This window comes from Streptococcus sp. 2342 (genome assembly GCF_013276795.1).
Classification (GTDB): domain Bacteria; phylum Bacillota; class Bacilli; order Lactobacillales; family Streptococcaceae; genus Streptococcus.
Map to the genome: position 1 here is coordinate 1 of NZ_VMLR01000005.1, position 91412 is coordinate 91412.

96 protein-coding genes and 4 pseudogenes are annotated in these 91412 nt (G+C 40.0%); 11 read left to right on the plus strand and 89 right to left on the minus strand.

The window, feature by feature from the left end:
• Nucleotides 1–72: 72 nt before the first annotated feature.
• The gene (gene rlmD / locus HT689_RS06545; RefSeq protein ID WP_173226169.1) at nucleotides 73–1428 is read right to left on the minus strand and encodes a 23S rRNA (uracil(1939)-C(5))-methyltransferase RlmD; all 1356 of its coding nucleotides are present in this window, start codon (nucleotides 1426–1428) and stop codon (nucleotides 73–75) included.
• Nucleotides 1429–1465: 37 nt separating this feature from the next.
• Between rlmD and recX the strand changes: the two genes are divergently transcribed.
• The gene (gene recX, locus HT689_RS06550) at nucleotides 1466–2242 is read left to right on the plus strand and encodes a recombination regulator RecX (protein WP_173226167.1); all 777 of its coding nucleotides are present in this window, start codon (nucleotides 1466–1468) and stop codon (nucleotides 2240–2242) included.
• A gap of 88 nt (nucleotides 2243–2330) precedes the next feature.
• Entirely contained in the window at nucleotides 2331–2864 is a 534-nt protein-coding gene (locus HT689_RS06555; protein WP_000775321.1) for a DUF402 domain-containing protein, read from the plus strand.
• Nucleotides 2865–2934: 70 nt separating this feature from the next.
• On the opposite strand, the gene HT689_RS06560 is transcribed toward HT689_RS06555, so the two are convergent.
• The 57 genes and pseudogenes from HT689_RS06560 to HT689_RS06840 all read right to left on the minus strand — a co-directional run bounded on the left by HT689_RS06560 (nucleotide 2935) and on the right by HT689_RS06840 (nucleotide 53300).
• Nucleotides 2935–3702 (minus strand): epoxyqueuosine reductase QueH, encoded by a 768-nt coding sequence (locus HT689_RS06560; protein ID WP_084889586.1) that lies wholly within the window; start codon nucleotides 3700–3702, stop codon nucleotides 2935–2937.
• Between the two features lie 137 nt (nucleotides 3703–3839).
• Nucleotides 3840–5462, minus strand: coding sequence for a chaperonin GroEL (groL, locus tag HT689_RS06565; RefSeq protein ID WP_049521660.1), 1623 nt, complete (start codon nucleotides 5460–5462; stop codon nucleotides 3840–3842).
• A gap of 15 nt (nucleotides 5463–5477) precedes the next feature.
• On the minus strand, nucleotides 5478–5762 hold the full coding sequence (gene groES, locus HT689_RS06570; protein ID WP_173226165.1) for a co-chaperone GroES: 285 nt from the start codon (nucleotides 5760–5762) through the stop codon (nucleotides 5478–5480).
• Between the two features lie 298 nt (nucleotides 5763–6060).
• The gene (locus tag HT689_RS06575; protein ID WP_173226163.1) at nucleotides 6061–6915 is read right to left on the minus strand and encodes a PTS system mannose/fructose/sorbose family transporter subunit IID; all 855 of its coding nucleotides are present in this window, start codon (nucleotides 6913–6915) and stop codon (nucleotides 6061–6063) included.
• The gene (locus HT689_RS06580; protein WP_173226174.1) at nucleotides 6896–7738 is read right to left on the minus strand and encodes a PTS sugar transporter subunit IIC; all 843 of its coding nucleotides are present in this window, start codon (nucleotides 7736–7738) and stop codon (nucleotides 6896–6898) included. Before HT689_RS06580 ends, HT689_RS06575 begins: the two co-directional genes overlap by 20 nt.
• 23 nt (nucleotides 7739–7761) lie before the next feature.
• Nucleotides 7762–8256, minus strand: coding sequence for a PTS sugar transporter subunit IIB (locus tag HT689_RS06585; protein ID WP_020903146.1), 495 nt, complete (start codon nucleotides 8254–8256; stop codon nucleotides 7762–7764).
• Between the two features lie 26 nt (nucleotides 8257–8282).
• Nucleotides 8283–8720: a PTS sugar transporter subunit IIA gene (locus HT689_RS06590; RefSeq protein WP_050243267.1), complete on the minus strand. Its 438-nt coding sequence runs from the start codon at nucleotides 8718–8720 to the stop codon at nucleotides 8283–8285.
• Between the two features lie 160 nt (nucleotides 8721–8880).
• Nucleotides 8881–10173, minus strand: coding sequence for an extracellular solute-binding protein (locus tag HT689_RS06595; RefSeq protein WP_050243268.1), 1293 nt, complete (start codon nucleotides 10171–10173; stop codon nucleotides 8881–8883).
• Nucleotides 10170–10853 (minus strand): response regulator transcription factor, encoded by a 684-nt coding sequence (locus HT689_RS06600; RefSeq protein WP_050243269.1) that lies wholly within the window; start codon nucleotides 10851–10853, stop codon nucleotides 10170–10172. The genes HT689_RS06595 and HT689_RS06600 overlap by 4 nt, the downstream gene beginning before the upstream one ends.
• Nucleotides 10828–12165, minus strand: coding sequence for a sensor histidine kinase (locus tag HT689_RS06605; protein WP_173226160.1), 1338 nt, complete (start codon nucleotides 12163–12165; stop codon nucleotides 10828–10830). The genes HT689_RS06600 and HT689_RS06605 overlap by 26 nt, the downstream gene beginning before the upstream one ends.
• Entirely contained in the window at nucleotides 12165–13130 is a 966-nt protein-coding gene (locus HT689_RS06610; protein WP_020903141.1) for a substrate-binding domain-containing protein, read from the minus strand. Before HT689_RS06610 ends, HT689_RS06605 begins: the two co-directional genes overlap by 1 nt.
• Before the next feature lie 87 nt (nucleotides 13131–13217).
• Nucleotides 13218–13613 carry a single-stranded DNA-binding protein gene (locus HT689_RS06615; protein WP_173226159.1) on the minus strand — a complete coding sequence of 132 codons (396 nt, stop codon included), beginning with the start codon at nucleotides 13611–13613 and terminating at the stop codon, nucleotides 13218–13220.
• A 77-nt stretch (nucleotides 13614–13690) separates the two neighbouring features.
• Entirely contained in the window at nucleotides 13691–14452 is a 762-nt protein-coding gene (locus HT689_RS06620; protein ID WP_173226157.1) for an SDR family NAD(P)-dependent oxidoreductase, read from the minus strand.
• Nucleotides 14453–14493: 41 nt separating this feature from the next.
• Nucleotides 14494–15120, minus strand: coding sequence for a YtpR family tRNA-binding protein (ytpR, locus tag HT689_RS06625; RefSeq protein WP_173226155.1), 627 nt, complete (start codon nucleotides 15118–15120; stop codon nucleotides 14494–14496).
• 15 nt (nucleotides 15121–15135) lie between these two features.
• A complete protein-coding gene (locus tag HT689_RS06630) occupies nucleotides 15136–15453 on the minus strand; it encodes a thioredoxin family protein (protein ID WP_000615777.1) in 318 nt (105 codons plus the stop codon).
• The gene (locus tag HT689_RS06635; RefSeq protein ID WP_050202793.1) at nucleotides 15450–15749 is read right to left on the minus strand and encodes a DUF4651 domain-containing protein; all 300 of its coding nucleotides are present in this window, start codon (nucleotides 15747–15749) and stop codon (nucleotides 15450–15452) included. The genes HT689_RS06630 and HT689_RS06635 overlap by 4 nt, the downstream gene beginning before the upstream one ends.
• A 204-nt stretch (nucleotides 15750–15953) precedes the next feature.
• Entirely contained in the window at nucleotides 15954–17027 is a 1074-nt protein-coding gene (locus tag HT689_RS06640) for an N-acetylmuramoyl-L-alanine amidase family protein (RefSeq protein ID WP_173226153.1), read from the minus strand.
• A 119-nt stretch (nucleotides 17028–17146) separates the two neighbouring features.
• Nucleotides 17147–18754 (minus strand): CTP synthase, encoded by a 1608-nt coding sequence (locus HT689_RS06645; RefSeq protein ID WP_173226151.1) that lies wholly within the window; start codon nucleotides 18752–18754, stop codon nucleotides 17147–17149.
• 202 nt (nucleotides 18755–18956) lie between these two features.
• Nucleotides 18957–19544 (minus strand): DNA-directed RNA polymerase subunit delta, encoded by a 588-nt coding sequence (gene rpoE, locus HT689_RS06650; protein ID WP_173226149.1) that lies wholly within the window; start codon nucleotides 19542–19544, stop codon nucleotides 18957–18959.
• 131 nt (nucleotides 19545–19675) lie between these two features.
• Nucleotides 19676–19837 (minus strand): hypothetical protein, encoded by a 162-nt coding sequence (locus tag HT689_RS06655; protein WP_173251396.1) that lies wholly within the window; start codon nucleotides 19835–19837, stop codon nucleotides 19676–19678.
• Nucleotides 19838–19874: 37 nt separating this feature from the next.
• A pseudogene (locus tag HT689_RS06660) lies at nucleotides 19875–21452 on the minus strand (DEAD/DEAH box helicase family protein); the annotation flags it as partial.
• Between the two features lie 28 nt (nucleotides 21453–21480).
• Entirely contained in the window at nucleotides 21481–22659 is a 1179-nt protein-coding gene (locus HT689_RS06665) for a DNA primase (RefSeq protein ID WP_240148089.1), read from the minus strand.
• Between the two features lie 236 nt (nucleotides 22660–22895).
• Nucleotides 22896–23690: a Fic/DOC family protein gene (locus tag HT689_RS06670; RefSeq protein WP_173226147.1), complete on the minus strand. Its 795-nt coding sequence runs from the start codon at nucleotides 23688–23690 to the stop codon at nucleotides 22896–22898.
• An 81-nt stretch (nucleotides 23691–23771) separates the two neighbouring features.
• Nucleotides 23772–23894, minus strand: a pseudogene (locus tag HT689_RS06675) (DNA (cytosine-5-)-methyltransferase); the annotation flags it as partial.
• A gap of 249 nt (nucleotides 23895–24143) precedes the next feature.
• Nucleotides 24144–25519 (minus strand): annotated as a pseudogene (locus HT689_RS06680) (AAA family ATPase); the annotation flags it as partial.
• A gap of 67 nt (nucleotides 25520–25586) precedes the next feature.
• Nucleotides 25587–25747: pseudogene (locus HT689_RS09960) on the minus strand (hypothetical protein); the annotation flags it as partial.
• A complete protein-coding gene (locus HT689_RS06685; protein WP_173226145.1) occupies nucleotides 25728–26819 on the minus strand; it encodes a DNA cytosine methyltransferase in 1092 nt (363 codons plus the stop codon). The gene HT689_RS06685 and the pseudogene HT689_RS09960, both read right to left, overlap by 20 nt.
• An 80-nt stretch (nucleotides 26820–26899) precedes the next feature.
• On the minus strand, nucleotides 26900–29551 hold the full coding sequence (locus HT689_RS06690; protein ID WP_173226143.1) for a valine--tRNA ligase: 2652 nt from the start codon (nucleotides 29549–29551) through the stop codon (nucleotides 26900–26902).
• Complete coding sequence (locus HT689_RS06695; RefSeq protein WP_173226141.1) at nucleotides 29544–30122, minus strand: AAA family ATPase; 579 nt, start codon at nucleotides 30120–30122, stop codon at nucleotides 29544–29546. Before HT689_RS06695 ends, HT689_RS06690 begins: the two co-directional genes overlap by 8 nt.
• Nucleotides 30122–30856 (minus strand): GNAT family N-acetyltransferase, encoded by a 735-nt coding sequence (locus HT689_RS09775; protein WP_345789535.1) that lies wholly within the window; start codon nucleotides 30854–30856, stop codon nucleotides 30122–30124. Before HT689_RS09775 ends, HT689_RS06695 begins: the two co-directional genes overlap by 1 nt.
• Before the next feature lie 213 nt (nucleotides 30857–31069).
• Nucleotides 31070–32311 (minus strand): hypothetical protein, encoded by a 1242-nt coding sequence (locus tag HT689_RS06710; RefSeq protein WP_173251398.1) that lies wholly within the window; start codon nucleotides 32309–32311, stop codon nucleotides 31070–31072.
• A gap of 297 nt (nucleotides 32312–32608) precedes the next feature.
• Entirely contained in the window at nucleotides 32609–34039 is a 1431-nt protein-coding gene (locus HT689_RS06715; RefSeq protein ID WP_240148091.1) for a beta-carotene 15,15'-monooxygenase, read from the minus strand.
• Nucleotides 34040–34065: 26 nt separating this feature from the next.
• On the minus strand, nucleotides 34066–34623 hold the full coding sequence (locus HT689_RS06720) for a GNAT family protein (RefSeq protein ID WP_173226135.1): 558 nt from the start codon (nucleotides 34621–34623) through the stop codon (nucleotides 34066–34068).
• A complete protein-coding gene (locus HT689_RS06725) occupies nucleotides 34610–35188 on the minus strand; it encodes a flavin reductase family protein (RefSeq protein ID WP_173226133.1) in 579 nt (192 codons plus the stop codon). Before HT689_RS06725 ends, HT689_RS06720 begins: the two co-directional genes overlap by 14 nt.
• 283 nt (nucleotides 35189–35471) lie before the next feature.
• Entirely contained in the window at nucleotides 35472–35867 is a 396-nt protein-coding gene (locus tag HT689_RS06730; RefSeq protein ID WP_000038635.1) for a helix-hairpin-helix domain-containing protein, read from the minus strand.
• Between the two features lie 95 nt (nucleotides 35868–35962).
• Nucleotides 35963–36217, minus strand: a complete 255-nt coding sequence (locus HT689_RS06735) for a DUF1912 family protein (RefSeq protein ID WP_000119706.1) — start codon at nucleotides 36215–36217, stop codon at nucleotides 35963–35965.
• Between the two features lie 9 nt (nucleotides 36218–36226).
• Nucleotides 36227–37561, minus strand: a complete 1335-nt coding sequence (locus tag HT689_RS06740) for a DUF438 domain-containing protein (protein WP_173280885.1) — start codon at nucleotides 37559–37561, stop codon at nucleotides 36227–36229.
• Complete coding sequence (locus HT689_RS06745) at nucleotides 37561–37794, minus strand: DUF1858 domain-containing protein (RefSeq protein WP_173226129.1); 234 nt, start codon at nucleotides 37792–37794, stop codon at nucleotides 37561–37563. The genes HT689_RS06740 and HT689_RS06745 overlap by 1 nt, the downstream gene beginning before the upstream one ends.
• A 265-nt stretch (nucleotides 37795–38059) precedes the next feature.
• Nucleotides 38060–38242, minus strand: coding sequence for a hypothetical protein (locus HT689_RS06750; RefSeq protein ID WP_173226127.1), 183 nt, complete (start codon nucleotides 38240–38242; stop codon nucleotides 38060–38062).
• Nucleotide 38243: 1 nt separating this feature from the next.
• A complete protein-coding gene (locus HT689_RS06755) occupies nucleotides 38244–39023 on the minus strand; it encodes a hypothetical protein (protein WP_173226125.1) in 780 nt (259 codons plus the stop codon).
• A gap of 261 nt (nucleotides 39024–39284) precedes the next feature.
• Nucleotides 39285–40394 carry an SPFH domain-containing protein gene (locus HT689_RS06760; RefSeq protein WP_173226123.1) on the minus strand — a complete coding sequence of 370 codons (1110 nt, stop codon included), beginning with the start codon at nucleotides 40392–40394 and terminating at the stop codon, nucleotides 39285–39287.
• A 12-nt stretch (nucleotides 40395–40406) separates the two neighbouring features.
• Entirely contained in the window at nucleotides 40407–40964 is a 558-nt protein-coding gene (locus HT689_RS06765) for a hypothetical protein (RefSeq protein WP_173226121.1), read from the minus strand.
• Between the two features lie 20 nt (nucleotides 40965–40984).
• Nucleotides 40985–41488 carry a hypothetical protein gene (locus HT689_RS06770; protein ID WP_173251402.1) on the minus strand — a complete coding sequence of 168 codons (504 nt, stop codon included), beginning with the start codon at nucleotides 41486–41488 and terminating at the stop codon, nucleotides 40985–40987.
• A 171-nt stretch (nucleotides 41489–41659) separates the two neighbouring features.
• Complete coding sequence (gene rbfA / locus HT689_RS06775; protein WP_001273601.1) at nucleotides 41660–42010, minus strand: 30S ribosome-binding factor RbfA; 351 nt, start codon at nucleotides 42008–42010, stop codon at nucleotides 41660–41662.
• Nucleotides 42011–42176: 166 nt separating this feature from the next.
• Entirely contained in the window at nucleotides 42177–45062 is a 2886-nt protein-coding gene (gene infB, locus HT689_RS06780; protein WP_173226117.1) for a translation initiation factor IF-2, read from the minus strand.
• Between the two features lie 16 nt (nucleotides 45063–45078).
• A complete protein-coding gene (locus HT689_RS06785) occupies nucleotides 45079–45378 on the minus strand; it encodes a YlxQ-related RNA-binding protein (protein WP_172931527.1) in 300 nt (99 codons plus the stop codon).
• A complete protein-coding gene (locus tag HT689_RS06790; protein ID WP_000857561.1) occupies nucleotides 45371–45664 on the minus strand; it encodes a YlxR family protein in 294 nt (97 codons plus the stop codon). Before HT689_RS06790 ends, HT689_RS06785 begins: the two co-directional genes overlap by 8 nt.
• Nucleotides 45665–45685: 21 nt before the next feature.
• Nucleotides 45686–46822, minus strand: coding sequence for a transcription termination factor NusA (nusA, locus tag HT689_RS06795; protein ID WP_173226115.1), 1137 nt, complete (start codon nucleotides 46820–46822; stop codon nucleotides 45686–45688).
• A 43-nt stretch (nucleotides 46823–46865) separates the two neighbouring features.
• Nucleotides 46866–47345 carry a ribosome maturation factor RimP gene (gene rimP / locus HT689_RS06800; RefSeq protein WP_001808916.1) on the minus strand — a complete coding sequence of 160 codons (480 nt, stop codon included), beginning with the start codon at nucleotides 47343–47345 and terminating at the stop codon, nucleotides 46866–46868.
• Between the two features lie 126 nt (nucleotides 47346–47471).
• Nucleotides 47472–48107, minus strand: a complete 636-nt coding sequence (gene trmB / locus HT689_RS06805; RefSeq protein ID WP_016399197.1) for a tRNA (guanosine(46)-N7)-methyltransferase TrmB — start codon at nucleotides 48105–48107, stop codon at nucleotides 47472–47474.
• Nucleotides 48104–48898 carry a phosphotransferase family protein gene (locus tag HT689_RS06810; RefSeq protein ID WP_000363006.1) on the minus strand — a complete coding sequence of 265 codons (795 nt, stop codon included), beginning with the start codon at nucleotides 48896–48898 and terminating at the stop codon, nucleotides 48104–48106. The genes trmB and HT689_RS06810 overlap by 4 nt, the downstream gene beginning before the upstream one ends.
• 160 nt (nucleotides 48899–49058) lie before the next feature.
• Nucleotides 49059–49670 (minus strand): type II CAAX endopeptidase family protein, encoded by a 612-nt coding sequence (locus tag HT689_RS06815; RefSeq protein ID WP_173226113.1) that lies wholly within the window; start codon nucleotides 49668–49670, stop codon nucleotides 49059–49061.
• A 30-nt stretch (nucleotides 49671–49700) separates the two neighbouring features.
• Entirely contained in the window at nucleotides 49701–49949 is a 249-nt protein-coding gene (gene blpZ, locus HT689_RS06820; protein ID WP_049524266.1) for an immunity protein BlpZ, read from the minus strand.
• Between the two features lie 58 nt (nucleotides 49950–50007).
• Nucleotides 50008–50412 (minus strand): immunity protein, encoded by a 405-nt coding sequence (locus HT689_RS06825; protein WP_173226111.1) that lies wholly within the window; start codon nucleotides 50410–50412, stop codon nucleotides 50008–50010.
• Nucleotides 50413–50774: 362 nt separating this feature from the next.
• On the minus strand, nucleotides 50775–51131 hold the full coding sequence (locus tag HT689_RS06830; protein WP_049524265.1) for a hypothetical protein: 357 nt from the start codon (nucleotides 51129–51131) through the stop codon (nucleotides 50775–50777).
• 68 nt (nucleotides 51132–51199) lie between these two features.
• A complete protein-coding gene (locus tag HT689_RS06835) occupies nucleotides 51200–52549 on the minus strand; it encodes a sensor histidine kinase (protein WP_173226107.1) in 1350 nt (449 codons plus the stop codon).
• A 13-nt stretch (nucleotides 52550–52562) separates the two neighbouring features.
• On the minus strand, nucleotides 52563–53300 hold the full coding sequence (locus HT689_RS06840; RefSeq protein WP_173226104.1) for a response regulator transcription factor: 738 nt from the start codon (nucleotides 53298–53300) through the stop codon (nucleotides 52563–52565).
• A 295-nt stretch (nucleotides 53301–53595) separates the two neighbouring features.
• Here HT689_RS06840 and HT689_RS06845 point away from each other — a divergent pair, with 295 nt between their 5' ends.
• Nucleotides 53596–53925: a helicase BlpT gene (locus HT689_RS06845; RefSeq protein ID WP_173219777.1), complete on the plus strand. Its 330-nt coding sequence runs from the start codon at nucleotides 53596–53598 to the stop codon at nucleotides 53923–53925.
• Between the two features lie 61 nt (nucleotides 53926–53986).
• Here HT689_RS06845 and HT689_RS06850 read toward each other — a convergent pair whose 3' ends face one another.
• Both HT689_RS06850 and HT689_RS06855 read right to left on the minus strand, forming a co-directional pair.
• On the minus strand, nucleotides 53987–55036 hold the full coding sequence (locus HT689_RS06850) for an ABC transporter permease (protein ID WP_173251404.1): 1050 nt from the start codon (nucleotides 55034–55036) through the stop codon (nucleotides 53987–53989).
• Nucleotides 55033–55764 (minus strand): ABC transporter ATP-binding protein, encoded by a 732-nt coding sequence (locus HT689_RS06855; RefSeq protein WP_173251406.1) that lies wholly within the window; start codon nucleotides 55762–55764, stop codon nucleotides 55033–55035. Before HT689_RS06855 ends, HT689_RS06850 begins: the two co-directional genes overlap by 4 nt.
• A 67-nt stretch (nucleotides 55765–55831) precedes the next feature.
• Here HT689_RS06855 and HT689_RS06860 point away from each other — a divergent pair, with 67 nt between their 5' ends.
• Both HT689_RS06860 and HT689_RS06865 read left to right on the plus strand, forming a co-directional pair.
• Nucleotides 55832–56242, plus strand: a complete 411-nt coding sequence (locus tag HT689_RS06860) for an HIT family protein (protein WP_173251409.1) — start codon at nucleotides 55832–55834, stop codon at nucleotides 56240–56242.
• A 9-nt stretch (nucleotides 56243–56251) separates the two neighbouring features.
• Nucleotides 56252–56539: a hypothetical protein gene (locus tag HT689_RS06865; protein WP_049532230.1), complete on the plus strand. Its 288-nt coding sequence runs from the start codon at nucleotides 56252–56254 to the stop codon at nucleotides 56537–56539.
• A 278-nt stretch (nucleotides 56540–56817) separates the two neighbouring features.
• Here HT689_RS06865 and dnaJ read toward each other — a convergent pair whose 3' ends face one another.
• The 14 genes from dnaJ to HT689_RS06935 form a co-directional block, all read right to left on the minus strand.
• Nucleotides 56818–57954, minus strand: a complete 1137-nt coding sequence (gene dnaJ / locus HT689_RS06870; protein WP_173226096.1) for a molecular chaperone DnaJ — start codon at nucleotides 57952–57954, stop codon at nucleotides 56818–56820.
• 196 nt (nucleotides 57955–58150) lie between these two features.
• Nucleotides 58151–58783, minus strand: a complete 633-nt coding sequence (locus HT689_RS06875; protein WP_173226094.1) for a DJ-1/PfpI family protein — start codon at nucleotides 58781–58783, stop codon at nucleotides 58151–58153.
• 59 nt (nucleotides 58784–58842) lie between these two features.
• A complete protein-coding gene (locus HT689_RS06880) occupies nucleotides 58843–59196 on the minus strand; it encodes a hypothetical protein (RefSeq protein WP_173226092.1) in 354 nt (117 codons plus the stop codon).
• A gap of 12 nt (nucleotides 59197–59208) precedes the next feature.
• Nucleotides 59209–61032, minus strand: coding sequence for a molecular chaperone DnaK (gene dnaK / locus HT689_RS06885; RefSeq protein ID WP_000034661.1), 1824 nt, complete (start codon nucleotides 61030–61032; stop codon nucleotides 59209–59211).
• 369 nt (nucleotides 61033–61401) lie between these two features.
• Entirely contained in the window at nucleotides 61402–61926 is a 525-nt protein-coding gene (gene grpE, locus HT689_RS06890) for a nucleotide exchange factor GrpE (protein WP_173226091.1), read from the minus strand.
• 26 nt (nucleotides 61927–61952) lie between these two features.
• Entirely contained in the window at nucleotides 61953–62987 is a 1035-nt protein-coding gene (gene hrcA / locus HT689_RS06895) for a heat-inducible transcriptional repressor HrcA (protein ID WP_173226089.1), read from the minus strand.
• A gap of 160 nt (nucleotides 62988–63147) precedes the next feature.
• On the minus strand, nucleotides 63148–63660 hold the full coding sequence (locus tag HT689_RS06900) for a DUF2812 domain-containing protein (RefSeq protein WP_173226087.1): 513 nt from the start codon (nucleotides 63658–63660) through the stop codon (nucleotides 63148–63150).
• A gap of 34 nt (nucleotides 63661–63694) precedes the next feature.
• Nucleotides 63695–64270 (minus strand): DUF2812 domain-containing protein, encoded by a 576-nt coding sequence (locus HT689_RS09965; protein WP_173226085.1) that lies wholly within the window; start codon nucleotides 64268–64270, stop codon nucleotides 63695–63697.
• Nucleotides 64270–64590: a PadR family transcriptional regulator gene (locus HT689_RS06910; protein ID WP_049499830.1), complete on the minus strand. Its 321-nt coding sequence runs from the start codon at nucleotides 64588–64590 to the stop codon at nucleotides 64270–64272. The genes HT689_RS09965 and HT689_RS06910 overlap by 1 nt, the downstream gene beginning before the upstream one ends.
• A 119-nt stretch (nucleotides 64591–64709) precedes the next feature.
• Nucleotides 64710–66056 (minus strand): type I glutamate--ammonia ligase, encoded by a 1347-nt coding sequence (glnA, locus tag HT689_RS06915; protein ID WP_173226083.1) that lies wholly within the window; start codon nucleotides 66054–66056, stop codon nucleotides 64710–64712.
• 36 nt (nucleotides 66057–66092) lie between these two features.
• Nucleotides 66093–66449, minus strand: coding sequence for a transcriptional repressor GlnR (gene glnR / locus HT689_RS06920; RefSeq protein ID WP_000659548.1), 357 nt, complete (start codon nucleotides 66447–66449; stop codon nucleotides 66093–66095).
• Between the two features lie 76 nt (nucleotides 66450–66525).
• The gene (locus HT689_RS06925) at nucleotides 66526–67053 is read right to left on the minus strand and encodes an aromatic acid exporter family protein (protein ID WP_049515975.1); all 528 of its coding nucleotides are present in this window, start codon (nucleotides 67051–67053) and stop codon (nucleotides 66526–66528) included.
• A gap of 135 nt (nucleotides 67054–67188) precedes the next feature.
• A complete protein-coding gene (locus HT689_RS06930) occupies nucleotides 67189–68385 on the minus strand; it encodes a phosphoglycerate kinase (protein ID WP_001096743.1) in 1197 nt (398 codons plus the stop codon).
• Between the two features lie 89 nt (nucleotides 68386–68474).
• Complete coding sequence (locus HT689_RS06935; protein ID WP_173226081.1) at nucleotides 68475–73490, minus strand: bacterial Ig-like domain-containing protein; 5016 nt, start codon at nucleotides 73488–73490, stop codon at nucleotides 68475–68477.
• Nucleotides 73491–73793: 303 nt separating this feature from the next.
• On the opposite strand from HT689_RS06935, the gene HT689_RS06940 reads away from it, so the two are divergent.
• Nucleotides 73794–75425, plus strand: coding sequence for a Na/Pi cotransporter family protein (locus HT689_RS06940; RefSeq protein WP_173226080.1), 1632 nt, complete (start codon nucleotides 73794–73796; stop codon nucleotides 75423–75425).
• A 99-nt stretch (nucleotides 75426–75524) separates the two neighbouring features.
• Here HT689_RS06940 and HT689_RS06945 read toward each other — a convergent pair whose 3' ends face one another.
• Together HT689_RS06945 and pepA are read right to left on the minus strand one after the other, a co-directional pair.
• Nucleotides 75525–75821, minus strand: a complete 297-nt coding sequence (locus tag HT689_RS06945) for a bacteriocin immunity protein (protein ID WP_173226078.1) — start codon at nucleotides 75819–75821, stop codon at nucleotides 75525–75527.
• Nucleotides 75822–75842: 21 nt separating this feature from the next.
• Entirely contained in the window at nucleotides 75843–76907 is a 1065-nt protein-coding gene (gene pepA, locus HT689_RS06950; RefSeq protein WP_000209167.1) for a glutamyl aminopeptidase, read from the minus strand.
• 292 nt (nucleotides 76908–77199) lie between these two features.
• On the opposite strand from pepA, the gene galE reads away from it, so the two are divergent.
• The 5 genes from galE to HT689_RS06975 all read left to right on the plus strand — a co-directional run bounded on the left by galE (nucleotide 77200) and on the right by HT689_RS06975 (nucleotide 82056).
• Entirely contained in the window at nucleotides 77200–78198 is a 999-nt protein-coding gene (galE, locus tag HT689_RS06955) for a UDP-glucose 4-epimerase GalE (protein WP_173226076.1), read from the plus strand.
• A 142-nt stretch (nucleotides 78199–78340) separates the two neighbouring features.
• Entirely contained in the window at nucleotides 78341–79300 is a 960-nt protein-coding gene (locus HT689_RS06960; RefSeq protein ID WP_173280887.1) for an ABC transporter permease, read from the plus strand.
• A complete protein-coding gene (locus tag HT689_RS06965) occupies nucleotides 79290–80246 on the plus strand; it encodes an iron chelate uptake ABC transporter family permease subunit (RefSeq protein ID WP_173280889.1) in 957 nt (318 codons plus the stop codon). The genes HT689_RS06960 and HT689_RS06965 overlap by 11 nt, the downstream gene beginning before the upstream one ends.
• On the plus strand, nucleotides 80243–80995 hold the full coding sequence (locus HT689_RS06970) for an ATP-binding cassette domain-containing protein (RefSeq protein ID WP_173280891.1): 753 nt from the start codon (nucleotides 80243–80245) through the stop codon (nucleotides 80993–80995). The genes HT689_RS06965 and HT689_RS06970 overlap by 4 nt, the downstream gene beginning before the upstream one ends.
• Nucleotides 80996–81090: 95 nt before the next feature.
• On the plus strand, nucleotides 81091–82056 hold the full coding sequence (locus HT689_RS06975) for a siderophore ABC transporter substrate-binding protein (RefSeq protein WP_173251417.1): 966 nt from the start codon (nucleotides 81091–81093) through the stop codon (nucleotides 82054–82056).
• A 110-nt stretch (nucleotides 82057–82166) separates the two neighbouring features.
• Here HT689_RS06975 and yidD read toward each other — a convergent pair whose 3' ends face one another.
• From yidD to HT689_RS07040, 13 genes are all read right to left on the minus strand, one after another.
• Entirely contained in the window at nucleotides 82167–82409 is a 243-nt protein-coding gene (gene yidD / locus HT689_RS06980) for a membrane protein insertion efficiency factor YidD (protein WP_173251419.1), read from the minus strand.
• Nucleotides 82409–83131 (minus strand): pseudouridine synthase, encoded by a 723-nt coding sequence (locus HT689_RS06985; RefSeq protein WP_001222228.1) that lies wholly within the window; start codon nucleotides 83129–83131, stop codon nucleotides 82409–82411. The genes yidD and HT689_RS06985 overlap by 1 nt, the downstream gene beginning before the upstream one ends.
• Complete coding sequence (gene scpB / locus HT689_RS06990; RefSeq protein ID WP_020903100.1) at nucleotides 83118–83687, minus strand: SMC-Scp complex subunit ScpB; 570 nt, start codon at nucleotides 83685–83687, stop codon at nucleotides 83118–83120. Before scpB ends, HT689_RS06985 begins: the two co-directional genes overlap by 14 nt.
• A gap of 18 nt (nucleotides 83688–83705) precedes the next feature.
• Nucleotides 83706–84434 carry a segregation/condensation protein A gene (locus HT689_RS06995; RefSeq protein WP_125447803.1) on the minus strand — a complete coding sequence of 243 codons (729 nt, stop codon included), beginning with the start codon at nucleotides 84432–84434 and terminating at the stop codon, nucleotides 83706–83708.
• Nucleotides 84434–85168, minus strand: coding sequence for a site-specific tyrosine recombinase XerD (gene xerD, locus HT689_RS07000; protein ID WP_345889761.1), 735 nt, complete (start codon nucleotides 85166–85168; stop codon nucleotides 84434–84436). The genes HT689_RS06995 and xerD overlap by 1 nt, the downstream gene beginning before the upstream one ends.
• Nucleotides 85165–85626 carry a cyclic-di-AMP-binding protein CbpB gene (gene cbpB, locus HT689_RS07005; protein ID WP_173280895.1) on the minus strand — a complete coding sequence of 154 codons (462 nt, stop codon included), beginning with the start codon at nucleotides 85624–85626 and terminating at the stop codon, nucleotides 85165–85167. The genes xerD and cbpB overlap by 4 nt, the downstream gene beginning before the upstream one ends.
• Nucleotides 85623–86144, minus strand: a complete 522-nt coding sequence (locus HT689_RS07010; RefSeq protein WP_001118952.1) for a metallophosphoesterase — start codon at nucleotides 86142–86144, stop codon at nucleotides 85623–85625. Before HT689_RS07010 ends, cbpB begins: the two co-directional genes overlap by 4 nt.
• Nucleotides 86120–87091, minus strand: coding sequence for a nucleoside-triphosphate diphosphatase (locus HT689_RS07015; RefSeq protein WP_173280898.1), 972 nt, complete (start codon nucleotides 87089–87091; stop codon nucleotides 86120–86122). Before HT689_RS07015 ends, HT689_RS07010 begins: the two co-directional genes overlap by 25 nt.
• Nucleotides 87088–87882 (minus strand): glutamate racemase, encoded by a 795-nt coding sequence (racE, locus tag HT689_RS07020; protein ID WP_173280900.1) that lies wholly within the window; start codon nucleotides 87880–87882, stop codon nucleotides 87088–87090. The genes HT689_RS07015 and racE overlap by 4 nt, the downstream gene beginning before the upstream one ends.
• Before the next feature lie 198 nt (nucleotides 87883–88080).
• Nucleotides 88081–88329 carry a YneF family protein gene (locus HT689_RS07025; protein WP_000364990.1) on the minus strand — a complete coding sequence of 83 codons (249 nt, stop codon included), beginning with the start codon at nucleotides 88327–88329 and terminating at the stop codon, nucleotides 88081–88083.
• Nucleotides 88330–88654: 325 nt separating this feature from the next.
• Nucleotides 88655–89458, minus strand: coding sequence for an ATP-binding cassette domain-containing protein (locus tag HT689_RS07030; protein WP_000157661.1), 804 nt, complete (start codon nucleotides 89456–89458; stop codon nucleotides 88655–88657).
• Between the two features lie 12 nt (nucleotides 89459–89470).
• Nucleotides 89471–90364: an ABC transporter permease gene (locus tag HT689_RS07035; RefSeq protein WP_173226058.1), complete on the minus strand. Its 894-nt coding sequence runs from the start codon at nucleotides 90362–90364 to the stop codon at nucleotides 89471–89473.
• An 11-nt stretch (nucleotides 90365–90375) separates the two neighbouring features.
• A complete protein-coding gene (locus HT689_RS07040; protein ID WP_173226056.1) occupies nucleotides 90376–91353 on the minus strand; it encodes an ABC transporter substrate-binding protein in 978 nt (325 codons plus the stop codon).
• Nucleotides 91354–91412: the final 59 nt, after the last annotated feature.

Consider the following 91412-nt stretch of genomic DNA (forward strand, 5'->3'; position numbering starts at 1 on the left):
ACCAACGGACCAGAGTTGTTGTTTTCAACTCTTACTATTATACCGACTTTTTCAGACTTGTCAACACCTTTTTTAAACTTTTTTTATTAATTTTACAACAGCTTCCGTTCTAGCTGTATGTGGGAACATATCGACCGACTGGATATAATGAAGATCATAGACTTCTACTAAGCGTACCAAATCACGAGCCAAGGTCGAAACATTACAAGAAATATAAACCATTTTTTCTGGTACATAAGTAAGAATAGTATCTAATAACTTATCATCCAGACCTGTACGTGGTGGGTCCACAATCAGAGCATCTGCTCGGTAGCCTTCCTTGTACCAACGAGGAATAATCTCTTCTGCCGTTCCAGCTTCATAATGAGTATTGTCAAATCCCATTCTTTTAGCATTTCGCTTGGCATCTTCAATGGCTTCTGGAATAATATCCATACCTCTTAGTGTTTTAACTTTCTTTGCAAAGGCAAATCCAATCGTTCCAACTCCACAATAAGCATCAATCAAATGGTCTTCTTTATTTACATCCAAGGCTTTTGTCGCCTCGTTATAAAGGACTTCTGTTTGTTCAGGATTTAGTTGATAGAATGCTCGAGGGGATAGTGAAAATTCATAATCGAGTGCACCTTCTTGAATACTCTCTTCTCCCCAGATAATCTCTGTCTTTTCACCATAAATCTCACTGGTTTTAGCTGTATTTGTATTAACAGCTACTGTCACAACCTCTGGAAAATCTTTAATTAAATCATTTACTAGTTGGGTTAAATTAAGCTGACGATTTGTCACAATAATAATCTGAACCTGTCCAGTCTTTCTTGCTCGTCTGACCATAATAGTACGGACACCTAGAACTTTTCTCTCATCCGTGATTGGAATTTGGTGAAAAGTAAGTAATTCCGCTAGACGATTAGCAATCACTTGGGTTTCCTTGTCTTGTACCAGGCAGTCTTTCAACTCTACTAAATAGTGAGAATTTTGTGCATATAAGCCCGCCTTGACCTGATTCTTAAATTTTCGAGTCTGAAATTGTAACTTAGCACGGTAGTACTTTGGTTCCTGCATTCCAATAGTTGGACGAATTTCATAGTTTTCATATCCTGCAGGAGCAAATTTTTTCAGCGCTTGATGAAGTAAGTCCGTCTTGAACTCCAGCTGCTTATCATAATGCAGGTGCATGATTTGGCAGCCTCCGCATTCATTATAAATAGTACAAGCTGGCACAACTCGGAATTTAGACTTCTTGTTGACCTTCAGTAATTTTGCCTCTACAAAGTTACGTTTAATAGAAATAATCTGACAATAGATATCTTCACCTTTGAGAGCTCCAGGTACAAAGACTAATGTTTTTTGATAAAAGCCGATTCCCTCACCATTAATTCCCATGCGCTTGATTTTTAATGGTATTTTTTGTTTCACTTTCAGATTCATACCCCTATCTTATCACATTTTGAGTTATAATAGAACTATGAAAATCACAAAACTTGAAAAGAAAAAAAGACTCTATCTGATGGAGCTTGATAATGGCGATAAATGCTACATCACCGAAGATACAATTGTTCGTTTTATGTTATCAAGAGATAAGGTGATAAGCGAAGAGGAATTAAAAGAGATTCAGGACTTTGCTCAATTTTCTTATGGTAAGAATCTGGCCCTCTACCATTTATCCTTTAAAGCACGCACTGAAAAAGAGGTCAGAGAATATCTAAAAAAATACGATATTGATGAAAACATAGTTTCTCAAGTCATTGCTAATCTTAAAGAAGATAAGTGGATCAATGATAGCCAATACGCTTATGCTAGCATCAATGCCAATCAACTTTCAGGAGACAAGGGGCCTTATGTACTGACTCAGAAACTAGCACAAAAGGGAATTTCAAAATCTACTATAGAAGAGAACTTGAAAGAATTTGATTTTTCTGAAGTTGCTCAACGTGTAGCTAATAAACTATTGAAAAAATATGAGGGAAAACTTCCAGCTCGTGCCTTGCAAGATAAGATAATCCAAAACTTGACTAACAAGGGCTTTTCCTATTCTGATGCTAAAAGTGCCTTTGACCAGTTGGATAGTCAAGTTGACCAAGAAACGACTCAGGAACTCATCTTCAAAGAGCTTGATAAGCAATATACTAAGTATGCTCGAAAGTATGAAGGATACGAACTGAAGCAGCGTTTAACTCAAGTTTTAGCACGAAAGGGCTACGATTTTTCGGATATAGCAAGCGCTCTCAGAGAATATCTTTAATATTTCCAAATGAAATTCACAGATTTTAGGTAATTTTATGGTATAATAATAAATGATAAACTTATAAATTGTAGAAAGTTGGTTAGTTATGAAGCTTCCAAAAGAAGGCGACTTTATTACAATTCAAAGTTATAAGCATGATGGGAGTCTCCACCGAACTTGGCGGGACACCATGGTACTAAAAACAACAGAAAACGCCATTATTGGTGTCAACGATCATACACTTGTTACCGAAAGTGATGGTCGTCGTTGGGTCACTCGAGAACCGGCTATTGTTTACTTTCACAAGAAATATTGGTTTAATATCATTGCCATGATTCGTGATAATGGAACTTCTTACTATTGCAATATGGCTAGCCCCTACTATCTGGATGAAGAAGCACTGAAGTATATTGATTACGATTTGGATGTTAAAATTTTTACAGATGGGGAAAAACGTCTCTTGGACGTTGAAGAGTACGAGCGTCACAAACGCAAAATGAATTATTCTGATGACTTGGACTATATTTTAAAAGAACATGTCAAAATTCTTGTTGATTGGATTAATAATGGACGTGGTCCTTTCTCAGAAGCCTATGTAAACATTTGGTACAAGCGCTATGTAGAACTAAAGAATCGGTAAAGTTGTCAAACTGGGGTTAAGACCCCGGTTTTTTTATTTTAAAAACCCAGCTTTGCAGCTGGGCTTATCCTTATATATCTAATTTCGTAACAGTAAATTTGATATGGGAATAGTCTTTTTCAACATCCTTATCCAGTAAGAAAGCCGTGGCGTCCTTCTTAACCTGAACCAAATCAATATTTTGAGCCTGGGCTGCATAGACGCATCCACAATAACATTGACGGTAGATGTCATACTCTTCACACATCTCTACCGAACGTTTGTAGCCTTGATTTTTCTTGAAATCACTTGGAAGATAGTGAGTGGTATAAATTTTTTGCACATCGATTCCGATGCTGTTAATGGTTTGAGAATTCTTATGAGGACTGATGGTCAAGGCTGAGCCAAAATAGTCAAAACCTAAATCCATAGCCACTTGCGCTGTTTTATCCAGGCGGTAGTCAAAGCAAACCTTACAACGGTCACCACCTTCAGGCTCTTCTTCCAAACCTCGAACCAGTTTACGATATTCGTTAGGTTCATAAGGAGCTTCTAGGTATTGAACGTTATTGCCAGTTCGCTCATTGAAATCACTGACAAATTTTTGAGTGACGTAAGCCCGCTTGTGGTATTCTGGCTTGGGATGGATATTAGAATTGGCAAAATAAATGGTCACGTCTGCATACTTAGTCAAATATTCTAGAGTATAGGTACTGCAAGGGGCACAGCAAACATGCATGAGAATAGTTGGACGTTGCTCATTTTTCTCCCATACTTGTACCATCTTCTGCATGACACGGTCATAATTAATCTTCTGATTGGGGTTCATCTTGCTCAGAATTTCTTCTACATCAATCATGTTCTTCTCCTTTTTCTAGTCTTATTTTATCATATAAGTTAGGAGAGCTCAAATCTATTTAGAAGTGAATAGCATAAAAAGGAGGGTTAGTAATTCCCTCCTTTTGTGTTTTTTATAAGTTGTTTTCTATAGAAAGCTTACATCATGCCGCCCATCATGCTTGGATCCATTGCCGGAGCCGGAGCTACTGGTTCTGGTTTATTGGCTACGACTGCTTCTGTTGTCAAAATCAAGCTGGCTACAGATGCTGCATTTTGTAGAGCTGAACGACTCACTTTAACTGGGTCGATAATCCCTTGATCAATCATGTTGACCCATTCGCCAGTTGCTGCGTTGAAGCCTGTTCCAACTTCAGCATTTTTCAAGCGATCGATAACAATAGATCCTTCAAATCCTGCATTGTGTGCGATCTGACGAACAGGTTCTTCCAAAGCACGGAGAACAATATTGCGGCCCGTTGCTTCGTCTCCTGTCAATTCCAAGGCAGCAACAGCTGGAATGACATTTACAAGAGCAGTTCCACCACCAGCAACGATTCCTTCTTCAACGGCTGCACGAGTAGCGTTGAGGGCATCTTCAATGCGGAGTTTCATTTCTTTCAACTCAGTTTCAGTTGCAGCTCCGACCTTGATGACCGCTACACCACCTGACAATTTCGCCAAGCGTTCTTGCAATTTTTCACGGTCAAATTCAGAAGTTGTGGTTTCGATTTGAGACTTGATAACTGCAACACGGTGGGAAATAGCTTCAGGATTTCCAGCACCTTCTACGATAACAGTGCTATCTTTGTCCACAGTTACTCTCGCTGCTTGACCAAGAGCTTCAATTGTAGCATCTTTCAACTCAAGACCAAGGTCTTCTGTGATAACTGTTCCGCCTGTTAAGATGGCTATATCTTCAAGCATGGCTTTGCGACGGTCACCGAAGCCAGGTGCCTTGACAGCTACTACGTTGAAGGTTCCACGAATCTTGTTCAAAACAAGAGTTGGAAGAGCTTCGCCATCAACATCATCCGCAATAATCAAGAGTGGACGATTGCTTTGGAGAATGCTTTCTAGGAGGGGCAAGATTTCTTGGATATTTGAAATCTTCTTATCGGTAATCAAAATGTACGGATTTTCAAGGTCAGCAACCATTTTTTCGCTATCTGTCACCATGTACTGTGAAAGATAACCACGGTCAAACTGCATACCTTCTACAACTTCAAGTTCTGTTTCCATACCACGTGACTCTTCGATGGTGATGACACCGTCTTTACCAACTTTTTCCATGGCTTCAGAAATGTACTCGCCTACTTTTTCAGAACGAGAAGATACGGCTGCAACCTGAGCAATAGCTTCTTTATTGGCAACTGGGATGGCGTTGTTTTTCAAGGCTTCTACTGCTGCGGCAACTGCTGTTTCAATCCCACGACGAATTCCGATTGGATTGGCACCTGCTGTGACGTTTTTGATTCCTTCGCGGACAATTGCTTGGGTCAAGACTGTTGCAGTTGTCGTTCCGTCACCTGCGATATCATTGGTTTTTGAAGCTACTTCTGATACCAATTTGGCACCCATATTTTCAAAATGGTCTTCTAATTCGATTTCTTTGGCAATGGTCACACCGTCATTGGTAATCAAAGGTGAACCGAATGATTTTTCAAGAACGACATTACGACCTTTTGGTCCCAAGGTTACTTTAACAGTGTCTGCAAGGATATCGACACCACGGACCATAGCTGAACGAGCGTCAGATGAAAATTTAATTTCTTTTGACATACTTACTTTCTCCTTCTATTCTTCAATGATTGCCAAGATGTTAGCTTCGCCTACGATGATGTACTTTTCATCGCCGTCTTTGACATCGAGACCTGCGTGAGCTTCAACTAAGACACGGTCTCCAGGATTAACACTTGGAGCCACCAAGTCACCGTTCAAGGTACGAACACCTTGTCCAGTAGCTACAACTTGAGCTGTTTTGGTTTTTTCTTGGGCTGAGCCTGCGAGGACAAAACCTCCAACAGTTTGTTCTTTTTCTTCGATTTTCAAGACCACACGGTCTCCTAATGGTTTCAACATCTGTTTTCCTCCATGATGAACTACATATTATTAGCACTCTTTATATCTGAGTGCTAATTCATAGTTCTATTGTATCACTTGGTCAGAAATAGTCAAGAAAAAAGTCTGACTTTCTGAGGATGAATAGATAAATTCTTTATCCTAATTTTGCACTTTAATAATGTAGAATTTTAACCAACATGATTTATGGAATTAGCATTTTCATTAATTCTTTTATAAAAAATACCGAAACTCTAAATCCTTATATTACGCATATATAAAAAACAACGATTATAAACCGTTGCTTTTTTACATACTATTAATATTTCAATCCTGGATTGAAAAATCCTAAGGCTACTCCTGCAAGTGCAATAACTACCAGTAATAGCATCACCCAATTTGGAGAAACTTTCTTTTTAGCCATCAGCCACCAACATAGAACAATAAAACCTGCTGTCAAAAGACCTGGATAAACACCATCAATCTTTTCTTGTAAGTTTAAAAATGTTTCTCCATCTCCATTTTTCAGCTCTAGCGCCGTAGTGACAGATACCCAAGTTGCTGCAACAGCTCCTATGACCATACCACCAACAACACTAATTGATTTTCTTAGCGCCTGACCTTTAGGACCTACTAAAAATTCTACTGCTTTATCTCCAAGTTCATATCCTTTAAAATAAGCAAAACGCATTCCAAGATAGACTAATAGATTCCATGCAATAATATAGAATATTGCACCAGAAATATTTCCTCCTTTAGAAAGACCTAGTGCTATCCCCAAAAGAACAGGAATTAATGTTCCTACAATAAGTGAATCTCCAATACCTGCAATAGGCCCCATTAGACCAGCTCGCATTCCATTAATGGTTTCACTATCTACGGCATCTCCATTTGCACGCGCTTCTTCCAAACCAGCTGTTATCCCAACTACTAGAGAACCCAACTGCGGCTCAGTATTAAAGAATGCTGTGTATGTTTGCATAGCTTCTTTTTGCTCTTCCTTAGTATCATACATTTCTTCTACAATTGGAAGCATAGAAGTTAAATATCCAAAAGTTTGCATATGTTCTTGAGAAAAACATGTCAGATGTCCATAGAACCAGTGGTGAAATGATTTTGTCAATGTTTTTCTTGATATTTTTTTTCGACTCATTCTAAATATCCTCCTCTTCATCAAATCCCATATCACTGACAACTGCTGTCGTACGGGCAGATTTAATAACTTCTAATTCATAATAAATTACTGCAAAAATTAATGACACAACACCACTTGCTACTAAGTTCAAGCCTAAAGATTTTGCTAACGTGAACCCGACAAAGAAAGGAATAAAGTCTGTTGTTTTTGTAACAATTTGTTTCAAAAGTATTGCAATACCCACACATGGAAGGAGTGCTCCTACAGTAAATAGAGACTTCATTACAAAACCATCCATCGGAAGATATACTTTCATAAGATCAACCATATCTGGTCCAAATTTTGTAATAATCATTGTTGGTAAGAAAGAAAAGATAAAATGTGAAATCCAAGGATATACCCAATCAACAGCATATAACTTCTTAAAATCACCTTTCTCTACAGCTCTCCATCCAATGTGTTGCCAAAACAAATTCATAGTAGCTGTACCATAGAATAAAACAGTTCCAATTGTTCCAACCGCGGCTCCAATTGGCGCTGCTGCTGCTGCAATCGCTACTTCACCTGAAATATTATTTGCATGAACAAATAGGATAGATAACGGAATTCCGATATAAGAAATTGCCCGTACATCGGCAGATACAGTTCCACCAGGTGTCACTAAGGCAATATATAATACCTGCAAAGCCACACCAACGATTACCCCTGTTGTTATATCTCCTAATATTAAACCTACAATTAAACCACCAACTAATGGACGCCCCAAAGTATAGTTACCAATACTGGATCCCCCCATACCTGGCATCGATGCTAAACTTGCAAACAATCCTAAAAGAGCTGCTTGAATCCAAGAAATTTCCATCATTTTGTCTCCTTATTTCATTATTAAAATCCAAATTTTGATTTAAAATCACTCCAATAGCCAATAGATACATCTGGTAATAATTGGAATCTAACTTTATATCCTGCTTTTTCAATTGCTTCTAGTGCAACTGCTTCCTCTTGAGTAATTGATTGATTATTTCCCAACTTGATAGCACCTGGTCTATCGTTAGCAGGTCCTACAATAATCTCTTTAACATCTCCTGGAATAAAGCCCTGGTCTACTAAAATTTCTTTCATATCAATTGGATTCTTAGTAATCAAAAAATATCTACTATCCGATTCTGTTACTTTAGATGATTTTTCTTTAAATGCTTCCTTTGTCCAAACAAATGTTTTTTTATCTGACGCACCTTTATAGGCCTGAATTAAAACCTTATTGGATGCAGCAGCATCATTTACTGCAATTAATCCATCACATGGATGTTCTTTTGCCCATCTAGTGACTGTTTGTCCATGAATCATTCTATCGTCAATTCGTACAAATGTTACTACCATAATTTTTTATCCCTTTCCTTATATAACTAAATATCGTCTTCTTCATTAAGATTATCATCCGATCCGACTTCAAATTCCTGTAGAGCTGAGGATGATTCGTTTAATATCGTAGAAACAAGTTCACTTCCAGTCAGAATGTCTTTCATCACCACTGCTGTAAGTGCCATTGTTAAGTTCATGCCTCCCAAAATAGTTGCATTCTCTAATTTTCCAAATTCTTCTAATACTGTTGCAACAGTTGTTAAAGGACTTCCCCCAACAATGTCTGCTAAAACAAGAACAGAATCATTTTCATCCAGAGACGCAATAACATTCTTGACCTCTACAGAAAAATCTGCAAGACTTTCCCCATCTTTTAAGCCAATTGCTATGACATCATCTACCTTATCCGAAGCAAACATAGAAAGAGATGATTTCAATCCCTCTGCGAGTCCTCCATGACTGACTAATATCAAATACTTCATATTCCCCTCCTTTTATTGATTTCATTCTATCATCCTTATCTTCACTTTATAATTGTTAAATGTCACAAAAGTTTATTGATAAATGTCAATAAAAAAATGACAAATGTCAATAAAGACATCTGCCATGTTCATATTATTTAAGAAAAAATAATCTCGACATCTATTTAAGGGTTCCTATATCTAGTTCTTTTTGTAACTTAATAAGACTACCTTCAATATCCGTGTTATTTTCATCCATAGATAATGCTTCTAATCTTTCTTCTATTCCAACCAATGATTTTGAATCTATTCCTTTTAAAATAGTTGTAATTGAATTTTTCATTATATAATCCAATGAAGTAGTCGTTAAGGCATTTTGACCAATCATTCCTTTCTTCATCAACTCTTCACTCTTCAAACTAGTTACTACCTCTGGTAATACTGAGCTTCCTTGACCCTTATTAAATAAATTTTGTTGAATTTCACGATTAATTGTTAAAAATTCTATAAACGATACGGCAAGGTTTGAATTGCGAGAACGCGAAGAAACCACGTATAAGGAAGTATCTGTTACAGTCGAACGAATGTCTTCCTTAGTCGTTGGCAACGAAATACATGTCCAGTTAAAATTTGTATATTTGGCCACATGATAAGGAAAAGGTTTATATGTACGATATTGTGCCAAACTCATTGGATAAAAGGCCACATGTCCTTCATCAAAATCTTTATAGGTTACTTTGTAGCGTCCGTTTAATTGATTCAATCCCCTTATATAGGATAAAGCATCCTTCATTTCTGACGAATCTATACGAGGAATCCCACTCTCAGAAATAGTAACACCAAAGGCTGCTAGAGATTCTTTCCAACTATATCCTGTTATCCCAAATTGATCAACGATTCCATCTCCATCGGTATCTTTTGTAATTTTTTTACTAATCTCATATAGATCTTTCAGTGTCCACCCTACTTTAGGAATTTCAATGCCCTCTCTTAAAAGTAAATCTTGATTTACACACATCAACATGGGATTGCTTTCATATGGAAAACCGTATAAATCATCTCCGTATTTTGCTGCCTGCAAAGATACATCATAGAAATTAGAGGCATCTTCTTGAGACAGATAGGAATTTAGGTTTTTTAAAATACCTTTTGATGCAAATAAAGATAATTGGTCGCTTGATAATAGAAATACATCCGGTTCAGAACCTTTTAAAATTTGACTTGAAATCCAATTAGAATACTCCTCCTTAGGAATACCTGAATCATATACAATTTTAACCCCTGGATGAAGCTCTTCAAATTTCTTAATAGCCTCATCTAGTACATAGCTGTTATTCCCTGTAGGAATTCCCCAACTAGAATCAGAATAAAAACCCAGTCTAATAATCTTTATCTGCTTGTTTTCCCAAATAAGAAATAAACTCAAGCAACTTAGCACAAACAGTATCGCTAGAAACAATTGCTTTACTTTCATTTATCCATTTCCTTCGAAAAATTCTTTTGTGTCACACCTGTTTGTACAGCCCATATGGCTAACTGTGTCCTATCTCTCAAATTTAGTTTTGAAAGAATGATAGAAAGGTAATTGCGCACTGTTCCCTCGGATAAAAAAAGATTACTGGCAATTTCCTTATTTGATTCTCCAAATGCCACTTGCTGAATAATTTTCCATTCTGTCAGTGATATATTTTCAATATTCTCTTCCTTCACAGTAATAGAAAAATTGGTCTGTGCCATCTGCGAGAACAATTGAAATACCTTACTAGCTATATTAGGATTAATCATAGCTCCACCTTTATACACTGTCTGAATGGCTTGATATAACTCGTCGGTTGAAACTCCTTTTAATAAATAGCCAGATGCACCATATTTTAAAGCACTAAAAATGAATTCGTCGTCATCAAATGTTGTTAAGATTATAATTTTTATATTTGGAAAACGTTTTTTGATTTCTTTTGTAGTCAATACTCCGTCCATTCTGGGCATTCTAATGTCCATTAAAATTATATCCGGTTTTACAGTCATAATGTTATCCATAGCTTCGATACCGTCACCAACGACGGATACAACATCAATATCAGCATATACTGATAAAATGATCTGCAAAGACTCTCTAATTAACGCCTGATCATCTGCAATCATTACCTTTATCATATACTTCACCTCCTATTTTTGGAAAAACTATTTTAGTGTAAAATCCTTCCCTATTTTCAAAATGAATAGAACCACCTAAAATAGAAACTCGCTCTCTCATTTGTTTCAAGCCATACCCAATTTGTAAGTCGTCAAAACCTATTCCATTATCGTGCAAAACTATTATGTTGTTATCCTCACTCATAAAGCGAATGCTCATTTTACTAGCATGTCCGTGACGAACAGAATTTGTCATAGATTCTTGTATAATCCTAAAAATAGTATCTTCCTGCATAACATCTAAATCAATATTCCCCCATTCATATTTTAGATCGACAGAGAGTTTTGATAGAGACTCATACTCACTAATCATTAATATTAGAGCATCTTTTAAACCATTATTTTGCAAAGCTCCTGGTCTCAGTCTCTGTAATGATCCCCTAACATCTTTTATCCCCTCTCTAACTGCATTTGAAACATTTTTCAACTGTTCTTTAGCACGGATAGGATGAACATCAATTAGTACAGAAACAGCATCAATCCCTGCTGAAATTCCTGTCAATGCATGCCCTAGAGTATCATGAATTTCTCGAGCAATTCTTTTCCTTTCTCGATCTTCAGCGATTTTCTCTGATAACGATATGTAATGATTCAATTCAATGTTGACTCTAGATAACATTTTAAGCTCTTCTTCAATATTATGATGTTCTTTAATCACGTATAGGATATAAGACAATAAAGAGATGATGAAAATAATAACATTTAATGATGTCAATGCATTTTCTAAAAATAACACTATACCTCGTATGGAAGATGGATAAAATTGGATATAGGTAGCTAGAGATGGAACTTTTATAAATAGAGACAAGATTTCATAGTCTGTTAAAAGTAACATTAAAAAACTCAAGAAAATAAAAATAATCCAAGAACGTTTACTATCAGAGTCTTGAAACTCTCTTGAACTATAGAATATATCAGCAAAAACTAATAATATTATTCCATTGTATGACAGATTTTGTGACCATATAACACCAATCATTAATACTATTTCAAACAAATTCCATTTTGAAAAAATTGGCCATTTTTTCTCAGTTGAGTACATTTTATAGGTAGATATAAAAATAATACCGACAAAAAAAATAATTGAGTACCAAAAAATCTGGTCAGGTGATTTTGAAATGTTATTTAAATCACCCAATAAGAGTGTCATCTGCCCCTTTGAAATTACATAGTTTGTAATCTGTATATACAAAGCTCCATTGTATATAATGGTTAGAAAATTAATTAATAAAAGCGAAATTATAGAATACTGGACACCTTTTACCTGTTTCATTACTGCCACCCATTAATATCAAACTGAATTATATTATTTTTATCAACAAATTGTACAGGTATAGTATATAATTCTTCAACTTCTTCTTTTTTTACTAATAAATCTATTGTTTCCGATACTTTTCTACCCATATGAGATGGAAATTGAGCAACCGTTCCCGTAACTTCATCTGTTGTAGCTAATAAATGCTTCATATCTGGTGAACCATCTATTCCGTAAATAAGTTTTTTTGAAGTTACTTTCAATTCTTTAATTGCTGCTAAAGCTCCTATAGCTGCTCTATCATTTAAAGCCACTATAGCATCAAATTGTAAACCTTCAGATAAGGCATCACCTACAGTAGTCATAGCATACTCTGTTTGACCAACCGTTTCTCTTTCTGAGATAATTTGATAATGTTCTTCTGATTTTATTGTATCCAAAAAACCAGTTATTCTCTGATTAGCTGATAAAGCATCTTTGTGCGTTAACAAAAGAATATGAGCATTTGAGGTACGTTTCATCAAATCCTTGGCAATTAATATCCCAGCATGGTAATTATCAGAAACTATACTCGTATCAACTTTTATATTATTCAACTGACTATCTACTGCTATAACTCTAATTCCAAAATTCTTTGCCCTACTTAACGCTTCTACAATTTGCTCGCTATCACTCTTAACCGGATTAATAACAATAACATTCACTCGCTTCTCTATAAACTCATCAATTTGTTTACTCTGTTTTTCTTCACTCATCTCTGCGTCCCGAGTATACAATATCTGACCTTCTGAATCAGAATAGCGTTGAATCTCATTATGTAAATGTCTATAAAATTCACTATTCATCGTCATATAAGTCGCTCCAACTTTTATTTGTCCCGGAATAGGATCTGTCTGACTCACATGAGTATAAATCGCAAAAACAAATACGACTACTGTACAAAATATAATTTTGACGATTGTTCTTGTATATTCTCTACTCATTCCAACCTCCAAAAAGTTTCAACTAGTTCATTGTAACACATTTAGACATTATAAAAAAGCCTGAAAGCAACTCAGACTTTTCAATGTTTAAAATGGCAATTCTTCCTCTTCCAAAACCAAGTCTGCCAAATCCTGCCCTGCGTTATTTTCTCGCATGGCACGTTGGGCACGACTTTCCAAGAGTTGGAATCCAGTAACAAGTACTTCGGTCACGTAGTTCATCTGGCCATTTTTCTCAAAACGACGGGTACGTAATTCTCCATCAACGGAAATGAGACTGCCTTTAGTTGCATAGCTGGCCAATGTTTCTGCTAGTCTACCCCATAGGATCATATTGACAAAATCAGCTTCACGTTCACCGTTTTGGTCTTTGTAACGACGGTTCACAGCGATAGTTGCTCGCGCTACTGACTTGTCATTGTTGGTTTTGTGCAATTCAGGTGTAGACGTCAAGCGTCCGATTAAGATAACTTTATTATACATATTTTCTTCCTCCTACTTATCTATTCGTAGGAAATCAAAAAAAGTTACAGAAATTTGTAACTTTTCGAGAAAATTTTTTATTTTTTATGAACCATGAAACCTGTCGCCTGTTGATTTGCCATAATGGTCATATCTGTAATCTGCACACGACGAGGTTGACTGGTCACATAGACTACTGTGCCTGCGATATCCTGAGCTTGCAAGGCTTCTATTCCTTTGTAGACCGTCGCAGCTCGTTCTTTATCACCATGAAAACGCACTGTAGAAAAATCTGTTTCGACAATTCCAGGCTGAATGGTTGTCACCTTGATATCCGTTGCGATGGTATCAATTCGCAGACCATCTGAAAAGGTCTTAACTGCTGCCTTGGTGGCCGAATAAACTGCTGCACCTGCATAGGCATAAATTCCTGCGGTTGAGCCCATATTGATGATATGTCCTTGATTGGCTTTTACCATTGCTGGCAAGAAAGAGCGAGTGACTGCCATCAAACCTTTGACATTGGTATCCAGCATGGTCAACATATCCAACTCTTCATAATCCTGATAAGGTGCTAAACCTAGAGCCAGTCCGGCATTGTTGACCAGAATATCAATCTGACCTATCGTTTCTAGAATATCAGAGCAGACAGTCTTTACCATGGCCATATCCATGACATCTAGGGGAAAAGTCCAGACGGTTTGATTTGGAAAGCTTACTGCAAACTCCGACTTGAGGGCTTTCAATCTGTCTGTCCGTCGACCTGTTAGAACGACATTCTCACCCTGCTCCAAATAAGCACGCGCAATCGCTTCACCAATTCCTGATGTCGCTCCTGTAATCACAACATTTTTTGCCATCTCATTTCCTTCTAGCTGGTCTATCAGATATTAACAACTTCTTAGGCAGTCCAGTGTTTGGCTGGGTCAAATGGAGTTCCGACAACTTGGTCTTCTGACAATTCAAGCACCCCTCGTTTTTGCGGAGCATTTGGCAGATGCAATTCACGAGGACTGCACATCATACCAAAACTCTTTTCACCACGAAGTTCGCCTGGGAAAATAAGATTGCCTTTTGGCATCATAGCTCCAGGAAGAGCTACAATTGTTTTCAATCCAACACGCGCATTGGGTGCCCCTGCAACGATTTGCACTGTCTTGTCACTTGCGACTGCAACTTGGCAGATGTTAAGGTGGTCACTATCTGGATGAACTACCATCTCGACAATTTCACCAACAACAAACTTAGGTTCCTTGTCATTGACAATTTCTTCTTTAAAACCTTCCGCCTGCAATTCTTGGTTCAAACGTGCTACTTGCTCATCTGATAAAAAGACCCGACCTCGCTCTGCAATTTCAAACAAACTTGAAACTTCAAAAATATTCCAAGCTACTGTTTCTCCATTATCTTTGAGGAAAACACGAGCTACCTTGCCTTTGCGCTCCACATCCAGTTTGGCATCTCCACTGTTTTTCACGATGACCATAAGGACATCACCGACATGTTCTTTGTTATATGTAAAAATCATTGTTTCTATTTTCTCCTATTTCAGTCCTGCTAAAAAGTCGTTAATTTGTTGCTTACTTTTACGGTCGCGATTGACAAAACGGCCGATTTCCTTGTCCTTTTCCAAAACAACAAGGCTAGGAATTCCGTAAACATCCCAGAGTTTGGCCAAATCCATATACTGGTCTCGGTCCACACGAATAAAGGTGAACTCTGGATTGGTCTCCTCAATTTCTGGCAAGGCAGGATAGATGTAACGACAATCACCGCACCAATCTGCTACAAAAAGAAAGACCTTCTTGCCATCTTTTTCTACTAAAGATGCTAATTCTTCTAAACTTGCTGGTTGTATCATAAGACTTCCTCCTCATAGACTAGGTCTTCATTTTCATAGACAAAGGTATAATGACGGCCATCCTCAAAAATGACGCCACCAACCAAGCTCTCCAGACTGCTTTCATAGACTTGAACATAGAGGGTCGCAATTTCTCCCATGTCTGAAAAATGGTCTCGCACAATCTCTGTCAACTCTTCCTGAGTCTTCATGAGCTTATGGTCATCTGCAACTTTTTTCGTAGCAAGGGCAAGGCTCCCAATACCAAGCAGAGCCAGACCTGCCATCCACATTTTTTTAGCTTTCATACCATTCATTTTAACACAAAAAACGCTTCAGGACAAATTAGGAAGCAGCAGAAAGGCAAGTAAAAATCCCCTTCCTTAAAGGAAAAGGACTTCTTATACTCAATGAAAATCAAAGAGCAAACTAGGAAGCTAGCCGCAGGTTGCTCAAAACAGTGTTTTGAGGTTGTGGATGAAGCTGACGTGGTTTGAAGAGATTTTCGAAGAGTATTATTCTTATTGCCAGGCACCTGAGTTGCCAACGTAGTAACCATCAGGCGTGTAGGTATTGCGAAGCATCTTACCTGATGAAGCTAGATAATACCACTTACCATTGTCTTTGACCCAATCATTCGCAATCATGGCACCAGAAGAACTTACATAATACCAGTCTCCCTTATCATAAACCCAAGCGCTTGCTTTCATATCTCCTGAAGTTGATAAATAGTACCACTTGCCTTGGTCGTAAAGCCAATCACCAGCAATCATAGCTCCTGATGATTTAAAGGCATACCAGTTGCCACCTTGATATAGCCAAGTTTGATTGAACATGACTCCTTTATCATTCATAAAGTACCAAGTTCCCTTGTCATAAACCCAATCCTTCTGTACTAATTGACCTTGTTTTTGATAGTACCAGTTTTGGTTTGATTCTAGCCAACTTTCTGCTTTTACAATCGGATAAAGTTCTTTGAAAGCTCCTCCATCATATTTATGACTGATAGACTTTAGTTTTTCAAGTTTCAACTCGCCATTGTCATAGTCTGTCCAAGCAAAGACTTTTTGACCATTGACAGTCTCTGGTAAGGTAGCAGTGTAAGTCTTGGTCTGATAATCCCATTTAGCATCGAGGTAAGTGTATTGATTATTTGATTCTTCAATACGATAGTAACCTCTCTTTCCACTATCATTATGAATATCATCCACAACTTTCGTTGACCAGGTCTTCACTTCGTTTCCGCTCTTAGCCTCGACCTTGATATCTCCTCTATAGCCATATGGAACATAGAAATTCAGGTAACGCCCTTCTATACCAATCATAGACTTGTCCTTTTCTTGACCTAGAAAATTGACTGTCTGATCTTGACCATCGAGACTAACCGTCCACTCGATTTTCTCGGTTTTTGGCAAATCCAAGACTTTGATATCCACTTCATGGCCATTGTTGAATCGAAGAATCTTGCCATCTTGATACTGTACTCCACACTTAACAACCCATTCTTCTTTAAGCTCAAATGCCTGCCCTGAATGAGGAAAAGCCAGTAAAGCTAAACCTGCTAGAGACAAACCAAATAATGTGATTTTTTTCATCGTAGATCCTCCTTAGGATTTTTTATGTTAATTATATCACTATGTTTTTATTTTGCAACTCATATCCTAAATATGCAAGCAAAAAACCTCTGAGATTGTTCTCAAAGGTTATAATCTAGCTAATTGCTGTTCTCAACCGCTGCAGTAATAAAGGCAGTGTAGAGTTCTTCTGGACGATTTGGACGGCTTGAAAGTTCAGGGTGATACTGACAAGCTACAAAGAATTTATTTTCAGGGATTTCCACGATTTCTACCAAACGATTGTCTGGAGAAACACCTGAGAAGACAAAGCCTGCTGCCTCAAACTGCTCACGGAAGGCATTGTTAAACTCATAACGGTGACGGTGACGGCGTTGCACCACTTCTTGATTATGATAAGCAGCTGCTGCCTTAGAGCCACGTTTCAACTTAGACGGATAAAGCCCCAAGCGAAGGGTTCCCCCCATATCCTCAACATCAATCTGATCACGCATGATATCAATGATAGGGTATTTTGTTTCTGGTGCAAGTTCTGCAGAATTGGCACCTTCGAGTCCTAAAACGTGACGAGCAAACTCGATACAAGTCAACTGCATTCCCAAGCAGACACCCAACATAGGAACATCATTTTCACGCGCATAGCGGATAGCTTGGATTTTCCCTTCCGTACCACGTTGACCGAAACCACCTGGCACGATGATTCCGTCCGCATCAGACAAAAGCTCTACCACATTCTCTGCTGTCACATCATTGGCATTGATCCAATTGATTTTAACTTCTGCGTCATTGGCATAACCAGAGTGTTTCAAGGCTTCAACCACAGAAATGTAGGCATCTTGCAACTCAACATACTTACCGACAAGGGAAATTTTAACTTGTTTCTTGAGGTTCATGACCTTGTCCACCATGGCTGACCATTCTGTCATATCCGCTACAGGTGCATCTAATTTCAAATGGTCACAGACAATTTGGTCCATACCTTGTGCCTGCAAGTTCAATGGAATTTGGTAAAGGTGTTCAACATCCAACGATTCGATAACGGCTTCTGGTGCCACATCACAGAACTGTGCTAGTTTGTTTTTAATTCCTTGACCAGCTGGCTCTTCTGTACGAATAACCAACATATTTGGTTGGATTCCCAATCCACGCAATTCTTTTACAGAGTGTTGGGTTGGTTTGGTTTTCATTTCACCAGCAGCCTTGAGGTAAGGAAGCAAGGTTGTATGGATGTACATAACATTATCCGCCCCCACATCTGCCTTCATCTGACGAAGGGCCTCTAAGAATGGCAAGGACTCGATATCTCCTACTGTTCCACCGACCTCTGTGATAATGACATCAGAGTCAGTCGTTAGAGCGGCACGCTTGATTTTTTCTTTCAAAGCATCTGTGATATGAGGAATGACTTGCACAGTTGCCCCAAGGTATTCTCCACGGCGTTCCTTACGCAGAACTTCACTGTAGATTTTACCAGTAGTCACGTTGGAATATTTGTTGAGATTGATATCGATGAAACGTTCATAGTGACCCAAGTCCAAATCTGTCTCAGCCCCGTCATCTGTCACAAAAACTTCCCCGTGCTGGTAAGGGCTCATAGTTCCCGGATCAATATTGATATAAGGGTCAAACTTTTGAATGGTTACTTTCAGACCACGATTTTTCAAGAGACGACCCAGACTTGCTGCCACAATCCCTTTCCCAATAGACGATACCACACCACCAGTTACAAAAATATATTTCGTAGACATAGATTCCTCTTTCTAAAATGCTCAAGGCCTTGTTAACTACGAGGGGACATAGAAAACAAGACCCTTATGGATAACGACATTTCCAGAAAAACTTCCTGAAAAAACAAAAATAGCTCCCTAAGAACTAGGGAGCCCCGACCTCTAAAAGAGGTGCCCGAACAATATGATACCTAAAAATAGGATAATTGTCAATAGCTAACTTTTATTCCTCGCTGGTTTCAGCGTCGTCATCTGAAAAATCGTCGTCTTCTTCGTTGAGATCCACGTCTTCACCTAAGTCATCAGGAGCGATTTCGTTGATTTCTGCATCATAAGCTTCCACTTCATTTTTCTCATCATCTGGATTTTCATCATCGTATGAAAGAGCTGGATCTGCTTCGTATGCGTCTTCGTCTTCTGGATCATCCGCATTGTAGTCAATAGCATCTGAATCGCCATCCATGAAGGCATTGACACGTTTTTTCTTAGCTTTTGGTGCTACTTCATCGTCGTCATTTTCTTCAAGAGCGATGATTTCTTCGTCGATTTCGTCCACACCATACCATGAACGAAGCCCCCATTTGTTGTCTCCAAGTGAGATGAAGCTACCGTCAAAGTTCAACTCTGTGTAGAACAAAGGCAAGGCTTCGCGGATATCGCTGTTTGATGTCCCAAGGTAGTTTTGAATTTCGTTTACAAGATCGCTAAAATGCATCTCATGGTCGCGACCACGAAGTTCCAAGATAGCACGCGCTACCTCAATCATAGATAGTTCACTTTTTTCTTGCCCAGCAAATACTTCTAATTCCAAAGCGTTTCTCCTCATTTATACTACTATCGCCAGAGTAAACAGACTCTGACCTCATTTTATCATTTACTCTTTATTTTACGATAATTTTGCAGAATAGTCAAAGGTTAAGGGGGAGAAAGTGATAGGACTTTTTATTTCTTTGCTACCCAGCCGATGGCATCGCTAGGTGGATTTTTAGTATCAATCCAGATAAATTCGATACCGATTTCACCATTTTTAAATTTGGTCAATCGAATGCCGTTGATTTCCAGCTCATTGAGTCGTTGATCTGTCAAGACTTCGCGTTCTTTCAAAATGAAAATCATACATAGAAATTTTTAAAAATTTTCTCTATCGTAAACCTGCCACTAGTTCAGAAGCTATACTAGCTGATTCCAAACGTAGTATGGTCATTTCATCTACCTTCCCTAATAATGGCATTGCACCATACCAAACAATGGTCTTGTTTACCAAAAGAATAGGCGTGACTATTTTTGATTGAGTAAAAGATACTTTAATTTTCTGGCTCTTCAACTGGTCTAGCCATGCTTTATTTGCAACCGTCTCTGGTATACATATCTCAATCTGACTCATTCTAAATTCTTTTAGAAAATTCATCAGTTTTGTCTGGTGCGCATAAGGCAAAATAAGCAGACATTCCTGTCTTTCCCCTGCCAAGTCCTCTCTCAGCACATTCTCATATCTACTATCAACATAAACGAATTGTTTCTCCTCACCCTCAATGGCACGATAATCCATCTTTCGATAAGCTACTTGTCGTTTCTGAAACATCTTTTCTAAATAAGGAACATGAATATCCACATAATCGAAAATACGTACCAAAGACTTATCCTTGTAGTTTCTATGAATCCGACCTGCATACTGAATCAAATTATTTTTCCAAGAAAAGGGTGCTGCCAAGATCAGCGTGTCCAACTGAGGCAAGTCAAAACCTTCGCCAATGTATTTTCCAGTAGACAATAAAACAAACCCTTTATCTAACTGTTCTAACGTCTCCATTAAACTTGTTCTATCTCGGACTTTGGTTTTTCCGCTAATAATATAACAGTCATCAACCTCTTTCTCTTTCAATAACTTTTCAAAGACATTTATCTGTTGAGTTCGATTGACTAGAACCAAGATATTCCGCCCTTCTGCCACTTGGGCTAGAATATCCTTGAGAATCAACTGATTCCTCACTGAGTCAGTAGCAATCCAATCACTAAGCTGTATAAAATTACTTGCTTTGGTCTTTTCAATCTCCAAATGACCAAAAGAAGTGAATCTTAATTGCAATTGCCGTTTAAAATCCGTTTCCCTCTTATCAGCAGTATGGAGTATCTCACCCATTCTCTGAAAAACAATAGGCTCATAACCATTCTTACGCTCAGGCGTAGCCGTCAAACCGTAAAGATACTTCCCTCTAAACTGAGCAACAACTTTTTCAAACATCAAGGCAGAGACATGATGACACTCATCCACAATCATCATCTCATACTCATCCAAAAGACTTTGACTATTTTCCAACTTAAATAGAGATTGAATCATAACGACATCAACCAGTTTACTCAGCCATTTCTTAGTCCCACCGTACTGCCCAACATAGCCGATTACCCTTTCACGACCTGATGGCGTATAACGGGTAGCTTCTTCCTCTTCGAAAGTCAAAAAACACTTTAGGCGATCCAGCCACTGGTCTAAGAGTTGCCTATTATGAACTAGGATAATTGTTTTGGCCTTCCTTTTAGAGATGAGAGCAGCACCTAAAACGGTCTTTCCAAAACCGGTCTCCGCATGAAGTAAACCATTTTCTTTAGAAGTCATATCTGACAGGGCTAACTCTTGCTCAAAAGTGAGTTCTCCCTTAAATTCCACTCTAATAGACCTTTGTACCTTTCTCCTATCTTCCACAACTACCTGCTCATACTCAATGAAAATCAAAGAGCAAACTAGGAAGCTAGCCGTAGGCAGTACTTGAGTACGGCAAGGCGAAGCTGACGTGGTTTAAATTTGATTTTCGAAGAGTATTAAATTTATCTTGCGATGGATATAGTAAACCTCTTGGTAGCCATAAATAATGATCGGATTCTCCAAATAAATACATTCGCTCAGGAATTTGATAGGTTGGCTGTCGCATAGCCTGCTTTAAATAAAATTCGGGATTAGAAAATGAAGCCATATTTTTCAAGAAAAACAGTGTCTTGGGTGTCACAGACGATTTTTCAAGTTGGATCATATTGGATAAGACGACCTTCAACTCCTTGTCCAATTCTTGCTTGCCTAACTCCTCTTGGATTAACAGTGCCACTTTAGCAGTTGAAACCCTCTGAATTTCTTGTAAATACCTCCATTGGTCTTTATAAGGCTGAAACTGTTCATTCACAAAGACCGTTCGCCCTTGATGATAAGCTTCTCCTTGAAAAGGAAGGGCAATCAAATTGCCAAATCCACCTTTAGGAAGAACATCCTGATTTGGAAACATGCGATCAAAAGAATCAAAGGACAGTTGCATACTTTCCTGCATTGCCAGTTCTAACAGTTTCTTTCCAAACAAGCGAGCCTCTCGACTCGGAATCGCTTCCTCAAAGAAGAACCAAATATGGAGTCCGTGACCCGAACGAGAAATCTCTAAATGGGCTTCCATCTGGCGTTCCCTGGCTATTCTTCGAATGGCTAAACCGGCTTCTTTCCAATCTCTTTCATCCAAATCCAGTACCAAAAAATAACAGCTATCATCTAAGTGCATAGGAAAGATACCGATAGCTGTCTCCCCACGAAAATGAGATTTCAAAACGGAATCCGTCAATGTCTGGAAACTTCGTTTTTCAGGTGGCAACTGCTTCCAACCATAATCATAGGATGGAAAATACTGAATTTTCCCTTGATCATTGATAAAGCTCTTAGCATAAACATCATAACGGCCAGCAAACACGGAGGTAAACAATTGTAATTTTTCTTGCGTCGTCAAGTGACTACTTTGAAGTTGGAACATCTCCTCGAACCGAGAGCGTTCCATAACAAACTGACTCTTGTCTTTAAGACGTTTACACAAGAAAAACTCACTATCCCCATTAAAAGAAGAAAAGACATCAAGTACTTCTACCACAATTCCATCCAAAGACACAAAAACAGCCATAAGAGTCCCCTCCTTGATTCCTATAGGCTGATTATAACAAGAATGTCTGAAATTGTACACGAAAATAAAATCCAAATAGCACTGAAAGTACGAGATAAATAGAGTTTAAACGAGCAATCTATAAAATTAAAAAAACACATATTATCAAGCGAAATCTTTGATGATATGCGTTTTCTTGTAGGAATATTTACTTCATTTTTTTCCTAAAATTCAATGTTTACTCAGTATTAGGATTTTTAAAGATCGAGTTCTAGATACATCTTTTCTGATGACAGATCGTTTTGACCACCGAGCAAGAGATTTTCAAAAAAAGCTGTTAAAAACTCAGGACGTCGCTGTAAAATCTTTGCATTATCTAATACCAAGGCATCACGAAAATACTTGGCATGTTGCTGAAATGGTGTATTATCAATATCAAAACCAAACTCACGAAGATATTGAATCAAAAAGACCGTTACCGTCCGAGTGTTTCCTTCGCGAAATGGATGAATTTGCCAGATTCCTGAAATAAAACGCTGGATTTGTTTAACCATATCCGCCTGGGTTAGTGTCGCATATGCAACTTGTTTTTCCTGATTAAAATCATAATCCAAGGTCATTTGAATCATGGAGTAATCAGAGTACACAACACTTTCACCATTCAAAACAGGTTCATGCTTTGTGATATTGGTCTGACGAAATTGACCTACCGGAATCGAGGGTTCAAATATATCTTGAAATAACTCCTTATGAATAGCAAGTAAAGTCGCAGGACTGAATCTAAAGCCTCTTCTAGACAAGAGTTCTACGATACGCAAAGAAACCAAGTCTGCCTCCTCCGTACTCGCATCAACGGTATGATGATAAGCCGTTGCATCCTCATAAACCTGCTCATAAGTCAGTTCTCCCCGGGACTGTTTCTCAGCCAAAGATTCCATATACTCTGATGGCACTAGATTGTCAACTTTCTGCAGACCAAAACCTATCCGCCATAAATCACGTTTCGCTTCATAAGACAAGTTTGGATTGTCAATGTTGTAAGTTGATTGCATAGAAAGATCCTTTCAATTGTTTTTCTGTGTCATAGGTAAATGGTGAAATGGGCATGGAATTGGCAAAAATTATAAAAAACCATCATTGGCATACACCACTCTGAACTCGTTGGTCTGTTCAAATCCCAACTCAATTCCCCCAACACCTGAGAAGAAGGCTGCAATGTTGTTTGCGTGCGGGTTTGAATTGAAAAAATTTGTTATGTAGTACCCTAATCTAAGGAATTAAAACAATGCCTCTAATTTTTCTTTGATATCCTGGAACATTTTTGGATCTGACTGTAATTTTGAAACAGCTCTTCTCTGCTCCTGAAAAACATCTTCAGAAGTTATGTCTTCTATTCCCAATGCTTCTTTAGTTTTTTTTCTAAAATATTCTTTTCCGTTTTCATCTGTAGAAAAGTCATAATCCTCACTATCTACACTATCGCATAGCTTAGCCAAATAAAGTTCTGGAGTTTGAAAAGGAAGATAGGAGACGTATCTAGACCAATAGTCTATAAATCTTCTTCGCTTTTCAATTAATTCAGTATCATTTCTTTGGCCTTTATTTCCTGAAACTTTGAATTTAATTGAACATCCTGTTAGCTCTCGGATAATTTTATCAAGCTTTCCATTGTCTGCTTCAGGAATTTTATCTGATATAATAACACCATTTTCAAGATAGTTCATTAAATTATTTGATTCACTAACATTAGTGTTTTGATCTCCATCAAGCCAAAAATAATGGTTATCGGAATCTAAATACGAAGAGTTTAAAATATTATTACAAATTATTTGATTTGCTCCACCAGGAATATATCTCACTACTAAATTCTGTTTAAGATTCTCACTACCTGAATGAGTGATAATAAAATCTAGAATATATTTAGCTAGTCTATCTTCAACATAAATCATCTTCCTAGAATGATACACATCACCTAATTCAAAAAATACATCCTGATAATCAATATTTTCAATAACATCTATCTTTTCTCCGTTTTTCACTAAAAGTTTCACAGCTTCTCTAGGAAAATCTTTTATAAGTTGTGTAGAATGTGTAGTGATAATAATTTGATGTTTTTTATTTAAACACTCTTGAAGTAAAAACTCTTTAAATTTATAGATTGCACTCGGATGAAGTGAGATTTCAGGTTCATCTATTAATATTAATGAATTTGATTGCGCATTTACTATATCATTTACTAACAAAATAATTCTAGCTTCACCTGTTCCTGCAAAAGCCTCAGAATATTCTTTTCCAGATTTTTTCATCCAAATGGTTTTGGAAGCTTTTATATCATCACCTTTTGAATACAACTTATGAGTTAAAATTTGAATGTCTGTATAAGATTCATCCATTATTTCACTAATAATTTCACAAACTTTATCATCAACTTTAACATTATCTATAACCATTTCCTTTTTATAACGCGTATAGCTACTTGTATTATTCTTTAAAATATCAGCAACTGGTTTAGATCGTAATCTTATAAAATCTTGTTTACTACGTTGGGTAGAAATTTTTTTAAAATTATAGTGATAGAAAAATAAATCAAAAGCAGAAACATATTCTTTACAATCACAAAAGACAACATTTTTTCAATGCCATCCCATCTGTCTGTCGAAGAACTTCCGATATATTTATTTTTGGGTAATCTTTCCATCCCATATTGTTTTTGAGGAGCATATGGCTCCCAATAATCTAATCCTTTTTTTGTTCCAGAACGGCCTTTAAGAACTTCTACATTTCTAGAAGCTTTAATGTTATAATATGAATAGATTAAACACTGTTTTCCATCCACTTCATCTATTTGATCAACATTTGTACTAAACCAATATTCAGACACACTTTTATTGGCTGGAGAACCATATAAAGCTTGTAAAATTGAAGTTTTATTTACTCCATTTCTACCAACTAATAAAGTAATAGGGAAATTAAAATTTATCCTTGAATTTAATGATAAACTCTTGTAATGAGGAAATCGTATATAATCAATATAAGGATAAAATTGATTTTTATTTTTAGAAAAATTTTTAGTTATTCCTTCTAAACTCTTAATTATCTGATTGTCCATTTGCTATCTCCCTATAAACCGACATAAAATAATTTCCACTAGCTTGAGCTAATTTCACTGGAACTGCATTACCAATTTGTTTAGCTAATTGACCTCTATTTCCAACAAAAATATAGTCATCATCAAAAGACTGTAATCTTGCAGCTTCTCTTGCACTTAAAGCTCTATTTTGAGTTGGGTGCCCAAATCTACCTTTTGAATATGACATACATCCTCCTGTAATAGTAATGGAAGGTTTGTTGATATCTAATATTCCATATACATCACTATGACCTGAACGATTTTTATGACAATTTAATTCTAAAGATTTTGGCAAAGAAGTTCTACTTCCCCCATTATTTCTAATATGAGTAATTCTCTCAATATTTAAATTAGATAGTTTGTTTGCAACATGATTGTAGATACCTTCTCCAATATATTCTTCACCCCCTTCAATAGGAGGCAAGTCCATTATTACACCAGCATTAATCCATGGAAGAAGGTTCAATTCTGGTATATTTGAATGAGTTTTGGAAGGCAAATTCAAAGTTAAATTTGTGTTATCAATAATTTCTTTTCTAATCCCGTGTAACACCAATCTTTTTCTCGATTGAGGAACTCCATAATCAGCTGTATTTAAAATGTTATAAATAACACTATAATTATTATCGATTGATGTCAAAAATTTTTTAAAGATTTTTTCATTTCTTGTTCTAGTCATACCCGCAACATTTTCCATTAATAGAAAATCAGGATTCAATTCATTAATCAAACGAAGAAATTGAAAAACAAGTTGATTCCTCTCGTCATTTTCATCATTAGTACCAATAGTTGAAAAACCTTGACATGGTGGGCATGCCACAAGCATTAGTTTATCGTCTGTATCAACTTTAAGATGCTCTTTTACTTCATCTCCTGATACTAAATTTATATCTTTATCTATTACAGACACCTCAGGATTATTTAATTTATAAGTTTTAACAGCTACGGAATCAATTTCAACAGCAACTTGAACATCTATGCCTGATTTTTTAAGGCCACTTGTAGTGCCACCTGCACCGCTAAATAAATCAATAGCAACAATTTTCCCCATAGTATTCTCCTAAAGTTTCTCCTTTTTATTATAACACTATCAAATGTAAAACCCAACCCGATAGGGTTAGGTTTTTAACATTATTTCACCAACTTCTTCATCTCATCAATACGTGCGACAGTCGCATCGTATTTAGCTTGGTAGTCGGCTTGTTTGTCGCGTTCTTTTTGGACGACTTCTGGTTTGGCGTTGGCTACGAAGCGTTCGTTAGAGAGCTTCTTGCCGACCATGTCCAGTTCTTTTTGCCATTTAGCCAGTTCCTTGTCGAGACGAGCGAGTTCTTCTTCGACATTGAGGAGGTCTGCGAGAGGCAAGTAGATTTCTGCTCCTGTGATGACGCTTGACATAGCCAGTTCAGGCGCAGGGATGGTTGATGCAATTTCCAAATGTTCTGGATTTGTGAATCGTTTGATGTAGTTGACATTGCTGTTAAAGAAGGCTTCCAAGTCGCTATCGCTTGTCTTAACAAGGATGGTGATTGGCTTGCTTGGTGCTACGTTTACTTCCGCACGCGCATTACGAACAGCACGGATCAAGTCTTTGAGGCTTTCGACACCTGTGTGGGCCGCAAGGTCTTCAAAGTCTGGATTAACAGTTGGGTATGCAGCTGTAACGATAGAGCCTTCTGAGATTTGTCCAAAGATTTCCTCTGTCACGAATGGCATGATTGGGTGAAGGAGACGAAGGATCTTGTCCAAAGTGTAAAGGAGAACAGAACGTGTGATAACTTTCTCTTCTTCGTTGTCGCTATAAAGGACTTCCTTGGTCAACTCAACATACCAGTCCGCAAACTCATCCCAGATGAAGTTGTAGAGGATGTGGCCAGCCACACCAAACTCAAACTTATCAAAGTTGGCAGTTGCTTTTCCGATAGTTTCATTGAGGTTGTGGAGAATCCAGCGGTCTGTGACATTCCCAGCTTCCTTATTGACAACTTTTTCAACATTGGCAGTTGCTTGCTCGAGGGTCAAACCTTCATTGTTCATGAGGATGTAGCGAGAGATGTTCCAGATCTTGTTAATGAAGTTCCATGAAGCATCCATTTTCTCATAAGAGAAACGCACGTCTTGTCCTGGCGCAGAACCGTTTGAAAGGAACCATCGAAGGGCATCGGCACCGTATTTCTCGATAACATCCATCGGGTCAATCCCGTTACCGAGAGACTTAGACATCTTGCGTCCTTGCTCGTCACGAATGAGACCATGGATAAGGACGTTTTGGAATGGCTGACGACCAGTGAATTCCAAGGATTGGAAGATCATACGAGACACCCAGAAGAAGATGATGTCGTAACCTGTAACCAAGGTTGAAGTTGGGAAGTAACGTTTGAAGTCTTCTGAGTCTACATCAGGCCAGCCCATGGTTGAGAATGGCCAAAGGGCCGAACTAAACCAAGTATCCAAGACGTCTTCATCTTGTGTCCATCCGTCACCTTCTGGAGCTTCTTCGCCGACATACATTTCACCCTCAGCATTGTACCAAGCAGGGATTTGGTGACCCCACCAGAGCTGACGAGAGATTACCCAGTCGTGGACATTTTCCATCCATTGAAGGAAGGTATCGTTGAAACGAGGTGGGTAAAATTCTACCTTGTCCTCTGTGTCTTGGTTGGCAATAGCATTTTTTGCCAATTGGTCCATCTTAACGAACCATTGAGTAGACAAACGTGGCTCCACCACTACACCTGTACGCTCTGAGTGTCCAACACTGTGGACACGTTTTTCGATTTTAACAAGGGCACCGATTTCTTCCAACTTAGCAACGACTGCCTTACGAGCTTCAAAACGGTCCATGCCTGCAAATTCGAAGGCAAGCTCATTCATAGTTCCGTCGTCGTTCATGACGTTGACTTGTGGCAAGTTGTGACGTTGACCCACCAAGAAGTCGTTTGGATCATGGGCAGGTGTGATTTTTACGACACCAGTACCAAACTCAGGATCTGCATGCTCGTCTCCAACGATTGGAATGAGTTTATTAGCGATTGGGAGGATGACGTTTTTACCAATCAAGTCCTTGTAGCGTGGGTCTTCTGGATTGACCGCAACGGCAACGTCCCCAAACATAGTCTCAGGACGAGTTGTCGCCACTTCAAGGGCGCGTGAGCCGTCTTCCAGTATGTAATTCATGTGGTAGAAGGCACCTTCGACATCCTTGTGGATCACCTCAATATCAGAAAGGGCTGTGCGAGCAGCTGGGTCCCAGTTGATGATAAACTCACCACGATAGATCCAACCTTTCTTGTAAAGGTCCACAAAGACCTTACGAACAGCTTTTGACAAACCTTCGTCAAGAGTGAAACGCTCACGAGAGTAGTCTACAGAGATCCCCATCTTGCCCCATTGTTCCTTGATAGTAGTGGCATATTCGTCTTTCCATTCCCAGACCTTGTCGAGGAATTTTTCACGACCTAGGTCATAACGTGTAATGCCCTCTCCGCGCAAGCGTTCCTCAACCTTAGCTTGAGTCGCAATCCCCGCGTGGTCCATCCCTGGAAGCCAAAGTGTATCAAAGCCTTGCATGCGTTTTTGGCGGATAATGATATCCTGCAAAGTCGTATCCCAAGCGTGACCAAGGTGAAGCTTACCAGTTACATTTGGTGGTGGAATCACGATTGAATAAGGCTTAGCCTTTTGATCGCCTGAAGGCTTGAAAACATCGGCATCAAGCCATTTTTGGTAACGACCAGCCTCAACCTCGGCTGGATTGTATTTAGGTGAAAGTTCTTTAGACATGTGTTTGTCCTTTCTCTATTTTGTTCATTTTATTTTGAATTTGCTTAGCAGCTTCTTCTGCAGACAGATTCGTATTATTTATTTTAAGGTAGTGGTGCAACTCATTTGGTTGATGTTGGGAATTTAATTGAAGTGTTTCAGTAGTCTCCAAAATTTCTCTTTCAGATACCTCAATATGTCGTTTTAAGGGTTTGTGCTTCAACCGGTTCTCCGTTCGATTTCGACGTAAACGCTCTTCAAGACTTGTTTCCAACTCAACAAACAGAATCTCTTGATGAAAGTTATCCAATAAATCCTGAATTTGCTTTAAATACATCAGCTGGTACTGATTTGAAAAATCAATTACGTCAGTTAAAATTACTGATCGCTGATTTCTTGCACTTGCTCCAAGGAAAGAAAAGGTGATTCCACGAACAAATTCCCACATTTCCTCTGTAAAGTCCTGATAGATTTCTAATGCAAAATCGATGGCTTGATGGTTATAAAAGAGGGTAGCATCTGTCAGTCGAGATAACTCTTGACCAATCGTCATTTTCCCAGAAGCCGGAGCCCCAATGATGAAAATGTGCATCAAACTACCTCCCACTCACTCCTCAGCAAGCCATATCTCAAATCATCACAGCGATTGCCTTGGGCATCTTTACGGTCTCGGATGCGAGCTTCGAGGGTAAATCCAAGTTTTTCTGCGACACGTTGACTTTGGACATTATAACCAAAGCAAGACAATTCAATCTTGTGTAGGTTCAATTCTTTAAAAGCTAGGTTAATCAAGGCACTCGCTGCTTCGGGCACATAGCCTCGACCCCAATAATCGGGGTGCAAGGTATAGCCAATTTCCAGTACATCATCTTCATGACGATGGTTGAAATCAACAGAGCCGATAACTTTATCAGTCCCTTTGACAACAATTCCATAGCCTGCTGGGAGATTATCCTTTTCATTGCGCTTAGGAAGGATATGCTCTAGATAATAAATCTCATCTTCCAAGGTCTTGACGGGCGGAAAGCCTGCAGGGTAGGAGACTTCTGGCAAACTGGCGTAGGCATGAATATCCTCGGCATCCGCCACTGTACGGACTCGTAAAACAAGACGTTCTGTTTCCAAGCGTTCATCATCCAAAACAAAACCTTTGATGATAAATTCTTTCAAAGTCTTGGTTGCCCAAATTCTAAATTGAGTAGCCTTACTGGAATTTACTCGATAACCAACTGAAATGATAGCATCCAGATTGTAATATTCAAGTTCATGCCGGACAGCTCTATTTCCCTCTTGTTGAACCTGTGCAAATTTTGCACAAGTTGACACCTTATCTAACTCACCACTATCATAAATGTTTTTCAAGTGCTTTGTAATGACACTTCGTTCAACTCCAAAGAGCTCTGCAAGACCTTTTTGAGTCAACCAAAGATTTTCATCTTGTAAAAGGATATCTAGCTGAACATGGCCATTGGGTGTGGTATACAGGATGAAATTAGAAATTTCATTCAAGACAATTCACCTCCCCCCTTCAGTAAACAATTACTTCTCGTTTTTAAACTTTATGCCGTTTTCCTTCAACTTCTTAACGGTTACGGGACCAATTCCCTTCAAAGCGAGAACTTCTTTTTCAGTCCATTTTTTGAAATCTGAAGATGTACGAATCCCATTTTCAACAAAGATGTGAACAAGATCCATCCGAATTCCCTTCATTTTTTCCTCATTCATAAAGGAGTGCCAATCGGATACCTCGGATAAACTTCTTATCATACTGGAATGAGCCGAAAATACTGGTTTACGGCGGAACTTTTCGGCCTCGTTTGTTAAAAATTTCGTTAAAATAATATTTTCTAGTAAATAATCAAACAGAGGATACAAACTAGCTTGTAACGATTCAACTGAATTTGGACAATAGCATTCTTGGTCTTCTATATCTATAACCTTGAATTGCCAATCTTCCTCTATAAAGAATTCAACAGCTTCATCATTGATTTCCACTAATTTTGCAAATAGCTGACTTGCTTCCTCAATTTTTCCTTGAGAAAAAGCAGAGATGATGGCATGAATAAGAATGGTATCATCCCGTTTCCCTTTATTTAATTCTTCACGATAGAAACGTTCAACCTTTAGTTCCTGACCAGTAATATGATACAAGGAAAGCATACAGAAGACAAAATTAGGAGGAAAACGTTCAGGTCGCTTACTCAAATATAGGTCAATCAATTCTATAGCCTTAGAATTGAAGTTCTCCATCATATAATACTCAATCAGAAACATCAGAGCAGACAGGATAGGGCGTGCTTCAAAATAATTCCAACTATTGTATCCATTCACTTTCCATTTTTCTAAAACTAGAATTTCAAAATCCAATACTTTTTTAAAAGTCGACAAATCAAAATCTTCAACTTCTGATAATAATAAATGAAAATCAGCCGCAAAATAATCTGGATTTATTTTTAAAACTTGCTTTAACAATTTATTTCGCTTCTGTGTATTCGGAGTATGCATAGCTTCTCTAAATAAAGCATGATCCTGATTCCAATCAAAAGTCCTATTTTTCAGTTGGTAATTGATTAGCTGAACATCTGGATACTCTCCGTGTTCATCAGCATATTGCATCACTGCTGTATGTAGTTCATCGAAATTTTGAATGGTCCGACGTTCTACAAAAGTTGGATTTTTGGCCATAATTTCTGTCCAGGTAGCCTCTTCTTCAGAAATAACTTTGATATCCAACTTTTGCTGGCGTTTTAATTCTTTTTTTCTATTTTTCTTTTTAGCCATCTATTTTCTCCTCTAATTCATCCTTCAATAGATTCGACTCAACTGACTTAGAAATCCTTACAGTCTCAGATACAGGCTTTATTGGAGAATTCCAGTTTCTCTGTAGCTTGTTTACTTTGAAGGTTGTACCCCAAGCCTGACCAAGGTAGAGTTTTTCCAGTTACATTTGGTGGTCGGAATCACGAACGAAAAAGATTGAGACTTTTGAACTCCTTGAGTCTTGAGAACGTCTTCATGAAGTTGTTTTGTTAACGACCAACCTAAACATAGGATGGAGTGTATTTAGGTGAAAGTTATTTAGACATTATTTTTTCTCCTTTTATGAATATTTCTTTTATATCTACGATTTATTAATATACTGTGCATATTGTCACGATACACATAATATCCATTACAGGTGTTTAAATAGAAATATTGTAATAACCAAATTATAATCTTCCCAATAACTAATGATAATATGAAACAAACGAAAATAATTATAGTTGAGGCAAATAATTCAGACATCCAATCAGCTTCGGGAGTTATAAATTCGACCAATTTCTTCTTAATCTTTAAACCCCAAATAATTTCGGTTAACTTTGGAATAATACTCAACATTAATAGAGTAAGAAAACCATATAGTTGAGTTCGATATAGGTGTCTATCCATTTTCTCAGTTCTTATTGGTTTTTTCTTATGTTTTTTTGTATCGAATTGAGAATTTATTTCTCCAATTAGACTAGGAATTAAAATTGGCAAAAACCATGTTAAAGCATTTATTAATTCATTTTCAACTTGATTAAATACTGCTAACAGTAATATACAGATTGAACCAATTAACCATGATGCTATTACTTCTTTGGTATCTTTTGCACCATGTCTAATTAGATTATAAATCATCCACCAGCATATTAAATAAAGTGCAATAAGTGAACTGAACATAAGAATGTCAGTTATTAAATCAGAATGAAAATCAATAACATTAGAAATAAAGTAATAAATATAGATATAATACCATAAAAACGAAATAATAAGCATCGTGGCATATACATTCCACAGTGTCTTTCCCTTTACGATATCTATTTTATTAACTTTTTGAAATATCTTGATTGATCCTACAGTTTTTATAACAGATAATACAAATGGTATTATTAAAACTATTACAATGCTAAACCAGTAATCCAATTGATTTTCATGTATACTATAATTATTTGAAAAATATTTATATAATTTTATTAAGGTTGATTCAACTAGATTTTTATTATAGAGAAAGTATATCAACATTCCACAAAATATTCCATCAAAAGTATTTATAAAAGCCAAGGACTCCATACTTTTAGAAAGAAAATCTTTTAACTTATTAAACTGACTTGTATAGTTAAAAACATATATCAGTAGCGATGTAAATTGGAAAAATATTAAAAATCTAAAATCATTAATAAAAAAAAGAATTAAGGACAAAAGAGAAATAATCCAATAAGAAACAACATATTTTTTATATAAAAATTTTTTAGCTAGTAATTTAAATGAAAAACTTAACGAGAATAAAAAAATAATTATTTCTAGAATAGACAATGCAGTGCTCTTGCTGAAAATCAAACTTAATAAAAAGAGGGATAGTGATAAACCTAAAGCGGAGGCAATTGATATCAAAGGTAAATAGGCAAATGTCCTCAAAAGTATTCCCCGAATTTTGGGAAAAATACCCCATAATCTATTATTAGGTTTAAAATAACAAATCAACTTCATTTATTCTCTCTCATCTAATGGTTGTTTTATGTCCCCCACTCACTACTCAGCAAGCCATATATCAGACTGTCACAACGGTTCCCTTGGGCATCTTTGCGGTCTCGGATGCGAGCTTCCAGAGTAAAGACAAGTTTCTCTGCGACTCGTTGACTTTGGGTATTGTAACCAAAGCAAGAGAGTTCAATCTTGTGAAGACCCAAATCTTTAAAAGCTAAGTCAATCAAGGCTCGCGCTGCTTCTGGCACATAACCACGACCCCAATAGTCTGGGTGCAGGGTATAGCCAAGCTCTAGCACATCGTCCCCATGGCGATGGTTGAAATCAACAGAACCAATGACTTTATCGGTTCCTTTGACGACAATCCCATAGCCTGCTGGGAGGTTTTCCTTTTGATTGCGTTCGGGAAGGATATGCTCTAGATAGTAAACCTCATCTTCCAAGGTTTTGACTGGAGGAAAGCCTGCTGGATAGGCGACCTCTGGGAGACTAGCGTAGGTATGGATATCCTCAGCATCTGCCACTGTACGAACTCGTAGGACGAGTCGTTCGGTTTCTAATCGTTCTGGTAATTCAGTTCTTGCCATCCTTCTTCCTCGCTTTCTTGATAAAGCTTCCCATGGGATTGACTCGGCTATCTAGATAACGATAAACACGCTGATGGCCGTCCCCCATAAAGTAAGTCGGCGCAAAACGGTCATTTTTAAAATGTCCCTTTTCATCCAAGAGTTCAGGATTAGCCAGTCGGTCAAGAATCTTAGCAAAAATGTGGCAAATACCATCTTCCTCAATAATCCGATCTACCTGACAGTCCAATACGACTGAACAGGCCTCTAAAATCGGTGCCTGAGTCCGTTCAGAAATCTCGTAGTCTAGCCCCAGGTGTTTCAATTTCTCCCGATGACTGATAAAACCAGCCTGCTCCATCTCGAGCATGAGATTTTCATCAGGAATATTCACAGTAAACTTCTGGTAATGCTTGATTTGCTCAGCCGCATTTTCCTCAGCTCCGACACCAATGACTAGCCAATCTCCCAAGCTATAAGAGGAGCTACAGGTCGTAATATTGTGTCCAAAATTCTGATCCTGATATCCCAAAATGAAGATAGGAAAGCCATAGTAGAGTTTACTTGTTTTAAAAGATTGCTTCATAACAACCTCCTTTGACTAAGACGCAAAAGAAAAGCCCTGCCATCTACATGACAGGGACGAATGTATTTATCCGCGGTACCACCCAATTTCGGGCAGTTGCCCGCAACTCTCGTCTTTAAAACAAAAAGACACTTTTATTTCAATTTTTCATCCATTAGCAACTAGTTTTGACACATTTGTGGACTTCTCAGCACCGCCACTTTCTGTAAAATGTGGGATTCAAAACACCTCTAATGGCTCTATTGTAGCAAGATTTTGATGGAAATGCAAGGCACAAGAAAGATTACTTGAACTTGATGCCATTTTCCTTCAATTTCTTGATGGTAGCTGGGCCGATTCCTTTCAAGGCAAGGAGTTCTTTTTCAGTCCAGTTTTTAAAATCTGACGCAGACTTGATGCCTTCATCATAGAAAGTCTTAGCACGATCAAGTGGGAGTCCACCCAAGTTTGCTGCAAAATCTTCTACAGAATTGGCTACTTTTTGAGCTTGCTCTTTGGTAGCTTCTACTGCTTGTTCAACTTTTTTAGAAACAGCCTTACCAGCTTGGCTTGCTGACTGTTCTGCACGTTTTACGACTTTTTTTGTCTCTTCTACAACCTTAGTCACAGTACTTGAAAAAGCACCTGCACGACGGAGGCTATTTCGTAATTGTTTTTTACGATTGAGTTTCTTTGACATGATAAAATCCTTTCAATAAAAAATCCCTGCTCTGACAAGGATTTAATATAAATATTCTATCAAGATTTTAGTAAAAAATCAAGAATCTATCTCGTTTAATAATTTCGCTCACCAAACAATCCATCTGGCAAATCATGGAATCCCTTGCCTGCTTTGAAGTTTTCAAACTTACCGAGCAAGAACTGATAAGCATCCAAGCGGCTTTCGTAGCGAATCATGGCATCTTTGGCACGCTCGTCTTGGTCTTCTTCGTAGACTTTTTGGCTTTCCTTGTGCGCCATGTCGTTGATCATGATTTGGGTATTGACCCAAGCTTCAAATTCCTTCATAAACTCTTGTTCGTAACTCATTTTTTCTCCTTATTCTAATCCACGAAAATAGTCTGTGTCAATCTCACGGTAGGGTTGAATATCCTGAACGTATTCCAGCACACCTTGGAATTCTCCCTCTTCATCGTGCACTGCTGCGTAGGTGATGTGGACAAATTTGCATCGTGACTCAGACTTGAACCACATTTCATACTTGTCTTTGCTTCCCTCACGAAGACCCTTCATGATAGTCTTGACCTTGTCCAAATACTTAGGCGGATGGCAGAGTTCGACATTGCGCCCAACTTGGGACGGGGTCCGTTTGAAAATCATCTCATCAGCTGGCGTATTGTCATTGTAATACTGGAAAATATCGTCTTTATTGACAAAGGTAATTTCCATGGGGAGGTGATTGAGGATGAGGTTGGCCTGCTCGACCGAGAGATAGCCATTGCCAAAAGCCTGTTGACTATGGCGGTCCAGCACTGCTTCCTTTTCCTTAGGGGTAAAGGTAATGGTCAACTGCCCTTCTGGCGTATCGATAACTTGTTGAACTTGACCCTCTGCCGTATCTAGCTGTACAGGCTCCTCTTCACTCTTTTCCTCAACAAAAATCTGGCGTTCTGGCACCCATTTCTCAGACGGACGGATAATAGCATAGCCATAGGCGTCGCTCTCCTCTGCAATCTGAAGCCAATCATCCTGAGTAAAGGATTCAAGGAGAATCATAAGAAGGATGGACTCTTCCTTGAAAATCATACTTTCAAACTCTGTCGCAAAGGCTTCAAAATCTTCCTTTACGGTGCTAATCGGCACTTCTGGTAGTGACTTGGCTGTCGCTAAAGCTGTTTGAAAGAGTTCCCTAATCTGGTCATCCACTCCCCACATAACTTTAGGAGGTGAATCGTGACCATAGCGCTCCATGATGGGGAAAAAGAGCTCTTCCTTGCGCTGGTAGTGGATGTCAAATTGACCTACAAGTCCCATCTGACGCACCAAGCCCTTGCGCATCTCCGCCAGCATTTCCTCGTCTTCCATAGATTCATAAGTATCTAACAATCTACGAATGCGAATCAAGGCCGCACGGAGGGCCAGATTTTCTTCCTTAAATACCCGAACTGGGTGACCTGGATGCTCGGTATCCTCTACTTCGACACCTTTAATAGCATTTTTAAAAAGATTAGCATGGACATCACAGAGTTCCATGACATCTTCAAATGTGACGCCCGAGTCCGAGTTCATCAGCTCGTGCTCCATGAGGGAAATCTCTATGGCTGAGACACCCGCAAAGGTCGCATCAAAACGCTCCTGAACCGACTCAGGAGAGACACCATTGTGCAATTCTAACAAAATATCCCGCAGGACATGAATCCGTTCATCTGCCATTAGTCTAATCCAATCACTTCGTAGCCGTTTGCTTCCAGCGTGCGGACAATCTGGTCCATAGGAGTTCCTTCCAGCTTAGACCCCTGCTTAAGCGATACTTTGCGACCAACTGTATTGCGCATTAAGGGATTGGCAAGGGGTTTAAAACCCAGCTCCACTAGAATTTCCAAGACTTCTGGATGCTTGTCCACCACTTCTGCAACGGGAATTGACACATCGATGATATTGTCCATGACGACCTCCATTGTATGTTCTAAAATGATTTTACTGCTTATATTATACCATATGGAAAGAGATTAAAAAACTAGCAGTGTAGTTCCTGCTAGTTCTCTGCAACTTGGATTACCATCTAGATAAGTTTAAAGAGCCAATCCAATATCTTAAATACTATCTTGTAAAACAATAATTGGACTGCAAAAGAGATGATCATCCAAAAGAATTTCAAAATCCCAATAATCGGTTTAATAAAAAGAATGGCAAGAATTGCCCAGAAAAATTTCATTCTTTCTCCTCTGGCTTAATGAGCCACCGAGCCGTATCCATTAACTTATCTGCAATAAAAAGTTTACCTAGACCGACAACGACATGGTCATCTTTCTTTATCGTTCTCATTACTTTCACACCTTGCACGGTCAAAAAGTAATTCCCATAAGTTTTAGCTAGAATTTTTATGAGTCCCATATTACTCTCCTTCGAGGATTTCAGCCTCTTTTCGGATTGTTTCAACATCTTCTTGATATTGAACTTCACTATAGTTGACTAGCTTGGATAATTCTTTCTGCAAGCTTTCCCCCATTGGTTTCATAGTTGCAAAGGTTAAACCACCTGAAATGATACCTCCCAAGATAGGTATGAATTTCCCCATTCCTTTGGCCAGCCCTCCCTTGGTCAGATTCACACCAAATATTTTTAAGACTTTTTTCAAAATAGGGTACCAAAGCGTTTTTGTTAAAGCTTTATTAGGCACTGTTTTCATTACCTGTTTGGCAATTGTTATACCACCAGCACGTAGCAAAGCAGCGGTTCCATTCACCCCCAACATGACGCCTAGATAAAGCAAGAGGGTATTTTGAGCATCTTCACTCAACTCCTCGCGTGAAGCCCAAAGATCCTCATAACCATAAATATAACCTAATTCTTGAGCCAATTTCAGAGAGAAACCATAAAATTGAGCCACATCAGCTGGAATAGTAATCGCCATAGCAATCCCTCCAGGTAATCCTGCCAAAACAGAAGTTCCACTCGCCAATAAAACATTATCCCTAATACAGGCATTAGCCACTCGATCTAAGATTTCTTGAGATAAGAGAGACGTTGGACCTTGTTCTAATAAGGTAGGGATGTCCTGTGGATCCAATTCTTTGGAAAACTTATCTACTAAAAATTTCGAACGATCAACCTTAACAACTGGTAGTTTTACCACTTGTTGTAATACTTGCATAGCTAACTCTTGTTCAGCCATATACAAACTCCTTTTACTTCTGTAAGTTATATTCTACGATAGCATACTCTTTTAAAGTATGTTTCAAATTCCCCTCAAAAATTTTCAAAAAATCCTTAGCAACTTATTTGTTAAAGATTTTTAATAGTCTTTGTAGAGGCAGCTCGAATATTCAACTTCTACCTTTACAACATGATATTCTATCTGTGAACGATAGTCTATTATTGTTTCACCTAAAATGTTCCTTGAATACACACTAACTATGAACTTTCGAGCTTCATCTTATAAATCCATAATTTCTTTTTTCTTTCGATCAAATTCTTCCTGGGATAGTATCCCTGCATCTAAAAGAGATTTTAGTTTTGTAAGGGCTTCGATTTGCTCATCTAATGATAGACTTGGTTTCATGGCTTTTTCATCTAAACCTTGTGCCATATTCATACCAAAAATCATCCCTGCACTATCACCTAGACCATGTTGCTCCACTCCTGATGAAATTTTTTGTTGTGCTGCAATATTAGAAGATTTCTGCGATACATCATCATAAGCTTTTAAATTCATCTTATTTGATGAAAATTGTTTAACCAATTCCTTAGATTCTGGTGAGAACTCAATATTAGCAATGGCAACTTTTACAATCTCAAATCCAAAACGTTCTTTCCAAGTCCCTGCATACTGTCCATCATTTGATACTTGGGTTGCAAGAACTGAAGCTTGTGAGGGTAATTGTGAAATACGATAAGTTGTTGACAAAGAATTAAGTGCAACAATAAAAGATTGAAGAAATTCTGTTACTATTTGTGATCTAGCTTGAGCGCTATCAAAGGTATAATAAGTCACATTGGCAGGAAGAAAGTTTCTGATAAATTGCTTAGCATCTGTAATTTGGATAGAAAATGTTCCAAAAGCACGTACTTCTAAATCTGTCCCATAAAACAAATCATTATACATGACTGGACCGCGAGTCCCAAATTTAATATCACGAATTTCTCTCAAATTAACAAAACAAATCTGTTTTTGCTGATCACTTTGACCCCCGAATCCAACACGATTAACAACATTGTCAAACAGTGACTTTTTCAATCCATCACCGTTAAAAACACTGCTCTCACCATTTTGGTATTCATATCCACCTGGTTCTGTAATAATTTCCTCGATACCAGACTGACTAAAGATAAAGGCAGCAGTATTTTCTGGAATAAAAATCTTGGATCCGTTGGAAATAACACCGACAGATCCCTTCGTATTGACACCCCTACCATTATTATTTTCTTGAATAATACCTGGACTTACAGCTGTATGTTCATCAAAAGCTTGAACTGTGATAATTTCTTTCCACTGATCTGCAAATGTCCCACCAATAGAATCTGTGATGGCTTTTATCAACCCCATTTAATTGCCCCCTTATAAACTCTGCTCCATATCACAATAGGCACATCTAACTGTTTGCTTCACTTGACCTGACAAAGGTGCTCCACAAAAGCTACACTTGGTTGAAATCTTTTCTGGCTCTGCACCCTTAATCCCAAGCCCTGCTTTAAAAGTGTCAAATGTATCCTTAAATGTTTCTGCTAAAACATCTGCTCCAAACAAGCTACTATCTCTCAAGGTTTCAAAATTACTTGTATCACCTGAAATCAATTTAATAATGTTTCTAGCCCACTTGTCAGTATCCTTAGTATTATTAAATGCAAAGATAGCTTGTCCGCCATTATAATAAATTTCCAGCCGTTTCACACCATTGGTTTTGGTTACTGAAACTTGAGGTTTCCCTTCAAAAATTTTAATCTGGTTAATGGGTATGGTAACTTGGTCTTTTTTTCCTCCCCACAAACCTTTTTTGATATATATTAAGTGTAGATTCGTTAAAATTAATTCATCTGTAGACAAACCATTTTTCCCAAAACTCACATGGTCACTATTCATAACCATGTATTCATGTGGCAATAATTGATAATCCATATTGAACTCCACTCTTCCTATTAAAGACTAGCTTTCCACTGCTCCACTTGTTCATGTAGATTATCACGATAATCTTTTAAAATCTTAATCACTTCTTCTTTCCCTTGAATCGGTGCTTTCTTTAGTGGACCATATTGTTTTTTCAAATCTTCCATCTCTTTTTTAGTGCTATCTTTTAGTTCTTGGATAGCAGCACTATCTTCTAAAACAGTCCCTTTAAAGGCTTCATCTGCTTCTGTATAGTAATTATCGATTATTTTCTCATTCATAATCAAGTAATCTTCATAGGTTTTTATAGACTCAATTGTCGTATCGCTAACATCTTGTGGGTTAAAATCGCTTGAACTGAGTTTTTCTTTTGCTTTAGCAAACAACCCTTTCTTCTCAGAACTACTAGATGAAGCTTCTGTTTGATTCTCACTAGAAGAGCTACTTGTTTTTTCAGAAAGAGAACTACAAGCAACTAGAGTAGAAACGGAAAGACATAGCAAAGCTAAACGACAAACTTTTTTTATGTTATTCATTGATAGAATCTCCTTTTATTTATGAAATCATCATATCATATTTCCTAAAAAAAAAAGCATTTTCTGATTAGATAACATTAAAAAATACAGAATCCCTTTTTTAAAAGAATATTTTTCCATTTCAAATTCCACCTATTTTCCCCCACCAAAAAAGAGGGTCTCCCCTCTTCTTTAGTTCTTATCCAGATTGCGTAGCATCTCGTCAATCTTGTTTCCATACTCGATGGACTCGTCTTTGACGAAGGTCAAATCTGGGATTTTGTACAATTTCAAATTGCGACCAAGTTCACGTTTGATGGTACCAGTTGCTTTTTCAAGCCCGATTTGAGCTTTTTGATTATCCGAAGCAAGGTTACTCAAAATGGTGTAGTAAACCTTGGCAACAGACAAGTCCCCCAGCATCTGAACATCTGTGATGGTCACGCCTTGGACACGCGGATCACGGACTTTCTTTTGCAAAATCTCATTGACTTCACGCTTGATTTCCATGCCCACACGATCCGTACGGAAATGATTTGCCATGATATTCCTTTCTCTACTTTGAACCAAAAGCTAGGCCAGCAGACCTAGCTATTTTTATTAGATAGAGGAACTAGAGCCATTTGAATCTAGGAAACAAGCCTTAGATAGAACTGAGGGTTCATCAAGGCGCTGTTGACGACGAGTCAAATCGGCTATCGTTTCTCTATTATCTCTTGATTTCTTCCATGACGTACGCCTCAATCACATCATCCATCTTGATATCATTGTAGCCGTCAATCATCAATCCACCTTCACGACCGTTTGTAACTTCTTTGACGTCGTCTTTGTAGTGTTTCAAGCTAGCAAGTTCACCGTCATAGATAACGACACCGTCACGGATAACACGGACTTTAGAGTCACGGGTAACCTTACCGTTGATAACCATGAATCCACCGATGGTTCCCACTTTAGATACCTTGAAGGTTTCACGAATAACTGCTTCACCGATAACTTTTTCTTCAAATTCTGGATCAAGCATCCCTTTCATGGCTTCTTCCATCTCTTCGATAACCTTATAGATAATGCTGTGGAGACGGATTTCCACATCGTCAGCTTCTGCTTGTTGACGAGCTTGTGGTGTAGGGCGTACGTTGAAACCAACGATAAAGGCATTTGAAGCTTCAGCAAGGGTCACGTCAGATTCATTGATGGCACCAACAGCTGAGTGGACGATGGTCACTTTGACACCTTCCACGTCGATCTTTTGAAGTGAGGCAGAAAGGGCTTCAACAGAACCTTGTACATCAGCCTTGATGATAACGTTAACAGACTTGAGTTCACCAGCTTTAAGCGTATCAAAGAGGTTTTCAAGGCTGACACGTTGGGTAGCTTGACGTTGTTTCATGAGGGCACGTTTGGCACGCTCTTCACCGGCTGCACGCGCAGATTTTTCATCCTCGTAAACAGCAAAGTGGTCACCTGCCATTGGCGCTTCGTTCAAACCTGTAATTGAAACTGGTGTTGATGGCCCTGCAACCTTAACACGACGACCAAGGTCATTGGTCATGGCACGGACACGACCGAAGGTATTTCCGACAACGATTGGGTCTTGAACATTCAAGGTACCTTGTTGAACAAGAAGGGTTGCGACCGCACCTTTTCCTTTATCCAAGCGTGCTTCGATAACTGTACCGATCGCACGAACTGTTGGGTCTGCTTTGAGTTCTTGGATTTCAGCCACAAGAAGGACTGTTTCCAACAATTCTTCGATGTTTTGGTTGAATTTAGCTGAGATTTCAACAAATTCAGAATCTCCACCCCAAGCAGTTGACATAACTCCATGCTCTGCCAATTCACCGATAACGCGTTCTGGGTTGGCACCTGGTTTATCAATCTTGTTGATGGCTACAATAATTGGAACATTCGCTGCTTTTGAGTGGTTGATAGCTTCAATTGTCTGAGGCATAACCCCGTCATCTGCCGCTACGACCAAAATAGTAATATCGGTAACAGAAGCACCACGCGCACGCATCGATGTAAAGGCCGCGTGTCCTGGTGTATCAAGGAAGGTAATCTTCTTGCCATTTTCCACGATTTGGTAGGCACCGATATGCTGAGTGATACCACCTGCTTCACCTGTCGCAACACGAGAGTTACGAAGGGTATCTAGGAGTGTTGTTTTACCGTGGTCAACGTGTCCCATGATAGTTACAACTGGTGGACGCTCAACCAATTCATCTTCATTGAGATAACCATCTTCGACAAAGAAACGTTCGATATCGGCATTATCCACTTCAACCTTTTGTTTGGCTTCGATACCGTAATCCACCATGAGGAGTTCGATAGTTTCTCCATCCAAGGATTGGTTTTGTGTGGCCATGACACCCATCATGAAAAGTTTCTTAACGATTTCAGCTGGTTCACGTTTGATACGTTTTGCGATTTCCGCAACGGTCATACCATCTGTATATTCAAATTCTGTTGGCAATTCATGGAACTTACGCTCTGTAACAGGTTTTGGAGTCTGATTACGGTTGTTCTTATTATTGCCTTTTTTGTTCTTTTTGTTGTTATTCCAGTTACTATTCTTTTGATTTCTCACTTGATTTTGACTACTTCGATTCTTTTGTTGTTTTCTAGGACCATCTTCTTCGTGATCATAATCGTCACGATTTTTGTCTGGTCGAGCTTGTTTTTTACGACGTGTATCCACTGCAGGTTCTTTTTTCTCAGGGACGACTTCAACCACTGCTTGAACTTGCTGTGCTTGTTGCGCTTGTTCAGCTAACTTAGCAGCTTCTTCAAAGATTTCCTCTGGTTCCTTACGTTTGTTAGCTTGAGCCAAGGCTTCTTTAGCAGCCTGATACTGCTTGAAGCGTTCCTCGCTTGAACGTGCGTACTCTGCATTTTGCTCTGCTTTTAGGGCTGCTGCACGGGCTTTAAAGTCAACACGTGGAGCCGCTTGATTTGGACGTTTGTCCCCTTGTTGACGGCGCTCATTTCCACGATTTTGCTGACCTTGCTGTTTCTTAGCTTGGTCATTAAAGCGACGATTATCGCGGTTGCCTTGACCTTGTTTTCCACCATTGCGGCCGTCGTTTTTCTGACGGTTTCCGTTTTGTTGTTGGTCACGGTTATTGCCCTTATTTTGCTTGCGTCGCTCTGCCTGCTCTTTAGCACGTGCTTCACGCTCAGCCTTGAAATTACGACTTTGCGGTTTAGCCGCTACTTTTTCTGTTTTCGGAGCGACTGGCTCAGCTGGTTTTGCCTCTTCCTTGGCTACAGCTGGTTTTACTGGTTCAGACTTTTCGACTTTCTTTTCTGCACTTGCTTTTGGGGCTGCAGGTTTTGCCTCTTCCTTAGCTACAGCTGGTTTAGCTGGCTCAGATTTTTCGGCTTTCTTTTCTGCACTTGATTTTTGTTCTGCAGGTTTTGCTTCTGCTTTCGGAGCAACTGCAGGCTTAAAGCTGGCAGCGATTTTTGCAGCGACAGCTTCTTCCACACTTGATGAGTGGCTTTTCACATCCAAGCCCAACTCTTTTGCACGCGCTACAACTTCTTTGCTTTCTTTTCCAAGCTCTTTTGCGATTTCGTACAATCTTTTCTTAGACAAATCATGTCCTCCTCTTCTATTCCATAAGAGACCTCATTTTCTTTGTAAATCCAGCATCTGTTACAGCCAAAACCTTTCTCGATTTTCCGACTGCTATGCTTAATTCCAGTGTTGAAAACACGGTTACAATTTCTACTTGATAATAATGACTTTTATCTTGAATCTTCTTGGTCAGATTGGGTCCAGCATCATGGGCTAGAAAGACCAACTTGGCCTTGCCGTCTTGAACAGCCTTGACCACCAATTCTTCACCCGATATAATCCGCCCTGCTCGCTGAGCAAGTCCCAAGAGATTGCTTATCTTTTGCTTATTCAAGTCCTAACTCTCTTCTTTTCACTTTGTGATCCACATAAGCGATCAACTCATCATAAAAGCTTTCATCCACTTCCATGCTAAAGCTGCGGTTAAAGACCTTCTTCTTTTTCGCCTCTAGGGCTTCTGCATTGTCTAGCTTGATATAAGCGCCGCGGCCATTAGCCTTGCCTGTCGGATCGATAAAGACTTGTCCTTCCTTGTTCTTGACAATGCGGAGCAAATCTCGCTTATCAATCACTTCATTAGACACAACAGACTTGCGCAAAGGGATTTTTCTCGTTTTCATCTTTCCCTCCTCTAGCAGCTTTTATTCTTCTACAGTATCGTTTTCTGCTTCCAAATCTACCGAACCAGCTTCTTCCATGGCTTCAAATTCGCTAGCAGACTTGATATCGATACGGTAACCAGTCAAGTGAGCTGCCAAGCGAACGTTTTGCCCACGACGACCGATAGCAAGAGAAAGCTTGTTATCAGGAACAACCACCAAGGCACGTTTGCTGTCGTTTTCATCAAAGATAACTTGGTCAACCTCAGCAGGAGCGATGGCATTGTAGATAAATTCAGCTGGATCTGCTACCCACTCGATAACATCGATATTTTCTTCGATTGGTACCATGCGGTCATTTTTAGAATCGTAACGAGCTGGGTGGAATTTGCTAGTAATCTTCTTGATATTAGCACCACCGCGTCCAACGATTGTACCGATAGCGTCTACGTTTGGATTATGGCTACGAACTGCAACCTTCGTACGGTCACCAGCTTCACGAGCCACACTCATGATTTCAACAGTTCCGTCATAAACTTCTGGAATTTCTTGCTCCATCAAGCGTTTGATCATTTCTGGATGGCTACGGCTAACAAAGACGTTGACACCGCGAGGGTTGTCTTCAACCTTGTAGACATACACTTCAATACGATCATGAGAAGCAAAAACTTCACCAGGGATTTGGTCTTGTTTTGACAATTGGGCTTCGATGCTGCCAAGGTTGACATAAATGAAGCGGTTGTCAAAGCGTTCTACTGTACCAGACATGATTTCTTGCTCATGTTCTTTGTAAGTATTGTAAGTGATGGCACGTGTTTGCTTGCGCATTTTTTCCATGATGGTTTGTTTGGCAGATTGGGCTGCTACACGACCAAACTCAGCAGGCGCTTCTTCAAACTTAATCTTATCACCAAGCTCATAGGCTGAATTGATAGCAAGAGCATCTTTCAAGCTGATTTCCAAACGGCTATCAAATACTTCATCAACTACTTCACGGACAGTATAAACTGTAAAGTCACCTGTTTTTTCGTTGAAGTCAATAGCTACACTGTCTGATTGACCATAGCGTCTGCGATAAGCGGAACGAAGCGACTCTACTACTGCGTCGATGATGTCTTCTTTTTTGATTCCCTTGTCTTCTTCCAAAATGCGGAAGGCCTCTAGCATTTCTTTACTCATGTTTTCTTCACTTTTGAATTCTCAAAAGCTATCCTTTCTTTTTCTATAATTTTACTGCTAAACGTGCTTTTGATACTAAACTGTATGGAATTTGGACAGTTTTCTTACGTGTCTTGTCCATATATTCCATAGTCAACTCATCCTCTTCAAAGGCCAACAAGGTTCCTTCAAAGACCTTTTGCTTATCAATGGCTTGGTAGAGCCCGACATGGATGTATTTCCCAACCGCTCCAGCAACGGCATCCTTGGTTTTTAAAGGACGTTCCAAGCCTGGACTGGTGATTTCTAGGAAATATTGTTCTGGGAAGGGATCTGGCTTGATGGTGTCTAGGACAGGACTGATCATTTCTGTCAAGTCTGCCGTGTCGTTCAAGGTAATTCCTTCAGGTTTATCTACAAAAATACTGAGAATCATGTCACTGCCAATCTTTCCATACTCGATATCCACGAGTTCGAAAGGAGCTTCTATGACAGGTTCTACAACTTCTCTGACTAATTCTACGATTGTTGCGATTGCGTCCACCTCCTCATAAGCAAGAGGCGAAGATATTTCCCCGCCTCACTTTCTCATATTCTTACTCTTAGTATAGCACATTTGCTAACTTATGTAAAGCAAAAGCACTTGTACAGCCTGATTTCAGGCTATTTCTTAAAATTCTGCCTCAACTCGGTAGATAACTTGCCCCTTGTTGGAGAATTTTTGCTCGTATTCCGTCATGACATTGCCTTCAAAATCGCTGGCATGTAAATCAAGCCAGACACCATTGAGCTTCATGCCATACTGAGAAAAGCTCACTAGGCTGTACTCAAACAAGCCACGGTTATCCGTCTTGAAATGAATTTCTCCATTTTCAGGCAAGATACGTTTGAAGGTATCCAAGAAGGTCTTGTAGGTCAAACGACGCTTTTCATGGCGTTTTTTAGGCCAAGGATCTGAAAAGTTCAGATACAAGCGATCAATCTCACCGTCTTCAAAATAGTCAGTCAAGTCAGAACCATCTACCCACAAGAGCTTGATATTCGGTACTCCAACTTCAAGCACCTTGTCCAAAGCGTAGCTCAAAACAGACTTTTGAATGTCAATCCCGATATAGTTGATGTCCGGGTTTTGCTTTGCCATCCCTGAAACAAAGGCACCCTTTCCACTTCCTACTTCCACATGAATGGGATTATCATTTCCAAACAAGTCCCGCCATTTTCCCTTAGCTTCTAGGGGATTGAGGATCACATACTGGGGATTTGCCTCTAGTAATTCTGTGGCCCCTTTACGATTTCTAACTCTCATCTTCTCTTTCCATACTTGTCTCGGAAGTGACGCAAGCCATGAATCTCCCGATTGACATTTTCTAAATCTTGGTTCATATAATACTTGGAAATCTGGCTCAAGTAAGACAATTGACCGTACCAATACAATTTACTTAATACCGTCTGATTGTACTTGTAACCGTAGTAGGTCAACCATTCCTTCCACTGATGTTCTGGAATATAATGGCAGAGCATATGGGCCACATCAAACATGCGGTCGGTCAAGCGAACCGAATCCCAATCTACCAAATAAATCAAGCCACTATCTGTCTCAATCCAATTACTATGTCGTACATCTCCATGGACAATGGTCGCATAGTCCTCTCTAAATCCTGGAATAGTCTGACGTAAATCAGCCATCACTTCACTGATAAAATGATTTTTACGCAAAGCATCTGGAGCCGTTTCTTGCCAAGACTGTAGTAAATCTACAGGTGTTTCCATGGCATAGCCCAAACGACTCAACTGTGTCATCAACGGACGTGAGCGATGAAGACGGGTTAAAATATTGACGATTTGCTTACGATTCATATCATAGGGGGTCAATATCTTGCCTGTCAACCATTCTTGAGCACACATATCACGCCCATCTGCCAAACGGCGACTCCATAATAATTGTGGAGCAATTTGTTCTCTAGCTAGACCAGGTAGGATTGGAGAGGTGTTCATTTTTACAAAGATGCGCTTCCCATCAGGATAGCTACCCATATAAGCCTTGCCACTTTTCCCAGGTATGGGAGTCAGTGTTAGCTCATTATCACCCAAATCCATTTCTTTCCTCCGTATAAAGTTTCCTTACTATTCTACTAGTTTTTGGTCTATTCGTCAACCGCTCCACGCCCGATTCTCAAAGAAAAGCCTCTGGATTGGCTTGGGTATCATTATAGAAAGAAAAAGGCAAGCACCGTCTTCTGCTTACCTTTCATGATTTCTAGAAATAAGTTAAGAGTGGCAAACTGTTGTAAAACATATGGACTAGAGTAGAAACCCATAGGTTTTGGCTTTTTTTATAAGCAAAGCCCAGTAACAAGCCCCCAAGTAGATAAAAAATAAACGAAGGGACATTAGAAGGACCATGCATGAACGAAAAGAGTGAGGAAGTTAGCACAAGCCCTAACCAAGAATTGTCAAAAACCGCACCTTGAAGAAGTCCTCTGAAAATGAGTTCCTCCTGGATGGGTCCAAAAACTGAGGAAGTCAAAATCAAAGACAGGGAAATTCCTCTGCTGACTTCCGCCAAGTGTTGAACTCCTGCGCCAGAAGAAATAGCGAAGAAATGAATATAAACCAGCGTCTCAAGCACACTTAGAAGAAAGATTGCAATGAAAAGTAAAAGTTGTTTCCTGCTTAACATCCCAAAAGAAATCATTTCAAACTTTCTAGCATAAGCAACACTCAGAGAGGTTACTAGAAGACTTACAATAATCAATGCAGATTCATTTTGAAAAAAATCCCCATGATTAATCGTATAAGGAACTGTAATGACGATTAGTAGTACTAAAAATCCAAAGCACAAGGCATGAAATTTATCAAAAAACTCCATAAAATTATTCTCCTCAAGAAACAAACTTCTCTACACGTCATCCTTTAGTGCTAGTCTTTCCAAAACAAACCATTTGAGTAACCAAAACCCGACCACATAGCCAGCCCCTAAGAATATAGCCATTAAAGATAACATGGGATTTAGGAAATAAAAGACCACCACAGATACAAAGGTTAGCACAAAAACGTTAAAAGCAATGGTGTCAGAAGCCAAGACCAAAATATAAGGTGTCAACCAGTCTAAGGTTTTGGAATCTAGGAAAAATAAGTGTTTATACATGATGACCTCCCCTTGTCAGACTATAGACTAGTTCCATATTAAGAAGAAAGTTCTTCCTCTACTTTTTATAATACTTCAAGCCCCAAATGAGCAGAAGCATGATAAGCAAGCAGAGAATAGCGCCAATATAGGCAATTAATTGTTGATAGAATTCTCCTGCTGTTATACCTCTATACAAACAGATAATAGACATAAAGCCTGTCAAACCGATGAACATAAGTTGATTGGTTCTAGGACTAACCAAATCATCATCTTCAAACTCTCTTATCCTCATCTCCCTAGTGAGGTAAACAGTAACCAAAATCGAAGCCAAGTTAATAACCACTAAGAGAAATTGGAAGACCAAGGAAAAATTTAAAAACTGACGAGATAGAAATAGATAAGTGGAGACAAGCAAGGGCAACTGCCCTAGGAACAATCTCGTAAGGAAGATGTTCCGTTTTTTAGCAAGAAAAGCTTTCATTTCTTTGCTCCTTTCTTTTTCATTAAAGCAAAATAAATCATAAATGCAATCACATAGGCTATGGTATAAAATAGCTGATACCAAGCACTCTCCCTAAGCGGATATAGAAAGATGGACATGATCAGATACAAGATGAAAATGACAAATATTTTTTTCTTCATAAGATTTCCTCCTGAATGTTTGTTGAGTAAGAACCTTTACACTGTTAGTATAGCACTCATTTTGACCTTGGATCACTCAAATCATAAATGGTCATCAAAACATCTTGAATTGTTAAAAAATTTAAAAAGCAAGCATGAAAAACATACTTGCCCTAGGGGAACTTAACAATGTGAAAATACAAAATCGAAAGCTATTCAGCCTTACTTCCGTATGTTTTCATATATTCTCATAATCGCAATAAGGATAGCAGCTGTCCCACTTGCCAAAGCGATAAGGGTAATGATAATGTTGAGGATTTCAGGCGTACTCCCTATTCTGTTGATAAGACGGAGTAGGGATATAACTGTCAACTGAATCAGGAGTATTGATTCTACTCTTACCATTGAAGTAAGTCTGTTTTCAACTGCATATAAAAAGGCTGGCAGCAAAACACAGGCTATAGCAATCACAAACAGGTTGCCCCCTGTTTCTTCTCCCTTGTTCACCACGGAAATCATGAGAAGATTTGATGCTATGATCAACGTAGAACAGATGATAAAAAAGGATTTCTTATTCATATAGGATACCTCATATACTATGGCATTTTAATTGATGACTGCAGGCAGTACTTCTTTCCACAAGTCTTCTAATCATCAACTGACATCGAGTGAACTGTTAAAACCTGACGAAAGACTTGATTTTGGCAGGTGGTATTTAGACTGGTATTAGGATGACTTGCCACAATCTTCATAACGGTATAGAGACCAACTCCTCTCTCCTCCCCTTTAGAACTGGTTCCAAAGGAGAAAATCTCAGAAATGTCTATACCCTCTTCTTTGATGGCATTTTCGATGATAAAGGTCTCCTGTGCCCCATTTTTTAAAAAGGCGATTGAAACATGAGGTTGACTAGCCTCTGCACTGGCTTCAATAGCGTTGTCACAAAGGATAGACACAATGGTTAGAAAATCAAGTAGACTCATCCCCTCTACCTGAATCTCCTCTGGAACTTCTACATTAAAGACAATGTTCTTATCTCTGGCTTTTAAAAACTTTCCTGCTAGGAGACTTTTGAGGGCTTTATCACGAATATTCACCAATCGGCCCAGGTCATATTTATTGTCCTGCAATTTTTCACTAGAATCCTTTAAGACAGAGTCGTAGACCTCTTTTATCTGCTCCATATCCTCCTCTTCAATGCCCAGACGTAAACTGGTCAAGAGGTTGGTGTAGTCATGGCGAAAACTCCGTACTTCCTTGTAAAGTTCCTCTATATGCCGACTATAGCGTTCCATATCTCTGTAGCGCAAGGCCTGTTCTTGGTCCAGTCTCTCATGGAGTTTGTCCTTCAAATAGGTATCCAGCTTCTTGATAATCCCCATAAAAAAGAGTAGGTAAAACACTAGAATCAGATGGCGAACAGTCGTTGATTGAATACCTTGTACATTTTCAAAATAAGACAGACTTTGCATCACTAGATAGTAAGCCCCCATTATCCAGTTAATCTTAGTCAGGGACTTTTGAAAACCTTTATCGAGAATCTCCCTTCTCAAACTAGTAAAATCATAGTCTAACCATTTCAAAAAGGCTAGAGAAATAAAGCAAATGAAAATTTTTATACATAACCAAATAAAAGAGCGGTCATCATACACATGCCCTTGCCCCAAAAATGGAAGCACAAAATAGGAGACTACCCTGAAAAAAAGATTCACCAACATCATTGGAAAGAGACCATAAAAGAAGAGTAGTTTTTTAGGAAGCCCTCTTAACAATAAGAAAGATAAACCAATGCCGTACAAGGGTTCCATAAAATAAGATAGGTAAGTATTTCCTACTATATAGCTAATCGTTACAAAAACAACTGCTAAAAGTAGCTTAAAAAGAAAGGACTTAAAAACTCTCTCCAGAGTTAGAACAATTCCATCCACCTTAAAAAATATAAACAATTCCAATCCAGATATCAAAAACACATATACTATCTTCCAAACTAATTCCATTCCAGCACCTCACTCAATGTAAGTTATTGATAGCCTCAGATACTTCCCTGACCTTATAACGCGCTATCATACAGCTTCCCCCATTGGGAAAGAAAAGGAGTTTTTCTTTCTTATCCAAACGAACTACATTGGCAGGATTGATGAGAAAAGAGCGATGGCACTGCAAGAGACGGGGTTCCTGCTTGAAAACCTCCTCTAAACTCGCTGTAAATTCCAATCTGTCTGTCTTGGTATAGAGAATAACACGATGGGCTCTGGGCGATGTTTCGAGATAGTAAACCTCTTGAAAAGGATACTGAAATTGGGCAAATTTTGATTTAAAGTAAAAGCAATCTTCCGCCAGACTCTTACTATCTTGACTATTGGCATAGAGGAGGGCTGTCTCGATCCGAGACTCAAACTCCTCAGCTGACAAGGCCTTATCAATATAGTCCAAAGCAGACACTTGGTAGCGAAAGGACAGGGGCATAAACTCCGAGTGAGTCGTCACAAAGACAATCAGGGCATAAGGATCCCGATCCCGAATCTTTCTAGCCACTTCCAGACCCTTCATCTCCTCATTTCGAATCTCAATATCCAAAAAGAATAGCTGATGGGCTCCCTTCTCATGCACCTCTGCCAGCAGCTGGTCTGGCTTACCAAAAACTTCAAAAGAGCTGGGAGTGATATGATGCTCCTTCAAGAGTTTCTCAATCGTCGTTTCAATCCTAGTCTGTTGGGAAAAATCATCTTCTAAAACAAATATTCTCATCTTCTTACTCTCCTTGTTTCGATTTCTTCCTAAAAATAGAATAGCAAAAATACTATGATACAAGCCCACCCAATCCTAAACAGGCCTTTAACGCTCCTGAAAGGTATCTTGTTCCTCAAATAAGCATGATAATCTTACCACTATTTTATCATAAAATCTTAACAGTACCATTCAGGAAATTTCAAGAACAATTAAAGATTTGATGGTGAAAAAGGAGATAAAAGTGATAAACTGACAGTATCAAAACACAGTTGCTAGAAACAAGACTGGCACCAAGATTAAAGGAGGAATTCTCATGACAGATACAGACCCTATCAAAAGAGCTCAGACTTTGATTACTGACTTAAACAAAGCCTACCAAGCATGCAAACAGGCAAGCGCTGACGACGTCCGCTTTCAGGAGCAGCTAAACTCTATTCTTGGTTTTCTAGCCAAGTCTGAGACAGTGGATAATCGAGTCTTGATTGAACTGGAAAAATTTTACCAGACTTCCAGCCTTCTCATGGGACTCAGTGCTCTCAATCCAGATGCTCCAACTCGCGCCGCTTGGCGGGCCTATGACCGCTTCCACTTTGACCAAGTCAAGACCAAGTTGAGTCTCTACGGACCAACCATTATCCTGTAGAAAATAAAAGAAGCTGAGACAGACTGAACTCAACTTCTTTTTTAGTGTCATATAGGCAATGTTAGTCCTGCATCTGACGTTTTACCTGATAAGGCAAATACAAGACTAGTAAAACCAAACCAGCTCCCAGTAAGGCTAGAAGGGCCAGTTTTTCTTGGAAGGTAATCAACCCGACAACTAATTCCACCAGTAAAACAAAACTGGTCAACCCTCGGACTACAGCCTGCAAGCCTTTTTCTTTTTGCCCCTTGTCCAGTGGAAAAAGTTGGGTCAAATACTGGTAGTCAAAGGCATGATAGAGGGCCAGTAACTGGAAGAGCAAGAGGTAGTTAAAGAGAACTACCACTGCTGTCGCAATCCAAGCTTGCTCGATAAAGACTTGCGCCAGCAAGGAAAGTAGGAGCAGACGGAGACTGAGCGCAAAGAGGTCTCCATTTCGCAGATAAGAACGCAGATAGAGATTTTGCCAAATCTTCCCAGGCACCTTCTGAACAGCCTTTAGGATAAAGTCCAGATAGGCACGACGCTTGACACTGTTTGAAATTCCCTTGACCTGCGTAAAGAGTGCAAAGAAACGAAGCAAAACTTGCTTACGCTTGCTTTCTTGAGAAATGACATAGTCCCAGTCCAGTCCAGTTTCAGTGAAAAATTTGCTGGCCTTTTGACGAAAGAGGAAATATTTTCCTACCCCCAATAAAAGCACATAGACCAGAAAAAGTGGCAAGCCGTAACCCATCGCCAAAAATAGGGGCGCAAATAAAAGCAAGAAAAGGGTCTGGACAAAGAGCCAAAAAACTAGGGAAATGCCGGTTTGACGCTTAAGATGGAGTTTGATTTCCTCTTCTCCGACTAAGAGAAAGAGCTTGTCTGGAGCCTCCATATAGGTGGCAATTCCTCCCCAAAGCAAAAGTAAAACAGACGTAATTCCTACAAACAGAAGGATAGGCCAACGATTTTCAGGAAAATCTTGCAAGAGTTGACTGTACTGGTAGGCTAAAAAACCTAGCAAGACAAGCAGGAACAAGACAAAGTGGTCATTGAGAACATAGCGCAGATAACCGACACACTCCTTACGAAAAGCCTGCTTTCTCTTTAAAAACAAGTCTTTCATAGCTCCTCCTCTTTGGTCAGAGCCAAGTAAATATCATTCAAACTAGCCTCAGGCATGTTAAAGGCTTCGCGCAGTTGCAGGAGATTTCCCTTGGCACGCACCTCTCCCTTGTGAAGAATAACAAAGGCATCACACATCTTCTCAGCCGAATCCAGCACGTGGGTACTCATGAGAATAGACTTGCCTTTTTGCTTTTCCACTTCCAAAAGCTGAATCAAGTCCGCAATAGCCAGCGGATCAAGACCAAGGAAAGGCTCATCCACGATAAAAAGACTCGGATCCACCACAAAAGCACAAATAATCATGACCTTTTGCTTCATCCCTTTTGAAAAATGAACAGGAAACCAGTCTAATTTCTGGTCCAGACGGAACATTTTTAACAAGGGCTCTACTCGCTCAAAAGCCACTTTCTGCTCAATACCATAAGCCATGGCAACCGTTTCGATATGCTCTCTGAGAGTCAATTCCTCATACAGACTAGGCGTCTCAGGAATGTAGCCAATTTGCTTGCGGTAGCTCGTTGCATCTTCTTGCAGGGTCAAGCCATTGATATTGATAGAACCACTATAAGGTGTCAACAGACCGATAATCTCATTGATTGTCGTCGATTTACCAGCACCATTGAGACCAATCAAACCGACCAACTGTCCACTTTCAGCGGTAAAGGACACATCTTTCAAGACAGGGACATGGACATAGCCACCTGTCAGGTTTTTAATTTCTAACATATTTTCTCCAAATCTGGTATAATGTAGCTATATTATATCAAAATTCAATACAGTAGAGGTAGATTTTATGTCAGATTGCATTTTTTGTAAAATCATCGCAGGGGAAATCCCTGCTTCAAAAGTATATGAAGATGAGCAGGTTCTTGCCTTTCTTGATATCTCTCAAGTGACACCAGGACATACCTTGGTCGTTCCCAAAGAACACTATCGCAATCTTTTGGAAATGGACGCTACTAGCGCCAGCCAACTCTTTGCCCAAGTGCCAAAAGTGGCTCAAAAAGTCATGAAAGCTACCAAAGCTGCTGGTATGAATATCATTGCCAACTGTGAAGAAGTCGCTGGTCAAACAGTCTTTCATACCCACGTTCACCTCGTGCCTCGCTACAGTTCGGACGATGACCTCAAGATTGATTTTATCGCCCACGAACCAGACTTTGACAAACTCGCTCAAGTCGCTGAAACTATCAAAAACGCCTAAGGAGTTGCCATGAAATTATCCAATCTACTGCTATTTGCAGGAGCTGCAGCTGGAAGTTATCTGGTCACAAAAAATCGTCAAACCATCACAGATGAAGTCTTGAATACCACTGACCGCGTTCAAGCTATCAAGGACGATGTGGATATTATCCAAAACAGCCTGCAAATCATTGACCAGCAAAAAGAACTCATCAAGGAATACCAAGAAGACCTGACTTACAAGTTTAAGATCTTGGAAAAAGATATCCAGACTAGACTAGCTGTGATCAAAGAAACACAGGAACTGGAAGATAAGTAAAAAGAGCCCGACGGCTCTTTTTTAAAACGTAAACAAGTTATATCCCATCAACTATACATCATAATTTAGGCAACTCATTCACCATTTCATAACTAAATCGAAGTCTTTCCGCCGTAATGAAAATACCTGAAACAGCTTAGTTTCAGGTGTCCGGAAACTTTGAGACCTAGGCTCAAAGTTTAGGTATGGAACTTCGAAGAAGGTCGCTACCGTCCGTCATCACTTAAGGAAAGTCTTAAAAATCTACAAGCAAAAAGAGCCACTCGGCTCTTTTTGCTTTATTCTCCTTCAAAGGCATCTTTAATATGGTCAAAGAAGCCCTTTTTCTTTGGATTGACTTTTAAATCACCTGCAGCTGCGAATTCTTTAAGCGCTGCTTTTTGGCGGTCGTTCAAGCCTGTCGGTGTTACGACATTAACAGTAACGTATTGGTCACCAACTGCACCACCACGAAGGCTAGGAGCTCCCTTGCCACGTAGGCGGAATTTCTTACCAGTCTGAGTTCCCTCTGGGATAACCAATTCAACATCACCGTGAACCGTTGGGATATCCACTGTATCACCAAGAGCCGCTTGGACAAAGTTGAGGTTGAGATTATAGAAGATAGTAGTTCCTTCACGTTCAAACTTGTCGCTGGCTTCCACAGAAACCACTACATACAAGTCACCATAAGGTCCACCGTTAAAGCCTGCTTCACCTTGGCCTGCTAGGCGAATTTGTTGACCAGTTTCCACACCAGCAGGGATTTTCACATGTACGCTATGAGCTTGTTTTTCATGCCCTGTTCCATGACATGTTGTACATGGATCTTTGATTTCTTTTCCGCGACCGTGACAGACATCACAGGTTACTTGGCGACGCATCATACCAAGCGGAGTCTGCGTATCGACGTTAATGACACCAGCGCCATGACAGCGTCCACAAGTGACTGGACTGGTTCCTAGCTTAGCACCTGAGCCATTACATGTACGACAGCTTGCTTCACGGTTATATTTGACTTCTTTTTCAGCTCCAAAAATAGCTTCTTCAAAGGTCAAATTCACACGGTATTGGAGGTCATCCCCTTGACGAGGAGCATTTGGATTGCGCGAAGCACCGCCTCCGCCGAAGAAACTTGAGAAGATGTCCTCAAAACCACCGAAGCCACCTGCCCCATCGAAACCGCCGAAACCACCAGCTCCACCAAAACCACCGTTGGCTCCAGCAGCACCGTATTGGTCATAGGCAGCCCGTTTTTGGTCGTCACTCAAAGTCTCATAGGCTTCCTGAACTTCCTTGTACTTTTCCTCAGCACCAGGCTCCTTGTTGATATCTGGGTGATATTTTTTCGAAAGCTTACGATAAGCCTTTTTGATCTCGTCTGCCGAAGCGTTTTTGGACACCCCCAGACGATCATAAAATTCAGTATTGTTCATACAAGATACCAAGACCGTAAAATTCGACTGAAAAATAGGAAATCTGACGCTGGAGCGATGCTCCTAGACAGATTTATCTTTTTTCCGAGAATTTAGGTCGGATTCAATTCCTTTCTTTTATATTGAGTAAGAAATTTGGGAACCCGTGTTCAGTTACGAACACCTTTGTTCCTTTCTATAATTTTCATGTAAATCTTTAGAGGCTGTTTTCTATACTCTGCTTCACTTGATTAAACTCTTCATCTGATAGAGTAAATATCAAATCCTCTTCTGAATATTCGTTCTGTTCTTTAAAATAGTTGTCAGCATTCTCTGCCAACCCTAAACCGAAAATCACTTTTCTTGCAAACTCTTGATGTGCAAAACCGATAGCCGTAATGATTTGTTTATCTTGGACAAGAACTTTCGGTTGGAAATTCTCACGTGGAAGAAATTCAAAATAGTCAAAGAAGTTTTGCCAAATTCCACCTGTAAATTTCGTGTCGTTCAACAAACCTGCTTTCGCCAATAAAAGGGGCGCTGAAGAAATAGCTGCAATTAGGATATCTTGCTCATTAAGCCTTCTCAAAAACGAGATCAATTTCTCATCTTGTAGAGCAGAACCTATATTTACCATTCCTGGCAAAATCACACAAGAATAATCTTCTATACGGATCTGACCCAATATTTTCGTCGGTTGACAGGACAAACCATCCTCAGAGACCACCATCGAATTCTCAGAAGCGACATAATCAATCGTGATATCAAAAGACAGAGCTAAAGTACTTGTTAAAGAGGCTATCTCATAAAGAGAAAAATTAGGATAAATGATACAAAGTACTTTTTTCATACGCAACATCCTCTATTTTACCGAAAAACAGAGGCTGGGTTGCAACCTCTGTGGTTAGACTATTCCTTTGAAATAAAAATTATTGTATTATCTCTAGTAGTAATCTTCAAAGACCTTTTAGCCAAATCAAATTCAAATTTATTATAGTGTGGGTCTTGTGTTTTATATAGATCTAACTCCTGACGTATATGATCTGAAAAGTCAATCATAACATCTTTAAACACAGAAGTGTAGTCATATTTACTCTTACCAACAGCTACTTCTGTAAATTCTTTATAAATGACATTTCCATTTCTTTCCACAGTTACCATCATTTCTGTTGAATTACAATGCAAATTAAATAATTCTTCAAAAAACTTTATCTTTTCATGATAATCTGCAATGTCAGAAAGATTATTTTTATTAACACTCATAACACTAGCCCCTTACTTTTCAGTAAACTCTCCGTCTACGACGTCATCGCCTGCGTTTCCTGTTGCTTGTGCACCTTCTGCTCCTGCTTGAGCTTGTTGGGCTGCGGCGGCTTGTTCGTAAAGTTTAACAGCAAGTCCTTGAGCTTTTTCGTTCAATGCTTCAAGTTTTGCTTTCATGTCGTCCAAGTTGTTGTCTTCTTGCGCTTTCTTAAGGTCATCAAGGGCAGCTTGGGCAGCGTCACGTTCTGCGTCGAAGCCTTTGCCTTCAGTTTCCTTGATTGTCTTTTCAGTCGCAAAGATCGCTTGGTCTACTTCGTTACGAAGGTCTACTTCTTCTTTACGTTTCTTATCTGCTTCAGCGTTAGCTTCTGCATCTTTCATCATGCGGTCGATTTCTTCGTCAGTCAAACCTGAGTTAGATTGGATCACAATAGTTTGTTCTTTTTGAGTTCCAAGATCTTTAGCCTTAACAGACACGATACCGTTCTTGTCGATATCAAATGTTACTTCGATTTGAGGAATTCCACGAGGTGCAGCTGGGATATCTGTCAATTGGAAGCGTCCAAGAGTCTTGTTATCTGCTGCCATTGGGCGTTCACCTTGAAGAACGTGGATATCGACGGCTGGTTGGTTGTCTGCAGCAGTTGAGAAGACTTGTGATTTAGATGTTGGAATAGTAGTGTTGCGGTCGATGAGTTTTGTGAATACACCACCCATTGTTTCGATACCAAGTGACAATGGTGTTACGTCAAGAAGGACAACGTCTTTGACATCACCAGTGATGACACCACCTTGGATGGCAGCACCCATAGCAACTACTTCGTCAGGGTTTACTGATTTGTTTGGTTCTTTACCAGTTTCAGCCTTAACTGCTTCGACAACGGCTGGGATACGAGTTGAACCACCAACAAGGATAACTTCGTCGATTTCTGACAAGCTCAAACCTGCATCTGAAAGGGCTTGACGAACTGGAACTTTTGTACGTTCTACAAGGTCACGAGTCAAATCGTCAAATTTAGCACGAGTCAAAGTCATTTCCAAGTGAAGAGGTCCAGCTTCACCAGCAGTGATAAATGGCAAGCTGATTTGAGTTGAAGTTACACCAGAAAGGTCTTTCTTCGCTTTTTCAGCTGCATCTTTCAAACGTTGCATTGCCATCTTATCAGTAGACAAGTCAATACCGTTTTCTTTCTTGAATTCTGCTACTAAGTGGTCAATGATTTTTTGGTCAAAGTCGTCACCACCAAGTTTGTTGTCCCCTGCAGTTGACAATACGTCGAAGACACCGTCACCCAATTCAAGGATAGATACGTCGAATGTACCACCACCAAGGTCGAATACCAAGATTTTTTCTTCTTTGTCAGTCTTGTCCAAACCGTAAGCAAGAGCTGCTGCTGTTGGTTCGTTGACAATACGTTCTACTTCAAGACCAGCGATTTTACCAGCGTCTTTTGTTGCTTGACGTTGAGCGTCGTTGAAGTAAGCTGGAACTGTGATAACTGCTTTAGTTACTTTTTCACCAAGGTAATCTTCAGCGTAGCCTTTCAAATATTGAAGAATCATTGCTGAGATTTCTTGTGGAGTGTATTCTTTTCCGTTAGCAGAAACTTTTTCAGAAGTTCCCATTTTAGATTTGATAGAGATGACTGTATCTGGGTTTGTGACTGCTTGGCGTTTTGCAGCATCACCAACGATGATTTCGCCGTTTTTGAATGATACTACAGATGGAGTTGTGCGGTTTCCTTCTGGGTTTGCGATGATTTTGCTTTCAGTTCCTTCAAGAACTGCAACTGCTGAGTTTGTTGTACCTAAGTCAATACCGATAATTTTAGACATGTGTTTTTCTCCTTAAATTTATCTTCTTTTTTTCTTTTTGATACTCTTCTTAAGTGGCGGTGCCGTTAGAGCTTGACTTCGTCAATCTCTTTGACTAAACTTTGAACCTAAGGTCTCAAAGTTTACGCAAATAGCGCCACGGCGAAGAGTATCGTCTTTGGTTCGCTTCGCTCACTATTGCAAAGCTGAACTACTTTTTTATCTTTCTTCATAGTTTAGTGTCGTTTCGGACAAGTTTTCTATTATGTAAATTGCGACACGAGGAGTCGAAATCGATTTTATTTCGACGACGAGTTAGTAAGGAGGCTAGGCAAGCGCCATAGCGATTGCCGTTTTCTGACGAGTTGCTTTAGCTACCGTCAGAATTGCCTAGTTGTAAACAACTACCATTGCTGGGCGTAGGATGCGGTCATGGAGTTTGTAGCCTTTTTGGAAAACTTGGGCGATAGTATCTGCTGGGTGTTCATCGTCTGCTGGGAGAGTTTGGATGGCCATATGATAGTTATGGTCAAATTCACCGTCAGCTGCGATTTCTTCGATTCCTTCTTCTTTCAAAGCGTGAATCAAGCTTTCTTGCACCATTTCCAATCCTTTTTTGACATCGTCTGTCAAACCTTCAACCGCGAGTGCACGCTCTAGGTTATCCAAAGAAGGGAGAATTGCTTTTGCCAAGTCCTGGCTACGATAACGTTGCAAGTTTTGACGCTCTTCATTGGCACGACGTTGGATATTTTGCATTTCTGCATGAGCGCGAAGGTATTTATTTTCAAACTCATCCGCACGTTCATTTGCCAAGTCCAATTCAGACTTCTCAGGAGTTGTTTCTTCTACCGTTTCCACAACTTCCTCTTCTTGGACTTCTTCTACTTCTTCATTTTTTTTATCTTGGGCCATTTTCGCCTCCTTTAATGATTTCAATCTTAATGTACTTCGTAATGATTACTACTGAGGTAGCGGTAAAAATCTGTCAACTTCATGGTCAAAACACGGTTGACCACATTGACTTGGTTGATTAGCTGTTGGTAATCCAGATTAACAGGACCAATAATTGCTAGAATTCCAACTCCCCGATAAGGAATGAGGAACTTACTACTAATCACCGCTAGATCTGCTAAACAAGATTCTTGACTGTCCGCAACACGGACGTTTTGCATCTGATCTTCACGCAACCCCTCACGAATCTCCAGAGCCACCTTTTGCGGTTGGTCAAAGAACTGATAAGCTGCCAGATTGGCAAAATTCAAGAGATTGACCTTACCCGCCACCACAATGTTTTCGTTGAACATTTCCTTAAAGATATGCTCAAAGAGATCGATAACATTGTCCGTTGTTGTAAAGTAACGCTGGATAATCTGCGGAATCTCCGTCCGAATCTTGTAGTGAATATCTAGAACGGTGTGGCCGAGGAAACGCTCCTGAATAATGCTCTTCAGCTTCAGCAAGTCATCCTGCAAAAAGTTCCTTGGAATCAGAAACTGACTGGTAACCGTTCGAGACTCGTCTAGGGTGAATACTGCCAAGGCTGTATGCTGCCCCAAAACAACGATATCAAAGGCTGTCAACCGTTGCTTGCTCGGCTCAACATCCAGTGCTACTACCGTACAGCCACTCAGGTCTGTCAGTAGATTAGCAGCCTCTTGCAGAATATCCTCCAATTTGAAGAATTCCTGATCAAAGGCTTTGACAATCTCATATACCTCATTTTCAGCCAGTCGGTCAAAATCCAGTGAATGTTTCACATAGTACTGAAAACCAGCAACACTCGGCATCCGACCACTTGATGTATGAGCCTTCTCAAGCAACCCTTGCTTTTCTAAAGCCGCCATGTCATTACGAATGGTTGCACTGCTAGAGTTAATAGACTCTTGCAAGGCTTTGGATCCGACAGGTTCGTGCGTTTTGGTAAAGATGTCAATAATCAGATTTAAAATATCCTGCTGACGCTCTGTAACCATCTCACCACTCCTCTCTGTCTGATCAATTAGCACTCGATACACTCAAGTGCTAACTTATGATTCTATTATACACCCTTAAAAGAGAATGTCAAGATAAAAACTCAAAAAATTAGCACTCTTTTACCAAGAGTGCTAAAAATCAGTCTAAAGACCTAGAACCTTACTGTTTATCTACTTGGTATTTCCTTTTAAGTCTGAAATAACCATAGATTAGATAAAAAATCAGAAAAGCATACAAAAGAAAAATAATAAAGAAAGACATAGAAAGCTCTTCTTTAAATAAACTCATACAAACAACAAGACCACCCGAGAAAGTAGCTGTACAGGAACGAAGTCTAGATCGCATAAATTCCCACCTGAGTCCCTTACTCATATAGACTTGATCCTCTGGAAGTAAATCAGAAGACGATTTACGAAGAATCGAACAAGAACCTGCTTCTATCAATTCCCAACCTCTATTTCTAAAATCTTGCAGTTCATGCTTATATTTTTTAAGAAATCTAGAATCATAGATACGGTAGATGATATCTTCTGGTTGACATTGGTCAAAATAGAACAAACCAAAACGACTCGTTCTATACCTCCAACCTTTCAAATGCATCTCATGTAAATACTCTTCTTCCTTGTCCAAATCAACAATGGTGAAAATCCGAAATTGTACTTTGCTATTCATTACCTTACCTCCATATCAGAAAACATACATAGTTTTATTTGTCAGATAATTCTTTCCATTTTTGAAACAAGCTCCAAAAAATATAAGAAATCTGAATCGCAAAAACTATCAATAAAACCCAATCTATTATGAAAATCAAAAACACTACCCAACTGAAAGAACTACCTCCACTGACAAACTTTGAGAAAACCGGTAGTAGAGCTAAAAAGAGAAGCAAAATAGGAAGCATCCGCCTCGTTAAAATCCGTTTAACCATAGCTAATTTCCCAGCAGCGTCATTATAGATTTCAAACTCAGTATCCGATTCAATTCCAGAATGAAGCTTTCTAAAGTAGGAAAACCCATTAAAGTCTGTAATATGCTCCCAGCCACAGTCTTTAAATAGTTGTAAATAGGAGGCTCTCTCTGATTTTTCCATTGGGTAAAAATCCAACTGATAAGACACTTGCTCAGGGTGACACTTTTCAAAGGTATACTTAACTGCAAACAATAAGATAGAATAGCTTACTTTTCTAAGTTTCCAGCCCTTAGCATGCATTTCTCTAAAGTATAGAGCCTCCCTCTCATAATCCGCAATTGTAAAAATTCGATAAACAATTTTCTTTTCCATCATACTTCCTCCCGACTGTTTCTATATAGCCGTTCAATACGATTCAATTCAATATCTAAGACTTTTTGTCCCAAATCTGTTATCTGATAAATTTTCCGTTTTTCCTCTTCTCGGACAAAGGAAATCAAACCATCCTTTTCCATTTTTGACAAGGTTCCATACATAGTTCCAGGACTAATCAAGATTTGCGAATCTGTCATCTCCTTGACCTTTTGCGTAATACTATAACCATGACCTTCCTTTTGCAGACAGAACAAGATATAAAAACCCGTTTCCGTCATCGGAAGATAAACTCGACGAATCTTATCCGTTAATTCCATTTGCATTCACCTCCTATTCAATTCGATATATCGCACTTCGTTATATAAAATATATCACACCTCGATATAAAACGCAAGAAAAAAGACCGCCCTCAGGCAATCTTTCTTCTATATTAGTATTAGTAAAGGTCTAAATAGTTATCAATTTCCCATTGTGAAACGAAGGTTGCATAACTTGCCCATTCGATTCGTTTAGCTTCGAGGAAACTAGTATAAATATGTTCTCCGAGAGCCGCTCTGACAACTTCATCTTCATTCAGAGCTTTCAAAGCGTTGTGAAGGGTTGATGGAAGGTCTGTAATACCAGCTTCCTTGCGCTCTTCTGCTGTCATGATGTAGATATTTTCTTCGATAGGAGCTGGTGCTTCGATTTTATTTTCAATACCATGCAAACCAACTTCCAACAGAACTGCCATAGCGATGTACGGGTTCGCCATTGGATCCACTGAACGCAACTCAAGACGAGTCCCCATACCACGTGAAGCAGGCACGCGCACAAGCGGCGAACGGTTACGACCAGCCCAAGCAATGTAAACCGGTGCTTCATAACCTGGAACCAAACGTTTGTATGAATTAACTGTTGGGTTCATGATGGCAGTATAGTTGTAGGCATGCTTAATCAAACCGCCAAGGAAATGGTAGGCCGTTTCTGACAACTGCATTCCTTTTGGATCATTTGGATCAAAGAAGGCATTGTTTCCTTCTTCATCAAACAAGGACATATTACAGTGCATACCTGATCCAGCAATACCAAATTTTGGTTTGGCCATAAAGGTTGCGTAAAGACCATGTTTGCGAGCAATGGTTTTAACAACAAGTTTAAAGATTTGAATCTTATCACAAGCACGGAGAACTTCATCGTACTTAAAGTCAATCTCGTGTTGTCCAACCGCAACCTCGTGGTGACTGGCTTCTACTTCAAATCCCATTTTGGTTAAGACATTGACAATCTCACGACGTGTATTGTCCGCAAGGTCAGTAGGCGCCAAATCAAAGTAGCCACCCTTGTCATTCACTTCAAGTGTTGGGTCTCCATTTTCATCCAACTTAAATAGGAAGAATTCTGGCTCTGGCCCAAGGTTAAAGGACTTGAATCCTACTTCTTCCATGTGACGAAGAGCACGCTTCAAATTGCCACGAGGATCACCTGCAAATGGCTCACCTTCTGTTGTATAGACATCACAGATCAAACCTGCAACACTTCCATTTTCATCTCCCCAAGGGAAGACTGTCCATGTATCCAAGTCAGGGTACAAGTACATATCTGACTCATTGATACGTACAAAACCTTCAATAGAAGATCCATCAAACATAGCCTTATTTGACAAGACTTTATCTAACTGTTCATCTGTAGCAGGAATTTCGACGTTTTTCATGGTTCCCAAAATATCTGAGAACATGAGACGAATAAAGGTAACATTTTTTTCCTTGACTTCACGACGAATATCTGCAGCTGTGATTGGCATGAGTTTTCTCCTTAATGTATAACTACTTGCGGTTGCCTAACCGCGACCAAAAGGTGACCGTACTGAAGCAAAGCGACCCTGTTGGAGGAGTTCATTATGAAGTGCACGACGCACCTCAGTCTGACTCACCGCTTTCTTGGATTTCGCTTCACGTTCAGCATATTTTTTCTTAATAGCAGCGATATTATAACCTTCAGAGATATAATCTTTGATTTCAAGCAGACGATCCATGTCATTCAAGGAATACATGCGACGGTTCCCTTCGTTTCGATCAGGCTTTATCAACTCTTGATCTTCATAATAACGAATCTGACGCGCCGATAAATCGGTCAACTTCATAACACTGCCGATAGGAAAAACAGCCATATTTCGGCGAAATTCTTTTTCCTTCATTTACAATTTCCTTCTTTCTGTCTATTATAGTCTAAAAAAAGACAAACGTCAATTGATAATGTTATAAAATGTAACATTATTTTTCTTTTTTCTCTAAAATGAGCCGAATACGATCAATATCGTAATTTACGAGAATTGCGACAAAAACTCCCATAAAAGTTTCTGATACACGCGCAAATACGTACAAAATTGTTTCGCCACTCGGAATCGATAGGGTAATGATTAACATAGCTGCTACACCACCAATAACTCCTGCTTTGTTATTCATGGCTACATTTGTCATAATGGTTAACATGGTGCATATTGGAACAACTACTAAGGTTACCCAAAAGGCTTCGTGGAAAAAGGTATTTAATAGGAAGAAGAGGAGGGCATAGAGACCACCGATACTATTTCCTAGAATACGCGAAGTCCCAAAATGGACACTCTTATCAAAACTCTCCCTCAGGCTAAAAACGGCTGTCAAAGCACCAATTTGAAGACCTTTCCAACCAAAAAAGCCAAAAATCAAGAGAACTAGAAAAACAGCAATACCTGTTTTAAAGGTTCGCATACCAAGTTTGAACTGGGATTTATCGAATTTATATTTTTTAAAATAACTCATAATCTCAACTTTCTATTTCCATTTTATCATAAATTGGCTGATTTTATGAGCAATAGTTGAGAGGAAGCGTTTTTATTTTAAGCAAAAGAAAAGAGGGACCTTCATCCCTCTCTTCTTTGATTCATTTATAAAATCTTATTTTTCTGTCAAGGCTGCAAGTCCTGGAAGAACTTTACCTTCAAGAAGTTCCATTGATGCTCCACCACCAGTAGAGATCCATGAGAACTTGTCTGCACGTCCAAGGTTAATCGCTGCAGCAGCTGAGTCACCACCACCGATGATTGATTTAACACCTGGTTGTTTCACGATAGCATCCATCACACCGATTGTACCAGCTTGGAAATCTGGGTTTTCAAATACACCCATAGGTCCGTTCCATACAACTGTTTTGGCACCAGTCAAAGCTTCATCAAATTTAGCGATAGATTTTGGACCGATGTCAAGACCAAGGAAGCCTTCAGAAACTGCTTCACCTTCAGTGTCACGTACTTCAGTGTAACCAGCAAAGGCGTTTGCTTCTTTTGAGTCAACTGGCAAGATCAATTTACCATTTGCTTTTTCAAGAAGAGCTTTCGCAACATCCAATTTGTCCTCTTCTACAAGTGAGTTACCGATTTCGATACCTTGTGCTTTGTAGAATGTGTAAGTCATACCACCACCGATAAGGACTTTATCAGCTTTTTCAAGCAAGTTTTCGATAACACCGATCTTGTCTGAAACTTTTGAACCACCAAGGATAGCCACAAATGGACGTTCTGGAGTTTCAACTGCTTCTTGGATGTAGGCAATTTCGTTTTCAAGAAGGAAACCAGCAACTGCTTTTTCAACGTTTGCTGAGATACCAACGTTAGATGCGTGTGCACGGTGAGCTGTACCGAATGCATCGTTTACGAAGATACCATCTCCAAGTGATGCCCAGTATTTACCAAGTTCAGGATCGTTTTTAGATTCTTTTTTGCCGTCAACATCTTCGTAACGAGTGTTTTCAACCAAGAGAACTTGTCCATCTTCAAGAGCGTTGATTGCTGCTTCCAATTCAGCACCACGAGTGACACCTGGGAAAACAACATCTTGACCAAGTTTTGCTGCCAAGTCTGCTGCTACAGGAGCAAGTGATTTACCAGCTTTATCAGCTTCTTCTTTCACACGTCCAAGGTGAGAGAAAAGAATTGCACGTCCACCTTGTTCGATGATGTACTTAATAGTTGGAAGAGCTGCTGTGATACGGTTGTCGTTAGTGATTACACCATCTTTCAATGGTACGTTGAAGTCAACACGAACGAGGACTTTTTTACCTTTCAAGTCAACGTCTTTAACAGTAAGTTTTGCCATGTTACAAAAACCCCTTTATTTATTTTATTCGAAACTATTATATCACACTTTGGAAATATAAGGAAAGATTTCACAAGATTTTTCGATATTTAATCTTCATCTTCTTTTTTCTGTTTCAATGTCAATGCTAAACTAGCAAGACCAAGGCTTGCCAATCCTGCTATTAGGGCTTCATTGGCATCAGCAGTTCCTGTATTTGGCAATTGTTTGCCTGCTTCTTCTGATTTAACTGTTGTATTTTGGGCTGTTTTTTCTTGTGTAGGCGCTACTGCTGGTTCAGTTTTTACTTTTGTTCCAATTTCAACAATTTCTGGAATCGCCTCTTGGATGACTTCTGTTGAACGAAGACGACGCTGACCGTTTTCATCAACTTCAAAGACATGTCTCAACAGACCATCTCGTCCCTGTATGATGACTCGTTGTTCCCCAACTAGCATATCAGCATTTTCATACTCTTGACGGTCAAAGGCAACCTTTTCCTCTTGAACTTCCAATTTAGGAGCCTTTTGTTGATCAGAATCCGGTTGATTAGTAGTTTTTGGAAGGACTGTGTTTTGTTGTTCTGGTTTAGTTGAGATAGTAACAAGGTCATTTGCACCATTAGATTCTACTCGTGGTTTTTCAGCAGATTCATAAACAAAGGCATAATGAGTAAAGTGTGGTGCTGTAAAGATAACATGACTATCCGTTTGTTCAAAAGTCAATTCTACTGCCTCTTTGCCTTCAGGTAAGAAGAATACTCTCTTCACTTTCTTATCTTTTTCAATTGGAATTTTCACAATAGAAGCGTAAGAGAGATCAACGTCTTGACCTTTTTCATCTAAACCTTCTATTTCAAAGACATGAGCATCTTCTCCAGCAAAGTATTTCTTCTCTTCATCACTTGCTTGAACACGCTCTACTTTCAAGCCCTTGATGACAGTCTTCTCTTTATTTGAGAAGTGTACTTCAACACCTGTTTTACTATCAGAAAAGACTGCTGGCTTGTCTTCTTTCAATAAGGCAACCAGATCTTTCAGACTCTGTTTCGCTGTTGCAAGCTCTTCTGAACTCAAATCTACTTTTTCAACCAAGGCCTTGTTTTTCTCAAGAAGAGGAGCTAGGGCAGAACCTGAAGGATGGTTTGGTTTGGCATCCAAGAGTTCTTGAGCCTCACCTGTTAAGCGATCGAGTTCTGTCTTTTCTTCCTTAAATTTCTCTTGACCATTCAGAGCTTTATGAGCTTCTGTCAATTTATTAAGTCGGTCATTAGCCTGATCTTGGGTGCTAGTTTCATGGTCTTTCAACACTTGCTCAGCCGCTTCAATTGCTTTCAAGAAGGCTTCTTTTATTTCTGGTGAAGCAAAGTTATAGACCACCTTGTTCTTAGCCGCTTCAACTTCTGCTAATTTTTGTTTAAGGTACTCATCGTTCAATGCTGCTTTTGGAGATACCAAAACATCAAAGTTGACTTTATGACCTTGGTAACGAAGCGTCAAGGTTTGACGACCAGTCTTTTGAGCATCGTAACCAGAAATTTCAACTCCCTCATCAGTAAAAGAATGTTCTTCCATGGTGTCATTGCTATAAGCCACTGCAAAGCGTCCTTCAGACAAGTCTAAGCTATCACCAACTAGGTAATCTTTTTTCGGTTCCTGACTTACTTCAATTCTCAAAATAGTTTTCGGACTTGCTTCATCTTGACTAGTAACAGTCACTGACAAATTAGCATGTACCGGTTGCCCCAAATATTGTAAAGTAAGATTTTGTTCTCCCTTATGATGCGTATCAAAACCTGATACTGATACACCCGCGTGAGTTAGGCGAATGAGTTCGTCCTCAGCTCCTCCTTCATACTGAACTCGAAGAACACCACCTCTAAGGTCCAAATCCTCCCCTTCGGCGTAGCTTGTTTTCTTAGGTCCTGTTTCTAGGCTGACTGACTTGATTCTTCTGTCATCTTTTGGAACGGAAACCGCTAGGACATTACTAATTTCCTTGCCTGGAAACTGGGTACGATAGTACAGAAGACCAGATTGATTTGTCAAATCCAATGGTGCACTTGCTAGGTCTCCTCCAACTTCGCTCTTCAAGGTTGCAAGCGGAGTTTGAGAATTTGGATTGTCATAAACGGTAATGGTTGCTCCAGCTGGTACATCCGCAAAACCAACTTGTACCTTGTTATTACCTAGAGAACGGGCTGCAGCCTTGGCCATCGGAATATTGACACTCTCAGTATCAAGCTTTTCATACATTTTCCAGTTATAGATACGAATAGCCTTCCATGGAGTTCCATTGTCAGAAGTGACAACATTCAAGCGCCAATCTTGAGCTGTGATAGGCTTGTCAAGGGTAATATCTGTAACATGAGCTTTATTGCCACGGACTTCCTTAGCCAACTTCCATTGACCATCCGCATCTTTATAATAAAGGTCAAAGTCTTTGGTGTTCATCAAACCGTCGTTTACAGATTCTCCACCAGCTCCAGCATGGTCCATTACCCATCTAACAACTGTACGCGGCTGGGTCAAACGAATATCCACACTACCACTTAACTGTCCAGAAGACCACTTGTCTGAAAGACTGGTAATGGTACCATTCAACATACCTTCAATACCTTCTCCACCTTCTGTATCTGGGAAGGTACTTCCGATAACAGTAGCCCCTGGAACGATGTTTTCTGCTAGAGGTCTTGGAAGACTTGTGTCTTGGACAGTCATCCCCCACTCAAAGTTTGTAGTTGCTGCTTCTGAACGAACCCCATTTTTACCGACTGCTACAACCTTCAGTTCTTGAGTTGTACCCTGAGCACTTGCTGAGCGGCTAACTTTTGGTAGGTAGATCGTAGTTGCAGATGAACCTGTCAATAGGCGCCAAGCATCGCCATCCTTTTCATAGACTTCATAGAAATCAGCATCTTTATGACCAGTAAATTGTACAACTGCTTCCGCTTCTTGGGCATTTTTAAGGACTTGTTTGGCTACAGCTACTGTGGTTGGTGCCTGAGGAGCATCTTGATTATTGCTGATGGTCAATTGCCCCAGGTTAAATTGATAACCTTTTAGGTCTTTATCATTTTCAAAATAGAGTTTAATACCGTAAATTGTTTTACCTGCCAAGGCACTCAAATCAAAATCATCGGTAGTCCAGTTATCTGAAACTGTCAATTCTTTACGAGCAGCTTCATCACCGTAGGTATAATCTTTCTTGGTTGCAAATTCTACATAAACCTTGGTTCCTTTGCCTCCTTTGTGGGCAACATGCAATTTGGTGGTATCTGTCACCTTCAAGCGAGTAGAGTACAAATTAACATCTTGCTTGGTCGCACCTGAAAGATCACCTGCAAATTTGAGAGAAGTTCCACCATTATAAGCATCTTCAAAATCATAGCTTGCTTTCAACTTATCACCAGTTGATTTTTGCCACCAGCGCCATGTTGGAAGAACACCTGAAACTGAACGGTAATTCCACTCAGAATCCTTAGAAACCTTACCATCTACGAACCACTTTCTACCATGTCCTGTATTAAAAGAAGTAGTAAAAGTATTACCTACTGCTGGCGTACGGTCCGCAACTAGGTTAGCAATCCCATACCAATCTTTGTCACCTGGTTTTTGGCCAGTAGGGTCTCCTTGATAACCTGTAAAGAAGATATCTTCATTCTTATGATAATCTTCACCAGTTTTTCCTAAACTTGTAATGGTATTTGGGGCGAACAAACCAAGAGAAAGGCGTAATTTCCCATTTTCATCTAAAATGTCATTCCACTTAACCTTGGTCTTGTAGGAACCACCCTGTTGCAATTCCAATCCTGCAAATACATCATAAGGATTACGGCCAATCCAGTTGGCAGTTGTAATAGTGTAATCATTTTTAGCCTTATCCCAGTTAAAGTTAGCAAAGAAGTTATCTGCTGGAACCTTATCTCCTTCAGGTTGCATGAATTGGTAGTTGTATTCTCCCAAACCATCTTGGTGGTAACGTCCATAGTTATAGGTCATAGCATCGTACCAAGAATACTTGATTGGATGGTTTACCTTAGCAGCATATTCCTTGGTATAGAGCATAAACTGGCGCATCTTTTCTCCAAGAGGTTCAACCAAATCCCCAGTTGTTTCTTGGTTGATGAAATAGCCATCATAGCCATAATACTTGGCCATATCCACCAATTTACGGGCAATTGGGAAGCTACCATCTGCGTCTTGCTTCAAAGCTTCAGCAAATTTTTCTTGATCAGCAATACTATTAGACCAGTTAAAGAAGAGTGTACCATATACAGGCACCCCGTTACGGTGACCTGCATCAATAACGTCAGGAGTTGGTACGAGACCTTCCCAGAAGACCATTGAATCTAGATATTGCCAATAGTCAAAAGCATAGGCCTTGAACTCTTCTCCACCAACAGAAGCGTGGTCTTTTGCTTTAGAATTGGTATTTGATAAGGCTTGAACTTTTGCTTCCTTACTAGCTTTTTCATTGACCAAATGACCTGTCCGACGTGAAGCGAGGGCAACAGATCCGCGGTTAATAGCATCATCTTCACGAGCCCCTGGTTCCCATTTCAACAAATCTTCCCAAGAATTAAATTTGATTTCCTTTGGTTTTAATGTTTTTTCTGTATTTTTAGAGACATCTGGCTGGACTTCTTTTTCAGTCTTATTAGCTTCTGCTGCTGGCTTAGACTCATCCCCTTGGCTAGTTGCTTCAGGCTTTGCTTCTATTTCCTTTTCAGACTTAGGTTTTGCTTCTGCAGATGGTGTTTCTGCAGCCACCTCACTTGCTTTTTCCTCTGGTTTAGCTGCGCTAGCTGCTTCTGCAGTTTCAGTAGTTGCAGCTTCATTGCTTGCTGGCGAAGCAGTTTCAGATGATGTCGCTACTCCTTCTGCCTTTTCTGGCTTATTTTCTCTAGCATGTTCTCCTTCATGCTGCTTGTCAGCTTCATTAGTTGGATGCTCACTCTCTCCTGAAACAAGCTCTGTATTGGCTCCATTATTTTCAGGAACTGCAGTTTCTTCTGCCAAGGCTGGACCAGCAAATAAAACAGCCCCAATCATCAGCGAGCAGGCTCCTACTGATAACTTACGAATACTGTACCGACAACGTCTTTCAAAAAATGAATTCTTCATTTTCTCCTCCTAAAAGATTGATTTTATTATTTTAAAGAAAGCGCTTAACTTTCTTCGTAAAATTTTTATCCCAATCACAGGGATTAAGATAATTTCTCCCTAATTTTAAAATATTTCTTTTAAATGTCAATATATAAAAGGAAATATCTATATCTAGGTTAGAAATTGGTAAAATTAATATAATTAAGGCCTTTTCTCACGAATTTTCTTTCTAAAATCTTAGCTTAACACTTGTTAGATTTACTTTTATCCTTTAAAATAGAATAGGAGAAATTCCGTTATTATTTTTCGGAGGAAAAAGAAATGTCCATTAATTGGCAGGAAATTTTATTTCACTTTTTAGGTGGTCTGGGACTATTCTTATATAGTATCAAGACCATGGGAGACGGTTTGCAACAAGCTGCTGGAGATCGCCTTCGTTTTTACATTGACAAATATACTAGTAATCCTTTCTTTGGAGTTCTGGTTGGTATTGGGATGACTGCTCTAATTCAGTCTAGTTCTGGTGTAACAGTTATCACAGTCGGTCTGGTCAGTGCCGGTCTCCTAACCTTACGTCAGGCTATCGGGATTGTCATGGGGGCTAATATTGGGACAACAGTCACATCCTTTCTTATTGGGTTTAAACTAGGTGACTATGCCCTGCCTATGCTCTTTATCGGTGCTGTCTGCCTCTTCTTTACAAAAAATCGGACAGTCAATAATATCGGACGCATCCTCTTTGGTGTCGGTGGTATCTTTTTTGCCCTCAATCTCATGAGTGGCGCAATGGCTCCACTCAAAGATTTACAGGTCTTTAAAGACTATATGATTGAGCTAAGTAAGAATCCTGTTTTGGGTGTCTTTGTCGGTACCGGCTTGACCTTACTGATTCAAGCTTCCTCGGCTACCATCGGGATTTTACAAAACCTCTACGCCAGCAACCTCATTGACCTGCAAGGAGCTTTGCCAGTTCTATTTGGTGACAATATCGGGACAACCATTACAGCCATCATTGCCTCTTTAGGTGCTAATATTGCAGCTAAACGGGTAGCAGGTGCCCATGTCGCCTTTAACGTGATTGGTACGGTTATCTGTATTGTCTTCCTTGTACCTTTCACTGGCTTGATTCATTGGTTTGAATCTACGCTAAATCTAGCACCGGAAATGACCATCGCCTTTGCTCATGGAACCTTTAATATTACCAATACCATTGTCCAATTTCCATTTATCGGAGCTCTGGCTTACTTTGTAACCAAGATTATTCCTGGAGAGGACGAGGTTGTCAAATACGAACCCTTATATCTTGATGAACACTTCATCAAACAAGCCCCATCTATCGCTCTCGGAAATGCTAAGAAAGAGCTCTTGCACTTAGGAAACTACGCTGCTAAAGCCTTTGACCTTTCCTATAAGTATATCATTGACTTGGATGAAAAAATTGCTGAAAAAGGGCATAAAACCGAAGAAGCCATTAACACCATCGATGAGCAATTAACACGTTATCTCATTGCCCTTTCAAGCGAAGCTCTCAGTCAAAAAGAAAGCGAAGTGCTCACCAATATCCTTGATTCCTCCCGTGATTTGGAACGGATTGGAGACCACGCGGAGGCTCTACTCAATCTAACTGACTATCTTCAAAGGAAAAATGTTGAATTTTCTGATGCTGCCTTGAAAGAATTAGAGGAAGTTTATCGTCAAACTAGTGACTTTATCAAAGATGCTCTGGATAGTGTGGAAAACAATGATATTGAAAAAGCACGCAGTCTTGTAGAACGTCATGAAGCAATCAATAACATAGAGCGTGTTCTCAGAAAAACCCACATCAAACGCCTCAACAAGGGCGAATGTTCAACACAAGCTGGGGTAAACTTTATCGACATCATCTCCCACTATACTCGTGTATCAGACCACGCTATGAACCTTGCTGAAAAGGTTTTTGCAGAACAAATCTAAGAACCAAGAAGCTATCCATCATAATTGGATGGCTTTTTGCTTTTTCCTAAGTAAGAATTTTTTCTACCATATAGAAAAATACTTTGATCCACAATGGAATCAAAGCATTTTAAAGAACTCCCCGTACATAAGGGCAGAAGCCGCAGTTCCTCTGTACTTGGCTTCTTCTCTCTTGATAAAACGAGCCAAGTTGAGCAACTCAGGTGCCGGATGTTTGGGATTCTTGAGCAATTCACGATTGACCAGACCTGAGAGACGAACTGCCAGCAATTGCTCATTTGTAGTAGGCAGTTTTTTAGCAGTCTCTAGGAGAGCAGCAACTAAATCTTCACTCAAATCATGACGAGCATGATTGTAAAGATCTTTTATAAGGCTTTCTAAGTTTGGTTCTACCATCCCTACCACCTCCCTTATGGTTTAATAATTTTTAATCAAATCAACCGTTGAACGATCCAATTTTTTCACCAAGGCTTGCAAGAAAGCTTGAGCTTCTAGGAAGTCATCCATAGCGTAGAGGGTTTGGTGAGAATGGATATAACGAGCACAGACTCCGATTGTTGTTGATGGGACACCACCATTTTTCAGATGAGCTGCGCCAGCGTCCGTTCCGCCTTTACCACAGTAGTATTGGTACTTGATTCCAGCTTCTTCAGCAGTTGTCAAAAGGAAATCCTTCATACCTGGGAGAAGCAAGTGACCTGGGTCGTAGAAACGAATCAAGGTTCCATCTCCAATCTTGCCTTGACCACCGTAGACATCACCTGCTGGTGAGCAATCAACTGCTAGGAAGACTTCTGGATCAAACTTGGTTGTAGATGTATGAGCACCGCGGAGACCAACTTCTTCTTGGACGTTAGAACCCAGATAGAGTTCATTACCAAGTTTTTGACCTGACAAGGCTTCTGCTAGCTCACTAACCATGAGAACACCATATCGGTTATCCCAAGCTTTTGAGATGATATTTTTTTCATTGGCTGTCAAGATTGCAGAACTATCTGGTACGATGGTGTCGCCAGGACGGATGCCAAAGCTTTCTGCCTCAGCCTTGTCCGCAAAACCACCATCAAAGACGATATCTGCAATAGCAGGCATGGTTGGTCCGCCCTTTCCACGAGTCAAATGTGGAGGAACAGAGCCTGAAATCACTGGAATTTCATGACCATCACGAGTCAGGAGTTTGAAACGTTGGCTGCTGACTACCATAGGATTCCAACCACCAATTTCAACCACACGGAAGGTGCCATCTGGCTTAATCTCGCTGACCATAAAACCAACTTCATCCATGTGAGAAGCGACCAAGACACGTGGTGCATCCGCAGCTTCTGAATGTTTAATCCCGAAAATACCACCCAAGCCATCTGTCACCACTTCATCCACGTGCGGTGTTAACTTTTCACGAAGATAAGCACGGACAGGTGCTTCATGACCTGAGATAGCAGCAAGTTCTGTTACTTCTTTGATTTTTGAAAATAATGTTGTCATTTCAGTTCCTTCTTTCTTTCATCCATTTTACCACTTTTTATAGGAGAAGGATAGCGGGAAGGTGGATTTCTAAATTAGTATCTTAGTCTTACTGTATCTTAGAAAAAGCTTGTATTTTCTTGCATGTGAGCTGAAATCTAAGAACTATTCCAAGACCAACCAAACTATTAATTCACAAACAAAAAACAATTCAATGCTATATTTGTTTAGTTTTTCATGAAATTTACAGAAAATAGTTGACTTTCCTTTCTTCTTTCTTTAAAATAATACAAAACTAGAAAAGGAAAAAATCATGACAAAAACAATTCTTGTTACAGGTGGGGCTGGCTACATTGGCTCCCATACCGTTAAAGCTCTTTTAAATGCTGGCTATCAGGTGCATGTCCTAGATAATCTCTCTACAGGAAATCGTTCAGCTGTAGATAGTCGTGCTAGCTTTAAACAACTGGATGTTTATGACGCCAGTGCCTTAAAAACTTACTTGGAAGAAAACAAGATTGACGCTGTTCTCCATTGTGCAGGTGAGATTGTTGTGAGCGAAAGTATTGAAAATCCAAGTAAATACTTCACTGCCAATGTTGCTGGTATGAACCAAGTTCTCAAAGTCTTATCTGAAGTTGGTATTCAAAAAATTATGTTCTCTTCGACTGCTTCCCTCTATGGTAATAACTGTATTGACAAGCCTGCAACTGAAGATACCCTGCTCGACCCTGTCAATCCTTATGCAGAAACAAAATTGATGGGTGAACGAATGATTTACTGGATGGCCAATCGCTACGATTGGAAATATGTCATTTTCCGTTACTTTAATGTAGCTGGGGCTGAAATGGATTTTTCAAACGGTCTGCGTGTGAAAAATCCAACTCATATCATTCCAAATATCAACAAGACCGCATTGGGACAAAATGATAGCCTAAAAATATTTGGAGATGACTACGATACACGTGACGGTTCATGTATTCGAGATTACATTCATGTCTTGGATCTTGCACAGGCTCATGTTAAAGGAATGAACTACCTCTTTCAAAAAGACAGTTCTTCTCAAATCTTTAACTTAGGAACTGAAAAAGGCTATACCGTCAAAGAAATCTTTAAAACTGCTGAAGAATTACTGGATCAAAAAATCCCACACGAAATTGTTGCTCGCCGTGCTGGTGACCCAGCTAGCGTCCTAGCAGACGCATCAAAAGCTAAACAATATCTTGACTGGCAAGCTAGCTACTCCCTCGAAGATATTATTTTATCAGATTATCATTGGCGTGTTAAAGAAGGCAAAAACATTTTGGAATAGGATAACAGAGGAGAAGGTCCTGGGCTCTCTCCTTGTTTTATTTATTAAATTGTCAGAAAATTTATTGACAGATTAAATAAATCGTGTTACAGTAATATCCGCAGGTATCTTTCGGTACCAAATCTACATGAAAGGATGGGGTATGAAACTTTCTCATTATTTAATTGGCTTACTTCTACTCCTAGTCTTTCTCTCTATTAGCATTGGGACCAGTGATTTTTCATGGGGAAAACTCTTTGCACTGGATCATGAAACTTGGCTTCTCTTTCAAGAGTCCCGTCTCCCAAGAACTATCAGCATTCTCCTGACCGCCTCTAGTATGAGTATGGCAGGACTCCTCATGCAGACTATTACCCAAAATCAGTTTGCTGCTCCGAGTACAGTTGGAACCACTGAGGCCGCCAAACTGGGAATGGTATTGAGCCTCTTTGTCTTTCCGTCGGCTAGTCTGACCCAAAAGATGCTCTTCGCTTTTGTTTCATCCATCGTATTCACCCTCTTCTTCCTAGCCTTTATGACTATTTTCTCTGTAAAGGAAAGGTGGATGTTGCCTCTGATTGGAATCATCTATAGCGGGATTATCGGTTCTGTGACAGAAGTTATCGCCTACCGTTTCAATCTGGTTCAGAGTATGACAGCTTGGACCCAGGGCTCCTTCTCCATGATTCAGACCCATCAGTATGAATGGCTTTTCTTAGGCCTCATTATTCTGATAGCCGTTTGGAAATTATCCCAAACCTTCACCATCATGAATCTAGGAAAAGAAACTAGCGAAAGTTTGGGGATTTCCTACTCCCTACTTGAAAAACTGGCCCTCTTTCTTGTGGCTCTAACGACTAGTGTCACCATGATTACCGTGGGTGGCTTGCCATTTCTCGGGGTCATCGTTCCCAATCTTGTTCGCAAGCACTATGGAGATAATTTGAGTCAAACCAAACTCATGGTCGCACTGGTCGGTGCCAATCTAGTTCTGGCCTGCGATATCCTATCCCGAGTTCTGATTCGGCCCTATGAGCTGTCTGTCAGCCTCTTGTTAGGAATCATCGGTAGCCTCGTCTTTATCCTACTTCTCTGGAGAGGGGGAAGAAAAGATGCAGTTTAAAAGTAAACATACTAGGCTCTTCTGGATTCTCATTATTCTTGCCATCGGAGCTTGGCTCCTCTACTTTTGGCCCATTACTCACCTGTCAGCCTTTGCTTGGAAGTTGCGTTCCCAAAAGATAGTTGTTTATCTCTTGGTAGCCATCGCGACAGGGATTTCAACTATTAGTTTTCAAACCCTTACGGAAAATCGCTTCCTGACGCCAAGTATTTTGGGAATCGAATCCTTCTACGTCCTACTACAAACCCTACTACTGGTTTTTGAAAGTAAGTTTCTTCAACTTGGTAAGTCTCCTATTTTAGAATTCCTAGCCTTACTTCTACTTCAATCCCTCTTCTTTCTCGCCTTGCAAGGGTACTTGAAGACACTGATGAAGCAAGACCTGGTCTTCATCCTGCTAATCTGTCTAGCCCTCGGAAGTCTCTTTCGAAATATCAGTACCTTCCTTCAGGTCCTGATGGATCCAAATGAATACGATAAACTGCAAAACAGTCTCTTTGCTTCCTTTCAACATCTCAACACTTCCATCCTAGCCATCGGTTCTCTGATTATCCTTGCTTTGACCATATTTTTCTTTCGAAAAGCAGTCATTCTGGATGTCTTGCACCTACAAAGAGAAACGGCTCAGATATTGGGACTCGATGTTGAAAAAGAACAGAGAGAGCTCCTCTGGGGCATCGTACTTTTGACCTCAACGGCTACTGCCTTGGTAGGGCCTATGGCCTTCTTCGGCTTTATGCTGGCCAACCTCACCTACCTAATCGTCAAAGACTATCGGCACAAGTTACTCTTTATCGTAGCCATTCTGGTTGGATTTATTAGTTTGACCTTGGGGCAGGCCCTTATTGAACGAGTCTTTGCACTAGAAATTCGCATCAGCATGATCATCGAGAGTGTGGGTGGCTTCTTATTCTTTATCTTACTTTATAGGAGGGCGCGTCGGTGAAACTGGAAAACATTGACAAATCCATTCAAAAACAGGAGATTTTGCAAGGCATTTCGCTTGAAGTCAGTCCTCAGAAACTGACAGCCTTTATTGGTCCAAATGGTGCTGGAAAATCGACTCTCCTATCCATCATGAGCAGACTGACCAAGAAGGATCAGGGAATACTCAGTATCAAAGGCCGTGAAATCGAAAGCTGGAATTCACAAGAACTGGCTCAAGAACTGACTATCCTAAAGCAGAAAATCAATTACCAAGCCAAATTGACGGTTGAAGAACTGGTCAGTTTTGGACGTTTTCCCTACAGCCGAGGTCGACTGAGACCAGAAGATTGGGAAAAAATCCGAGAAACTATGGACTATTTAGAACTGACCAACTTAAAAGACCGCTACATCGATAGCCTGTCTGGGGGACAACTCCAGCGCGTCTTTATCGCTATGGTACTGGCCCAGGATACGGACTTTATCTTACTAGACGAACCACTCAACAATCTCGATATCAAGCAAAGCGTCAGCATGATGCAGATTCTCAAGCGACTGGTGGAGGAACTCGGAAAGACCATTATCATCGTTCTCCACGATATCAACATGGCCAGCCAGTATGCGGATGAAATTGTCGCCTTCAAGGACGGTCAAGTCTTTAGCAAGGGAAGAACCGATCAAATCATGCAGGCTGACCTGCTCAGTCAACTATATGAGATTCCTATCACGCTAGCTGGTATCAATGGCAAAAAGATTTGTATCTATAGCTAGTAACATAGAAGCTCAAGTTAGAGAACTTTCAGTCTCTTAGTCAATAAAACCTAGAGACTCCCTAAATCGTTATCACATTTTAAAAAGGAGAAATTATGAAAACATCCCTTAAACTTTATCTCACTGCCCTAGCGGCCAGCTTCTTGCTCCTACTTGGTGCATGTAGTACAAACTCAAGCACTAGTAAGACGGAGTCAAGTAGCTCTGCTCCAACAGAGGTAACCATTAAAAGTTCACTAGGTGTAGTCACACTTTCAAAAGTCCCTGAAAAGATTGTGACCTTTGACCTCGGTGCTGCGGATACTATTCGCGCTTTAGGTTTTGAAAAGAATATCGTCGGAATGCCTACAAAAACTGTTCCGACTTATCTAAAAGATCTAGCTGGAAAAGTTAAAAATGTTGGTTCTATGGTTGAGCCAGACCTAGAAGCCCTTGCTGCTCTTGAACCAGACCTAATTATCGCTTCACCACGTACCCAAAAATTCGTAGATAAGTTCAACGAAATCGCTCCGACTGTTCTATTCCAAGCAGGCAAAGATGACTACTGGACTTCTACCAAGGCTAATATCGAATCCCTAGCAAGCGCCTTTGGTGAAACTGGTACACAGAAAGCCAAGGAAGAATTGGCCAAGCTAGACAAGAGCATCCAAGAAGTCGCAACTAAAAATGAAAGTTCTGACAAAAAAGCCCTTGCCATCCTCCTCAACGAAGGAAAAATGGCTGCCTTTGGTGCCCAATCTCGTTTCTCTTTCTTGTATCAAACTTTGAAATTCAAGCCAACTGATACTCAATTTGAAGATTCTCGCCACGGACAAGAAGTCAGCTTTGAAAGTGTCAAAGAAATCAATCCTGACATCCTTTTTGTCATCAACCGTACCCTTGCCATCGGTGGGGACAACTCAAGCAACGACGGCGTCCTAGAAAATGCCCTCATCGCTGAAACTCCTGCCGCTAAAAATGGTAAAATTATCCAACTCACACCAGACCTCTGGTATCTAAGCGGAGGCGGACTTGAATCAACAAAACTCATGATTGAAGACGCACAAAAAGCCTTGAAATAAGCTACTTTAAACTCAATCACATCTTTACATGATAAAACGCATCCTATCAAGCTCACTCAAACCTGATAGGATGCGTTTTTATCATTTCACTAAAATATTTTTACCTAGCCTCATTTTTCTTCTTGATTCCGTTTAAGGGAAAAATGATCCGGTACGGGGTCCTTGCCTGGTTTCGACCAAGGATGGCAATGTAAAATCCGAGCCAAGCCCATCAAAACACCCTTGAAGCCATGTTTTTCAATAGCCTGAATCATATAGTTTGAACAAGTCGGCTCAAAGCGACAAGAGGGTGGAAAGGCTGGTGAGAGAAAACGTTGGTAAAAGCGCACAGGCGCTATTAAAATTCGTTTCATTATTTCTTGGTTACAGCCATTGTGTGTAGTTGGCTGATTTCTTTTTTGTTAAGGCGACGCGATTCACCTGGACGAAGACCTGTCAAGTCTAGATGTCCAAAACGGGTCCGAGACAACTTATCTACTTGGAGACCAACAGCTTCAAACATCTTTTTAACCTGGTGATTACGCCCTTCATGGATAGTTAACTGCACCACAGAGCGGTTTTTAACTGGGTCCACTTTGAGAATCTCATAGACAGCCGGCTTGGTTTTCTTGCCATCAATCTCAAGTCCACGGGTCAAGGGACGAAGATTGTCCTTATTGGCCACACCTTTAACACGCGCGACATAAACCTTGTCAATCTCATTACGAGGGTGAATCATCTCATCCGTAAAATCCCCATCATTGGTCAAAATCAAGACTCCTGATGTATCCCAGTCCAAACGTCCAACTGGGTAAATGCGCTCTTTTACATTAGGCAAGAGGTCGACTACCGTCTTGCGGCCCTTGTCATCTGTCACACTGGAAATGACACCGCGTGGTTTGTTAAGCAGATAATAGACCTTTTCTTCGTTGTAGATAGGTTGACCTTCAACTTCAACCTTGTCGCCTGACTTGATAGTGGTTGCTAGTTCACGTACCACTTGACCGTTAACCGTCACCAAACCTTGCTTGATCAGCTCTTCTGCTTTTCTCCTACTGGCCACACCTGCGTGGGCAATATACTTATTGATTCTCATCTTCTTCTATCCTTTCACCAAATAATTGGCTTTCTTGGGCTTGAATCTCAAGCTCATCAATCACTGGTAATTCTTCTAAATGGTTTATCCCCATGTAATCTAGGAAATAATCCGTAGTCACATAGAGGTTGGGACGACCCAACACTTCTTTTTTCCCGTCTTCTCGTATCAAGTCAAAGGCCTGCAACTTTGCCAAAGCCCCACTCGAGTTGACCCCACGGATGGCATCAATCTCTATCCGTGTGATGGGCTGTTTGTAGGCAATAATGGACAAGGTCTCAAGGGCAGCCCGAGATAAACTCTGGTTGATAGGTGCCTTAGAGTATTCCTTCAAAATCTCTGAAAACTGAGGCTTGGTCACCAATCTATAAGCGCCCCCTGTCTCAATCAGAGCCAAACTGGAATCTGGGTCCTTTTCATACTTCTGGGCTAATTTTTCTAAACTCTGTTGGATGCCTGTCGGTGGCAGAGAGAGGAGTTCAGCTAACTGGCGGACTCTAATCCCATCTTCACCCGCTACAAACAAGAGCGCTTCTATTTTTGCTAAAGTACTCATCTTTCCTCTCTATCAAGTCTAGCTTTGGGCCACTTGACTTTCTTCCTTCTTTTCCATGAGATAAATATCTCCGAAACTTTCCTCTTGCACGAGGATTAGTTCCTGGGTTTTGATTAACTCTAGGGTTGCCAAAAAGAGGGTAATGACCTCTTGGAGATTCTGGGCTTCCTTGAACAAATCCTGCAAGCGCAATTGATCTCGTCCAGTCAAGGACTCTTTTACGATAACCATCATGTCCTCAATCTTATACTCATCCCGCAGGATAGTCGTGTGATTCTGTGTAAACTCCTCTTTTTTCTTGGCTAGGATATTTGAAAAAGCCAAAAAGAGGTCAATGGTCGTCTTGTCATGAACAAGCTCCGCATCTTCGTAAATCAACTCTGTCGGCGCTTTGGAATAGTGCTGAGCCCGTTCTTGGTGCTTGGCTTCCAAGTGCTCCCCCAAGAGCTTGAACTTGCGGTATTCTTCGATTTGAGAGAGAAGATCCTGCTCTAGGTCATCCTCCAAGTCTGTCACTTCTGCTACCTTTGGCAAGAGCTTGCGGCTCTTGATCAACATGAGCTGACTGGCCATAACCATATACTCACCCGTCACTTCCAGACGCATGGCCTGCAGAGTTGAGACATAGGCTAGATACTGTTCGATGACTTCCGTAATGGGCACATCGTAGATATCCATCTGATACTTAGAAACCAGATGCAAGAGTAAGTCCAGGGGCCCTTCAAAATCTTTTAATTTAATATCCATTATCTATATTTTTCTAAGGTCAGGACTGTTTTTAATCCTAATTTTTTTGCAATTTCGTACAAATCGACCTTGTTTTCAATTTGTCGTAGAATGAACTGTTCCCGCAAGGCTTGAGCTGATAAGGCTGGGAAACCTTTCTCCTTGACAAAGGATTCTAGCTGACGAAAGGCCCACTGACGAGAATAGGCTTTCCCTCCCCTTTCAAAAAGATAGGTCTGCCCCATCAAGGGTTCCAACTCTGACAGCAAGGTCGTGGGAATGGTGACAATTCTCTGTTGGGAAGCCTTCTTGATTCGCAACACTTGAAAGTCCAGATTGACGTCCGCAACCTTAAGGGCTAAAATCTCACTCGGCAAGAGCCCCATTTCCAAGATAAGTAGAGCCAGTAAACGCCCCTCTGGAACGTCGCTTTCCTGCCAAAAAGAGTCTAGGTCTAACAGTTCTGGCTTTTCGGTCTTCTTTTCAGCTTGTTTAGCTAATTCTAAGCGGTAAAAGCTGTCCACTTCTCCTTTTTGATAGAGAAAGTAGAGAAATTGGTTACAGGCCGAAATCTTTCGCTTCTGGGCGCTGATTTTTAGATTGGCTAGCTGGGCTTGGTAAATCTTGAGACTGGTCTCAGAAATCCGCTCGCCTACCAAATCTAAAAACTGTTCTAAATCATACTTATAGGACTGCTTGGAATTGGCAGACAAACCCTGCTTTCCCTCTAAAAAGGCTGAAATCCTATCTCTCATTTGCATCGAATCTCATATTCCTTACTAAAGTCATGCAAGAGGGCATTCACTGCCTTGAGGATAGACTTGCGCGTGATAATCCCTTGGAAAATATCAGACGCATCCACAACCGGCAAGAAGGACTCATCTACCAACTTGTGCAAGACCTCCGTAATGGTAAAATCAGGCGAAACAACCGCTACGTCCGTTCTCGTCATATGAACGATATCCGTATCTGCCATGATTTCTTGACTCAAGTCATGCTCCATCTGATAAGCCATAATATCTCTGAGCCCAATCGTCCCAACAAACTGTTTTTCATCTGTTACAACAGGAACACGGGTATAGGTCATCTGACTGAGCAAGAGTGTCGCATGATCTGCATTGTGGGTATCAATCAACACGGCCAGATTTTCAGCAGGGGTCAAAAAAGTTTCCTCCTGCCCCAACAAGAAAGTCTCAAACTCCTTGGCAATCATCGGCTAAACTCCTTGGACAAGCCCGGATACACCTCATGGTCTCGTGTCAAAAAGTCCACTTTAAAATAACTGTCATCAATCTCCACACGAGCATAGAGGCATTCTCTGATAGTCCCACGCGGTTGACTGATGGAGCCTGGATTTAGAAAGAGGGTCTTGCCTTCCATCCAAGCGCTTGGCACATGCAAGTGACCATAGAGACAGATATCGGCCTCTTCTTCCTGAGCCCAGTAGTCCAACTTTTGAAAGTTGAAATTGATGTCAAACAAGTGACCATGGGTTTGGATAATCTTGGTCGAACCAAGCTCAGTCACCAAACGTTCTGGGTAACCTGCATAGAAGTCCATATTCCCTTTAACAACACGGATGCCTTCCCAAAGGGGAGAATCAGGACGCAGTTCAGAATCGCCATTATGAAAAACGGCATCAACTTTGCCCACATAGCGATCACGGATTTCTTCCACAATCAAGCTATCGCCATGAGAATCGCTCATTACAATGATGGTTTGCTTTGCCATGATGGAAATACCTCCAAAAGTTTCTTAACGGCTAAGGCACGGTGAGATTGACTATTTTTTTCTTCAAGGGTTAATTCAGCTGAGGACTTGCCTGTCTCTCCTACAAGGAAGAGAGGATCGTAACCAAATCCATTTTCACCCTTAGGTTCAAAGTTAATGTAGCCTGACCAGTCTGCTTCAACAACCAAGCTTTCCTTGTTTGGACTGGCCACGACTAGGGTTGTATGGAATTGAGCCGAGCGGTCCTTGAGTTCAAAGACCATGGCCAATTCGTGCAAGAGTTTGGCATTGTTTTCACGGTCAGTAGCTCCCACACCTGCGAAACGAGCTGACCAGACACCTGGCAAGCCACCAAGGACATCGACTTTGAGACCTGAGTCATCTGCCAAAACCATCTTGCCCGTTAATTGAGAAATGGTTTCTGCCTTGAGACGGGCATTTTCTTCGAAGGTCATGCCTGTTTCAGCTACTTCAGGCAGGTCAGGATAGTTATTAAGATTTTCCACATCGTAGCCTAACTTATCAAAGATAGCTCGGAACTCTTTGGTCTTGCCTTCGTTTCGAGTCGCAATCAATAAGGTTTCTCTGACCTTGCTTGTATCAAAGAAATCATGAACATTGACCCCTTCTTTAGGCAATGCTACATGCAGGAGTTGCCCATTTTCAATCAAGAGAAAAGCTCCCTGACGTTGGATGACTTCCAGATTTCGTCCCATTTCTTGGTTGAGGATATCTACCACAAAAGACAATAAACGGTAGAGGGAACCATAGCGTAAAACAATCACAGAAATAGGAAAACCTTGTTCCTCATCTCGAAATCTTTGGGCAAACTCAAATAGAGGAAAATCCAAGTCTTCATCAGTCAATGTCCGGACACCACCAAAAGTACTATATGAGCCGACATACCAGTCCTGGTCATCCTTATATTCATAAATTTTATTTGTCATAATTCTACATGCTCCACATAAATCTCTTTTTCCAGCCATTCTTCACCAATTTGTGCAAAACTTTGGCTGCTGGCTGTTGTGTAAAAACGGTGATGAAGTGGTCCAGCATCGCGACCACGATTGATTTCAAAATAATTGAGTAAGACTGAGATGTCCCGTACGCACTCTGCCCCACTATCGATGAGCTGAACTTTTGGCCCCATGACATTTTGAATAATAGGTCTGAGCAGTGGATAATGGGTACAACCCAAAATCAGGCTATCCACCTTTCCAACCAAGGGACGCAGGGTTTCATAGACCACTTTCTTGGTGACACTGGTTGACAGGGCACCAGACTCCACCAAGGGAGCAAACTTGGGACAGGCCAAACTCTCCACCTGTAAGTCCGGATCCAAATCATGGATTTTCTGACGGTAGATGTCTGATTGTACCGTCATGGGTGTTCCAATCACTCCGATTTTCCCACCTTGACTGGACTTGATAGCTGCCGAAGCTCCTGGCAAAATCACACCTAGGACGGGAATATCTAGTTGAGCCTTGATTTCTTCCCAGACGACCGCAGTTGCAGTATTACAAGCAATGACAATCATTTTGACATCCTTGGTCAAGAGAAAGTTGATCAACTGCCAAGTATATTCACGAATTTGCTCAGCAGGACGGGGACCATAGGGCGCCCGTGCCGAATCTCCAATATAGACGATTTCTTCATGGGGAAGTTGGCGCATGAGCTCGCGCACAACGGTCAAGCCCCCGACACCCGAATCCAAAAAACCAATTGGTCGATTATCCATACAGTCTTCTTTCTAGTCTTTTTTCTGATTGATAGTTCATTATGATTATTGATCCTTATGAACTGAATGACAGCCTAATCAATAACTATCTCTCTTAATCATAATCAAATATCAATAGAATGCAAGGAAAAAGTCTCATCCCTAAACATAACCAACATAGTGAGAAGTCTGGAACTTTCATCCCAGACTTTTCCTTATTTATTTTTTCTTTTTATTGTTAGCAAGGGCGGCCTTTTGTTGGCGGATGATTTGGTGGTATACTTGTTGTACCTTAGCTTCGCTTGGTTTTTGACCATTTGCACTCAAAAGAGTACGAACTGCTTCAGCATTCAAACGTGGGTTGTCAGCGAATTCTTTTTCAATTTGCTTACGAACCAAGTACATTCCTCCAAGAGCTCCTCCTAGAAAAGCTAGCACAATCAATACAATTGCTAATAGTAAATCCATCATTTTTCTCCTGTTTCTTTTTGAGTCTCTTTCATTATACCACAAACTAGCCACCCTGACTAGTTTGTTTTACGCTTTCAGGGAGGGAATAGACAGCAAAAAGAGCCCTGCTTTTCTACGAAAGAGGGTTCCTTGCTGAGTTTGTACTCAATGAAAATCAAAGAGCAAACTAGGAAGCTAGCCGCAGGTTGCTCAAAGCACTGTTTTAAGGTTGCAGATAGAGCTAACGTGGTTTGAAGTGATTTTAGAAGAGTATCAATTTCATATTTCTGCCTATCCATTTGTACTAATAAAAGACTGAGACACTGGATCTCAGCCTTTTTATTTATCCCAAAACCAATTCATCACTGACTAGACTCTGGCCACTATTTTTCTGGAATAGATGCATGAGATCTTCGACTGTCAGATGCTTTTTCTCTTCTCCTTTTACATCCACCACTATCTTGCCTTGATAGAGCATAATGAGACGATTGCCGTACTCAATAGCATGGTTCATATCGTGGGTAATCATCAAAGTCGTCAACTGATGGTGTTCCACAATCTTTTGCGTCAAATCCATTACCATTTGACTAGTTTTCGGATCAAGTGCCGCAGTGTGTTCATCCAACAACAAGAGCTTAGGTTTCACCAAGGCTGCCATGACTAGGGTCAAGGCCTGTCTTTGTCCTCCTGAGAGATATTGAGTATCTACTTTTAAGCGGTTTTCAAGACCAATATTCAACTCCTTCAAGGCCTCTTGGAACTGGATTCTATCCTTCTCCTTCACGCCCCAACCAAGCCCTCTCTTCTGCCCGCGTCTCAAGGCAATAGCCATATTCTCCTCAATTGTCAAACGAGAAGCTGTTCCCATCTTAGGATCTTGAAAAACACGGGCAATATCCTTAGCTCTCTTTCTTACACTCAGATTTTTAATGGATTTCCCTGCCAATAAAAGGTCCCCTTCATCCACCGATAGATTGCCAGCCAAGATATTCATCAAAGTGGATTTCCCTGCTCCATTTCCACCGATTACAGAGATAAAATCTCCCTCTTCAACCTCTAAGTCTAATCCTTTGAGGACATGGTTCTCATTGACCGTCCCTGCTTCAAATGTTTTGTGAATATTTTCAAGTGTTAACAAACTTGCCATAACTTTCTCCTCCTATTCATTTCTCAGTTTCAAACCACGAATCTTTAATCGCTTTTGCAATTCTGGTGCAAATAGAACTAAGGCGAGCAAGATTGCATTAAAGAGACGAACTAAGTTTTGATCTAGATTTGGAATTTCATAGATATTTAAAATAATCAAACGGTAAACAATAGCACCGATTCCGATGGATAACAGGCGACCTCCAATGGTCAAATCGTGTATCAAGACTTCCGCAATAATCACTGCACTCAAACCAACAACAATGGTTCCTGTCCCAGAAGTCACATCTGAAAATCCATCATTTTGGGCAAACAAGGAACCACATAGGGCAATCAAGCCGTTTGAAATCATGTAACCAACAATCTTCATGGTGTCTACATTGACTCCATTGGCCTCACTCATCGGAATATTGTCCCCAGTCGAACGCAAGACCAAGCCAATCTCTGTTTTCATCAAAAGGGTCAAGACCAAACAAACAAGTAAGAGACAGGCCGAACTAAATAAGAAAACAGCTTCTTCATTTGACAGCCCTAAGCTTGCCAACTGTTTAAAGACGGTTGCAGAATCTCCCAAGGAAAGATTGGGCACATTTCCCATGATTTTAATATTGATCGAATAAAGCCCTGTCAAGGTCACAATCCCTGTCAAGAGAGCTGGAATTTTCATCTTGGTGTGGAGCATTCCTGATACAAGACCTGCTACCATACCTGCCAGCAAAGCAAGTAAGGTCGCAATCCAAGGATTTGTCCCTGCCTGTATCTGAGATACGACGACAGCCGCCCCCAGTGGAAAGGCTCCTTCAGCAGTCATATCCGCAATATCCAAAATACGGAAAGTCAAGTAGACCCCAATCGCCATAATCGACCACAACAAACCTTCTGATAAACTAGATAATACAAAATTCATCTTAAACCTCCTTATTCCTTGCCTTCCAACTTACTAATATCAATTCCTAGTGCATCTGCCATTTCTTGATTGGTATGCAATTCCAGCTTTTCAGGCAACTCAACTGCTATATTTTCTGGCTTCTCACCTTTTAAGACACGAACCAGCATTCTTGCTGTCTGACGTCCCAATTCTTCATAATTGGTTCCGTAGTTATACAAGCCACCAACCGCAATCATTTCTGTTGAACCACCAAATACTGGAACCTTGTGTTTAATAGAAACCTGCTTGACTGTTTCCATGGTTGATGAAATGATATTATCCGTTGGTACAAAAACCATATCTACCTCTGCCATCAAGCTTTCTGCAGCAGCCTTGACGTTGTTACTGTCCAAGATTGTTTTTTCAACAACACTAAAGCCTTTTTCTTCCAGAAGGCGCTTAGCTTCATCCTTTTGGACAACTGAGTTTGGCTCGCTCTGAGTATAGAGAATTCCAATCGTTTTAGCTTTTGGCAACACTTTCTTTATCAAATTGATTTGGGTTGAAATGGCATCTGATGACTGATCGCTTGTCCCAGTTACATTGCCCCCAGGATGCTCTCTTGACTCAACCAACTTGGCACTGACAGGATCTGTTACCGCTGAAAAGATAACAGGTGTCGTTTGCGTTGTATTAGCCAAGCTCTGAGCAGAAGGCGTTGCGATGGCTAGAACGACATCACTAGATTCTGCTAGTTGCTGGGAAATGGTTTTTAGATTTCTTTGCTCACCCTGTGCATTTTGCAAATCAATCTCAATATTTTTCCCCTCAACATAGCCTTGCTTGGCCAACTCATCCACAAAACCTTCTCTAGTAGCATCCAAAGATTGATGAGTAATAAACTGCGAAATACCGATACGAAAAACATCTTTTTTCTTATCTGCCTTCAACTGATGCAAACTGATCAGAGAGATCAAGAGAATCCCCACTACCAAGAGAGGTGCTAGTAATTTTCGAACAACTTTCATAATGAAACTCCTTCTCAGAAAAGATAATACTCAATGAAAACCAAAGAGCAAACTAGGAA

Bases quoted from the DNA above. Each gene is read 5' to 3' on its own strand.
- HT689_RS06880 (WP_173226092.1), bottom strand. From the start codon at position 59,196: ATGAGTGTTAATAAAAATAATCTTTCTGACATTGCAGATTATCATGAA.
- HT689_RS09965 (WP_173226085.1), bottom strand. From the start codon at position 64,270: ATGGAAAAGAAAATTGTTTATCGAATTTTTACAATTGCGGATTATGAG.
- HT689_RS06770 (WP_173251402.1), bottom strand. From the start codon at position 41,488: ATGAATAACATAAAAAAAGTTTGTCGTTTAGCTTTGCTATGTCTTTCC.
- HT689_RS06985 (WP_001222228.1), bottom strand. From the start codon at position 83,131: ATGAGAATCAATAAGTATATTGCCCACGCAGGTGTGGCCAGTAGGAGA.
- HT689_RS06825 (WP_173226111.1), bottom strand. From the start codon at position 50,412: ATGAAAGCTTTTCTTGCTAAAAAACGGAACATCTTCCTTACGAGATTG.
- HT689_RS06695 (WP_173226141.1), bottom strand. From the start codon at position 30,122: ATGCACATTTTCATCATTGGGGCTCCGGCTTCTGGGAAAATGACGATT.
- ytpR (WP_173226155.1), bottom strand. From the start codon at position 15,120: ATGATTTTTACATATAACAAAGAACATGTCGGTGATGTCCTTATGGTC.
- HT689_RS06840 (WP_173226104.1), bottom strand. From the start codon at position 53,300: ATGAGAATATTTGTTTTAGAAGATGATTTTTCCCAACAGACTAGGATT.
- trmB (WP_016399197.1), bottom strand. From the start codon at position 48,107: ATGAGAGTTAGAAATCGTAAAGGGGCCACAGAATTACTAGAGGCAAAT.
- HT689_RS06960 (WP_173280887.1), top strand. From the start codon at position 78,341: ATGAAACTTTCTCATTATTTAATTGGCTTACTTCTACTCCTAGTCTTT.
- HT689_RS06940 (WP_173226080.1), top strand. From the start codon at position 73,794: ATGTCCATTAATTGGCAGGAAATTTTATTTCACTTTTTAGGTGGTCTG.
- HT689_RS06580 (WP_173226174.1), bottom strand. From the start codon at position 7,738: ATGGAAATTTCTTGGATTCAAGCAGCTCTTTTAGGATTGTTTGCAAGT.
- blpZ (WP_049524266.1), bottom strand. From the start codon at position 49,949: ATGTATAAACACTTATTTTTCCTAGATTCCAAAACCTTAGACTGGTTG.
- HT689_RS06670 (WP_173226147.1), bottom strand. From the start codon at position 23,690: ATGCAATCAACTTACAACATTGACAATCCAAACTTGTCTTATGAAGCG.
- HT689_RS06755 (WP_173226125.1), bottom strand. From the start codon at position 39,023: ATGGCTGAACAAGAGTTAGCTATGCAAGTATTACAACAAGTGGTAAAA.
- HT689_RS06730 (WP_000038635.1), bottom strand. From the start codon at position 35,867: ATGTCAAAGAAACTCAATCGTAAAAAACAATTACGAAATAGCCTCCGT.
- HT689_RS06610 (WP_020903141.1), bottom strand. From the start codon at position 13,130: ATGAGTAGAGAATATACAAGAACAATCGTCAAAATTATATTTTGTACA.
- HT689_RS06740 (WP_173280885.1), bottom strand. From the start codon at position 37,561: ATGGCAGATGAACGGATTCATGTCCTGCGGGATATTTTGTTAGAATTG.
- pepA (WP_000209167.1), bottom strand. From the start codon at position 76,907: ATGACAACATTATTTTCAAAAATCAAAGAAGTAACAGAACTTGCTGCT.
- HT689_RS07025 (WP_000364990.1), bottom strand. From the start codon at position 88,329: ATGGATTTACTATTAGCAATTGTATTGATTGTGCTAGCTTTTCTAGGA.
- HT689_RS06640 (WP_173226153.1), bottom strand. From the start codon at position 17,027: ATGAAAAAAATCACATTATTTGGTTTGTCTCTAGCAGGTTTAGCTTTA.
- HT689_RS07040 (WP_173226056.1), bottom strand. From the start codon at position 91,353: ATGAAAGTTGTTCGAAAATTACTAGCACCTCTCTTGGTAGTGGGGATT.
- xerD (WP_345889761.1), bottom strand. From the start codon at position 85,168: ATGAGAGATAGGATTTCAGCCTTTTTAGAGGGAAAGCAGGGTTTGTCT.
- HT689_RS07015 (WP_173280898.1), bottom strand. From the start codon at position 87,091: ATGACAAATAAAATTTATGAATATAAGGATGACCAGGACTGGTATGTC.
- HT689_RS06860 (WP_173251409.1), top strand. From the start codon at position 55,832: ATGTCAGATTGCATTTTTTGTAAAATCATCGCAGGGGAAATCCCTGCT.
- HT689_RS06835 (WP_173226107.1), bottom strand. From the start codon at position 52,549: ATGGAATTAGTTTGGAAGATAGTATATGTGTTTTTGATATCTGGATTG.
- HT689_RS06865 (WP_049532230.1), top strand. From the start codon at position 56,252: ATGAAATTATCCAATCTACTGCTATTTGCAGGAGCTGCAGCTGGAAGT.
- HT689_RS06790 (WP_000857561.1), bottom strand. From the start codon at position 45,664: ATGAAAACGAGAAAAATCCCTTTGCGCAAGTCTGTTGTGTCTAATGAA.
- recX (WP_173226167.1), top strand. From the start codon at position 1,466: ATGAAAATCACAAAACTTGAAAAGAAAAAAAGACTCTATCTGATGGAG.
- HT689_RS06965 (WP_173280889.1), top strand. From the start codon at position 79,290: ATGCAGTTTAAAAGTAAACATACTAGGCTCTTCTGGATTCTCATTATT.
- HT689_RS06605 (WP_173226160.1), bottom strand. From the start codon at position 12,165: ATGAAACAGGTAAAAGGTGTCCAGTATTCTATAATTTCGCTTTTATTA.
- HT689_RS07035 (WP_173226058.1), bottom strand. From the start codon at position 90,364: ATGAATTTTGTATTATCTAGTTTATCAGAAGGTTTGTTGTGGTCGATT.
- HT689_RS06750 (WP_173226127.1), bottom strand. From the start codon at position 38,242: ATGGGACTCATAAAAATTCTAGCTAAAACTTATGGGAATTACTTTTTG.
- groES (WP_173226165.1), bottom strand. From the start codon at position 5,762: ATGTTGAAACCATTAGGAGACCGTGTGGTCTTGAAAATCGAAGAAAAA.
- HT689_RS06810 (WP_000363006.1), bottom strand. From the start codon at position 48,898: ATGGATTTGGGTGATAATGAGCTAACACTGACTCCCATACCTGGGAAA.
- HT689_RS06575 (WP_173226163.1), bottom strand. From the start codon at position 6,915: ATGAAGAGGAGGATATTTAGAATGAGTCGAAAAAAAATATCAAGAAAA.
- HT689_RS06995 (WP_125447803.1), bottom strand. From the start codon at position 84,434: ATGGATATTAAATTAAAAGATTTTGAAGGGCCCCTGGACTTACTCTTG.
- HT689_RS06745 (WP_173226129.1), bottom strand. From the start codon at position 37,794: ATGGACAATATCATCGATGTGTCAATTCCCGTTGCAGAAGTGGTGGAC.
- HT689_RS06925 (WP_049515975.1), bottom strand. From the start codon at position 67,053: ATGAGTTATTTTAAAAAATATAAATTCGATAAATCCCAGTTCAAACTT.
- HT689_RS06910 (WP_049499830.1), bottom strand. From the start codon at position 64,590: ATGGAATTAACGGATAAGATTCGTCGAGTTTATCTTCCGATGACGGAA.
- HT689_RS06615 (WP_173226159.1), bottom strand. From the start codon at position 13,613: ATGTATAATAAAGTTATCTTAATCGGACGCTTGACGTCTACACCTGAA.
- HT689_RS06945 (WP_173226078.1), bottom strand. From the start codon at position 75,821: ATGGTAGAACCAAACTTAGAAAGCCTTATAAAAGATCTTTACAATCAT.
- HT689_RS06665 (WP_240148089.1), bottom strand. From the start codon at position 22,659: ATGGCTGTTTTTGTGTCTTTGGATGGAATTGTGGTAGAAGTACTTGAT.
- scpB (WP_020903100.1), bottom strand. From the start codon at position 83,687: ATGAGTACTTTAGCAAAAATAGAAGCGCTCTTGTTTGTAGCGGGTGAA.
- HT689_RS06975 (WP_173251417.1), top strand. From the start codon at position 81,091: ATGAAAACATCCCTTAAACTTTATCTCACTGCCCTAGCGGCCAGCTTC.
- HT689_RS06620 (WP_173226157.1), bottom strand. From the start codon at position 14,452: ATGGCAAAAAATGTTGTGATTACAGGAGCGACATCAGGAATTGGTGAA.
- hrcA (WP_173226089.1), bottom strand. From the start codon at position 62,987: ATGGTTACAGAGCGTCAGCAGGATATTTTAAATCTGATTATTGACATC.
- glnR (WP_000659548.1), bottom strand. From the start codon at position 66,449: ATGAAGGAAAAAGAATTTCGCCGAAATATGGCTGTTTTTCCTATCGGC.
- HT689_RS06685 (WP_173226145.1), bottom strand. From the start codon at position 26,819: ATGGGGAAAATTGTTGCTATTGATTTATTTAGCGGTGCAGGTGGCACT.
- HT689_RS06560 (WP_084889586.1), bottom strand. From the start codon at position 3,702: ATGATTGATGTAGAAGAAATTCTGAGCAAGATGAACCCCAATCAGAAG.
- HT689_RS06630 (WP_000615777.1), bottom strand. From the start codon at position 15,453: ATGATACAACCAGCAAGTTTAGAAGAATTAGCATCTTTAGTAGAAAAA.
- HT689_RS06875 (WP_173226094.1), bottom strand. From the start codon at position 58,783: ATGAAAAAAGTACTTTGTATCATTTATCCTAATTTTTCTCTTTATGAG.
- grpE (WP_173226091.1), bottom strand. From the start codon at position 61,926: ATGGCCCAAGATAAAAAAAATGAAGAAGTAGAAGAAGTCCAAGAAGAG.
- HT689_RS06600 (WP_050243269.1), bottom strand. From the start codon at position 10,853: ATGATAAAGGTAATGATTGCAGATGATCAGGCGTTAATTAGAGAGTCT.
- HT689_RS06815 (WP_173226113.1), bottom strand. From the start codon at position 49,670: ATGGAGTTTTTTGATAAATTTCATGCCTTGTGCTTTGGATTTTTAGTA.
- glnA (WP_173226083.1), bottom strand. From the start codon at position 66,056: ATGCCAATCACAGCTGCAGATATTCGTCGTGAAGTCAAGGAAAAAAAT.
- HT689_RS06765 (WP_173226121.1), bottom strand. From the start codon at position 40,964: ATGGATTATCAATTATTGCCACATGAATACATGGTTATGAATAGTGAC.
- HT689_RS06645 (WP_173226151.1), bottom strand. From the start codon at position 18,754: ATGTCTACGAAATATATTTTTGTAACTGGTGGTGTGGTATCGTCTATT.
- HT689_RS06690 (WP_173226143.1), bottom strand. From the start codon at position 29,551: ATGTCTAAAGAACTTTCACCTAAATACAATCCAGCCGAGGTTGAGGCT.
- HT689_RS06935 (WP_173226081.1), bottom strand. From the start codon at position 73,490: ATGAAGAATTCATTTTTTGAAAGACGTTGTCGGTACAGTATTCGTAAG.
- HT689_RS06850 (WP_173251404.1), bottom strand. From the start codon at position 55,036: ATGAAAGACTTGTTTTTAAAGAGAAAGCAGGCTTTTCGTAAGGAGTGT.
- HT689_RS06735 (WP_000119706.1), bottom strand. From the start codon at position 36,217: ATGAGTTACGAACAAGAGTTTATGAAGGAATTTGAAGCTTGGGTCAAT.
- yidD (WP_173251419.1), bottom strand. From the start codon at position 82,409: ATGAAACGAATTTTAATAGCGCCTGTGCGCTTTTACCAACGTTTTCTC.
- cbpB (WP_173280895.1), bottom strand. From the start codon at position 85,626: ATGATTGCCAAGGAGTTTGAGACTTTCTTGTTGGGGCAGGAGGAAACT.
- HT689_RS06855 (WP_173251406.1), bottom strand. From the start codon at position 55,764: ATGTTAGAAATTAAAAACCTGACAGGTGGCTATGTCCATGTCCCTGTC.
- racE (WP_173280900.1), bottom strand. From the start codon at position 87,882: ATGGATAATCGACCAATTGGTTTTTTGGATTCGGGTGTCGGGGGCTTG.
- rbfA (WP_001273601.1), bottom strand. From the start codon at position 42,010: ATGGCAAATCATTTCCGTACGGATCGTGTGGGCATGGAAATCAAGCGT.
- HT689_RS07010 (WP_001118952.1), bottom strand. From the start codon at position 86,144: ATGGCAAAGCAAACCATCATTGTAATGAGCGATTCTCATGGCGATAGC.
- HT689_RS06710 (WP_173251398.1), bottom strand. From the start codon at position 32,311: ATGGCTAAAAAGAAAAATAGAAAAAAAGAATTAAAACGCCAGCAAAAG.
- HT689_RS07030 (WP_000157661.1), bottom strand. From the start codon at position 89,458: ATGGCAAGTTTGTTAACACTTGAAAATATTCACAAAACATTTGAAGCA.
- HT689_RS06555 (WP_000775321.1), top strand. From the start codon at position 2,331: ATGAAGCTTCCAAAAGAAGGCGACTTTATTACAATTCAAAGTTATAAG.
- HT689_RS06725 (WP_173226133.1), bottom strand. From the start codon at position 35,188: ATGAAGCAATCTTTTAAAACAAGTAAACTCTACTATGGCTTTCCTATC.
- HT689_RS06720 (WP_173226135.1), bottom strand. From the start codon at position 34,623: ATGGCAAGAACTGAATTACCAGAACGATTAGAAACCGAACGACTCGTC.
- HT689_RS06715 (WP_240148091.1), bottom strand. From the start codon at position 34,039: ATGAAGTTGATTTGTTATTTTAAACCTAATAATAGATTATGGGGTATT.
- dnaK (WP_000034661.1), bottom strand. From the start codon at position 61,032: ATGTCTAAAATTATCGGTATTGACTTAGGTACAACAAACTCAGCAGTT.
- HT689_RS06590 (WP_050243267.1), bottom strand. From the start codon at position 8,720: ATGAAGTATTTGATATTAGTCAGTCATGGAGGACTCGCAGAGGGATTG.
- HT689_RS06900 (WP_173226087.1), bottom strand. From the start codon at position 63,660: ATGAATAGCAAAGTACAATTTCGGATTTTCACCATTGTTGATTTGGAC.
- HT689_RS06635 (WP_050202793.1), bottom strand. From the start codon at position 15,749: ATGAATGGTATGAAAGCTAAAAAAATGTGGATGGCAGGTCTGGCTCTG.
- nusA (WP_173226115.1), bottom strand. From the start codon at position 46,822: ATGAGTAAAGAAATGCTAGAGGCCTTCCGCATTTTGGAAGAAGACAAG.
- galE (WP_173226076.1), top strand. From the start codon at position 77,200: ATGACAAAAACAATTCTTGTTACAGGTGGGGCTGGCTACATTGGCTCC.
- groL (WP_049521660.1), bottom strand. From the start codon at position 5,462: ATGTCAAAAGAAATTAAATTTTCATCTGACGCTCGTTCAGCTATGGTC.
- HT689_RS06760 (WP_173226123.1), bottom strand. From the start codon at position 40,394: ATGGGGTTGATAAAAGCCATCACAGATTCTATTGGTGGGACATTTGCA.
- HT689_RS06845 (WP_173219777.1), top strand. From the start codon at position 53,596: ATGACAGATACAGACCCTATCAAAAGAGCTCAGACTTTGATTACTGAC.
- HT689_RS06595 (WP_050243268.1), bottom strand. From the start codon at position 10,173: ATGAAAGTAAAGCAATTGTTTCTAGCGATACTGTTTGTGCTAAGTTGC.
- HT689_RS06830 (WP_049524265.1), bottom strand. From the start codon at position 51,131: ATGAATAAGAAATCCTTTTTTATCATCTGTTCTACGTTGATCATAGCA.
- HT689_RS06585 (WP_020903146.1), bottom strand. From the start codon at position 8,256: ATGGTAGTAACATTTGTACGAATTGACGATAGAATGATTCATGGACAA.
- rlmD (WP_173226169.1), bottom strand. From the start codon at position 1,428: ATGAATCTGAAAGTGAAACAAAAAATACCATTAAAAATCAAGCGCATG.
- HT689_RS06930 (WP_001096743.1), bottom strand. From the start codon at position 68,385: ATGGCAAAACTTACTGTTAAAGACGTTGACTTGAAAGGTAAAAAAGTC.
- dnaJ (WP_173226096.1), bottom strand. From the start codon at position 57,954: ATGAACAATACTGAATTTTATGATCGTCTGGGGGTGTCCAAAAACGCT.